General features: G+C 72.6%; 109 protein-coding genes and 2 pseudogenes (2 of these 111 only partly in view). 48 read left to right on the top strand and 63 right to left on the bottom strand.

Features of this window, described 5'->3' with window-relative positions; all coding sequences use genetic code 11:
- The 3 genes from BKA00_RS30700 to BKA00_RS30690 form a co-directional block, all read right to left on the bottom strand.
- Positions 1-643, bottom strand: partial view of a patatin-like phospholipase family protein gene (locus tag BKA00_RS30700; RefSeq protein WP_230298989.1) — the 5' portion only. It extends 194 nt beyond the left edge of the window; only the first 643 of its 837 coding nucleotides appear in the window; its start codon is at positions 641-643; its stop codon lies off the left edge, out of view.
- Positions 644-816: 173 nt separating this feature from the next.
- Positions 817-2,745, bottom strand: coding sequence for a glycoside hydrolase family 3 protein (locus tag BKA00_RS30695; RefSeq protein WP_230298988.1), 1,929 nt, complete (start codon positions 2,743-2,745; stop codon positions 817-819).
- Between the two features lie 443 nt (positions 2,746-3,188).
- Positions 3,189-4,229, bottom strand: coding sequence for a DUF2382 domain-containing protein (locus tag BKA00_RS30690; RefSeq protein WP_230298987.1), 1,041 nt, complete (start codon positions 4,227-4,229; stop codon positions 3,189-3,191).
- A gap of 352 nt (positions 4,230-4,581) precedes the next feature.
- Between BKA00_RS30690 and BKA00_RS30685 the strand changes: the two genes are divergently transcribed.
- Complete coding sequence (locus BKA00_RS30685) at positions 4,582-5,607, top strand: matrixin family metalloprotease (RefSeq protein ID WP_185030982.1); 1,026 nt, start codon at positions 4,582-4,584, stop codon at positions 5,605-5,607.
- Between the two features lie 52 nt (positions 5,608-5,659).
- Here the strand turns inward: BKA00_RS30685 and BKA00_RS30680 are convergent, their stop codons facing one another.
- From BKA00_RS30680 to BKA00_RS30670, 3 genes are all read right to left on the bottom strand, one after another.
- Positions 5,660-6,229: a class E sortase gene (locus BKA00_RS30680; protein WP_185030980.1), complete on the bottom strand. Its 570-nt coding sequence runs from the start codon at positions 6,227-6,229 to the stop codon at positions 5,660-5,662.
- A 111-nt stretch (positions 6,230-6,340) separates the two neighbouring features.
- The gene (locus BKA00_RS30675; protein WP_185030978.1) at positions 6,341-7,351 is read right to left on the bottom strand and encodes a chaplin; all 1,011 of its coding nucleotides are present in this window, start codon (positions 7,349-7,351) and stop codon (positions 6,341-6,343) included.
- A 199-nt stretch (positions 7,352-7,550) separates the two neighbouring features.
- A complete protein-coding gene (locus tag BKA00_RS30670; RefSeq protein WP_185030976.1) occupies positions 7,551-8,723 on the bottom strand; it encodes a hypothetical protein in 1,173 nt (390 codons plus the stop codon).
- Between the two features lie 375 nt (positions 8,724-9,098).
- Between BKA00_RS30670 and BKA00_RS30665 the strand changes: the two genes are divergently transcribed.
- On the top strand, positions 9,099-9,350 hold the full coding sequence (locus BKA00_RS30665) for a hypothetical protein (RefSeq protein WP_185030974.1): 252 nt from the start codon (positions 9,099-9,101) through the stop codon (positions 9,348-9,350).
- 73 nt (positions 9,351-9,423) lie between these two features.
- On the opposite strand, the gene BKA00_RS30660 is transcribed toward BKA00_RS30665, so the two are convergent.
- The 3 genes from BKA00_RS30660 to BKA00_RS30650 all read right to left on the bottom strand — a co-directional run bounded on the left by BKA00_RS30660 (position 9,424) and on the right by BKA00_RS30650 (position 12,571).
- Entirely contained in the window at positions 9,424-10,677 is a 1,254-nt protein-coding gene (locus BKA00_RS30660; RefSeq protein ID WP_185030972.1) for an NAD(P)-binding domain-containing protein, read from the bottom strand.
- A gap of 26 nt (positions 10,678-10,703) precedes the next feature.
- The gene (locus BKA00_RS30655; protein ID WP_185030970.1) at positions 10,704-11,993 is read right to left on the bottom strand and encodes a carboxylate--amine ligase; all 1,290 of its coding nucleotides are present in this window, start codon (positions 11,991-11,993) and stop codon (positions 10,704-10,706) included.
- A 392-nt stretch (positions 11,994-12,385) separates the two neighbouring features.
- Positions 12,386-12,571, bottom strand: coding sequence for a hypothetical protein (locus tag BKA00_RS30650; RefSeq protein WP_185035399.1), 186 nt, complete (start codon positions 12,569-12,571; stop codon positions 12,386-12,388).
- On the opposite strand from BKA00_RS30650, the pseudogene BKA00_RS40690 reads away from it, so the two are divergent.
- Positions 12,498-12,872: pseudogene (locus tag BKA00_RS40690) on the top strand (glycosyl hydrolase); the annotation flags it as partial. The gene BKA00_RS30650 and the pseudogene BKA00_RS40690 overlap by 74 nt on opposite strands.
- 248 nt (positions 12,873-13,120) lie before the next feature.
- Here BKA00_RS40690 and BKA00_RS30645 read toward each other — a convergent pair.
- Genes BKA00_RS30645 through BKA00_RS30610 form a run of 8 tightly spaced genes read right to left on the bottom strand, consistent with a single transcriptional unit; the run spans position 13,121 to position 22,701 of the window.
- Positions 13,121-14,587, bottom strand: a complete 1,467-nt coding sequence (locus BKA00_RS30645) for a glycosyltransferase (protein ID WP_185030968.1) — start codon at positions 14,585-14,587, stop codon at positions 13,121-13,123.
- The gene (locus BKA00_RS40685) at positions 14,580-15,767 is read right to left on the bottom strand and encodes a GNAT family N-acetyltransferase (protein WP_185030966.1); all 1,188 of its coding nucleotides are present in this window, start codon (positions 15,765-15,767) and stop codon (positions 14,580-14,582) included. The genes BKA00_RS30645 and BKA00_RS40685 overlap by 8 nt, the downstream gene beginning before the upstream one ends.
- Positions 15,764-16,510 (bottom strand): hypothetical protein, encoded by a 747-nt coding sequence (locus tag BKA00_RS30635; RefSeq protein WP_185030964.1) that lies wholly within the window; start codon positions 16,508-16,510, stop codon positions 15,764-15,766. Before BKA00_RS30635 ends, BKA00_RS40685 begins: the two co-directional genes overlap by 4 nt.
- Positions 16,494-17,627, bottom strand: coding sequence for a glycosyltransferase (locus BKA00_RS30630; protein ID WP_185030962.1), 1,134 nt, complete (start codon positions 17,625-17,627; stop codon positions 16,494-16,496). The genes BKA00_RS30635 and BKA00_RS30630 overlap by 17 nt, the downstream gene beginning before the upstream one ends.
- Positions 17,624-18,301: a polysaccharide deacetylase family protein gene (locus BKA00_RS30625; RefSeq protein WP_185034998.1), complete on the bottom strand. Its 678-nt coding sequence runs from the start codon at positions 18,299-18,301 to the stop codon at positions 17,624-17,626. The genes BKA00_RS30630 and BKA00_RS30625 overlap by 4 nt, the downstream gene beginning before the upstream one ends.
- The gene (locus BKA00_RS30620; RefSeq protein WP_230298986.1) at positions 18,273-19,970 is read right to left on the bottom strand and encodes a lipid II flippase MurJ; all 1,698 of its coding nucleotides are present in this window, start codon (positions 19,968-19,970) and stop codon (positions 18,273-18,275) included. The genes BKA00_RS30625 and BKA00_RS30620 overlap by 29 nt, the downstream gene beginning before the upstream one ends.
- Positions 19,967-21,298: an O-antigen ligase family protein gene (locus BKA00_RS40680; RefSeq protein WP_185030960.1), complete on the bottom strand. Its 1,332-nt coding sequence runs from the start codon at positions 21,296-21,298 to the stop codon at positions 19,967-19,969. Before BKA00_RS40680 ends, BKA00_RS30620 begins: the two co-directional genes overlap by 4 nt.
- Positions 21,295-22,701 (bottom strand): sugar transferase, encoded by a 1,407-nt coding sequence (locus BKA00_RS30610; protein WP_185030958.1) that lies wholly within the window; start codon positions 22,699-22,701, stop codon positions 21,295-21,297. Before BKA00_RS30610 ends, BKA00_RS40680 begins: the two co-directional genes overlap by 4 nt.
- Positions 22,702-23,075: 374 nt before the next feature.
- On the opposite strand from BKA00_RS30610, the gene BKA00_RS30605 reads away from it, so the two are divergent.
- Positions 23,076-24,287: a L,D-transpeptidase gene (locus BKA00_RS30605; protein WP_185030956.1), complete on the top strand. Its 1,212-nt coding sequence runs from the start codon at positions 23,076-23,078 to the stop codon at positions 24,285-24,287.
- A gap of 53 nt (positions 24,288-24,340) precedes the next feature.
- Positions 24,341-25,453 carry a hypothetical protein gene (locus tag BKA00_RS30600; RefSeq protein ID WP_185030954.1) on the top strand — a complete coding sequence of 371 codons (1,113 nt, stop codon included), beginning with the start codon at positions 24,341-24,343 and terminating at the stop codon, positions 25,451-25,453.
- Positions 25,454-25,747: 294 nt separating this feature from the next.
- On the opposite strand, the gene BKA00_RS30595 is transcribed toward BKA00_RS30600, so the two are convergent.
- Positions 25,748-26,119, bottom strand: coding sequence for an ATP-binding protein (locus BKA00_RS30595; protein ID WP_185030952.1), 372 nt, complete (start codon positions 26,117-26,119; stop codon positions 25,748-25,750).
- A 168-nt stretch (positions 26,120-26,287) separates the two neighbouring features.
- On the opposite strand from BKA00_RS30595, the gene BKA00_RS30590 reads away from it, so the two are divergent.
- The gene (locus BKA00_RS30590; RefSeq protein WP_185030950.1) at positions 26,288-27,097 is read left to right on the top strand and encodes a helix-turn-helix domain-containing protein; all 810 of its coding nucleotides are present in this window, start codon (positions 26,288-26,290) and stop codon (positions 27,095-27,097) included.
- Positions 27,094-27,279: a DUF397 domain-containing protein gene (locus BKA00_RS30585; RefSeq protein ID WP_185030949.1), complete on the top strand. Its 186-nt coding sequence runs from the start codon at positions 27,094-27,096 to the stop codon at positions 27,277-27,279. Before BKA00_RS30590 ends, BKA00_RS30585 begins: the two co-directional genes overlap by 4 nt.
- Positions 27,280-27,350: 71 nt before the next feature.
- Here BKA00_RS30585 and BKA00_RS30580 read toward each other — a convergent pair whose 3' ends face one another.
- Both BKA00_RS30580 and BKA00_RS30575 read right to left on the bottom strand, forming a co-directional pair.
- Complete coding sequence (locus BKA00_RS30580) at positions 27,351-27,710, bottom strand: VOC family protein (RefSeq protein ID WP_221493347.1); 360 nt, start codon at positions 27,708-27,710, stop codon at positions 27,351-27,353.
- A 282-nt stretch (positions 27,711-27,992) separates the two neighbouring features.
- Positions 27,993-28,331, bottom strand: coding sequence for an ArsR/SmtB family transcription factor (locus BKA00_RS30575; RefSeq protein ID WP_185030945.1), 339 nt, complete (start codon positions 28,329-28,331; stop codon positions 27,993-27,995).
- A 126-nt stretch (positions 28,332-28,457) separates the two neighbouring features.
- Between BKA00_RS30575 and BKA00_RS30570 the strand changes: the two genes are divergently transcribed.
- Together BKA00_RS30570 and BKA00_RS30565 are read left to right on the top strand one after the other, a co-directional pair.
- A complete protein-coding gene (locus tag BKA00_RS30570; protein ID WP_185030943.1) occupies positions 28,458-29,906 on the top strand; it encodes an MFS transporter in 1,449 nt (482 codons plus the stop codon).
- A 121-nt stretch (positions 29,907-30,027) separates the two neighbouring features.
- Positions 30,028-30,624, top strand: a complete 597-nt coding sequence (locus BKA00_RS30565; RefSeq protein WP_185030941.1) for a hypothetical protein — start codon at positions 30,028-30,030, stop codon at positions 30,622-30,624.
- A gap of 83 nt (positions 30,625-30,707) precedes the next feature.
- Here the strand turns inward: BKA00_RS30565 and BKA00_RS30560 are convergent, their stop codons facing one another.
- The 5 genes from BKA00_RS30560 to BKA00_RS30540 form a co-directional block, all read right to left on the bottom strand.
- On the bottom strand, positions 30,708-31,757 hold the full coding sequence (locus BKA00_RS30560; protein WP_230298985.1) for a CU044_5270 family protein: 1,050 nt from the start codon (positions 31,755-31,757) through the stop codon (positions 30,708-30,710).
- Positions 31,750-32,349: an RNA polymerase sigma factor gene (locus BKA00_RS30555; RefSeq protein ID WP_185030939.1), complete on the bottom strand. Its 600-nt coding sequence runs from the start codon at positions 32,347-32,349 to the stop codon at positions 31,750-31,752. The genes BKA00_RS30560 and BKA00_RS30555 overlap by 8 nt, the downstream gene beginning before the upstream one ends.
- A 118-nt stretch (positions 32,350-32,467) precedes the next feature.
- The gene (locus BKA00_RS30550) at positions 32,468-33,103 is read right to left on the bottom strand and encodes a GNAT family N-acetyltransferase (RefSeq protein ID WP_185030937.1); all 636 of its coding nucleotides are present in this window, start codon (positions 33,101-33,103) and stop codon (positions 32,468-32,470) included.
- 83 nt (positions 33,104-33,186) lie between these two features.
- Positions 33,187-34,548: a serine/threonine-protein kinase gene (locus tag BKA00_RS30545; RefSeq protein WP_185030935.1), complete on the bottom strand. Its 1,362-nt coding sequence runs from the start codon at positions 34,546-34,548 to the stop codon at positions 33,187-33,189.
- Between the two features lie 159 nt (positions 34,549-34,707).
- Entirely contained in the window at positions 34,708-35,934 is a 1,227-nt protein-coding gene (locus tag BKA00_RS30540; RefSeq protein WP_185030932.1) for a metal-dependent hydrolase family protein, read from the bottom strand.
- 100 nt (positions 35,935-36,034) lie between these two features.
- Here BKA00_RS30540 and BKA00_RS30535 point away from each other — a divergent pair, with 100 nt between their 5' ends.
- A complete protein-coding gene (locus BKA00_RS30535; RefSeq protein WP_185030930.1) occupies positions 36,035-36,529 on the top strand; it encodes a MarR family winged helix-turn-helix transcriptional regulator in 495 nt (164 codons plus the stop codon).
- Positions 36,530-36,574: 45 nt separating this feature from the next.
- Here the strand turns inward: BKA00_RS30535 and BKA00_RS30530 are convergent, their stop codons facing one another.
- On the bottom strand, positions 36,575-37,573 hold the full coding sequence (locus BKA00_RS30530) for a zinc-dependent alcohol dehydrogenase family protein (protein WP_185030928.1): 999 nt from the start codon (positions 37,571-37,573) through the stop codon (positions 36,575-36,577).
- A gap of 91 nt (positions 37,574-37,664) precedes the next feature.
- On the opposite strand from BKA00_RS30530, the gene BKA00_RS30525 reads away from it, so the two are divergent.
- Complete coding sequence (locus tag BKA00_RS30525; RefSeq protein ID WP_221493346.1) at positions 37,665-37,997, top strand: ArsR/SmtB family transcription factor; 333 nt, start codon at positions 37,665-37,667, stop codon at positions 37,995-37,997.
- 206 nt (positions 37,998-38,203) lie between these two features.
- Positions 38,204-39,421 (top strand): coiled-coil domain-containing protein, encoded by a 1,218-nt coding sequence (locus BKA00_RS30520; protein ID WP_185030924.1) that lies wholly within the window; start codon positions 38,204-38,206, stop codon positions 39,419-39,421.
- 127 nt (positions 39,422-39,548) lie between these two features.
- Here BKA00_RS30520 and BKA00_RS30515 read toward each other — a convergent pair whose 3' ends face one another.
- The 3 genes from BKA00_RS30515 to sigJ form a co-directional block, all read right to left on the bottom strand.
- Positions 39,549-41,285, bottom strand: a complete 1,737-nt coding sequence (locus BKA00_RS30515; protein ID WP_276530156.1) for a GMC oxidoreductase — start codon at positions 41,283-41,285, stop codon at positions 39,549-39,551.
- A 598-nt stretch (positions 41,286-41,883) separates the two neighbouring features.
- On the bottom strand, positions 41,884-42,111 hold the full coding sequence (locus tag BKA00_RS30510) for a hypothetical protein (RefSeq protein ID WP_185030922.1): 228 nt from the start codon (positions 42,109-42,111) through the stop codon (positions 41,884-41,886).
- Between the two features lie 58 nt (positions 42,112-42,169).
- Complete coding sequence (gene sigJ, locus BKA00_RS30505; RefSeq protein WP_185030920.1) at positions 42,170-43,126, bottom strand: RNA polymerase sigma factor SigJ; 957 nt, start codon at positions 43,124-43,126, stop codon at positions 42,170-42,172.
- 159 nt (positions 43,127-43,285) lie between these two features.
- Here sigJ and BKA00_RS30500 point away from each other — a divergent pair, with 159 nt between their 5' ends.
- Positions 43,286-43,915: an LUD domain-containing protein gene (locus BKA00_RS30500; RefSeq protein WP_185030918.1), complete on the top strand. Its 630-nt coding sequence runs from the start codon at positions 43,286-43,288 to the stop codon at positions 43,913-43,915.
- 172 nt (positions 43,916-44,087) lie between these two features.
- On the opposite strand, the gene BKA00_RS30495 is transcribed toward BKA00_RS30500, so the two are convergent.
- The 3 genes from BKA00_RS30495 to BKA00_RS30485 are packed head-to-tail and all read right to left on the bottom strand — an operon-like array spanning position 44,088 to position 46,577.
- A complete protein-coding gene (locus tag BKA00_RS30495; protein ID WP_185030915.1) occupies positions 44,088-44,861 on the bottom strand; it encodes an ABC transporter permease in 774 nt (257 codons plus the stop codon).
- Entirely contained in the window at positions 44,858-45,877 is a 1,020-nt protein-coding gene (locus tag BKA00_RS30490) for an ATP-binding cassette domain-containing protein (RefSeq protein ID WP_185030913.1), read from the bottom strand. Before BKA00_RS30490 ends, BKA00_RS30495 begins: the two co-directional genes overlap by 4 nt.
- A 37-nt stretch (positions 45,878-45,914) precedes the next feature.
- Positions 45,915-46,577 carry a DUF4097 family beta strand repeat-containing protein gene (locus BKA00_RS30485; protein WP_185030911.1) on the bottom strand — a complete coding sequence of 221 codons (663 nt, stop codon included), beginning with the start codon at positions 46,575-46,577 and terminating at the stop codon, positions 45,915-45,917.
- 264 nt (positions 46,578-46,841) lie between these two features.
- On the opposite strand from BKA00_RS30485, the gene BKA00_RS30480 reads away from it, so the two are divergent.
- Positions 46,842-47,588, top strand: a complete 747-nt coding sequence (locus tag BKA00_RS30480) for a GbsR/MarR family transcriptional regulator (RefSeq protein WP_185030909.1) — start codon at positions 46,842-46,844, stop codon at positions 47,586-47,588.
- Positions 47,589-47,765: 177 nt separating this feature from the next.
- Positions 47,766-49,310, top strand: a complete 1,545-nt coding sequence (locus tag BKA00_RS30475; RefSeq protein WP_185030906.1) for an MFS transporter — start codon at positions 47,766-47,768, stop codon at positions 49,308-49,310.
- Positions 49,311-49,553: 243 nt separating this feature from the next.
- Here BKA00_RS30475 and BKA00_RS30470 read toward each other — a convergent pair whose 3' ends face one another.
- Both BKA00_RS30470 and BKA00_RS30465 read right to left on the bottom strand, forming a co-directional pair.
- Positions 49,554-50,240, bottom strand: coding sequence for a response regulator (locus tag BKA00_RS30470; protein ID WP_185030904.1), 687 nt, complete (start codon positions 50,238-50,240; stop codon positions 49,554-49,556).
- Positions 50,210-51,541 (bottom strand): sensor histidine kinase, encoded by a 1,332-nt coding sequence (locus BKA00_RS30465; protein WP_230298984.1) that lies wholly within the window; start codon positions 51,539-51,541, stop codon positions 50,210-50,212. Before BKA00_RS30465 ends, BKA00_RS30470 begins: the two co-directional genes overlap by 31 nt.
- A 126-nt stretch (positions 51,542-51,667) precedes the next feature.
- On the opposite strand from BKA00_RS30465, the gene BKA00_RS30460 reads away from it, so the two are divergent.
- From BKA00_RS30460 to BKA00_RS30435, 6 genes are all read left to right on the top strand, one after another.
- On the top strand, positions 51,668-52,981 hold the full coding sequence (locus BKA00_RS30460; protein WP_221493345.1) for an SGNH/GDSL hydrolase family protein: 1,314 nt from the start codon (positions 51,668-51,670) through the stop codon (positions 52,979-52,981).
- 89 nt (positions 52,982-53,070) lie between these two features.
- Positions 53,071-53,736 carry an ABC transporter ATP-binding protein gene (locus tag BKA00_RS30455; RefSeq protein WP_338072176.1) on the top strand — a complete coding sequence of 222 codons (666 nt, stop codon included), beginning with the start codon at positions 53,071-53,073 and terminating at the stop codon, positions 53,734-53,736.
- A gap of 3 nt (positions 53,737-53,739) precedes the next feature.
- Positions 53,740-55,671, top strand: a complete 1,932-nt coding sequence (locus BKA00_RS30450; protein WP_185030898.1) for an FtsX-like permease family protein — start codon at positions 53,740-53,742, stop codon at positions 55,669-55,671.
- A gap of 193 nt (positions 55,672-55,864) precedes the next feature.
- A complete protein-coding gene (locus BKA00_RS30445) occupies positions 55,865-56,659 on the top strand; it encodes a GNAT family N-acetyltransferase (RefSeq protein WP_185030896.1) in 795 nt (264 codons plus the stop codon).
- Positions 56,656-56,880 (top strand): translation initiation factor IF-1, encoded by a 225-nt coding sequence (gene infA / locus BKA00_RS30440; protein ID WP_185030894.1) that lies wholly within the window; start codon positions 56,656-56,658, stop codon positions 56,878-56,880. The genes BKA00_RS30445 and infA overlap by 4 nt, the downstream gene beginning before the upstream one ends.
- Before the next feature lie 237 nt (positions 56,881-57,117).
- Positions 57,118-57,594 (top strand): hypothetical protein, encoded by a 477-nt coding sequence (locus BKA00_RS30435; RefSeq protein ID WP_185030892.1) that lies wholly within the window; start codon positions 57,118-57,120, stop codon positions 57,592-57,594.
- 152 nt (positions 57,595-57,746) lie between these two features.
- On the opposite strand, the gene BKA00_RS30430 is transcribed toward BKA00_RS30435, so the two are convergent.
- Complete coding sequence (locus BKA00_RS30430; RefSeq protein ID WP_338072175.1) at positions 57,747-58,175, bottom strand: ATP-binding protein; 429 nt, start codon at positions 58,173-58,175, stop codon at positions 57,747-57,749.
- 101 nt (positions 58,176-58,276) lie between these two features.
- Between BKA00_RS30430 and BKA00_RS30425 the strand changes: the two genes are divergently transcribed.
- Positions 58,277-59,089 (top strand): helix-turn-helix domain-containing protein, encoded by an 813-nt coding sequence (locus BKA00_RS30425; RefSeq protein ID WP_185030888.1) that lies wholly within the window; start codon positions 58,277-58,279, stop codon positions 59,087-59,089.
- The gene (locus tag BKA00_RS30420; protein WP_185030886.1) at positions 59,086-59,271 is read left to right on the top strand and encodes a DUF397 domain-containing protein; all 186 of its coding nucleotides are present in this window, start codon (positions 59,086-59,088) and stop codon (positions 59,269-59,271) included. The genes BKA00_RS30425 and BKA00_RS30420 overlap by 4 nt, the downstream gene beginning before the upstream one ends.
- Before the next feature lie 25 nt (positions 59,272-59,296).
- Here the strand turns inward: BKA00_RS30420 and BKA00_RS30415 are convergent, their stop codons facing one another.
- The gene (locus BKA00_RS30415; protein ID WP_185034990.1) at positions 59,297-60,406 is read right to left on the bottom strand and encodes a winged helix DNA-binding domain-containing protein; all 1,110 of its coding nucleotides are present in this window, start codon (positions 60,404-60,406) and stop codon (positions 59,297-59,299) included.
- A 71-nt stretch (positions 60,407-60,477) separates the two neighbouring features.
- Between BKA00_RS30415 and BKA00_RS30410 the strand changes: the two are divergent.
- Positions 60,478-60,642, top strand: a pseudogene (locus BKA00_RS30410) (nitroreductase/quinone reductase family protein); the annotation flags it as partial.
- A gap of 99 nt (positions 60,643-60,741) precedes the next feature.
- Here the strand turns inward: BKA00_RS30410 and BKA00_RS30405 are convergent.
- From BKA00_RS30405 to BKA00_RS30395, 3 genes are all read right to left on the bottom strand, one after another.
- The gene (locus BKA00_RS30405) at positions 60,742-61,089 is read right to left on the bottom strand and encodes a DoxX family protein (RefSeq protein WP_185030884.1); all 348 of its coding nucleotides are present in this window, start codon (positions 61,087-61,089) and stop codon (positions 60,742-60,744) included.
- Between the two features lie 178 nt (positions 61,090-61,267).
- Positions 61,268-62,146, bottom strand: a complete 879-nt coding sequence (locus BKA00_RS30400; protein ID WP_185030883.1) for a sigma-70 family RNA polymerase sigma factor — start codon at positions 62,144-62,146, stop codon at positions 61,268-61,270.
- Positions 62,147-62,305: 159 nt separating this feature from the next.
- Positions 62,306-62,716 carry a hypothetical protein gene (locus tag BKA00_RS30395; protein WP_185030881.1) on the bottom strand — a complete coding sequence of 137 codons (411 nt, stop codon included), beginning with the start codon at positions 62,714-62,716 and terminating at the stop codon, positions 62,306-62,308.
- 400 nt (positions 62,717-63,116) lie between these two features.
- Between BKA00_RS30395 and BKA00_RS30390 the strand changes: the two genes are divergently transcribed.
- The gene (locus BKA00_RS30390) at positions 63,117-63,614 is read left to right on the top strand and encodes a pyridoxamine 5'-phosphate oxidase family protein (RefSeq protein WP_185030879.1); all 498 of its coding nucleotides are present in this window, start codon (positions 63,117-63,119) and stop codon (positions 63,612-63,614) included.
- A gap of 49 nt (positions 63,615-63,663) precedes the next feature.
- On the opposite strand, the gene BKA00_RS30385 is transcribed toward BKA00_RS30390, so the two are convergent.
- Complete coding sequence (locus tag BKA00_RS30385; protein ID WP_185030876.1) at positions 63,664-66,516, bottom strand: AfsR/SARP family transcriptional regulator; 2,853 nt, start codon at positions 66,514-66,516, stop codon at positions 63,664-63,666.
- 162 nt (positions 66,517-66,678) lie between these two features.
- Entirely contained in the window at positions 66,679-66,927 is a 249-nt protein-coding gene (locus BKA00_RS39400; protein WP_230298983.1) for a hypothetical protein, read from the bottom strand.
- On the opposite strand from BKA00_RS39400, the gene BKA00_RS40930 reads away from it, so the two are divergent.
- The gene (locus tag BKA00_RS40930) at positions 66,814-67,239 is read left to right on the top strand and encodes a barstar family protein (RefSeq protein ID WP_420829723.1); all 426 of its coding nucleotides are present in this window, start codon (positions 66,814-66,816) and stop codon (positions 67,237-67,239) included. The genes BKA00_RS39400 and BKA00_RS40930 overlap by 114 nt on opposite strands.
- Here the strand turns inward: BKA00_RS40930 and BKA00_RS30375 are convergent.
- Together BKA00_RS30375 and BKA00_RS30370 are read right to left on the bottom strand one after the other, a co-directional pair.
- Positions 67,161-67,613, bottom strand: coding sequence for a hypothetical protein (locus BKA00_RS30375; RefSeq protein ID WP_185030871.1), 453 nt, complete (start codon positions 67,611-67,613; stop codon positions 67,161-67,163). The genes BKA00_RS40930 and BKA00_RS30375 overlap by 79 nt on opposite strands.
- 308 nt (positions 67,614-67,921) lie before the next feature.
- Positions 67,922-68,377 carry a hypothetical protein gene (locus BKA00_RS30370; RefSeq protein WP_185030869.1) on the bottom strand — a complete coding sequence of 152 codons (456 nt, stop codon included), beginning with the start codon at positions 68,375-68,377 and terminating at the stop codon, positions 67,922-67,924.
- A gap of 155 nt (positions 68,378-68,532) precedes the next feature.
- On the opposite strand from BKA00_RS30370, the gene BKA00_RS30365 reads away from it, so the two are divergent.
- The 4 genes from BKA00_RS30365 to BKA00_RS30350 all read left to right on the top strand — a co-directional run bounded on the left by BKA00_RS30365 (position 68,533) and on the right by BKA00_RS30350 (position 72,652).
- Complete coding sequence (locus BKA00_RS30365; RefSeq protein WP_185030867.1) at positions 68,533-69,225, top strand: DUF998 domain-containing protein; 693 nt, start codon at positions 68,533-68,535, stop codon at positions 69,223-69,225.
- Positions 69,226-69,281: 56 nt separating this feature from the next.
- Positions 69,282-69,653 (top strand): YciI family protein, encoded by a 372-nt coding sequence (locus BKA00_RS30360; protein WP_185030865.1) that lies wholly within the window; start codon positions 69,282-69,284, stop codon positions 69,651-69,653.
- A complete protein-coding gene (locus BKA00_RS30355; RefSeq protein ID WP_185030863.1) occupies positions 69,650-70,891 on the top strand; it encodes an RNA polymerase sigma factor in 1,242 nt (413 codons plus the stop codon). Before BKA00_RS30360 ends, BKA00_RS30355 begins: the two co-directional genes overlap by 4 nt.
- Before the next feature lie 309 nt (positions 70,892-71,200).
- A complete protein-coding gene (locus tag BKA00_RS30350) occupies positions 71,201-72,652 on the top strand; it encodes a sigma-70 family RNA polymerase sigma factor (RefSeq protein WP_185030860.1) in 1,452 nt (483 codons plus the stop codon).
- 52 nt (positions 72,653-72,704) lie between these two features.
- Here BKA00_RS30350 and BKA00_RS30345 read toward each other — a convergent pair whose 3' ends face one another.
- A complete protein-coding gene (locus tag BKA00_RS30345) occupies positions 72,705-73,379 on the bottom strand; it encodes a CAP domain-containing protein (RefSeq protein ID WP_338072174.1) in 675 nt (224 codons plus the stop codon).
- 601 nt (positions 73,380-73,980) lie between these two features.
- Between BKA00_RS30345 and BKA00_RS30340 the strand changes: the two genes are divergently transcribed.
- Both BKA00_RS30340 and BKA00_RS30335 read left to right on the top strand, forming a co-directional pair.
- Positions 73,981-74,721 carry a hypothetical protein gene (locus tag BKA00_RS30340; RefSeq protein WP_185030856.1) on the top strand — a complete coding sequence of 247 codons (741 nt, stop codon included), beginning with the start codon at positions 73,981-73,983 and terminating at the stop codon, positions 74,719-74,721.
- A 187-nt stretch (positions 74,722-74,908) separates the two neighbouring features.
- Entirely contained in the window at positions 74,909-76,573 is a 1,665-nt protein-coding gene (locus BKA00_RS30335) for a hypothetical protein (protein WP_185030854.1), read from the top strand.
- Between the two features lie 21 nt (positions 76,574-76,594).
- Here the strand turns inward: BKA00_RS30335 and BKA00_RS30330 are convergent, their stop codons facing one another.
- The gene (locus BKA00_RS30330; protein WP_185030852.1) at positions 76,595-77,434 is read right to left on the bottom strand and encodes a metal-dependent hydrolase; all 840 of its coding nucleotides are present in this window, start codon (positions 77,432-77,434) and stop codon (positions 76,595-76,597) included.
- A 330-nt stretch (positions 77,435-77,764) separates the two neighbouring features.
- Between BKA00_RS30330 and BKA00_RS30325 the strand changes: the two genes are divergently transcribed.
- Together BKA00_RS30325 and BKA00_RS40105 are read left to right on the top strand one after the other, a co-directional pair.
- Positions 77,765-78,937, top strand: coding sequence for a serine hydrolase domain-containing protein (locus tag BKA00_RS30325; RefSeq protein ID WP_185030850.1), 1,173 nt, complete (start codon positions 77,765-77,767; stop codon positions 78,935-78,937).
- Positions 78,938-79,057: 120 nt separating this feature from the next.
- Positions 79,058-79,705 (top strand): DUF4232 domain-containing protein, encoded by a 648-nt coding sequence (locus tag BKA00_RS40105; RefSeq protein ID WP_185030846.1) that lies wholly within the window; start codon positions 79,058-79,060, stop codon positions 79,703-79,705.
- Between the two features lies 1 nt (position 79,706).
- Here the strand turns inward: BKA00_RS40105 and BKA00_RS30315 are convergent, their stop codons facing one another.
- Positions 79,707-80,588, bottom strand: a complete 882-nt coding sequence (locus BKA00_RS30315) for an SCO6745 family protein (RefSeq protein WP_185030844.1) — start codon at positions 80,586-80,588, stop codon at positions 79,707-79,709.
- Positions 80,589-80,610: 22 nt separating this feature from the next.
- Positions 80,611-81,738, bottom strand: coding sequence for a hypothetical protein (locus BKA00_RS30310; RefSeq protein WP_185030842.1), 1,128 nt, complete (start codon positions 81,736-81,738; stop codon positions 80,611-80,613).
- A gap of 289 nt (positions 81,739-82,027) precedes the next feature.
- On the opposite strand from BKA00_RS30310, the gene BKA00_RS30305 reads away from it, so the two are divergent.
- Complete coding sequence (locus BKA00_RS30305; RefSeq protein ID WP_230298981.1) at positions 82,028-82,435, top strand: ATP-binding protein; 408 nt, start codon at positions 82,028-82,030, stop codon at positions 82,433-82,435.
- A gap of 84 nt (positions 82,436-82,519) precedes the next feature.
- Here the strand turns inward: BKA00_RS30305 and BKA00_RS30300 are convergent, their stop codons facing one another.
- Complete coding sequence (locus BKA00_RS30300) at positions 82,520-84,088, bottom strand: MDR family MFS transporter (RefSeq protein ID WP_185034986.1); 1,569 nt, start codon at positions 84,086-84,088, stop codon at positions 82,520-82,522.
- 174 nt (positions 84,089-84,262) lie between these two features.
- On the opposite strand from BKA00_RS30300, the gene BKA00_RS30295 reads away from it, so the two are divergent.
- Positions 84,263-84,847 carry a TetR/AcrR family transcriptional regulator gene (locus tag BKA00_RS30295; protein WP_185030839.1) on the top strand — a complete coding sequence of 195 codons (585 nt, stop codon included), beginning with the start codon at positions 84,263-84,265 and terminating at the stop codon, positions 84,845-84,847.
- Between the two features lie 12 nt (positions 84,848-84,859).
- On the opposite strand, the gene BKA00_RS30290 is transcribed toward BKA00_RS30295, so the two are convergent.
- Entirely contained in the window at positions 84,860-86,593 is a 1,734-nt protein-coding gene (locus BKA00_RS30290; RefSeq protein ID WP_185030838.1) for a pyruvate dehydrogenase, read from the bottom strand.
- 195 nt (positions 86,594-86,788) lie between these two features.
- Between BKA00_RS30290 and BKA00_RS30285 the strand changes: the two genes are divergently transcribed.
- The 4 genes from BKA00_RS30285 to fahA all read left to right on the top strand — a co-directional run bounded on the left by BKA00_RS30285 (position 86,789) and on the right by fahA (position 90,687).
- On the top strand, positions 86,789-87,334 hold the full coding sequence (locus BKA00_RS30285; protein WP_185030836.1) for a MarR family winged helix-turn-helix transcriptional regulator: 546 nt from the start codon (positions 86,789-86,791) through the stop codon (positions 87,332-87,334).
- A 136-nt stretch (positions 87,335-87,470) separates the two neighbouring features.
- Positions 87,471-88,676 carry a homogentisate 1,2-dioxygenase gene (locus BKA00_RS30280; protein ID WP_185030833.1) on the top strand — a complete coding sequence of 402 codons (1,206 nt, stop codon included), beginning with the start codon at positions 87,471-87,473 and terminating at the stop codon, positions 88,674-88,676.
- A complete protein-coding gene (locus BKA00_RS30275; RefSeq protein WP_185030831.1) occupies positions 88,673-89,524 on the top strand; it encodes a hypothetical protein in 852 nt (283 codons plus the stop codon). Before BKA00_RS30280 ends, BKA00_RS30275 begins: the two co-directional genes overlap by 4 nt.
- Positions 89,521-90,687 (top strand): fumarylacetoacetase, encoded by a 1,167-nt coding sequence (gene fahA / locus BKA00_RS30270; RefSeq protein WP_185030829.1) that lies wholly within the window; start codon positions 89,521-89,523, stop codon positions 90,685-90,687. Before BKA00_RS30275 ends, fahA begins: the two co-directional genes overlap by 4 nt.
- 164 nt (positions 90,688-90,851) lie before the next feature.
- Here fahA and BKA00_RS30265 read toward each other — a convergent pair whose 3' ends face one another.
- Complete coding sequence (locus BKA00_RS30265) at positions 90,852-91,817, bottom strand: alpha/beta fold hydrolase (protein WP_185030826.1); 966 nt, start codon at positions 91,815-91,817, stop codon at positions 90,852-90,854.
- Positions 91,818-91,940: 123 nt separating this feature from the next.
- Between BKA00_RS30265 and BKA00_RS30260 the strand changes: the two genes are divergently transcribed.
- The 3 genes from BKA00_RS30260 to BKA00_RS30250 all read left to right on the top strand — a co-directional run bounded on the left by BKA00_RS30260 (position 91,941) and on the right by BKA00_RS30250 (position 93,485).
- Positions 91,941-92,477 (top strand): nuclear transport factor 2 family protein, encoded by a 537-nt coding sequence (locus BKA00_RS30260; protein ID WP_185030824.1) that lies wholly within the window; start codon positions 91,941-91,943, stop codon positions 92,475-92,477.
- 55 nt (positions 92,478-92,532) lie between these two features.
- Positions 92,533-93,057 (top strand): GNAT family N-acetyltransferase, encoded by a 525-nt coding sequence (locus tag BKA00_RS30255; protein ID WP_185030822.1) that lies wholly within the window; start codon positions 92,533-92,535, stop codon positions 93,055-93,057.
- 233 nt (positions 93,058-93,290) lie between these two features.
- Positions 93,291-93,485, top strand: coding sequence for a hypothetical protein (locus tag BKA00_RS30250; RefSeq protein WP_185030820.1), 195 nt, complete (start codon positions 93,291-93,293; stop codon positions 93,483-93,485).
- A gap of 94 nt (positions 93,486-93,579) precedes the next feature.
- On the opposite strand, the gene BKA00_RS30245 is transcribed toward BKA00_RS30250, so the two are convergent.
- The 6 genes from BKA00_RS30245 to BKA00_RS30220 all read right to left on the bottom strand — a co-directional run bounded on the left by BKA00_RS30245 (position 93,580) and on the right by BKA00_RS30220 (position 100,033).
- Entirely contained in the window at positions 93,580-94,266 is a 687-nt protein-coding gene (locus BKA00_RS30245) for a class I SAM-dependent methyltransferase (protein WP_185030818.1), read from the bottom strand.
- Between the two features lie 57 nt (positions 94,267-94,323).
- Positions 94,324-95,586, bottom strand: a complete 1,263-nt coding sequence (locus BKA00_RS30240; protein ID WP_185030816.1) for an ABC transporter ATP-binding protein — start codon at positions 95,584-95,586, stop codon at positions 94,324-94,326.
- Positions 95,587-95,595: 9 nt separating this feature from the next.
- Positions 95,596-96,426: a carbohydrate ABC transporter permease gene (locus BKA00_RS30235; protein WP_185030814.1), complete on the bottom strand. Its 831-nt coding sequence runs from the start codon at positions 96,424-96,426 to the stop codon at positions 95,596-95,598.
- Positions 96,426-97,376 (bottom strand): carbohydrate ABC transporter permease, encoded by a 951-nt coding sequence (locus tag BKA00_RS30230; RefSeq protein ID WP_185030812.1) that lies wholly within the window; start codon positions 97,374-97,376, stop codon positions 96,426-96,428. Before BKA00_RS30230 ends, BKA00_RS30235 begins: the two co-directional genes overlap by 1 nt.
- Before the next feature lie 28 nt (positions 97,377-97,404).
- Positions 97,405-98,784 (bottom strand): extracellular solute-binding protein, encoded by a 1,380-nt coding sequence (locus BKA00_RS30225; protein ID WP_185030810.1) that lies wholly within the window; start codon positions 98,782-98,784, stop codon positions 97,405-97,407.
- 274 nt (positions 98,785-99,058) lie between these two features.
- Entirely contained in the window at positions 99,059-100,033 is a 975-nt protein-coding gene (locus BKA00_RS30220) for a hypothetical protein (RefSeq protein WP_185030807.1), read from the bottom strand.
- A 199-nt stretch (positions 100,034-100,232) separates the two neighbouring features.
- Between BKA00_RS30220 and BKA00_RS30215 the strand changes: the two genes are divergently transcribed.
- Both BKA00_RS30215 and BKA00_RS30210 read left to right on the top strand, forming a co-directional pair.
- Positions 100,233-101,408, top strand: a complete 1,176-nt coding sequence (locus tag BKA00_RS30215) for a hypothetical protein (RefSeq protein ID WP_185030805.1) — start codon at positions 100,233-100,235, stop codon at positions 101,406-101,408.
- A gap of 72 nt (positions 101,409-101,480) precedes the next feature.
- A complete protein-coding gene (locus BKA00_RS30210) occupies positions 101,481-102,551 on the top strand; it encodes a quinone-dependent dihydroorotate dehydrogenase (protein ID WP_185030803.1) in 1,071 nt (356 codons plus the stop codon).
- A gap of 20 nt (positions 102,552-102,571) precedes the next feature.
- On the opposite strand, the gene BKA00_RS30205 is transcribed toward BKA00_RS30210, so the two are convergent.
- The 4 genes from BKA00_RS30205 to BKA00_RS30190 form a co-directional block, all read right to left on the bottom strand.
- Complete coding sequence (locus tag BKA00_RS30205; RefSeq protein ID WP_185030801.1) at positions 102,572-104,011, bottom strand: DUF7059 domain-containing protein; 1,440 nt, start codon at positions 104,009-104,011, stop codon at positions 102,572-102,574.
- Positions 104,012-104,076: 65 nt separating this feature from the next.
- Entirely contained in the window at positions 104,077-104,913 is an 837-nt protein-coding gene (locus tag BKA00_RS30200) for an N-acetylmuramoyl-L-alanine amidase (RefSeq protein WP_338072173.1), read from the bottom strand.
- An 84-nt stretch (positions 104,914-104,997) separates the two neighbouring features.
- Positions 104,998-105,237, bottom strand: coding sequence for a hypothetical protein (locus BKA00_RS30195; RefSeq protein ID WP_089315141.1), 240 nt, complete (start codon positions 105,235-105,237; stop codon positions 104,998-105,000).
- A 543-nt stretch (positions 105,238-105,780) separates the two neighbouring features.
- The gene (locus tag BKA00_RS30190) at positions 105,781-106,887 is read right to left on the bottom strand and encodes a LacI family DNA-binding transcriptional regulator (protein WP_230298980.1); all 1,107 of its coding nucleotides are present in this window, start codon (positions 106,885-106,887) and stop codon (positions 105,781-105,783) included.
- 275 nt (positions 106,888-107,162) lie between these two features.
- Here BKA00_RS30190 and BKA00_RS30185 point away from each other — a divergent pair, with 275 nt between their 5' ends.
- Positions 107,163-107,852 carry a TetR family transcriptional regulator gene (locus BKA00_RS30185; RefSeq protein ID WP_230298979.1) on the top strand — a complete coding sequence of 230 codons (690 nt, stop codon included), beginning with the start codon at positions 107,163-107,165 and terminating at the stop codon, positions 107,850-107,852.
- A 388-nt stretch (positions 107,853-108,240) separates the two neighbouring features.
- Here the strand turns inward: BKA00_RS30185 and bldC are convergent, their stop codons facing one another.
- Together bldC and BKA00_RS30175 are read right to left on the bottom strand one after the other, a co-directional pair.
- Positions 108,241-108,444, bottom strand: a complete 204-nt coding sequence (gene bldC / locus BKA00_RS30180; RefSeq protein WP_012850682.1) for a developmental transcriptional regulator BldC — start codon at positions 108,442-108,444, stop codon at positions 108,241-108,243.
- 273 nt (positions 108,445-108,717) lie between these two features.
- On the bottom strand, positions 108,718-109,638 hold the full coding sequence (locus tag BKA00_RS30175; RefSeq protein ID WP_221493344.1) for a DUF8083 family protein: 921 nt from the start codon (positions 109,636-109,638) through the stop codon (positions 108,718-108,720).
- Positions 109,639-109,721: 83 nt separating this feature from the next.
- Between BKA00_RS30175 and BKA00_RS30170 the strand changes: the two genes are divergently transcribed.
- Together BKA00_RS30170 and BKA00_RS30165 are read left to right on the top strand one after the other, a co-directional pair.
- Positions 109,722-110,804, top strand: a complete 1,083-nt coding sequence (locus BKA00_RS30170; protein ID WP_185030799.1) for a Leu/Phe/Val dehydrogenase — start codon at positions 109,722-109,724, stop codon at positions 110,802-110,804.
- Between the two features lie 376 nt (positions 110,805-111,180).
- Positions 111,181-111,387, top strand: coding sequence for a DUF3073 domain-containing protein (locus tag BKA00_RS30165; protein ID WP_149260363.1), 207 nt, complete (start codon positions 111,181-111,183; stop codon positions 111,385-111,387).
- A 240-nt stretch (positions 111,388-111,627) separates the two neighbouring features.
- Here BKA00_RS30165 and purM read toward each other — a convergent pair whose 3' ends face one another.
- On the bottom strand, positions 111,628-111,989 hold the 3' portion of the coding sequence (gene purM / locus BKA00_RS30160; RefSeq protein WP_185030797.1) for a phosphoribosylformylglycinamidine cyclo-ligase. Its footprint extends 679 nt past the window's final position; only the last 362 of its 1,041 coding nucleotides appear in the window; its start codon lies beyond the right edge, outside the window; it ends in the stop codon at positions 111,628-111,630.

Raw genomic sequence — 111,989 nt, 5'->3', positions numbered from 1 at the left:
GCGCGATCTCGAACGCGACCAGGCCGACCTCCCAGGGCCGGCGCGGCGGCGCGAGGTCGCGCTCGATCCGGCCGACGTGCAGGACGTAGATGTCGGTGGCGCCGAGCATGACGGCCCGGCTGACCGGGATGCTGTGAACGAGGCCGCCGTCGTAGTAGTGCCGCTCCCCCACCCGGACGGGGGGCAGCAGCCCCGGCGCGGCCGACGACGCGAGCACCGCCGGGATCAGCGGGCCCTCGGTGAACCAGTGCGCCATCGCCGTCTCGATCCCGGCGGCGACGCACTGGAAGGGGACCTCCAGCTCCTCGAACGACGGGACGGGGAGCAGCTCGTCCAGCATGCGGCGCAGCGGCTCGTTGGAGTGCAGGTGCGTGCCGGACCGGGCGAGCCTCCACAGCCGGGCGAGCACGGGCGAGCCGAACACGTCGCGGACGGACTCGTCCGACCACAGGCTGGTGAGCCGCTCGACCGCCGCGTCCGGCCCGGCCGCGACGAGCGCGCCGTTGAGCGCGCCGATCGAGGTCCCGACGACGAGGTCGGGACGGACGCCGGTCTCCCGCAGCGCCCGGAGCATGCCGACCTCGTGCGCGCCGAGCACGCCTCCGCCCCCGAGGACGAACGCCGTCCGCGGCTCCCGTTCCACCCGGTCTCCCCTTGTGCCGATCAGCAGAGCGCTCCGCCATCGGGCGCTGGAGGCAGCCTCACCCATCGGAAGCGGGATAAACCGGACCCGGGGCGGGCGGGCCGATGAGCTGCGGAGTCATGGCCGGCGGGACCGGCCGCCCGAGGGCGGCCGGCCCCGCCGCCGGACCCCGGTCAGTGGCGGACGCGGGTCCTGAGGCCGTAGCCGTAGGGGAACAGGGGCCGGTAGTCCCGGTCGCCGACGTTGATCGGCTCCTGGGCCTCGCCGCGCGGCCACGTCACCGGGAGCCTGCCGGTGAACGGGCGCCTGCCGAACAGGACGTCCGCGACGCCCGCGCCCTCGCTGCCGGGCAGCCAGGACATGACGAACGCGTCCGTCTTCGCCAGCTGGTCGGTGACGATCTGCGGGCGCCCCGCGACGTCCAGGACGACACAGGTCCTGATCGCGGAGCAGACCTTGTCGACGGCGGCCTTGTCCGCGTCGGAGAGGTTCAGCGTGTGGCCGTTGCCGACGTCGCCGACCCCCTCGGCGTAGGGCTTCTCGCCGACCACGACGATGCCGACGTCGTTGCCGGCGGTCGGCGCCGACGCGTCCTGGCTGTAGGTGACCCGGGACGAGTTCTGCTTGATGCCGTCCAGGATCGTCGTGCCCGGGATGATGGCGCCCGACGAGCCCTGCCAGGTGACCGTCCAGCCGCCGGCCTGGTTGCCGATGTCGTCGGCGTTGGCCCCGGCCACGTAGACGCGCTGGTTCCCGCGCAGCGGCAGCGCGTTCCCGGAGTTCTTCAGCAGCACCTGCGACTTGGCGACGGCCTCGCGGGCGACCGCGCGGTGCTCGGGCGACCCGATCGTCTTGGCGTTGGCGCGGTCGGTGTACGGGTGCTCGAACAGGCCGAGCTCGAACTTGGCCTTGAGGATGCGGCTCACCGCGTCGTCGATCCGCGGCATCGGCACGCGTCCCGCCCGCACCTCCGCCAGCAGCGTCTGGACGAACTGCGGCGTGCTGTAGGGCTCCATGAACATGTCCATGCCGGCGTTCACCGACGTGCGGACCTGCGTGGCGTAGTCGCCCGGGATCTGGTGGATGGCCTCCCAGTCGCTGATGAGGAAGCCGTCGAACCCGATCTTCTTCTTCAGGACGTCGGTCAGCAGCTCCCTGTGCGCGCTCATCTTCACCGGGTCGCCGACGCCGTCCTCCTTCCAGTCCACGCTGGAGAACGACGGCATGATGCTGCCGACGCCGTACTTCTTGACCGCCACGACGTAGGGGGCGAGGTCGACCGCCGCGAAGTGCTCGCGGTCGGTGACGGTGACGCCCTGGTCGATCGTGTACGTGCCGCTGGTGGACGAGCCGAACACCGTGTCGCCGTCACCCGCGAAGTGCTTGGCCGTCGCCAGGACGTGCCGGTTCGTGGCGAGATCACCCTTGCGCCGTCCCTCGAAGCCCTCCAGGCCGGTCTCCATCTGGATCACGAGGCGCGGGTCCTCGCCGAAGCTCTCGTAGGCGCGCCCCCACCGCAGGTCACGGGTGACGCAGACGCAGGGGGCGAACACCCACTGGGGCCCGGTCGCCTTCGTCTCGATGGCCGTGATCTGCTCCTCGCGGCGGACGAGGCCTGGGTCGCGGGTCGCGCCCATCGCGATGTTGTGCGGGAAGACGGTGGCGCCGACGAGGTTGTTGTGGCCGTGCACCGAGTCGACCCCGTACAGGAGCGGGATCTTCAGGCGGGTCGCCAGGGCCTTGGACTGGTAGGCGTCGACCATGTCGGCCCAGCCCGCGGGGGTGTTGTCGGCGGGCGTCGATCCCCCGCCGGACAGCACGGACCCGAGGGCCAGCTTCGTGATCTGGTCGCGGTCGCCGTCGACGGCGCCGCGCTCGGCCTGCGCCATCTGGCCGATCTTCTCTTCGAGGGTCATGCGGCCGAGCAGGTCCTTCACCCGGTCCGCCACGGGCAGCCGCGGGTCCAGGTACGGGGCCCGGCGGGGGGCGTCGGCCACGGCGGCCGGCGCCGCGAGGGCCGACGGCAGGGCGGCGACGGTCGCGAGCGCGACCAGTGATCGCCCGATCCGGGTGGCGATGGCTCGTCTGCGGGAGTGTGGCAACTCGTCCCTCCTGGGTCGCTCCGAAGGACGCCGCGCGGCCCGGCGGACCGCGCACGGCCCGACGCCGGGGCCACGGCTCGCCCGGACGGCCGCGACCCCTGCGCAGGCGACGTCACCTGGAACCTCCCCCGCCGCCGGGCGGCTGTCAATGGATCTTCACCGGCCCGGCCGCCGCCTTGTCGAAAACATGGAAGAGGGCTTGACGGGAACACGCGTGCCGCGGCCGTCCGGCCGCTGTGCTTTCGGGACGCGCGCACCCCGGTGGAACGTGCCGCGGCTCCGGCCCCGGCGACCACACCCGGCCACACCCGGCCACACGGGGACGGCGGGCCTCCGCACGGAGGCCCGCCGTCCGCGAACGCGCCGAAGCAGGGTGCCCCGCCGGCCGGCGGGTGAGTATCGACCGGCGGGACGCTCCGCCATCCGGGGTGGTCGGTGTCAGGTCACGCGGAGGGCCGGCCGCCCTTCCCCGGCTCCTCACGGTGGGGACCGCGGGCGCCGTCGTCGCGCGTGACCTCGATGCGCTCCTTGCGGAGCTCGCCGCGGACGGTCTGCTCGTCCTGCACCTGCTCGGTGCGGAGCCGGACGCGCTCGACCGGCACGGTCTCCTTGGAGATGACCGGGCGCTCCTCGTAGAGGATGATCTCCTGGTCGGCCTCGGAGATCGTCACCTTCGGGTCCGGGCGGCCGCCGGCGATGGGCTCGCGGTCGATCCGGATCTCCTCGTGCGAGACCGGGATCGTCTGCTCGACCGTCTCGGTCTCGATCCACTTGCGCACCCGGACGCGGCCGGCCTCGTGCCGCTCGGTGCCGATGCGCATCTGCTCCTCCGACCGGGTGATCTCGGTCATCGGCGTCTCGGCGCCCTCGCGCGCCGACTGGGGCGGCATCGTCCGCCCGGCGGCCCGCTCGCCCGCCGCGCCGCGCTTGCCGCGCTCGGGGTGGACGGCCATCCCCGCGGCGCCCGTCGTGCCCGCGGTCCCGGCCGTCTCGGCGGACTCGGTGGTCGGGGTGGTCCCGGTGGTTCCGGTCGTGCCCGCGGTGCCGGCGGCGCCCCGGGTGCCGGCGGTCTCGCTCGGCTCGGAGGTGCCCGTGTCTCCCGCCGTCCCCGCGCTCCCGGTCGTCTCGGACGTGCCCGTTCCCGTCTCCCCGCCCGTGCGGCGGCCGCCCGGGGGACGCACTCCGTAGTGCCTGTACAGGTCAACGATCTGCGCATGCGACAGGTGCTCGTCGGCGTCGACGTTCGGGGCGCCCTTGATGGTCTCCTTGTCGTACGGGACCTGCAGGGCGTCCTGGGCCTTGCGGGCCCCCGACAGAGGGACGAAGCTCTCGCGCATCCCGAACCAGCCGGTGTGCACGGTCACCCACTCCGGCGACCCGGAGTCGTCGTTGAGGTAGACCTGCTTGACCGTGCCGACCTTCGTGCCGTGGGTGTCGGTCACGCTCATCCCCATGAGCTCCCGCACCTGTGTCTGCGTCTGCACGTTGAGCACCTCCGCTTTCCGTGAACGCTCCCGGACGGCGGGGGGCCGGGGGGAGGTGGAGCCCGCCACTCGGTAGCGGTGTTCAGTTGATCCCGAGTTGCCGCGTTACCTGCTGCTTTTCCGAACATGGTCGCTATAAACGCGTTTGCGGCATGATGGAAAACGGTTTACTCCATATTTACTATAACCACCTCACGCGCCCCACCGCACTTTTCCCGACATAAACCCACAAGCAACTCATTCGCGAATGGCGCCTTTGTCAAGATGGTGATCATTTTATACGGGCGCGGTTGTCGCCGCCCGGCCGCCCGCAAAGACTGCGAGGGACGTTCCCACACATCGGAGAACCGATATGCGCGACTTTTCTCGGGCGGCCCGGCGGTCACGGACGGGGCCGGCCCCGCTGGCGGTCCCACTGGCGATCACGGCGGCGGTGTCGGCCGCCCTGGCGTGCACCGCGTTCACGGGGGCCGGGGCCGCCGCGGTCCGGCGCCCGCCCGGCTGGTGCAAGCCCGGCGGGACGCTCACCGCCCGCGCGATGCCGCAGAAGATCAAGATCGCCGACTGCGACCTGCGCGGCCGGACGGTGCGCGGCGCGAACGGCCTCACGGCGACCGTCCCGTCCGACGGCACCTCCCTGATCGCGTACGCGCTGCGCACCGACGGGGCCGCCGAACTGCACATCGGGGTGAACTCCCGGGCGGGTGAGATCACGATCGGCACGCACGGCGACCGGGTGCCGCAGGGCAGGCCGCGCCAGTTCCGGGCGCCGGCGCAGGCGTGCCAGGACGGCGCGTACCGTCCCCAGCCCAGCAAGTGGCCCAAGGGCTCCGCCGTCCGGTGGAGCTACTACGCCGGGACGGCCGGGCTGCCGAGGGACCCCATCGCCAGAGGCATCGCCGCCGTACCCGGGGCACGCACCGACTGCACGGGCGCGGGGCGCTTCACGCCTCCGCCGGACGTGACCGAGCGCTACGCGGGCCAGGGCGGCCGCCCCCCGAACGTGACGCGCGCCGCCGCCTGCGGGACCCGGGACCGGGTCAACACGTTCGGCTGGCTGGCCATGCCGAGCGCCGAGACCCCCGTCCTCGCGGCGACCTGCACGTGGTTCTCCGGCCCGACGACGGTCGAGACGGACATGGCCGTCCAGGCGCACGGCAAGCGGTGGTGGACCGGCGGGACGTGCCCGTCCGGGAGCTACTCCGCCGAGGCGGTCGCGGCGCACGAGGCGGGCCACGTCTTCGGCCTCTCCCACGTCGAGGGCGCCGAGCACCGCATGCTCACGATGACGCCGTCCCTCGCGTCCTGCGACAACGGGCCCGCGACGCTCGGCAAGGGGGACTACGACGGGCTGATCGCCCTCTACGGCGGGCGCTGAGCGGCGCGAGCCGCACGCGCCGTCCCAGCGTCCCGCCGCGGAGGACGAGGAGTCAGCGTCGGGATTCGATCCGGCCGACGACGACGAGGCGGTGCCGGTCCGAGCCCCTGGGCGTGCAGGTGACGAGCGTGAGGTACCTGCCGTGGGGCGCGCTGGCCCGCTTGAACGGCACCGGCTCCAGCGCCCGCCGGTCCCGCGGGTCGACGACGCGCCTGGTCCGCACCCGGTACACGTAGGACCTGCGGCCCACCCGCAGGACGATCCGGTCGCCGCGCCGCAGCCTGTCGAGCTGGTAGAACGGGGCGCGCCAGGTCGTCCGGTGGCCGAGCAGGACGGTGTTGCCCTCCTGCCCGGGGAGCGCCGTCCCCGGGTAGTGCCCGACGCCGCGCCGCAGCACCCCCTCGCTGACGCCCTGCCGGACGCCCATCTTCAGGCCCATCCGCTTGATCCGGATCTGCGCGATCATCACGCCGGTCCGCGGCCGGGCCGCGGTGACCGCCGCCGGAGCCGCGGCCGGAGCCGCGGCCGCCCGCGCGGCCCGCGCCCCGGTCGCGGCGCCGAGGACGGGCACCGCGCAGCACACGGCGAGAGCCGCCGCGAACAGGGACTTTCGGTCGAGCATGGCTCCCTCTCCCTAGCTCGGGACTCTGCTGACATGGGGAAGGGGCGGCACGTCTGCCGCCCCTTCTCCGCTGTTCATCGGCCGCGGATCGTCATCCAGGCCGACACGTGCTCAGCGCAGGACCGGAGAGCCGAGGGTGACGGGCGCGTCCTTGCCCGCGGGCACCTTCGGGCCGATCTGGCCGGGCTTGACGTCCACACCGGGCACCTTCACGGCGCTCCTGAGCCCGTCCACGAACCCTTTGACGGCGGGCAGGGCGTCCGCGCGGCGGTAGTTCGGGGCGGCCTTCGGCGCGGTGTTGGCGATGCGGGAGCCTTCCGAGCGCATCGTCGAGGGCAGCTTCTTGTGCTTGGCGGCCGGACGGTGCTTGGACGGCTTGTACGGCTTCTTCTTGGGCGTCCGCAGGGTGGGCGGCATCTCCTTGTGGCCGTGCCCCTCCTCGACGGTCGCCCCGCCCTTGCAGCTCGCCTCCGCGAGGCCGAGCAGCGAGACGGCGTTGCCGCACGCGTTGATCGGGGCCTTGATCGGGATGTAGGCCTGGGTGCCGTTCGCGGCGCCGAAGTTGCCCTTGCTCGTCATCTTCACCTTGGGGTCGCCGTGCCGCTTGACGGACGCGCCGCCCTTGCAGGCGGCCTGCGCCGCGCCGAGGATGCCGACGGCGTTGCCGCAGACGTCGATCGGGATGCTGATCGGCGCGAACACCTGGGTGCCGTTCAGCAGCCCGAAGTTGCCGGCGCTCGTCATGTCGACGCCGCGGCCGCCGTGCTCGCCGCCCCAGCCGCCGCCGCCCCAGTCGCCGGCCGTCCGGTAGCCCGAGCCGGCCTCCCGGTGGTTGCTCTTGACGGACGCGCCGCCCTTGCACTGGGCCCGCGAGAGCCCGGCGACCGCGATGGCGTTGCCGCAGACGTTGACGGGGATGCTGATCGGCGCGAACACCTGGGTGCCGTTCAGCAGCCCGAAGTTGCCGGCGCTGGTCATGTCGACGCCGTGGCCGCCGCCGTGGCCGCCGCCGAACGACTCGTCGGCGCTGGCGGGGACCGCGGTGACGAAGGCGGCTCCGACGGCGAGGGCGCTCGCGGCCACCAGAGCGGCGCGGCCGGTGTTCCTGGACCAGATGCGCATGATGTGTTGCTCCTGTCGGTTCGTTGCGAATCGGTGGTGATCGGTGTGATCGCTGCGCGGCACCATCCGGGTGGGCGCAGGACCGGCAGCGGCCAGGCGCGGCCGTTGCGTTTCCGGGAAAGATCGAGGTGAGGGCGGGCGGCGTGCGTCGCGCACGCGGCCGCCGGGAGCCGGCCGTCAGCGGCCGGGCGGGGGTCTTCTAGTCGGGGACGACGGAGGGGCCGCCGGGCGCGGCCAGGTCGCGCAGCGCCGTACGGCGGAAGGTGCCCGGGTCCGCCGCGGACGGCGCCGCCGGGTACTGGCGGTTGAGGAGGTCGGCGACCGGGGCGAACGGGTGCCCGCCCGCCGAGCCGCCGCCGCGCGGAGCGTCCTGACCGGACGGCAGCGCGGGATCGGGAGACGGAGCGCGGTGGTCGCCGCGGCAGCCCGTGCAGGGCTCGGCGCTCCTGTGCGCCGGTCCGCCCGCGCTCACCGCGACCGGGACGGGGGCGGACCTGGCGTGCGCCTCGGCGGCGGGCGCCGCTTCGACCCGCTCCTGGCCGACGCCGCGCCGCTCCTTCGGCCCCGGCTGGGCACCGGGCGCCGCATCGTCCTGCGGCATCGGCTGCTGGTCCGTCACCCGGTGGACGAGGTCCCCGATGACGGGACGCGTCTGAAGGAGGTCGGACACCCGCACGGGCGGCACCCCGGCCTCGTCGGCCACGTCCCGCAACTGACGGACGGCCTCGTCCTTGCCGTCGAGCACATCCTGCTGCCGCGCCCGCAGGTACGTGACGGGGTTCTCCCCGATCTCCCGCACCCCACCGGCAACAGCGCCGGAGAGAGGACCCGAGCCGAGCCCGGGACCAGAGCCCGCGCCGGGAACGGAGCCCGAAACGGCCTCGGAGAGAGATCCCGGCACGCCGCCGGCCGAAGCCCCGGCATGCCGATCGTGACCCTCCAGCCCACCGTCGCGCCCCTGCCCACCCTGACCAGCGCCACCAGCCTGACCGGCGTGACCGGCGTGACCGGCGTCGTGGCGGGTCTGTCCGGCGTGACTGCCGTTGTGGTGGGACTGACCGGTCTTGCCCTGACCGGGGTGGCCGTTGTGGGGCCGGTGGTCGGGGGCGGTGGTGAGGTGGCGGATGGCGGCCGTGCCGTCCAGGTTGGCGACGCGCGGGGTCTGGTCGAGCAGCCCGTGGTCGTCCGGGGCGGCGGCGGGGCGCGTGGCCCGCTCGGCGGCGAAGGCGGAGTGGGTCAGCGCGGAGAGCGCGAGCCATCCCGCGAACGCGAAGCCCGCGACGGCGACCAGGCGCACCAGGAGCGAGGGGAGGGCGTGCGGCGGCCGACCCTGCGGGCACTCGGCCCCGCGGTGGATCGGTTCGGTGCGCACAGCCGCTTCCTCTCGTTCGCCATGGCCGTGGCCAGGCCGTTTTCCGGGCCCGGTCGTTCTGGACGGCATGAACGTAGCACCGCGACGGAACAGATCAAGGGGCCATTGCCCGGTCTCCCGCCGTGTCTCCCCATCATTTACCGTGGCAATAACCTGGCTTTTATCTCGGCCGGTTTCCCGGGACCCATCGCCCTTTTTGCCAGGCTCTTTCTTTTTGCCGGGACGCACGTGCTTTCTTCGGGGTCTCGGTGCCCTTGCGGGACCGGGAGGCGCCGCCCCCACGCCTGGCGTCCGGGGGAAGCATGGCGGACGGTATCGGTGCGCTACATTCAGTGAACGGGCGGTCACTGCTGGCCGTCCAGCGAGGAGCCTGCGATGATCGATCCCTCGTCCGCGATGGCGCGTCTGCTGCCCGCGCGCTCCCAGCGCCCCCGGCGCGAGACCCGCCGGTTCGTCACCCGCGCCGACGCCGACCTGATCATGCTCTCCGCCGTTTCCGCCGCTCAGGACGCGGCACCCGCGCGCCGCCGGTGCGGCGCGTGGACGCTGTACTCGCGCCTGCAGTGGTCCGTGGCCGTCGCCATGGCCGAGCGCGCGCGGCGCCGCGCGCGGCCGCCCTGGGTGTGACGAGCGGCCGGTCCCGCGGAACGGCGAACCGGCGGGCGCCCTGGGGCGCACCGCCGGCTCGGAGGAGGATCCTTCACCTCTGGGAGGAGGCTCCCGGCTCCAGGAAGGCGGACGGCCTGCTCGCCGGCACCCGCACGCGCGGCGTCCGCCGGACGATGTGGTGCGCGATCCGCCGCGCGGCGAAGTCGGCGCCGTGCACGAACCGCATGACCGGCCCGAAGGTGGGGGCCGCGGCGAGGCCGGCGAAGTAGAGGCCGGGCGAGGACGCCTCGAAGTCGCGGCTGAGCACCGGCGCGCCGAGCCGGGTCGTGACGCGGTCGCGCAGCTCGGGAGCGAGCAGGGTGAGCCGCTCGATGTCGGGGACGTACCCGGTGGCGGCGATGACGTGCTCGACCTCCGTGACGAGGCGGCGCCCCTCGTGGTCGGTGGTGGTGAGGGAGACGCCGTCGTCCTGCTCGACGGCCTTGGCGAGCAGGCGGCCCGTCGAGACGCGGATCCGCTCGTCCAGCCGGTCGCGCAGCCACCAGGCGCCCGCCGGCGGGAGCGTCTCGCGGACGATGCGCCGGCGGGTCCGCTCCGGCAGGTACCGGACGAGCCCGGGCCGCTCCGCCCACAGCCACGTCCGGTAGCCGGTGCCGAGCCCGGATCTCGGCCCCTCGCGCAGCAGGGCGCGCGGGGACCGGCGCTCCTCCGGGACGGTGTTCCAGTCCAGGACGCGCCGCCGCGCGATCAGGTGCGGCCGCGCCCCCGCGTCGGCCAGCAGCACCGCCGTCTCCAGCGCGGACTGCCCGGCGCCGACGACCGCGACCTCCTTGCCGGCGAACAGGCCGAGGTCGCTGTGGGCGCTGCTGTGCGAGACGAGCCAGGACGGCATGCCCGTCAGCTGCTCCGGGATGTGCGCGAACGGCCCGACGCCGACCGCGACGACGACCGCGCGGGCCGCGATCGCCTCGCCCGACGACAGCGTGACGAGGTAGCCGCCCGCGATGCCCCGCTCGACCTTCACGACCTGCGCGTCCTCGGTGCCGGGGACGGCCTCGGCGGCGAACCAGCGCCCGTACTCCACGAACGTCTCCAGCGGGATCGGCTGCCCGACCCGCCAGCCCGGGTGGCGGTCGGTGAACCGCAGGCCCGCTTGGGGCGCCCCGAGGCTTGAGGCGAACGGCTCGGATTTGAGGTACATGCCGAGCGGCATGTTCGCGTCCCAGAACCGCATCGGCTCGCCGATGACCCGGACGTCCAGCCCGAGGTTCTGCAGGTAGGCCGCGGTCGACAGGCCGTAGGGCCCGGCGCCGGCGATGACGACGTCGCTGGCCGAGTCGCTCATGTTCGATTCCCCCCGTGTGTGTGGTGTTACCTGGTGCGGAGCCGTTCGACCGCGCGGAGCGCGCCGCGCCGCCCCATGGCGAGGAAGGGCGGCAGGTCGTCGCCCGCGTACCAGGCGAACTCGTCGGCCTCCCGCAGCGGGCGGAGGGTCTCCCGCAGCGGGCGCGGCCGCGGAAGCCGCGGTGTTCCGGGGGGCGCCGGCGTTCCGTGGCGCGGGCGCCGGGCCGACCGCGCGAGGTAGTGGTTCTCCACGAGCAGGCTGCGGCCGGGGGCGGGCCGCGCGCCCGGGACGGGCCGGCCCGACTGGTGCAGGTGCAGGACGCGCGCGAGGTCGAGGCCGTCCCGGTCGGTGAACAGCCGGAACTGGGCCCCGATGCGGGGGTTGAAGTCCAGCAGGTGGTGGACGCCGCCGGCCGCGTCGAACCGGAAGTCGAGGTCGACGAGGCCGCGGCAGCCGAGCAGCCGGACGATCCGGACCGCGAGGCGTTCGAGCTCGGGGCTGGCGACCCACTCCCCCGCGACCGTGTGCCCGGCCTGCGGCGGGTGCGCGAGGTGCTTGCGGCCGGTCCCGCCGAACAGGCAGTCGCCGTCCTCGTCGAAGTAGCCCTGGAAGAACCAGTCGCCGCCCGCGGGCGGGATGCGCTTCTGCAGGATCAGCGGGCCGGCGCCGCCGTCCGGGTGGCGGTCGTGCGTGGCGGCGAACAGGCGCTGGAGCTCGCCGAGCGTGGGCACCAGCGTGGTGCTGCGCATGCCGGGGCGCATCCGCCACGGCCGCGCCCACTTGGCGATCAGCGGCAGCCCGAGCGCGGCGGCGGCCTCCTCGACGTCGGCGGCCGACTCCGGCGTCAGGCTCGGCGGACACGGGACTCCGTGCCGCCGGCACGCCTCCTGCAGCCGGGCCTTGTCGGCGACGCCGCGGGGGACGCCGGGGTCCTGGTGGGGGAAGAGGTAGTGGGGGTCCAGGCCGTCCGCGTGCTCGGCGACGAAGATCGCTCCCGCGTCGTCCATCGGGATGAGGAGCGCGGGGCGCCCGATCCGCTCGCCGATGGCCCGCAGGTGGGCCAGCAGCTCGTCCGGGCGTTCGGCGGGCGGCCCCCAGGGGTGCGCCCGGTACAGGTAGCGGGAGCGGGACGAGGGGTTGTCGCGCCCTTCGAGGATCGCGTGCACCGGGACCCCGGCGCGGCCGAGGCTGCGGATCACCGCCAGCGTGCCGTGGTGGAACAGGTTGCGGTCGGTGCGCAGCAGCAGGACGGGAAGGCCCGGGTCGAGGCGCGCGTTGCGGGGCTGGGCCGCCCGCGGCCGGCTGTCGAAGAACATTCGTTCAGGCCCATTCCCTCGTATCGCGGCGCACGGCATCCCTTCCCGACGGTAAATTTTCACATTCTCCACCCCGCCGACTTTTTCGCGGTGGGCCTCCGAGGGCATACGATACGCATGCGAGCTGCGGATATCCATTCGGCAGGACGGCCGTTCGAACCCCGGCGAAAAAGGTCGCCGTTCTGGTGTCCGCTCCCTCCCATTCTGGCCGCATCCGTGGTGTTGCTCGCCCTCATGGCGTCGGCACTCGTGACATGGCAGCAGCCCCGGGCAATTCACCGATGGACGGCACATGTGCCGTTGGGGGCGTTTCTGGGTTCGGGCCCGGAGGGCGTGGCCCGGGTGGCCCGCTTCGAGCGCTGGCTCGGCTCGACCGTGACGGTGGGGCGCACCTACCTGCCGGGCGACGACTGGGAGGCGGTCGAGGGGCCACGGGGGATGCTGGCCGCGTGGGCGCACTGGAAGGCCGCCGACCAGCGGCGCATGCTCGTTCTCAACGTCCCGATGATGGCGCCGAACGAGGCGGGGATCCCGGCGCCGGTGCTGACCTCGCTGCTGCGCGGCGGCGCGCGCGGCACGTTCGACCACCACTACCGGACGCTCGCCGGGCGGCTCGTCTCCCTGGGCGTCGGCGACGCGGTCATCGTCCTCGGCTGGGAGATGAACGGCGAGGTCTACGCCGGGCGCTGCGCCCCGGATCCGTCCGCGTGGAAGGCCTATTGGCGCAGGATCGTCGGCACCATGCGCGCGGTGCGGGGCGCGCGTTTCCGTTTCGATTTCGCGCCGACGCGGGGGCGGGACGCGATTCCGTGGACGGAGTGCTATCCGGGTGACGACGTCGTCGACATCCTCGGTTCCGACAGTTACGACCAACCCGAGGGAAAGTCGTTCCAGGATTTCGTCGAGGAACCGTACGGTCTGCGCGAGCAGGCGGCGTTCGCCACCGCCCACAGCAAGCCCCTCTCCTTTCCCGAATGGGGCCTGTTTCGCAATTCCGACAATCCCGCCTACGTGCGGGGGATGCACGACTGGATCATGTCGCACGACGTCGTCTACCAGTCGATCACGGACTACTGCCCGCACGGGGTCTGGTCGTGCGGCGGCGGCAACCCGCGCTCCTCCGCCGCCTACCGGGAGCTGTTCGGCGGCGTGACCGCTCCGCCGCCGCCGAGCACGGGCCCGTTCACCCCGACACCCGCCGCCTCCGCACCGGCCCCCTCCGCACCGGCCCCCTCCGCACCGGCCGTCCCGGATGCCCCGGCATCGGCGACGGCCGTCCCGGCGCCCTCCGCGCCGGCCCCGCCCACGGCGCCAACGCCGCCCTCGCCCCCGGCGGTCTCCGCCAAGCCGTCGGTCACGCCGCCTTCCAAGCCGTCCAGGCCCCCCAGGCCGCCCGAGCCGGTGACGCCGCCGTGGACGGGTCCGCCCGCCACCGTCCGCGCGTCCACCAGGGCCTCCGCGGGGGTCTCCCCGAACCCGGCGACGTCGCGGGTGACGGCCGCGAGGAGCGCCACCGTCCGGCCGATGTCGTAGGCGGCGGACGCGGCGACCGCCGCGCGCCCCTCCCGCTCGGCGGTCCCGGGGAACAGCAGCCGCCCGGCCATCTCCTCGGCGAGCGCGGCGGGGTCCTCGACGGGCACCAGGGCGCCGAGCCCCGGGCGGACGACCTCGGTGATGCCCGGGATGTCCGTCCCCACGAGGGGGCGTCCGGTGGCGAGCGCCTCCAGCGCGGTCAGCGGCAGCCCCTCCCACCGGGACGGCAGCACGATGAGGTTGGACGCCGAGAGCCAGTCGCGGGGGTCCTCCACGGCCGGGACGAACCGGACCCCGGCCACGCGTTCGCCGCGCAGCCGGTCCAGGTCCTCGCCGTCCCCGACGATGGCGAGCTGGGCGGACGGGCAGCGCGCCGTGACGCCCGGCCAGGCCGCGACCAGCACGTCCTGCCCCTTCTGCCGGGTCAGCCGCCCGATGCACACCGCGAGCGGCACGGCGGCCTCCAGGCCGAGCCGGGTGCGGGCGGCGAGGCGCGCGGCGGCGTCGGCGGGCGTGAACCGGCGCCGGTCGACGCCGTTGCGGACGAGCCGGTACGGCCCCCGCACGCCCGCGCGCATGCCCTCGCGCAGCTCGCCGGTCCCGACGCAGACCAGGGCGTCGCTCCACCGGGCGCCGGCGCGTTCCCACAGGCGGCTGAGGGTGTCCAGCCGCCCGGTGGCGGCGAGCCACGACCAGCCGTGCGGCTGGAAGATCGTGGGCGTGCCGAGCGGGCGGCGCAGCAGCCGTCCGGCCAGGCCCGCCTTCGAGGAGTGCAGGTGGACGACGTCCGGGGCGAAGCCCTTCACCAGGCGGCGGAGGCTGAGCGCCTCCAGCAGCGTGCGGGGGCCGGGGGCGCGCCCGGCGTCCCAGTTCAGCCACGGCACGCCCGCCGCCATGCACCGCTCGGGCAGGTCGCCGCCCGGCGGGCAGGCGACCGCCACCTCCCAGCCGCGCCGGCGCTGGTCGCCCGCCGCCTGCCCGACGTAGACGGCGACCCCGCCCGCGTTCGGCTGGCTGACGTGCAGGACCCGCAGCGGGGTGTCGTCCCGCGGGTCAGTCATGGAGCAGCGGGGACGCGCTCCCGGACGGGCCGTGCAGGTGCGCCCCCGGCCCCCCGCGACGCCGCTCCGACAGGTACGCGCGGGTCCGGGCGAGCCCGGCGTAGGCGGCGGCCGAGGCGGTCCGCCCGAGGATGATCCGCTCGTTCCGGACGGGCGTCGGCCGCCACTTCAGCTTGTACGGCTCGTCGCCGCGCAGCAGGCTGACGCCCTGGCGGTGCCGGTCCCGGGCGAGGGCGAGGTCCTCGCGCAGCATCATCAGCGAGACGTCCACGCGGGACCGCAGGTCCGGAAGCGCCCCGTACAGGTAGGCGCCGACGTGGCGGTGCCCGATCAGGACGAGGTCGCTGGCGACCAGCCGGCCGTCCCACCGGTACTGCAGGACGGCGGCGCGCCCCTCGCGGACCATCCCGGCCGCCGCCTCGGCGAGGTGGCGGCGGAACCGCCCGCGGGTGTGCTCGGGGTTGATCGGGCGGCCCCGCCACTGCCGGACGTGCAGGTCGAGCAGCGCGTGCACGGCGTCCGGCACCCGGTCCGCCGGGACGCTCTCCGCCGTGATGCCGCGCACGTCGATCTTGCGGAGCTTGGCGCGCGTCTTCCCGGCGGTGCGGCGCGGGAGCCGGTCGAGGACGGCGTCGATGCCGCCGGATCCGGCGCTCCCGTCGCCGGCGGGCAGTTCGAGGCACACCGAGGACGGCGTCCGCCACGCCCGGCGAGGCCACTGGGCCGCCACCAGGTGCGCCGCCGAGCCCGGACGGACCTCCCGCAGGTCGAGCGCGCACCATCCGCGCTCGTTCAGCAGGGCCCGCGCGAGGTGCCGGACGGCGCCGTCCGCGTAGGCCGGGTCGATGAGGACGTCGGTGAAGTCGCTCTGGTCGGCGGCGATCGGGACGAGCACCGGGAACCCGTGCCGCGCGCCCGCCGCCAGCGGCGCCGCCGCGACGAGCCGGCCGCGGCACCGGACGGTGGCGAGGCGGAGCCGGCCGCGCGTCCCGTACCAGCCCCACCACGACTTGATCCACTCGTAGGACTGGAAGGGCGTCGCGGCGGGGCTGCGCTCGTAGAGGTCGCGCAGGTCGCCCGCCAGGGCGATGAGGGCCTGATCGTCCCGGTGCACCTCGGCCGACCACTCGGTCGAGGCGCCCGGCGGGGCGGTCGGCAGGGACGGCGCGGTCACGGTCACGAGCCCACCTCCACGCGTCCGGTGGGGACCTGACCGGGAACGGCGGCCGTTCCCGCCGCCGACGGGACGCGGCCCCGCTCCCGGCGGCCGGCCCGCCCGCTCCGTCCGCTGAGGACGGCGGCCGCGAGCCCGGCGAGCAGGACCCCCGACGCGGTGCCGACGGCGACGCCGAGCGGCAGGTTCGGCGACGACGGCGCGGCGGGCGGTTCGGCGAGCGTCATCAGCGCGACGCGGACGCCGGTGTCGGAGCGGTGGGACGTCCCGTAGCGGACGAGCGCGTCGGCGGCGGCGTTGGCGTACGCGGCGGCGTCGCGGGCCGTCCGGCCGCTCCCGGCGAGCTTGATCAGCGGGGTGTCCGGCGAGGTGGACGCCTGGATGTGCGCGCGGCTGGAGCCGCTCTCCCCGTCCGGCAGCGGCAGCGAGGAGTAGGCGAGGGTCTCCGGGAGCGGCGCGAGCCGTCCGAACGCCTGCGCGAAACTGACCGCCGCCGGGCCGGACTGGCCCTTCCCGGCGTCCACGACCAGGACGAACGCCGTCGCGGTGTAGGTGGTGGGCGCGAACACGGCGTAGCCGAGCCCGCCGAGGAACCCGGCGAGCACGAACGTGATGGGCAGGCCGAAGCGCCGCGCCTTCGCGGTGGTCCACTCGCGCAGGCGCCGGGCGGGCGGGCCGAACCTGCCGGCCCGCCGCACCGTTCTCGGCGGTCTCGGCTGCCTCCTCCTGGCGTCACGTCGCTGCATCATGAGCCCTTTCTCGTATCGGTTCGGCCCCGCCGGCGAACGGTTCGGGGCGGTAGAGCCGGGCGAGCTCGGCGGCCCGCTCGGCGACGGCGTAGCGGGCGACGGCCGGCGGCACCCGCGTCCGGTCGCGGGGTCCGCCCAGGACGCGCCCGAGTTCGGCGCTCCAGACCCCGGCGTCGGAGGGCAGGCGGCGCGCGTCCGGGGCGTCGCCCGGCGGGAGGCAGTCGAGGGCGGGGCAGGCGGTGTAGCGGACGGGCAGCCCGGCGGCCAGCCCCTCCAGCACGCCGAGCCCGAACGTCTCCTGGACGGACGGCGCCGCGAGCACGTCCATGGCGGCGAGGACGCCGGCGACGTCCGACGTCGCCCCGGCGAAGACCACGCGACCGGCGGCACCGCGCTCGTGCGCCTGCCGGGCGAGCGCCTCCCGCGCCGGGCCCGCGCCGGCGAGCAGCAGCCGGACGCCGTCCAGCCGCGCGACCGCCTCGACCAGCAGGTCGAACCGCTTGGTCGGGACGAGCCGCCCGACGCCGCCGACGACGGGCTCGTCCGGGCCGATCCCGAGGCGGCGGCGCGTCGCGGCCCGGCGGGCCGGGTCGAACGCGAACGCGGCGGCGTCGACGCCGTTCGGGATCACGACGATGCGGCCGGGGCGCACGCCCCAGGCGCGGAGCCGGGCGGCGACGGCGGGCGACACCGCGACGGTCGCGGACCCGAGCCGCTCGGTCGCCCGGTACAGGGCCCGGACGCCGCGCGTCGTGGCCCGTCCCTCGATGTGCCCTTCGCCGAGCGAGTGCTCGGTGGCGATGACGCGGGGCGCCCCGGCCATGCGCGCGGCGATCCGGCCGTACACGCACGCCCGGTAGAGGTGCGTGTGGACGACGTCGTACCGTCCCCGGCGGATCAGCCGGACCAGCCGGGGCAGCGCCCCGAGGTCCCGGTTGCCGCGCATCCCGATCTCGTGGACGGGCACGCCCGAGCGCCGGATCTCCGCGCCGAGGGCGCCCGCCCGGGTGAGGGTCGCGACCTCGCAGGACACCGGCAGGTGGCGCAGCAGCAGCGCGAGCTGGCGTTCGGCGCCGCCGTGCTCCAGCCCGGTGATGACGTGCAGGACCCGGGTCACACGCGGCTCCTCCTGCGCAGCTCGTGGCGGACGAGCTTGACGCGCAGCCGCAGCGGGCCGTCCCGGTCGCCGACGTAGGTGCGCGGCAGGGCGTGCCGTCCCGGCTCGCCGGGACGGATGTCGCACGCGTAGTCGTATCCGGCGGCGCGCACGGCCTCGACCTCGCGGGCGGTGGCGTGCCCGTACGGGTAGGCGAAGCCGGTGACGGGGCCTTCGACGAGGTCCTCCAGCACGGCGCGGCTCTCCTCCAGCTCCTCGCGCAGCTCGGTGTCGTCCGTCTCGGGGAGCGAGACGTGATGGCGGCCGTGCGAGGCGACCTCCATCCCCACGTCCGCGACGGCGCGGATCTGCTCGGCCGTCATGAGCGGCTTGCGCGGGCCGTCGTCCCACGCGTTGTAGGTGCCGATCCGCCCGGACACGACGAACACCGTCGCGCCGAACCCGTACCGCACCAGCGCCGGGACGGCCCGCGTCGCGAAGTCGGCGTACCCGTCGTCGAAGGTGAGCCCGACCAGGCCGCGGGACCGTCCGGCGGCGTGCGCGTCCAGCAGCTCGCGCATGCCGACGCCGCGCAGGCCGCGCGCCCGCATCCACGCCATCTGCCGCCCGAACCGCGCCGGCGACACCGTCACCAGGTGCGGGTCCTCATCGAAGTGGTCGACCGAGTGGTACATCAGCACCGGCGGCGCGTGCCGGACGCCCTCGGCCGTCCGCCCCGGCAGGAGGGCCGGTTCGGTCAGATGACTCGGTTCTGTCGGCTTGCTCACTGGTGTCCCCCGATTCGGTGCGGCCGCGCCGGTGGCGCCCACCGAGCGGCCGTGAAGCGATCCATGGAGCGACGAGGCCGGGTCCCGCCAGGGCGGCGAGCACGGCGAAGGCGGCGGCGACCGCGAGCCCGCCCGCCGCCAGCCGGACGATCACCGGCGCGTCCACGGCCCCGGCGGCGAGCGCCCCCGCCGCGCAGGCCCCCGCGGCGGCGAGCACGAGCCGCGACACGTCCGCGGCGATCCGGCGCAGCGGGACGGGCGCGACGCCGCGCCGCAGCCCGGCCAGCATCAGGACGGCGGCGAGGGTGATCCCGGCGGCGTTCGCGGCGGCCAGCGCGAGCGTCCCGGCGGACGCGGCGAACGCGCCGCCGATCGCCGCCGTGACGGCCAGGCCCGCGGCGAGCACGGCCGCCGGGCGCCAGGTCGGCCTCCTGCGCGCGAAGAACGCGCGGGCGGCGAGACCGACCGCCATCTGCCCCCACAGGCCGAGCGCGTACACGCGCAGGATGGCCGCGGTGCTCGCGGTGTCGGCGGACGTGAACTCGCCGTGCTCGAACAGCACCCGGATGATGCCCGGCGCGCACGCCACCAGGAACGCGGTCGCGGCCAGCACCATCGCGCTCGCGACGGCGAGGTCCTGCCGGATGCGGCGGGCGACCTGCGCGGTGTCCCCGTCCGCCGACGCGCGGGCGAGCCGCGGGAACGTCACCGTCACGATCAGCAGCGACAGCACCATCGGGACCTGCGCGACCTTCTGCGCGTAGTTCAGGTGCGAGATCGACCCGGCGGCCAGCCCGGCCCCGAGGAACCGCTCCACGAACACCTGCGACTGCCGCGTCACCGTGTAGACGACGATGGGGGCGATGGCCGCCAGACCGAGCCGCACGTCCACGTTCCCGGACGGCTCCGCGCCCTGTTCCCCGGGCGCCTCCCGCAGGCACCGGAGGAACGCCGGGAGCTGCACCGCGACCATCAGGAAGCTGCCGCAGGCCACCCCGACCGCCGCGCTGGTGATGCCGACGGCGCCGGACAGGCCCGCGATGAGCGCGAGGATGCCGACGTTGTAGGCGAGGTAGATGGCGGCGGGCGGCCCGAACCTGTGGTGGGCGCGGAGCGTCGCGCTCATGAAGCCCGCGACGCCGAACGTCACGACGGTCACCGCGGTCAGCCGGACGCACTGGACGGCCGGGCCCTGCTCGGCGAGGCCGGGCGCGAGGACGTCCACCACGGCGGGCGCCGCGACCGCGAGCGCGCCGGTGACGACCGACAGGCATAGCACCATGCGGGGCAGGGCCGCGCCGACGAGGGAACGCAGGCCGTCCCCGCGTGCGAGGAGCCGCGTGACGACGGGGACCATGAGCAGCGCCATGGCGTCCTCGATCAGCAGCGGCGAGACGGTCTCGGGGATCGTCCAGGCGACGAGGAACGCGTCGGTGCTGCCGCTGGCGCCGAACAGGTCCGCCATCACGAGGTCGCGCAGGAACCCGAGCCCCGTGCCCGCCGCGATGAGCACCCCCGACACCATCGCGGCCCGTCCCACGGAACTGCCGGGAAGACGCCCGCTGCGCTCGGTCACCGCGCCCGCCCCGCGGGGGACGCCATGACCGGGGAAGCGCCGGCCGCGCCGAACGCGCGCGCCGCCGTGAGGCCGAGGACGACGCCGACGAGCGCGCACGTCGGCCCGCCCAGGTCCGCGTACAGGAAGTTGATCAGAAGGAAGGCCAGGAGCGCGACGCTCGCCAGCCAGAACGGGTCGCGGGTGTCGCGGCGCCTCCCCAGCCCGGCGGCGATCGCGGCGAGCAGCGCGGCGAACCCGGCGAGGCCCACCACCCCCTGCTCGGACAGGAACAGCAGGTACTCGTTGTGCGGCGACAGGAGCGGCTGCCGCACGTAGCCGTTGACGGGGTCGGCGGTCTCGCTGCCGGACGACAGCTCGATCGTGGCGTACGTGTCCCGGTAGGCCGGGAAGTTCTTCACCCCGACGCCGGTGACCGGGTGGTCCTCCCAGATCCGGACGGCGGCCGCCCACAGGTTGTAGCGGTCGTCCACGGACTGGTCCGGGTCGCTGACCGAACCCACCGTCGACTTCGCGCGCTCGACGACGGCCTGCGACCCGCCGCCCGCGACGCCGAGCAGCACCAGCATCAGCGCGCCGCAGCAGGTCAGCACCTTGACGGCCGTCCACCGGTCGAACAGCACCAGGGTGAGGACGGCGGCGGCGCCGAGCGCGATCCACGTCCCGCGGCTGAGCGCGAGCGCCAGAGCGGCGCCCATGACGGCGATCCCGGCGAGCGCGGACGGGACGGCCGCCGCGCCGTGCCCGGGCGCCGTCAGCGCGAACGCGGTCAGCACGAGGAACGCGAACCCGACGACGACCGACATGGCCATCACGTCGAGCGCGCCGAACGTCCCGACCGCGCGGATGTTCTGGCCGCCCATCGACGCGCCGTTCCCGGTGACCGCCTGCCAGATCCCGTACACCGCCTCCGCGAGGCCGAGGCCGAGCACCGCCCAGCAGACGGTGGCGAGGTCGCGCCGGTCCCGGACGAGCACGACCACGGCGAGCGGCACCAGCACGAAGACCTGGAGGTCGCGGACGAACCCGGCGAGGCTCGTGCCGATGTCGGCCGAGTGCACGGTGCTGATCCCGAGCGCCGCGACCAGCGGCCCGAACGCCGGCAGGGCCCGGCGCGGCAGCCGCGCCCGGCCCGCGGCCAGCATCCCGGCCGCGAACAGCACGAGCACGGCGCTGGCGACGTCCGCGGCCGTGACCTGAAGGCCGGACCCGACCGCGTGCGCGCCGGGCGGGATCCCGGCGCACGCCACGGTCGCCGCGACCAGCAGGCTCGGGCGCCTCGGCAGCGGCCTCGCCAGGAGGGGAGCGGCGAAGGTGTGCGCCGTCACGCGGGGTCCCGGAACAGCATCGCCCGCGCCGTCAGCAGCAGGATCTTCAGGTCAACGGTGAACGACCAGTGGTCGATGTAGTGGTTGTCGAGCCTCGCCCGCAGCTCGATGGAGGTGTCGCCCCGGAATCCGTGGATCTGCGCCCACCCCGTCATCCCGGCCGGGACGCGGTGCCGCGCCGCGTAGCCGGGGCAGGTCCGGGAGAACTGCTCCACGAAGTGCGGCCGCTCCGGGCGCGGGCCGACGAGGCTCATGTCGCCGCGGATGACGTTCCACAGCTGCGGGAGCTCGTCCAGCGACGTGGCGCGCAGGAAGCGGCCGACCCGCCCCATCCGCTCGTCGTCCTTGACGGTCCAGCGGGTGTCGGCCTCCCGCTCGTCCGCGGGCTTCAGCGTCCGGAACTTCAGCAGGACGAACTCGCCGCCGCCGAGCCCGATCCGCCGCTGCCGGAACAGCACGCCGGGGCCGCCCTCGGCCCGGACGGCGACCGCGCACGCCGCGAGCAGCGGCAGCGCGAACACCAGGACCAGGGACGCGACGACGACGTCGAGCACCCGCTTGGCGCGGCGGGCCGCCGGGGCGCGCAGCCCCCACTCGACCCGCGCGCACGGCAGCCCGGCGAGGTACTCGCGCCGTCCCGGCACCACCGGCACGACGTCCGAGGGCGACTGGACGAGCAGCGTCTCGCAGGGCAGCGCGAACGACGTCCGCAGCACCGCGTCCAGCCGGTCGGGCCGCACGTCCTCGGCGACCACGACCAGCGTCTCGATCCCGTGCGCCTCGACGAGCGACGGCAGGTCGGCGGTCTCCCCGAGGACGGGCGCCGCGCCCGGGGTCCCCTCCGGGTCCCCCGCGGACACCTGCCCCGCCACCACGAGCCCGAGGTCGCCGCGCGCGCGCAGCACGTCGAGCACATGGGCGGAGGTCCCGCCCGTCCCGACGACCAGCGCGGACCGGCCCCGGGAGCGGCGGGTCCGGTACGTCCGGGCCATCGCGTTCACGCACGCGCGCGAGCCGAGCTGCACCGTCCCGCACAGGGCCGCCGTCCACAGCCAGGCCGACGCGTCCGCCCGCAGCAGCGCCACGATCCCGCAGACGAGCAGCGTGCGGAGAAGGAGCGGCGGCGCGTCGGTGAGCAGGGACGGCGCGCGGCGCGCCCGGTACAGCCCGCCGGCGCCGTTGAGCGCGACGACCGCCAACCCGGCGATGTCCGGCAGCACGCCCCCTCCGGTGAGTGCCGCGGCGGTGGCCATCGTCCAGCCGTCCAGCACGGCGAGGCCCACCGGGCACAGCCCGGCCAGCATCCGCGCCCCTCGCGGAGCGGCCGGCCGGCCGCCCGCCGAAAGGAGTTCCGGAGGGGCCGCGCCGGAGTCGACGGAGAAACTCAGCCCCTGGGCTCTCATCGCGCGTCCCCTTCACAGACAAGCACCTTGCGGGGGCCGTCGCTGGCGGCCAGTGATCAGCATCGCACCTGGTCAGAGCGCGAATCGCCGCCTTTAACCGGGGCCGCCGCAGTCTTGAATAGAAGATCGACGGGACGGTCCCCGCGGGCCGCGCGCCGGGCCGTGGCCCCAGAAAGATCATGCGAAGTGGCCACCGCATGCGAACCTCTGCGAGACCATGGACGTCTATAGGTGAGTCGGACGCCGAGACCGGCCGTCCCGCCCCCGGCGGGACGGAATAAAGGCCGTTCCGTAACCGATCTTGTTGCCGGTCCCGCATCGCGCGGGAACCGGCGGGCTGTTGAGGGAGAACGGTGCGAGGTAAGGCGTTGGTGATGGCGCTCGTCCTGGGCCTGGCGACCGCGTGCGGTGGAAGCAGCGGCGACGGCGGCGGCGGGACGACCACGAAGGGCGACGACGGCGCCCCCCAGGTGACGATCACTCCGGCGGACGGCAGCGGAAAGGCGCGCCCCGACCAGGGCGTCACCGTGACCGCCGCCGGCGGCAAGTTGGGCGACGTCAAGGTGAAGCTGAAGGGCGCCGACGTCCCCGGCAGCCTCTCCGCCGACAAGACCAAGTGGCGCTCGACGTGGACGCTCCAGCCCGGCGGCAGCTACCAGGTGTCGGCCACGGCGACGTCCGAGAAGGGCAAGTCGACCACCGCGACGAGCGCGTTCCGCACGACCCGCACGACCGCCGCCACCCGCGTCAACAACGTCGTGCCCAGCCAGAACGAGACGGTCGGCACCGGCATGCCGGTCTTCGTCCAGTTCAACAAGGCCGTCCCGGAGAAGGCCAAGCCCGCCATCGAGCGCGCCATCGAGATCTCCTCCACCACCCCCACCGAGGGCGCCTGGCGCTGGCTGAGCGCGGGCGAGTCCTTCAACGGCCTGCCCTCGGTCGTCTTCCGCCCGAAGCACCCGTGGAAGCCGCACCAGACCGTCACCGTCAAGGTCCACTTCGCGGGCCTGAAGATCGGCGACAACGTCTTCGGCGACCGCGACACGGTCCGCACCTTCAAGATCGGTGACTCCCACGTCGTCAACATCAGCGCCACGACGCACCGCGCCGTCGTGAAGAAGAACGGCCGCACCGTCCGCACCTGGGGCGTCAGCCTCGGCAGCGGCGGCGACGTCCAGGGCGACGGCGTCGACCACCTCCTCACCACCAGCGGCGTCCACCTCACCATGGACCACGTCCGCCTGGAGCGCATGCGCCCGCCCGGCAAGAAGAAGGGCGACCCCGGCTGGTACGACGAGAAGGTCCCGTGGGCGACCCGCATCTCCAACAGCGGCGAGTACATCCACCAGAACATGGACGACCCGACCTGCCTCGGCCGGCGCAACTGCAGCCACGGCTGCGTCCGCTCGCCTTCGGGCGACGCGCAGTGGTTCTTCCACTGGTCCTACCGCGGCGACATCGTCAACATCACCGGCACCAAGCGCAGCCTCCAGTGGACCAACGGCTGGGGCTACTGGCAGCTCTCCTTCTCCAAGTGGACCAGCGGCAGCGCCCTCGGCAAGCCCGTCACCACGTCCCACGCCTGAGCCGTCCAGGCCGCTACCCTTCGTGACCGACAGGTCGCGAAGGGAGTGCCCGGGTGGCGGCGAGGATCATCCTTCACATCGGCGTGCAGAAGTCGGGCACGACGTTCCTGCAACAGGTGCTGCAAGCGAACGCCGACGCACTCGTCAAGGCGGGCGTCCGCTACCCCGTCAGCCCCGACTGGGCCCGGGGGAAGCGGACGGTCGCGAACCACGAATGGGCGAGCTACGGCCTGCTGGGCGCGGAGTTCCCCTGGGTGTCGCACGACCGTGCCTCCGAGGAGGCGACCTCCTGGCAGGTCCTGCTGGACGAGGTGAAGCGGACGCCCGGCACGGTCCTCCTATCGGCCGAGGCCCTGTCGGTCATCCGAACACCCGCGATCCACCGCCTTTTCGACGCACTGGGCGCCGACGACATCGAGGTCGTGGTCACGGCCCGCAGCCTGGGCCGGGCTCTGCCCTCCCTCTGGCAACAGCACATCCGCAACGGCCGCACGGTGAGCTTGGAGACCTACCTGACCGGTCTCGCCAATGAGCGGCGGAAGGGCCGGGACCACGTCGAGACGGACCGATCGGCCCACCTGTGGCGGGCGTTCGATCTGGGCGGCCTGGCCCGACGCTGGTCGGACGCGGGAGCCACCCGCGTCAGCATCGTCACCACTCCGGGCAAGCCCCCGCACCTCCTGTGGCAGCGCTTCGCCGAGGCGATCGACCTTCTCGCCCTCGCCGAACCGCCCACCATGCCCACCGACCGAGCCCACACCGGCCTGACGGCCCCGGAGACGCTGGTCCTGTCGTCCATGAACGCGGCCATCCGCCAGGCATCTTGGAGCGGTCGGCACGCCGGCTGGATCCGCCAGGCCGTCACGGCCCGCTTCCAGGCCCGCTCCCAACGAGGCAGCAAGGTCGCCGCCCCACCCGAATGGCGGGACCGCCTGGCGCAGTGGAACGAGGAGGATCTGGCCGCCCTCCGGGACACCCCCGCGCGCATAGTCGGCGATCTCGAAGACCTGCGCTACGACCCGTCCGCCGAGACGACGGCCCCGCCGACCCATGAGGAGATAGCCCAGGCCGGCGCCGAAGCGGCCCTGGCCCTGGCAACGGTGGCCCTCCAGGAAACCCTGATCCAGCGCAACATCCGCCGCCTGCGCCACCGCCTCACCAATTAGCAGGAAACAGCCGCCCCTTCAGAACGGAATCGACCCGCTCCGCCGCAGCCTTGGCGTCCCCGCAAGGGAAGAGGACCTGCCCGCGCTGGACATCCTGGTAGACCCACGCACCGCCAACGGCCCGCGCCCTCACGACCACGCCCACGTCTTCCGCGACCCCACTCGCGTACACCCAGAGCAGCGGCGTGGGGAACTCGCGCCCGTACAGCTTCACGCACCGCCACCCGAGCGCCCCGACCGCAAGCGCCAGCAGATCCAGATACCGGACGGCCCTCTGCCGTTTCCTCCTCCGCCTCAGCACGAGACCCTCGCCCACACCCACTTGCCGGGGACGACCTCGGTCACCCCGCACTCGGACGCCAGCGCCTGCACAAGCGGCAACCCCCACCCGCCCGTCCCGTCGTCGTACCCGTCTTCCAGCGCCCGAGCGTCCGCCCCGAAATCCCCCGGCCCCATCACCGGCCGAGTCACAGGCCTCTCCTCAGACGGATCCCACACCGCCACCAGAACGCTCCGCACCTCCCGCACGCACCTGACCCGAACCTCCCTCTCCGCCGCGACCCGCACCGCATTGGTGACGAGCTCCGCCACGATCAGCAGAACACTCTCCGCCACCCTCTCCAGCCCCCATTCCGAGAGCCGCAACCCGACCACCGTCCGCACCATCCCCGGCACGGTCGGATCAGCAAGGCAAGAAATGTCCACCTCGCCCGCATCCACGGCTTCTAACGCCATTTCCGCCACCTCCCTTCTTTGCATTCCAGAGACAAGCGTGACCGCGCCGGGCTAATTTCGAAAGGTTCGTGAAGCAGATGCAACGACGGAGGAAAGCGAATGAGCCGCGCCGACTCCCTGCGCCCCGACTTCTCGCTCTGGCATCTCATCGCCGTTGAGCTGCGCAGACAGCGCCAGATGCGACGGATCTCCGGAGCCGCCCTGGCCGTCATACTCGACTGCGATCGGTCGACTGTCGCACGCTATGAATCGGGGGACGTCCAACTCCCCACAGGGCGCGCCAGGGTCTTAGATCATGAATGGGGCCTTCAAGGCCTCTTCGAGAATCTGGTCAAACACGCCAAGAACGCCCGCGACCTCGACTGGTGGGAAACATTTAAGGAATACGAGCGCCGAGCGAACCTCATCAAGACCTACGAGCCCTCTCTGATCCCCGGGCTCCTCCAACGCGAGGCCTACGCCCGCGCCATCTTCACGTCCAGCCGCAGGACGGACGTCGACGACGCGGTGACAGAGCGCCTGGCCCGTCAGGAAATCCTCACCCGTCAGTACCCCTGCAAGCTCATGGCCATCCTCGACGCCGCTGCTGTGTTGCGCTCCTTCGGCGACGTGGACGTCATGCGCGACCAACTCGGCCACCTTCTCGAAGTCTCCGAGTGGCCGAACGTCTACCTGCGAGTGACCTCGGACAAGCTGATCGGCTACGGCGGTGTCGGAGGCGGATTCACCGTGATGCAGACTCCCACCGGCGACCTCGGCTTCGCCACCGTCGGCTCCACGGGGCACATCTCTCTTGATCCCATCGATATCCAGGAACAAGCGATACGGTATGACGAGATCGGCATGTCCTCACTATCCATCGAGGCATCCCGTGCCTTCATCGCCAAGACGCTGGACTCGCTCTCATGAACATTCACTGGCGCAAATCCACTCGGTCGGAAGATCACGGTAACTGCGTCGAGCTGGCCGCGCTCCCCCGCGCCATCGGCATCAGAGACAGCAAAGCGCCCGACGCAGGCCACCTCGCCCTCACCCCCCGCGCCTTCGCCGACCTCCTCACCCGCGCCAAGCAGGACACTCTGCCGCGTTGACCCGATGGCCGCCAGGACGCCTGAGGAGTCGACGGCCTCGACGTGGAGACGTTCGACCGCTTCGAGGCGGATCAGGTGTCGGCTTCGATGGCGAAGGTGTTGCCGTCCGGGTCCTGGAACCAGGCGATGCGCCCGCCGCCGGCCCGCGGGGTGATCCCCTTGGCGTCGTGCTCGTACTGGTCGTAGCGGACGAGCTCGACGCCGGACGAGGTGAGCTCGTCCACGATGCGGTCGATGTCGTCGACGTACCATGTCGCCAGCGTCGCCGAGGACTTCCCCCCGGCGACCGACTGGTACACGTTCAGCGCCGGCCCGCCGCCGGAGCCGTAGACGCGGCTGCCACCGGCGATGTGCGCGCTCGGGCCCGAACGCAGCACCGGCAGGCCCAGCTTGCCTTCGTAGAACTCGACCGCCCTTCGGATGTCGGACACGGCGACCGAAGTCCTGAGTTCGTGAGCGCTCAAGGGCATGACTCACTCTTTCACAGGATCATGTCCAGGGATCTTTGACCGTCGGGCCCGACGAAGGAGCCGACCCGCCGGAAGCCGTTCTTCTCGTAGCCGTCGAACGTGCTGAACCTGCGGCTCTCGGTGGACGGCCGGCGAGGAAACCGAGGCCAGGCTCGCAGCGTCCGCCCGGGCCGGCGTCGGCATGCCGGGTGCTCAGATCGTTCGTTGCTGCATGGGTGATGGTCGGCTGTCTGGCGGGTCTCGTCACTCGATGGCGACGTCAGCGGCTGCGTCGGTGGCGGCGCCGGCGAGGATGGCATCCAGAAGGCCCGGGTAGCGAGCGTCCAGGTCGGGGCGGCGCAGCCGGAGCAGGTTCTCGCGACCGGACGGCTCCTGGAAGATGACGCCGCTCTCGCGGAGCACCCGCCAATGGTGGGTCATGGTCGACTTCGCCGGGATGCCCAGGGTGACCAGGACGCTTCCGCAGTTGTGCTCGCCGCCCTCGTCCAGCACCCGGACGGCGGCGAGCCGCACCGGATGGCCGAGCGCCGTCAGGACACCGTCGACACGGATCTGGTGACGCTCGGGATGCCGGTACCTCATGGTTCCACAGTACCTCGACAGTCGAACCGTCACTTGCCGACCGTACGTTGGTACGTCAATATACGTACAGTCGTACCTCGGTGGAGCCTCCACCGTCCATTCCTCATCAGCGAAGGGCGCTCTCGCATGTCCGAAACACCTGGTCCCGCCGCCGGACGGCGGTTGGGCTGGATCCTGGCCCTGCTGGCACTCGCGCAGCTCATCTACTCGCTGGACCTGAACATCGTGTTCGTCGCGCTGCCGGAGATAGGCGCCGACCTCGGTTTCCCCGGGCAGACGCAGCAACTGGTGGTGAGCGCCTACGTCGTCTTCGCCGGAGGCTTCCTGCTGCTCGGCGGCCGGGCCGCCGACCTGCTCGGCCGCCGCCGGGTCTTCGTCCTGGCGCTGGCGGTCTACGCCGTGTCGTCCCTGGCGGGCGGGCTGGCGGCGAGCCCCGAGGTGATCATCGTCGCGCGGGCCGTGCAGGGCGTCGGCGGCGCGCTGCTGCTGCCGTCCACGCTGTCGCTGATCAACACCCTGTTCCCGGAGGGGGCGCGGCGCAACCGGGCGCTGGCCGTGTGGGGCGGCGCGGGGGCGTCCGGGCTGACCATCGGCGCGCTGCTCGGCGGCGTCCTCACCGAGAGCCTCGGCTGGCCCGCGGTCTTTTACGTCAACGTCCCGCTGGCCGGTTTCGCGGCGCTGGCCGCGCTCGCGGTGATCCCGCGCGATCCGGCGCGCGGACGGCGGCGCCGGTTCGACCTGCCCGGGTCGCTGACCGTCACCGGCGGCACCACGCTGCTGGTGTTCGCCCTCGTCGAGGGACCCGAGCTGGGCTGGGCGAGCCCGCTCGTGACGGGTGCGCTCGTGCTGGCCGCCGCGCTGCTGGCGCTGTTCACGGTGATCGAGACCCGCAGCGCCGACCCCCTGATGCCGTTCCGGCTGTTCGGTAACCGCAGTTTGAGCGTCGGGACGACCGTCACCTTCGTCTACATGGCCACGTTCGGCGTCCTGCCCTACTTCCTCACTGTGCTGATGCAGAGCGTGCACGGCTACAGCGCGCTGCAGACCGGGCTGGCGTTCCTCGTCCCCTCGCTCGCCATCGCGACCGGAACCCAGCTCGGCGAGCGGCTCGCGACCCGGATCGGCACCCGGACGACCCTGCTGATCGGGTTCGCGATCGGCGCCGCCGGGACGGCGGGACTGGCCTTCGGGTTCGACGCGGACGCCGGCTACGGGCTGCTGGCGCCCGGCCTGGTGGTCTCGGGCGTCGGGCAGGGCATCGTCTGGACGGCCATGTGGATCGCGGCCGCGGCCGGCTCGGCCCCGCACGAGCAGGGCGTGGCCAACGGCATCGCCTCCACCGCGCTCAACCTCGGCAACGCCATCGGACTGGCGGTCTTCACCGCCCTCGCAGAGATCGGCACCGGCGGCAGGACCGGGCAGGCGCTTCGCGAGGCCACGGCGCACGGCGATTTCCTGGTGGTCCTGCTGACCGCGGCGGGAATGGCCGCCGGCCTGCTCGTCGTCCGCGCCCTGCCTCGCCGGCCGCCCCTGACCGGCGAGGCGGAGCCCGAACCTGCCCGCCTCCCCGTCTGACCCCCGCCGCCGTGCCACGGCAGGCGGTTCCCCGAGCCGCCTGCCGTGGCGTTCCGCGCGGTCGGAGTACCGCCGGTGATGCGGCAAGCTCTTGAGCAGGCCGGAGAAGGGCGGGATCGGGGTGAGCGGTGTCCAGGATGAGCTCGTGGTCCGCCCGGACTTCCGGGCTGGGCTGGTCGTTCTGGTAGTCCTGGCGGTGGCCGGCGCGGTCATCGTCGCCGCGATCCTCATCGGCGACGCCCCGGCCGTGTTCGCCCTGATCGTGGGCGGTCTGTTCACCGGGCTGATCCCCCTGGCGGCCGGGGCCCTGCTCAGCTCCCGGATCACCCTGACGGCTCACGAGATCGTCGTCCAGGGGCTGTTCGGCCGGAAGCGCCGGCCACGCTCGCACGTCGCGGAGGCGGTGCGCGCGAGCATCATCGCGCCCCGCGGAGGGGCGGGCGAGAGCCTGTTCTTGCTCGACGCGCAACGCGCCCTGTTCTTCAGGGTGCAGGGCGGCCTCTACGAACGCGACGATCTCACCCGGTTGGTGGACGCGCTCGGCGTGCCGTGCGGCGGGCCCGACGGACCCGTCAGCGCCAAGAAATTCGCCGAGACGTATCCGGGCCTTGTGTCGTGGGTCGAGCAGCATCCCTACCGCATTGCGTTCGCGGTCGCCGGCGTCGTGTGCGCCGCCGCCACGGCGGTGGCGCTCGTCTCGCTCGCCACGGCGTCCTGACCGGCCGCCGACCTGCCGTTTCGATATACGGCCAAGGAGGAGCGGGCTCCCCGCTCCTCCTGCCAAGGCGCCGCGCCGTGGGATCACTCCACGGCCGGGGGCCGCTCTGCGATGGAGACCTTCAGCTGTGCCGAGTTGGTCAGGACGCTCCCGACCGGAGCTTCGGCCTGCCCGGCGTTGGTGACGACGCTGCGGCGGCCGAGGAACTCGTAGGTCTTCTCGTCGAAGATGTACTCCTCGCGGACACCGCTACCGGCCGGGTCCAGCGTGACGGCGACGCCGGTCCTGCCTGCCGCGTCCACCGCGCGGCCGACGGTGGTGACGCCGTGGATGGCCGCCGCCGCCCGGAACAGCGCGGCCCGCTGCGCGCGGGGCATGTAGGCCTCGGTGAGCATTCCGCCGACGTTCTGCCACGCCGTGGCGTCGGCTCCGGGGCCGGTGCCCAGGCCGGTGTACAGGTGCTCGTACATCTTGGCCGGATCGGTCGGCAGACGGCTCAGGTAGGCGTAGTCGCTCCGCAGGTGCTCGGCACGGTCGTCGAAGTCGGCGGCCTTGGACATCGAGCTGCGTCCCACGTTCTGGCGGGCCACGGCCGGGATGGGCCACCCCGGGTACGGCTTGGGCTCCAGCGTCCTGGACTGCAGGACGCCGTGTGTGGCGTCGCCGTCCACGGGCAGCCAGATCTTCCGTTCCTGCCGGTCCAGGTAGCGTTCGTGGCGACCGCCGGAGTTGCTCTCGACGGTGTCCATGGTCCGCGAGTCGAAGACCAGGAACTGGCCGGGACGGGGGTGCAGCTCCGGGGACTTGGCCGCGTTGTCGGCGGCCCGCTTGAGGACCTGCACCGACGCCACCGGCATCGTGTGAACCACCGGCGGGGAGGCGGGCTCCCCGCCCGCGTTGACCGCGATGGCTCCGGCCGCTGCGGCGGCGACGCCCAGCCCCGCCGCCAGACCGATCCGCAGCCGCATCGCCCGGCGGGGACGGCCGGGAACGCGCTGCCCTGTGGGGCGCCCGGCGTCCGGTGCCGCGTCCCGCATGACGCTCAGCAGCCGGTGCTCCTCGGCCCGCACGTCGGTCAGGTCGAGTTCGGGAACGTCCGAGCGGAACCGCTCGAGCTCGGTCATCTCATTCATGGACGGGCTCCTCACTGACGTAGATCACGGGATCGGTCGCACCGAGGTGCCTGCGGAGCTTCTGCCTGGCCCGGTTGATGCGGGACCGCACCGTCCCGACGCGCACGTCCAGGGCCTGCGCGGCCTCGGCGTAGCTGAGATCACCCCAGGCGACCAGCAGCAGCGCGTCGCGGTGCCCCCTCGGCAGCGCCGCCAGCGCACTCGCCAGCGCCCTGCCGGACGCCCCCGCGCTGATCCGCTCGTCACTGCGTTCGGTGAACGGCTCCATCACCGGGTCGGTGCCCATCCGCTCCAGGACGCGCAGCTGCCGCACCTCCGTCCGCACATGCCGGCCCATCAGATTGGTGGCGATCCCGTACAACCAGGGCCGCGCGTTCGGACGGGACAGGTCGTACCGGTCGCGCTGCCGGAACGCCGCCAGGAACGTCTCGGCCACCACGTCCTCGGCGGCGTCGGCGCCCAGCCGCCGGATCACGTACCGCTTGATGTCCGGGGCGTACCGGCGGAACACCAGGGCGAACGCCTCGGGCTCCTGCCGGGACCGCCTGATGACGGAGGCGTCATCGGCGTCCTCTTCACTCGCAGTGCTCATACACGGCCTCTCGGCTTCGGGTCGTCACACCCGTTGTTGCCGAGCCGCCCCCATCCGGTTCCCACCTCCTCGGGGAACCCGGGGAAGAACTGCCCCTTGTCCTATCGTCCGAGCCGTCTCACGCTTCACCACCGGGTGCGGTGAAGACGGAAGAGGAGCCGAGGTCGAGGATCATGTCGAGAGACGTGCGGCCGTCCGCCCCGGTGAAGGGGCCGACCTGCTGGAAGCCGTTCTTCTCGTAGTAGCGGATGGCGCGGGGGTTGTCGGCCAGGACGCCGCCCCACAGGATGATCCTGTGTTTGCCGAGCCGCCGGGCGACGTCGCAGATGAGGGGGAAGACCAGTGTCGCCAGCCCCTTGCCCTGGTAGTCGTCGGCCAGCGTGGCACCGAACCGGCAGTCGGTCTCCTCGTCCAAGCGGATTCCCGCCTTGCGGTAGCGCTCGACATCGCCTTCCGGCAGGGAGAGGCTGAACTCCAGCAATCCCACGATCCTGGCCGACGCTTCTTCCTCCAGCACCAGGCGAAGCTTGTCGTAGCGCGCGATCGCCGCACATAGCTCCTGCGCGGCCGCCAGGTCGTGGCCGTCGAACGTGCTGAACCGGCGGGACTCGGAGGACAGCCCGGCGAGGAAACCGGCCAACCTCTCGGCGTCGGTTCGGACCAGGGGACGGAAGACGAGAGGCACACCGTCGGACGACTCCAGACGGCTCCGCCAGGCGTCGGGATCCTCAGCAATGCGCGCCAGGCTGACCATGACTCTCCTAGTTCTGCGGTGCCTACGTTGACTTGCGGCGTGTTGCCCTTATGAGGGCGCTGATAAGGGCGACACGCCGCAAGTCAACGCTCTTGCCGTGCGGCGTGGTCAGGTCGTTCTCCGCACCAGCGTCCTGTGGACGGGAGTGCGGCCATGATCAGGGCAGCGGTCGCCAGGATGAAGACGACCACCAGGGGACCCCAACCGTATTCATCTCCCCTGGCGCACATGCGCTGCGCCACCAGGCCGGCGGTTATCGCGATCGTCCAGCGTCCTGCCGCCCGGTGCTGGGACAGCAGCCACGCGCCGCAGGCGAGCACGACCGGCTCCGCAAAGCCCGCCGCCAGATCCACATAGGACAGCACCGCGCCCGGCGAATCGGGGAGGCTCAGGTCGAGGGCGGAGCGGAGGAGCATGATCAGAAGTCCGGGAACGCACAGCAGGGCCAGCGCCATCGCGGTGATCGCGGTTATCGCGCCGCCGGCGCCGGCGGCCTGGACCGCCACCGTGGGGCGGCCCGTCATGTGGGGCTGTGGAGTCCAGGGGTGTCCGCTGCGCTGTTCGGGAGGGACATGCTGCGACCCCATCGGCTCGCCGCGAAACGGCGGGCGGGTGTCGAGGCCGCGCAGGCGATCGGCGACGGTGGCCGCGTCCCTCGGGCGTGCGTCGGGCTGTTTGGCCAGCAGGTTCAGGACCAGGGCGCTCAGGCGGTCGTCTATGTCGGACCGCACGGATCGCGGAGGGACCGGCGTCTTGTTGAGGTGCTGGTAGAGGATGGCGCCGGCGCTCGAGTCGGTGTCCACCCAGGTGGTCCCGGTGAGCAGCTGGTAGAGCACGCAGCCGAAGGCGTACAGGTCGGTGCGCTCGTCGACGGCGTGGCCCTCGATCTGCTCGGGCGCCATGTAGACCGGCGTCCCCGCGGACGACCCGGTGGCGGTGATCCTGGTGGCGTCGGCGAGGCGGGCGATCCCGAAGTCGCAGACCTTCACCTGCCCGGCGTCGGTCAGGAAGAGGTTGGCCGGCTTGATGTCCCGATGGACGACACCGTGCCGGTGGGCCGCGGCCAGGGCGTCGAGGATCTGCACCGCCCAGTCCGTCACCTGCGCGACGGGCGGTCCGCCCGGACTCCCGCGCAGGACCGAGGCCAGGTCGCGCCCCCGCATCAGCTCCATCACCAGGAACAGCAGGCGCAGGCCCCCGTCGGTGTGCTCGTCGACGTCGAACACCGTGGTGATGCCGGGGTGGTTCAGGGTCGCGGCGATCTCCGCCTCCCGCCGGAACCGCGCGACCCCGGCCCCGTCGACGTCCCCGCTCAACGGGAGGATCTTCACCGCCACCGGGCGGCGCAGGCGAAGGTCGACGCCCCGCCACACCTCCCCCATGCCGCCCTTGCCGAGAGGCGCCTCCAGCCGGTACCGCCCGGCCAGCTCCAGACCCTCGCGCATCGGCTCTCCTCAGCTCGGCAAGACGACCCGCATATCATATAGACGTCCGTGTCTTTATATGCTCCGTGCGGTAGGCGAGGGATCGGACTTGCACCCGGCGATCCTGGGCCGGGACCGGCAGCGCCGGTTCAGGCCAAGGGCCGCGTGCTCGGCGGGGGCTCAGGGCGCGAGGCGGGTGCCTCGGCGCCAGACGGCGCGGGTGTTGAGGGTGTCGGAGATGGTGGTGGTGGGGTCGCCGTCGACGAGGAGCAGGTCGGCGCGCAGGCCCTCGGCGATGCGTCCGCGGTCGTCGAGGCCGAAGCGGCGGGCGGGCGCGGAGGTCGCCGCGCGCAGGGCCTGCACGGGGCTGAGGCCGGCGCGGACCAGGTACTGCAGTTCGTGGTGGACGCTCGCACCGTGGGCGATCCCGCCCAGGAACGGCAGGGGCATGGCGGCGTCGGTGCCCGCCAGCAGGTCCACGCCCGCGTCACCGAGGGCCTTGGCGGTGGCCAGGACGTCTTCGATCTCGCCCTGGGGGTAGTGGCCGTAGCTGGAGCGCAGCGTCGTGTCCCAGGCGGCGTCCAGGCGGGAGGCGACGCGGGGATCGTCGGCGAGGTCGCCGGCGGTGATCCCCATCATGGAGGCGTCCAGGACGAGGCAGGGGACGACGAACACCCCCGCGTCCCTGATCAGGTCGATGATCTCGGCGGTGTGGGGCCGGTCCATGAACAGGTGGGCCAGGCCGTCGATGCCCGCCTCGACGGCCATGCGGGTGGCGTCCAGGGTCAGGGTGTGGGCGACGGTGAGCATCCCGTGCCTCTTGGCCTCGGCCACGCCGGCGTTCAGGGTGGCCTGGTCGAGCATCGGAAGGCCGGGATGCCCTTCGACGCTGCCGTCGTCGACCATGAACTTGATGTAGTCGGAGCCGCGTTCGACCAGCTGCGGGATGAACGCGACGGCTTCCTCGGGCGTGGTGGAGTACGGAATGAGCGGCGCCGGCCCGGCCGGCTTCACGCCCGGGGGCGGCCCGGGGCGGAAACCCTCCGGGAACAGCTCGCTGGGGTGTCCGCCCGGCGGCGTGATGCCGAACCCGGAGGAACGCACATCGGCGAGGGCGTCGTTCTCGCTGATGTCCCCGCGGTTGTCGCGCGTGTGGAGGCCCTGCATCTCCAGCTCGGTCGTCACGCCGAACCGCAGCGCCAGGGCGAGCGACTCCCGGGACGTGTGGACGTGGGCGTCGATCAGGCCCGGCAGGAGCGTCGCCCCACCACCGTCGACGATCTCCGCGTCCGCTGGGACGTCGCCGCCGACGCGGGCGATCCGCCCGTCCTCGACGAGCACGGTGGTCACGCCCAGGGTCTTCTCGCCGTCGAAGACCCGGGTACCGGTGATAGCGGTCACGGCCATGGCTTACCTCGATCCGTAGGGTGCCAATATATAGCACCTGCTATGCAAATGCATCATGTCATGCATATGCATCTCGGCTGCAAGTCCGTAGGATGGCGGCATGGACAACGCCCCCCGGGATCCTGAAACCGACGACAGCGCCCTTCTCGACCAGATCGGGCCCGCGCTGTCGCGACTGCGGCGGCGCACGACGGGCGGGCGCGCGGACCTCACGCGCAACCTCGTCCTCAACGTGGTCGCGAACGCGCCCGGCGAGATGACGGTCGGCGGACTCGCCGCCGAGATGGGCGTCACCCAGCCCGTCGCCAGCCGCACCGTCGCCGCCTGCATCACCGACGGGCTGCTGCGGCGGGCCGCGTCCCAGGCGGACAGCCGCCGCACCGTCCTGGAGCTCACGGACGCCGGAGAGGCCGAGCGCCGCCGCTTCGCCTCCGAGCAGCGCGAGACCTTCGAGGACATCACGGCCGCCTGGAAGCCGGCCGAGCGCGTCCAGTTCGCGCGGCTCCTGGTCCGCTACAGCGAGGACGCCGGCGCCTGGTCCGCCCGGCAACGCCGCCGCGGCCAGGACGGCGCGGGCACCCTTTCGGACGACTGACCGTCCCGCCTCGGCGGAGGCCGCGCCCCGAGAGGCCGCGTGGCGTCAGCGGGGGACGGTGACCACGATCTTCCCGACCTGGGTGTTCGACTCCAGGTGGCGGTGGGCGTCGGCCATCTCGGACAAGGGGAACGTGCGGTCGATGACGGGGCGGAACGCGCCCGAGCGCAGGCCGGAGGTCACGAAGGCGGCGGCGCGGCGGAGGCGCTCGGGGTCCCTGGCCGTCTCCAGCATCGTGTAGGTGCGCATGTTCAGCGCCGGCAGGCCGAGCTCGATGCCCGGATAGGGCGTCGGCTCGCCGCTCAGCGCCCCGTACACCAGGAGGGACCCGCCGGGGGCGACGAGCCGGGCCAGGTCCGTCACGCCGGGCCCCGCCACGGCGTCGAAGACGAACTCGGCGCCCCGGCCGCCGGTCGCCGCGAGCACCCGTCCGGCCACGTCGTCCGACTCGGTGACGATCACTTCGGCCGCGCCCTCCTTGAGCAGCGCCTCCTTCTTGGCGGCGGTGCGGGTCAGGGCGATCGGGGTCGCCCCGACGCGGTCGGCCACATGGATGGCGGCCAGCCCCACGCTGCTGGACGCCGCGTTCAGCACGACCGTGTCGCCGGGCCGCATGCCGCCGACCTCGACCAGCGCGCCGTAGGCCGTCAGGTACGGCATCCAGACCGCCGCGCCCTCGACCGCACCGAGGCCTTCAGGACGGGGCAGCACGGCCGACGCGGGCACGATCGCCTGCTCGGCGTAGACGCCGTACTCGTTCTGCGAGAACCCGGGGACCGTGCTGACCGGCTGCCCTGGCCGGAACCCGGTGACGCCCGCGCCGACCGCCTCCACCACGCCCGCGGCCTCGGTGCCCAGCCTGGCCGGGAAGGCCGCCACGGGCTCGATGTAATGGCCGCTCCGGAACAGCACCTCGGCCCGGTTGAGGCCGATCGCCTCGACCCGGATCCTCAGCTCGCCCGGACCGGGCTCGCCGACCTCCACTTCCTCAAGGCTCATCACCTCGGGACCGCCGAGCTCGTGGAACACCACCGTCATGGCCATCGCGTGGCCCCTTCCTCGTAGCAGGTGGGTCTACTGAAGCCCCTAAGTACGATGGATGTCAAACTTTGATGAGTGCCGTACTATGTGGGGCATGGAGGCCGACCGCGTCCCGACGCACCCCGACGTCCGGACCATCCCGCTGCAGCAGGTCCTTGAGGCCCTGGTCGATCCGGTGCGGCGGAGCATCGTCACGAAGCTCCGCGAGTCCGGCGAGGACATCCGCTGCGGCGGCTTCGACCTGACCGTGAGCAACTCCACGGCCACGCACCACTTCCGGATCCTGCGCGAGGCCGGGCTCATCCGGCAGTACTACGTCGGCACCTCGCGGATGAACGCCCTCAGGCGCGACGAGGTCGACGAGGTCTTCCCCGGCCTGGTGGACGCCATCACCACCGCCCACCGCATGTCCCCCCACCCCGCATAACGCCCCCTGCCGAGCGGTTGACGCCGACCTCCCGGCCAGCACTCCGCGCGCTCACACCCGCACCTGCCGCGCATCCGCCGCGAGCTCGGCGTCCGGGGGCGCGCGTCGGCGGTCGCGGCCGTTCACGAGCGGGGCCTCCCCATCTGACCGATATGTAGCTGTTCGCGGGGGAGGTGCGAAACAGGGTGGTTCACTAGGATGCTCGCGTGGCCGAAGATCAAGAGGTCCTGGACGACGTCGCGCTGACCGCCCCGATCCGGTTGCCCGGCGGCGCGCCGGTGGCCGCGGACGAGCCGGTGGAGCGCGCCACGAGCACCGTCCCCGCGCCGGTGGGCGCGTTCGGGCGGGACGTGGAGCGGCTGGCCGGGCTGGTCGCGCAGCTCGTCGAGAGCGCGGGCGTGCTGGGCGTGCGGCTGGACGGCGAGGTCCGCGACGTGCTGGGCAGCGCGGAGAAGGCGTTCGCCGAGGCGCGGGACGCGCGGCGCGAGGCCGCCGAGGCGGACGCCCGCGCGGCCGAGGCCGAGGCCCGCGCCGAGGCCGCCCGCCTGGACGCCGTGGCGGCTCAGGAGGAGCTGGCCGCGGGGCTCGCCGCCGCCAAGGCGAGCATCACGGCGGCGCAGGAGAGCGAGGCCAACGCGTGGAAGGAGGCCGGCGCCCACCAGCAGGCCCGGGCCACGTCCGCCAACGAGGCCGCGCACGCCGAGGGGATCCGCAAGCGCGCCGAGGCGGCGTGGAGCACCGAGCACCAGGCGCGCACCGAGGCCGAGCGCGAACGCGACGACCTGGCCGCGCGGCTGAGCAACGACCAGCTCGCGCTGGCCGCGACCAAGAGCGACCTCGTGGACGCGCGGGCCGAGCTGTCGGACGTGCGGGCCGAGCTGGCGGAGGCGCGCGCCAAGCTGGAGGCGGGGGCCGACACCGAGCGGCGGCTGCGCGCGGAGCTGAGCGTCGTGCAGGGCGAGGTCGCGGGGCTGAGCGTGGAACGCGACGCCGCGACGGCGCGGGCCGCCGACCTGGCCGAGCGCGCCGAGCGCGCCGAGCAGCTCGCCGACGCGGCCGACGCCCGGATCGACGGCGAGCGGGCGCGGGCCGACCGGGCCGAGGAGCGCGCGGACGCCGCCGAGATCCGCATCGACCGCGACGCCGCGACCGTGCGGGCGCTGCAGGACACCCTGCGCGCCGCGCTGGACCTCCCGGCCGTGGAGGATCTCGACGACGGCCGCGGCGTGCGGGTCGGCGACGCGGGCGCGGTCACCGTCCAGCCCGGCGGCCTGGTCGGCGTCGACCAGGTCCCCGAGCTGATGGACGGTGAACTGGCCGGACGGTTCGCCCGCGCGATCCTGGCCGTCCGCGTCCACCAGGCGACCCGCCGCGCCGTGGAGGAACCGCCGGCCGAGCCCGAAGAGGCCGGAGCCGAGGAGTAGCCCCGGGCCCGAGCCGTCAGGCTTCGCCTGGACGGCCGGCTGCCCTGATCCCGTAGCCGTGCTGCGGACCGTCCGCGAGCGCGGCGAGGATCAGGAATCCATCGATCATCTGACTATGGCGAGATCGTCACCTGAGCGCGGCGGGGGCCGTGGGCGGGACGGCGGGGGCCTCAGGCTGGACGCGGCCGATGCGCTCGTAGGGGCGTCCGGGCTCGGGACGGGGGTCCTTCTGGCCTCGGTTCGGCCAGAACGCCATGGCGCGCTCGGCCTGGGCCGTGATGGTGAGGGACGGGTTGACGCCGAGGTTCGCGGTGACCGCCGAGCCGTCCACGATGTGCAGGCCCGGGTGGCCGTGGACGCGGTGGTAGGGGTCGACGACGCCGGTCTCGGGCGTCTCGCCGATGACGCAGCCGCCGATGAAGTGCGCGGTCGTCGGGATGTTGAACAGGTCGAACCACGTCCCGCCGGGGGTGGCGTCGAGTTCCTCGGCGAGCATCCGGACGGCCTTGTGCGCGACGGGGATCCAGGTGGGGTTGGGCTCCCCGTCGCCCTGGCGGGCGACGAGCCCGCGGCGGCCGAGGCGGCCGCGCTTCTCGCCGATCGTGATGGAGTTGTCGGCGGTCTGCATGACCAGGGCGATGACGGTCCGCTTGGCCCAGTCCCTGAGGGACAGGCCGCGCAGGATGACGGTCGGGTGCCGGGCGGCCTGGCCGAGGAACCTCAGCCAGCGGGGCGCGCCGCCGCCGTCGACCAGCAGGGTCCGGATGACGCCCATGGCGTTGTTGCCCGCGCCGTAGCGGGTGGGTTCGATGTGCGTCTTGTCGTCGGGGTGGAACGACGAGGTGATGGCGAGGCCCGTGCTGTGGTCCACGTCCTTCGCGCGGTGCCAGACGGTCATGCGCTCGACGCCGAGGAGCGCCTCGGAGTTGGTGCGGGTGAGCTCGCCGAGTCGCGGCGACAGGTGCGGGAGGCGGCCGGCGGCGCGCATGCGGTGGAGGAGGCGCTGCGTCCCGTACGTCCCGGCGGCGAGGACGACGTGCTCGGCGGTCAGCGTCCGGCGGCGCCTGCGGAGCGGGCCGGTGCGCTCGGCGGTCACCTCGTACCCGCCGGGCTCCCGGGGCGCCAGGGCCGTGACCGTGGTGTCGGGGATGACCTGCACGCCCGCCTTCTCCGCCAGGTACAGGTAGTTCTTGGTCAGCGTGTTCTTCGCGCCGACCTTGCAGCCGATCATGCAGGAGCCGCAGCCGGTGCAGGTGGTGCGGCGGGGGCCCGCGCCGCCGAAGTAGGGGTCGTCGGCCTCCTGGCCCGGCTTCTCGCCGAAGAACACGCCGACCGGCGTCGGATGGTAGGTGTCGCCGACGCCCATCCGGTCGGCGACGCGCTTCATCGCCTCGTCGGCGGGCGTGACGAGCGGGTTCACGGTGACGCCGAGCATGCGGCGGGCCTGGTCGTAGAACGGCGCGAGCTCGTCCTGCCAGTCGGTGATGTGGCCCCACTGGCGGTCCCTGAAGAACGGCTCCGGCGGGACGTAGAGGGTGTTGGCGTAGACGAGGGAGCCGCCGCCGACGCCCGCCCCGGCCAGCACGAGGACACCGGCCTTTCCGCCCACCAGGTGGACGCGCTGGATCCCGCGCATCCCGAGGCGCGGCGCCCACACGTACTTGCGCAGCCGCCAGGACGTCTTCGGCAGCGTGCCCTCGTCGAAGCGGCGCCCGGCCTCGACCACCGCGACCCGGTAGCCCTTCTCCGCCAGCCGCAGGGCCGACACGCTGCCGCCGAACCCCGAACCCACCACGATCACGTCGAAGTCGAAGCCCTCACCGGACACCGTGCTTTTTCCGGACGCCGCGCTTTTGCTGGACACCGCTAATACCGCCTTCGTCGGAGAACGAAGGGGCCGAGTGTGGCCTCTTCACTGCGTCGCGCGCCATGCAGGCGGCGCAGTGATTCGGGACCCGTGTTTGTGATCGGAGTGACAAAGCCCGGATCGGCGAACGACCGCCCGCCCGCGGTCGCCGTTGACCATCCGGGTGGTCGCCGAATCAGCCTGTTCCGCGCCCTTTTCCTGGAGTCATCCGACAAATCCCCAGCTCAGCGGCAGCATCGGCCTCCGGAGCGAAAAATGAACCGGCTCCCACCCTGCGGGTGGGAGCCGGACAGATTCACCGCCCTGGGCCTGCCTCATCGTGCGGAGGCGGCCCTGGCCGGGTTACTTCTTCTTCTTGGGGGTGAACACCCTGATGACGACCCGCGCCGTCGTGGTGATCGCCGCACCGGCGATCTTCCCCATGTCCACGGCGACCTGGTCGGCCGGCTTCTTGGGCATATGTCTTCATCTCCTGGTTTGCGCGAAACTTGCCACGGTCGACTGTCGACCGCACGACGTACCGTCTCCGTTCCCGACCCGCTTGTCAAGCAAAACGATCTTTTCGGTGAACCGCCCCGGGCTGGGCTGTCGGCTCTCAGCCGGCGGTGAAGGTGTCGAGGACGGTGATCTTCCAGTGGCCGTCGCGGCGGACGGCGGTGACGGTGATCTCGACGGCGGCCGGCATCCGGGCCCTGGTGATCGTCCGCGCCTTCGCGACCTCCCGCTCGAAGGCGGCCCGCCCCTGGGTGACCTGCCGGACCGCCCCGGCGGCGGGACGCAGCGCGAGTACGAGAAGCGCCCGTTTTCCGCACGCCGAAAGCACGCGAACGTCCTGCCGTCCGGCTGCGGCTACGGCTGGACCCGGCGGCGGGGGGCGGGCGTCAGTCCGTCGTCCAGTGGCGGAGTTTCTCGGGGTTGCGCACCACCCAGATGCGCTGGATCCGGTCGCCCGCGACCTGGAACGCGAACACCGTCACGACGGCGCCGCCCTGCCGGGCCACCAGGCCGGGCTGACCGTTGACCGTACGCTCCACGAACGTCATGTCGTCGGGCGTGCGCCGCGCGAGTTCGATCCAGGCGCGCGCGATCTGCTCGCCGCCTTCGATGGGGCGCGGGAAGGTGACGGCGAGGCCGCCACCGTCGGCGACCGCCACGGCGTCGGGGTCGACCAGGCGGATGAGGGCGTCGATGTCCTTCGCCTCCCATGCCCGCTTGAAGGCTCTGACGACGCCGGCGTGCTGGGCCGCCGGAGTCGCGGAGGGCCGCGAGGCGCGGACGCGGCGGCGGGCCGAGGAGGCCAGTTGGCGGCACGCCGCCGGGGAGCGGCCGACGATCTCGGCTACTTCGGCGAAGGGGTGGCGGAAGACGTCGTGCAGGATGAAGGCGACGCGCTCGGCGGGGGTCATCGATTCGAGCACGACCAGGAAGGCCAGGCTGAGCGACTCGTCCAGGGTGACCCGTTCGGCCGGGTCGGCGGTCGCGCCGTCCGGCCGGCCGCCGATCCATTCCGTGCGCTCGGGCAGCGGCTCGGGGATCCAGTCGCCGACGTAGGTCTCCCGCCGGGCCCGTGCCGAGCGGAGCAGGTTGAGGCAGATGCGGCCGGCGACGGTCGTCAGCCACGCCCCGGGCACCTCGATGGCGTCCTGCTGCTGCCGGGACATGGCGTACCAGCGGGTGTAGGTCTCCTGGACGGCGTCCTCGGCCTCGGCCAGCGAGCCCAGCAACCGGTACGCGAGAGCGGTCAGGCGGCGCCGCTCGCTCATGATCGCGTCCAGTTCCGGGCCGGGCCGGTCCTGTTCCGGCTCGGATCGGGTGGTCGGCTCGGATCGGGTGGTCATCGCGCCGTCGGCTCCCTTGGTCGTATCCGGTCCTCACCTGTTCGACAGGACGGCGCACCGGATTGTGAGGCGACGCGCCGGCCTCACATTTCCGCGGGCTGCGTTGTCGAACTGCTCGGACCCCCACATCATCCGGCGAACAAGGAGCTGAGCGACATCATGACCACCTCGATTCCGGAGACCCCCTTCACCGACGCGGCGTCCGAGCAGCGTCTGGAGCGGGCGGCCGCCGCGCTGACCGCGCACGGTTTCACCGTCGAGATCCTCGATGACGCCGCCGCCGCGCGTACCCGTGTCAGGGAACTGATCCCTGAGGGGGCCAGCGTGTTCACCGGGGCCAGCGAGACCCTCCGCCTGTCCGGCATCGGGGAGGACATCAACGGCAGCGAACGGTACGAGGCCGTCAAGCCGCGCGTCCTGGCCATGGACCGCGCCACCCGGATGGACGAGATCCGGCGGCTGTGCGCCAGCCCCGACGTCGTCGTGGGCAGCGTCCACGCGGTCACCGAGACCGGTTCCCTCGTGATCGCCTCGGGCAGCGGAAGCCAGCTGCCCGGCTACTCCGGCGGCGCCGCCCGCGCGATCTGGATCGCCGGGGCGCAGAAGGTCGTCCCCGACCTGGAGACCGCGCTGCGCCGCGTCGAAGACCACTGCCTGCCGCTGGAGAACGCCCGCGCCCTGAAGACCTACGGAACGCCCAGCGCCGTCAACCGCCTTCTCATCCTCAACGCGGAATACCAGCCTGGACGCGGCACCGTCCTGCTGCTCCGCGAGACCATCGGGTTCTGACCGCCGGAGGTCGTCCAGCCGGGCGGCGCCGTGCCTCGCTCGGCACCTCCGCGCGCCCGACAGCGTGGCTGCCATGGGCCCCGACCCTCCAGGTGGAACGCGCCCAGGGACCCCAAAGCGGTCAGGGCCGTCAGACCCGTTGGTCTGACGGCCCTGGTCGGCCGGTTCACGGTCAGGCCTTGTTGTAGGTGCGCTTGGCCCACAGGTAGGAGAGGACGGCGAGGCCGGCGCACCAGGCGGTGGCGATGGCGCCGCTGTTGCCGATCGGGGTGCCGAGCAGGAGGCCTCGGACGGTCTCCATGATCGGGGTGAAGGGCTGGTACTCGGCGAACCAGCGCAGGGCGGTGGGCATGGAGTCGGTGGGGACGAAGCCGCTGCCGAGGAAGGGCAGCAGGATCAGGGGCATCGGGGCGTTGCTGGCCGCCTCGGGCGTCTGGGCCTTCAGGCCGAGGGCGACCGACAGCCAGGTGATGGCCACCGCGAACAGGGTCAGCATCCCGGCGACCGCCAGCCATTCGACGGCGGAGGCGTTCGGGCGGAAGCCGATCGCCAGGGCGATGCCGACGAGGACGGCCATGCCGAAGAGCTGCTGGACGACGCTGGCGACGACGTGGCCGGTGAGGACGGAGGCCCGGGAGATCCGCATGGTGCGGAAGCGGGCGACGATGCCCTCGGTCATGTCGGTGGCGACCATGACGGCGGTTCCGGTCGCGGCGGTCGCGGCCGTCATGAGCAGGATGCCCGGGATGACGTAGTTGACGTAGGCGTCGCGGCCGCCGCCGAGCCCGTCCCCGAGGGTGCCGCCGAGGACGTAGACGAACAGCAGCAGGATGATCACCGGCGTGATGATCAGCTGGATCGTCATGGACGGGTAGCGGACGATGCGCTTGAGCTGCCGCCGGACCATGGTGGAGGAGTCGCGCGCGGCGAGGGTGAGCGAGCTCATCGGAGGGCCTCCTTGTTGCCTGCCGTGCTGTCGGTCGTGCTGTCGGTCGTGCTGTCGGTCGTGCTGTCGGTCGTGCTGTCGGCCTGGCGGCCGGTGAGGGTGAGGAAGACGTCGTCGAGGTCGGGCGTGTGCACCGACATCTCGTCGATCTCGACCGAGTGCTCGTCCAGGACGGCGAGCACGTCCCGGAGCATCCGGACGCTGCCGTCGCTCGGCACCTGGAGGGTGAGCGCCTCGGGGTCCGGGGTGCCGACGCCGAGGGCCAGCGCGGCGGCGTCGAGCCGGCTCGCCTCGCCGAACTTCAACAGGATGTGGCCGCCGGGGATGCGCCGCTTCAGCTCCTCGGACGTCCCCTCGGCGATCAGCCGCCCCTGGTCCAGGAGGGCGATGCGGTCGGCGAGTTCGTCCGCCTCCTCCAGGTACTGGGTGGTGAGGAAGATGGTGACGCCGCTCCGGACGAGGTCGCGGACGATGCCCCACATGGCGCGGCGGCTGCGGGGGTCGAGTCCGGTGGTGGGCTCGTCCAGGAAGATCAGGCGCGGGTCGCCGACCAGGGTCATCGCCAGGTCGAGCCGGCGCCGCATCCCGCCGGAGTAGGTCGAGGCCGGCTTGCCCGCCGCGTCGACCAGGTCGAACTTCTCCAGGAGCTCCCCGGCCTTGCGCTTGCCCTCGCGCTTCGGCAGGTGCCTGAGGTCGGCCATGAGGAGGAGGTTCTCCTCGCCGGTCAGCAGCTTGTCGACCGCCGAGTACTGCCCGGTCACCCCGATCGCGCCGCGCACGTCGTCGGCCTGGCGGCCGAGGTCGAACCCCGCGACGCGGACCTCGCCGGCGTCGGCGCGGATCAGCGTGGACAGGATCTGGACGGTGGTGGTCTTGCCCGCGCCGTTCGGGCCGAGCAGGGAGAAGATCGTCCCTTCGGGGACGGCCAGGTCGATGCCGTCCAGGACGACCTTCTCGCCCTTCTTGTCGCGGTAGGACTTGCGCAGTCCGGTCGCCGCGATGGCCAGGTCGGTCATGATGCTGCTCCTTGGGGGGTCGCTGGGGGGCCGCGAGTCAGAGGCTGCGGGCGGTGATGTCGCCCTGCATGGTGGTGGCGCGGACGTCGAGTTCGACGGTGCCGTCGTTCTTGAGGGCGTTGCTGACGCGGCCCTGGGTCGTGCCGGCGTCCAGGGAGGCCGAGACGCCGGGGGCGGCGCCGACCGAGATGTCGCCGGACATGGTGCGCAGGACGACCTCGCCGCGCACGGCCTCGGCGATCCGGATGTCGCCCCGCTGGGTGCTGATCTCCGCCGGGCCGCCCAGCCGTCCGACCTCGACGTCGCCGTCGGTGGCGGTGAGCCGGAGGCTCGCGGCCTCGTCCAGCTTGATCGAGCGGTAGGCGCCCTCGAAGGCGACGTCGCCGAACCGTCCGACGGCCCGGAACTCGGTGGCGGCCGCCTTCCCCTCGACCCGGGAGCCGGTGGGCATCTGGACCGTCACCTCGATGGATCCGGAGGAGCCGAGGTACTGGTTCTTCACGGGGACCGCGATCCGCAGGACGCCGTCGGCGTACTCGACCGCGGTCTGCTCCGCGGCCTTCACGTCGCGTCCCTTGGAGGGGTCGGCGGGCCGGATCTCGACGGCGGTGTCGGCCCGGTCGGCGGCGATGAGCTGGACGCGGCCCGCGGGGACGTCCAGGACGGCGGAGATCGGGGCGGGGGTGTCGAACTTCTGCATCGTGCTCTCCTAGCGGTTCGCCTTGCGGCTGCTCGTTTCCAACAACGCAAAAGCTACGTTGCTTTCCAGATTCACACAACATGTTCATTGCATCTGACTGGCGTTTACGCAGCTCAGAGCATTGAAATCATTGCAACGAGCCGACAACTAACGCAACGCAACACTCGCGATTCGTTGCAATCGAGTGAAGATGAACGCTATGGTGGAGGCGTCAGGCAACATCGAGCAACGCCGGGGCCCCGCGGGGGCACGAAAGGGGTCGTGATGCCGGGAGGCAGGCTCACCCAGCAGGAGCGCCAGCAGATCGCGGTCGGGCTGGCCGACGGCCTCGCCTACGCGGAGATCGCCCGCCGTCTCGACCGACCGACGTCCACGGTCACGCGCGAGGTGATGCGCAACGGCGGCCCCACCGGCTACCGCGCCGACCTCGCCCAACACGCCACCCAGCGCCGCACCCGGCGGCGCACCCAGACCGCGCCCCGGGGGACGCAGGCGGCGCCGCAGCCCTACGGACGCGACGCCGAGGCCGTCCAGGAGTTCCAGGAGGCGCTCACCACCGTCATCATGACGTCGGGCCTGCCCAAGATGACGGCCCGGGTGCTGGGCTGCCTCTACACCGCCGACACCAGCCTCACCGCCTCCGAACTCGCCGAGCACCTCCAGGTCAGCCCGGCGTCCATCTCCAAGGCGGTCACGTTCTTGGCGGACCTGGAGCTCATCCGCCGGGAGAGCGATGGCCGCCGCGAGCGCTACGTCGTCGACAACGACCTCTGGTACCAGTCGATGATCCGCAGCGTCCGGGACAACGACCGCTTCAGCGAGACCGCGAAGCGGGGCGTCGCCATCCTCGGCCGCGGCACCCCGGCCGCCACCCGCCTGGAGAACGCCGCCCGCTTCCTCGACTTCATCGGCGAAAGCCTGACCCGCGCGATGGAGCAGGCCCGCGACGTCCTCTACACCAAACCGGAAACCCCCCCGACCGCCGCCACCCAGGACCCCCAGCCCCGTTGACTTGCGGCGTGTTGCCCTTCTGCGGGCGCCGATAAGGGCAACACGCCGCAAGTCGACGAGTGGCGTAGGTCTCACTCGCGGCCTGTTAGAGGGGCGTGGGCGCCGGTGTCTCGTGTTCGTCAGGAAGCCGCGCGAACTCCTCGCGCGGCACGCCGCACCACGAGTGAGGACGAAGTCATGGCGACCACGAAGGCGCCCCCGCCGCCCGCCGGCTCGCGCCGCTGGGCGGCGCTGCCGTTCATCGGCCTGGCCCAGCTAATGATCGTTCTGGACGGGACGGTCGTGAACATCGCGCTGCCGTCGCTCCAGACGGACCTGCACATCTCCGACGGCGACCGGCAGTGGATCATCACCGCGTACACGCTGGCGTTCGGCAGCCTGCTGCTGCTCGGCGGCCGGATCGCCGACTACACCGGCCGCAGGCGGGCCTTCCTGATCGCCCTGCTCGGCTTCGCCGGCGCGTCGGCGCTCGGCGGCGCGGCGGCCGACTTCGAGATGCTGCTGACCGCCCGCGCCCTCCAGGGCGCGTTCGGGGCGCTGCTCGGGCCGTCCGCGCTGTCGCTGCTGGCCGTGACCTTCACCGGGCCGAAGGACCGCGCCAAGGCGTTCGGGATCTGGGGCGCGATCTCCGCCGCGGGCGGCGCGATCGGGCTGCTGGCCGGCGGGGCGCTGACCGACTACCTGGACTGGCGCTGGTGCCTGTACATCAACATCCCGATCGCCGTGATCGCGGCGGTCGGCGGGTTCGCGATGCTCACCGAGTCCCGGCACGCGGGCCCCGCCCGGTTCGACTTCCTCGGGGTGCTGCCGGTCACCGGCGGTCTCGTCGCGATCGTGTACGCCACCGGCCGGGCCGGGGCGGACGGCTGGGGCTCGGCGAAGGTCATCGGCCTGCTCGCCGCCGGCGCGGTGCTGCTCGCCGCGTTCGCCCTCGTCGAGAGCCGCGTCGCGCAGCCGCTGCTGCCGCTGCGCGTGATCGCCGACCGCACCCGCGGCGGCGCCTACCTGGCCGTGGGCCTGGCCGTCATCGGGATGTTCGGGGCGTTCCTCTTCCTGACGTACTACATGCAGGTCGTCAAGGGATACTCGCCGATCAGGACGGGTGCGGCCTTCCTTCCGATGGCCACGGCGGTGCTGCTGTCGGCCGGCGGTCTCACCACCCGGCTGCTGCCCAGGCTCGCGCCGCGCGCGCTGATCGTCCCCGGGATGCTCGTCAGCTCCGCCGGCATGCTGTGGATGCTCACCCTGGAGCCCGGCACGCACTACGCCGCGGGCGTCCTGGTCGCGCAGCTCCTCCTCGGCTTCGGGGCGGGCATGATCATGCCGGTGGCCCTCGACTACGCCACCCACGGCGTCGGCCAGGGCGACTCCGGCATCGCCTCGGCCACCGTCAACACCGCGCAGCAGATCGGCGGTTCGATCGGCATCGCGCTCCTCAACACCATCGCCACCGCGGCCACCGCGGACCACCTCGCCGCGCACGCCTCGCAAGGCCCGAGCCCGGCCATCGCCAAGCAGGCGCTGGTGGAGGGCTTCGCCGCGGCCGGCGCCTGGTCGGCCGGAATCCTCGTGGTCGGCGCGCTGATCGTCGCCGTCCTGATGAACACCCCGCGCCCCGAGCAGCAGACCGCTCCAGCGGACACGCCCGCGCCGGGGGACCAGATCTCTCCCGCCGCCGGAGCGCCGGACCTGCCGCCGGGAGCCCCCGCCCACAGCGCCTGACCGACCGCGGCCGCGACCGCCGACCGGCCGCCTCGGACTACGCCGCCGGCTCGGGGGCACTGCCGGCAGTCCGAGGACCTTGAGCCCGGTCGGCGGCGGCCCGGGAGCGGTGAGCCAGCCGGTGACGTCCCATGGGGGGCGAAACCGGGCGGCTTTCCGTGATCATAGGCCGCTCCGGCGGCGTGTCCACGTGGATTTCGCCTCCGCGGCTCAGGCCTTCGAGACGCGCGGGGCCTTCCGGACTCACCCGGGATCCGGGGCGGGAGGACGGCCCCGCAGGTAGGTCAGGACGGCGAGGACCCTGCGGTGCGTGTCGTCGGTCTGGGGAAGGTCGAGTTTGGCCAGGATGCTTCGGACGTGCTTGCCCACGGTCGCGTCGGTGACGACCAGCCGCCGGGCGATGGCGGCGTTGGAGTGCCCTTCGGCGATGAGCGCGAGCACCTCGTGCTCGCGCGGGGACAGCGCCGCGAGCGGGTCCCGGCGGCGGCCGATGAGCTGCCGGATGACCTTCGGGTCCACCACCGTGCCGCCGTCGAGCACCTGGCGCAGCGCGGCGACGAAGTCGGCGACGTCCACCACCCGGTCCTTGAGCAGGTAGCCGACACGACGGCCGTCGCCGGAGTCCAGCAGGTCGGCGGCGTAGCTCAGCTCGACGTACTGGCTGAGCGCCACCACCGCGAGGCCCGGGTCGGCCCGGCGCAGCCTCACGGCGGCTCGCAGGCCCTCGTCGGAGAAGTCCGGCGGCATCCGGATGTCGGTGATGACCAGGTCGGGGCGGTGCTCGGCGACGGCCGCGAGCAGGGCCTCGGCGTCGTCGACGGCGGCGGCCACGTCGAAGCCGAACCTGGCCAGCAGCCCGGCCAGGCCCTCCCGCAGCAGGACGCCGTCCTCGGCGAGGACTACCCGGACGGCGGTCGGTTCGGTTCGCAAGGGAGCTCCACACGGACGAGGGTCGGGCCCCCGGCGGGGCTCGACACGAGCAGTCTGCCGTCGATCACCGCCACCCGGTCGGCGAGACCGGTCAGCCCGGTGCCGCGGGACGGGTCGGCGCCGCCCGCGCCCTCGTCGGCGACCTCCACGGTGAGGACGCCGCCGGAGAGGCGCGCGACCACCGCGGCACGGTCGGCGCCGCTGTGCTTGGCCGCGTTGGTGAGCGCCTCGGCGGCGGCGAAGTAGGCCGTGCTCTCGACCTGGCGCGGAAGCCGTCCGGGCAGGTCGGCCTCGACGGTGACGGCGAGCGGGGACCGGTCGGCCAGCTCCCCCAGCGCCGCCGCCAGGCCCCGGTCGGTGAGGACGCGGGGGTGGATCCCGTGGACGAGTTCCCGCAGCTCCGTCATGAGCAGCTTCGCCTCCGCGTGGGCGTCCGCGACACTGTCGGCGGCCGGGGATCCGGGCGGCAGGTCGACGCGGGCGATCCCGAGCTTCAGGGTGAGCGAGACCAGCCGCTGCTGGGCGCCGTCGTGCAGGTCGCGCTCGATGCGGCGGCGCTCGGCCTCGAACGCGTCGACCAGCCGGGCGCGGGACCGCGCGACCTCGACCAGTTCGGCCTGGAGCCGTCCGTCCGGGCCGTTGCGCAGACACGTCCTGGCGAGCGCGCCCTGCGCGGCGGCGACCAGGGCCAGCAGGTACGGGACGGCGGGCAGCAGCACCAGCCCCGCGACCGCGTAGGGCAGCGCCTCCGCCGGAGTCGCGAGCCTCAACGGGCCGAGCACCATCGGCCCGTCGCCGCCGAGCAGGATCAGCGGGGCGGCCACGGCGCCGAACTCGAAGGCCAGCGCGGACAGCATCGCCGCGTACAGGACGGGCACGGCGGCGGACAGCAGCAGGAAGTAGCCGAGCGCGCGCCAGGTGACCGGCTCGGTGTAACGGGTGCGGAACCACGGCAGGACGCCCCGCTCAGGCGGCCGCCGATGCCCCGGACCCGCCGGACGGACGTCCACCAGGCGGAGCCGGCGCCGTTCCAGCCCGGTCAGCGGGATGGTCACCGCCGGCCCGAGCCCGGCGACCAGCAGCAGCCCGAGGACCGCCGGAAGCGCCCGCTCGCCGAGCGCGGCGTCCGACGCGGCGGCCAGGAGCAACGGCATTCCGAGCAGCACCAGCGGCAGTCCCGCCGCGACCACGACGGCCATGGTCGACAGGAGGTAACCGGCGGCGCGCCATGGCCAGGCCGTCAGCAGGTACCCGCGGCTTCCCATCGCGGCCAGGAGGGTGGGCGGCGGGTCGTTCGGCACAGGCGTACGCTAGCCGACCCCGCGACGTGCCCGACCCGTAAGAACACCGAGGTAGTGCTAGGCATACCTCCAAGTTGGTGGATCACCGTGATGCGGCCGACGGGTCCCCGGCTGTGGGATCGAAGCATGAGAAGAAAGCTCCCCAAACGGGTTACCGCGCCCCTGGCCGGCCTCACCGCGGCAGCGCTGATCGGCGGCCTCGGATACGCCTGGCCCCGTCCCGCCCCGGCCGCGGCGCAGCCTGTTTCCCACCGGTCCGCGTCCCTCAAGACCCCGGGCTGGTCGCAGAGCTGGGGCGCGGCGATGCAGCGCCCGATCGCCGGGGGCGAGGACGAGGGGCCGAACTGGTCGGTGGAAGGCTTCGGCGACCACTCGCTGCGCCAGGTCGTCCGCCTCAGCGCGGGCGGTACGAAGGTGCGGATCCGGCTGTCCAACCGGTACGGGACCCGGCCGCTGCGGGTCGCCGCGGCGGCCGTCGCCCGCTCGGCGGGCGGCGCCCAGGCGTGGCCGGGCACCACGGCCGCGCTGACCTTCGGCGGGACGCGGTCCGCCACCGTCGCGCCGGGCGCCGACATCGTCAGCGATCCGGCGCCGCTGACCACCGCGCCGCTGGAGAAGCTGGCGGTGACGCTGCGGTTCACCGGTGCGACGGGGCCCGCGACCTTCCACCGCTTCACCACCCAGCCCGCCTACCGCGCCCCCGGCGACCACCTGTCCGACGTGGGCGCCGGCGCCTACACCGCTTCGACCGACGCGCTGTACTACCTGACGGGCATCGACGTCACCGGCGGAACCGGCACCGGCACGGTGGTCGCCTTCGGGGACTCGCTCATCGACGGCGTCGGAGCCGGGCCCGGCGCCGACGCGCGGCTGCCGGACGCCCTGGCCGAGCGGCTGGCCGCCGCCCGCAGCCCGCTCGGCGTCGTCAACGCGGGCATCGGCGGCAACCGGCTGCGCTACGACTCGGCGTGCGCCGGGGACAAGGCCACCGCCCGGTTCGCCCGGGACGTCCTGGACCGTCCCGGCGTGCGGGCGGTGATCGTCCATCTGGGCGCCAACGACATCCGGGACACCCCCGGCGACCCGTGCCTGCGGCCGGGCGGACCGGCGACCGCCGCGCAGGTCATCGACGCCCAGCGGCAACTGGTCCGCGCCGCCCGCGCCCGCGGCCTCAAGGTCGTCGGGACGACCATCCTCCCGATGAAGGGCGCCCTGTTCCCGGTGTGGTCGCCCGAGGTCGAGAAGAACCGCGACGCCGTCAACCACTGGATCCGGACCAGCGGCACCTACGACGCCGTCCTGGACGCCGACCGCATCATGGCCGACCCCGCCGACGCCGACCGTCCCCGCCTCTCGTACGTCTACCAGGACGGCCTGCACCCCAACGACGCGGGCTACCAGGCCCTGGCGCGCGGCATCGACCTGCGGACCCTGCGGTGACGGGCCTTGCCCCCGCGCCCGCATCCGCTCCGGTCGCGCCGGTGCAGCTGTACCAGGTGAGCAGGCATTACGGAACGGGAGAAGCACGCGTGCAGGCGCTGACCGACGTCAGCGTGACCTTCCCCGCCGGTTCCTGGACCGCCGTGATGGGCCCCTCGGGCTCGGGGAAGTCGACCTTGCTGCACTGCGCCGCGGGCCTGGACCGGGTGACGTCCGGACGCGTCCTGCTCGCCGGGCAGGACGTCACCCACGCCACCGACGCGACGCTGACCGGCCTGCGGCGCCGCGCCGTGGGGTTCGTCTTCCAGAACTTCAACCTGATCGCCTCGCTCACCGCCGAGCAGAACGTCGCGCTGCCGTTGAAGCTCGCCGGCGCCCGGCCGTCGCGCCGCGACGTCCGGGCCGCCCTCGCGGATGTCGGCCTGGACGACCGCGCGCGGCACCGTCCGCGCGAACTGTCGGGCGGGCAGCAGCAGCGGGTGGCGATCGCCCGCGCGATGGTGACGCGGCCATCGGTGCTCTTCGCCGACGAACCCACCGGCGCCCTGGACACCGGATCGGCCCGCACCGTCCTGCGTCTGCTGCGCCGCATGGTCGACACCGCCGGGCAGACCGTCGTGATGGTCACCCACGACCCGGTCGCGGCGGCGAGCGCCGACGCGGTGGTGTTCCTGTCCGACGGCCGGGTCGCGGACCGCCTGGTGCGTCCGTCCGCCGTCCAGGTCGCCGAGCGGCTCACGCGGTTGGAGGGCTGAGGCGTGCTGCGCATCTCCGCCAGCACCGTCCGGGACCGCTGGCCGCTGTTCGCCGGGGCGCTGCTCACCGTCTCCCTGGGCGTGGCGCTGGTGCAGTCGTCGGTGCTCGTGCTGCTCTCCACGGGCGAGCCGAAGATCCCACCGGGCGCCTCCGGCCGGACGGCGGAGCAGATCCGGGAGGGTTACGTCGGGGCCGCCACCCTGCTGGGCATGGCCACACCGCTGGCGATGTTCCTGGCGGTGTTCATCGTGGGCTCGACGTTCGCCTTCGCCGTGGAGCAGCGGCGTAAGGATCTGGCCCTGCTGCGCATGCTCGGCGGAAGCCGTCCCCAACTGATCAGGCTGCTGCTCGGCGAGGCGTTCCTGCTGGGGCTGGCGGGAAGCGTCCTCGGGATCCTGCTGGGCGTGCCGGGCACCTGGCTCCAGGCCCGGCTGCTCATCGGGATCGGGCTTCTCCCCGGCGGCTTCTCGGCGCACTGGTCTCCCGGAATCCTGCTGCTGTCGCCGAGCGTGGGCATCGGCGTCGCGGTCTTCGGAGTGCTGTCGGCCTCCTACCGGGCGGCGCGGGTCCGTCCTCTGGACGCCCTGCGCGCCGCCCCGCGCGCGACCCGGGTGATGACCGTCGGCCGCTGGCTGTCGGGGGCCTCCTCGCTGGCTCTGACGATCGCGCTGGTCACGGCCGGGCACGGCGCCGACCTGCTCGGCGCCCTGCTGATCGCGATGGCCGTTTCGGTCTTCGGGTCGGTCGCCCTCAGCGCGCTGAGCCCGCTCGCCGTCCCGCTGGTCGGCCGGGTGCTCGGGACGGTGCTGCGCGCCGGCGTGCTCGGCGAGCTGGCGCAGGCGAACCTGCGCGACGCGGTGCGGCGCAGCGCTTCGACGGCCGCCCCCGTCATCGTCCTCGTCGGCCTGCTGGCCGGCCTGACCGGCGCGCTGAACTCGCTGGCCCGGGCCACCGGCGCGGACCTCGAACGGATCACCGCCGCCGAACTGGTGGTCACCTCGAACGGGGCCGCCGCCGCCCGGATCCCGCAGGTTCCCGGCGTCGCCCTGGCGTCCCCGCAGAGCCAGGTCGAGATGTCGGTGACGTCCCGGCATCGCGTCGAAGGCCGCTCCTACCGGCAGACCCGCTACTCGGGGATCACCGCCGTCGACGGCACCGCCTACCGGCGAACCCACCGCCTCACCCTGCGCTCCGGTTCCCTCGACGCCCTGCACGGTCGCACCATCGCGATCGGCCCCCAGTTGGCCGCCGAAGGCGTTCGCAGCGGCACCGTCACGGCTCGGCTCGGCTCCCGCAAACTCAAACTGCGCACGGTCGCGCGCCTGCCGGAAGTCCTGGAGAACGGCAGCGACAACTTCCTGGTGCCGCGCGACCTCATTCCCGCCGAGATGCTCGCGGCCGCCCCCACGGAGACCCTGGTTCAGGTCGCCCCCGGCACATCGCCGCAGACCGCCGCCACCCGGATCCGCGCCGCCGGGCTCGGTGAGGTGCGAACCCTCCGCCAATGGGCCGACGCCAGAGTGGCGGACCAGCAGCGCGGCACGATGGGGATCATGGCCGTCCTGATGGGCATGTCCGGCCTGTACGCCGCCATCGCGGTCGTCAACGCCGTCGTGATCGCCGCCGCCGAACGCCGCACCGAGTTCGCCGTCGCCCGCGCCACCGGCCTGACCCGCGCCCAGGTCGTCCGGATGGCCGTCATCGAGTCCGCGGCCGTCACCTTCATCGGCCTTTCTCTGGGGGCCCTGGTCGCAGCGGGAGCTCTGGCGGGCTTCTTCCCGAAGATGCACGGCGTGCGCATCCTCGCCGTGCCGTGGAACTTGCTCGGCCTGCTGAGCGCGGCCTCCCTGGCCATCACCGCCGCGGCCGCCGCCCTGACCGCGATGGCCGCCACCAGGCCGTCCCCCACGGCCCTGGTCGCCGCCCGCGAATAGAGCCCGATAAATGGATTGAGCGAGGCGGCGCCGCGTTGATACCGTCGCGCTCGGCCGTGAAGACGTCGCTAGGAGGTGAGACCCGTGAACTCTGTCACCCATGGGTGCTCCCTCAGCCCGTCACGGCCCGGCGGCTGACGATCGGTGTCGCCAGGAGCGCCTGAAGATCGAGGCACTCCTGAAGGAGACTCCGATGAACGCAAAGCCTTTGACATCCAGCCTGAGCGAGAACGCGGTGAAGCTCACGCGCGTCGCGGACAGGCAATGGCACGCACTGGACGACGACCTGGTGGCCGGCCGCGGATATGCGGAGCACCGGCCGGACGGACGCTTGTTCGTCAGCATCGACGCCTGGCACGACGCCGCCTTCGACCGGCTCGCCGAGGCGATGTCGGCGGAACTGCCGGCGCCGCTGTACGCGGTGGTCGACGAAGCCGACGCCGAACTGACGGCCAGGTGGCGCCGAGCCGGTTTCAGGATCCGGCGCCGCGAGTGGGAGTACGCCGTCCCGACCGATCCGCGGGCCACAGGGCTCGAAGGAGTCCAGCCGCCACCGGGCGTGACGATCGTCCCCGCCGGTCAGGCGGACGAGGGCATGCTGCGGGCGGTGGACCGCGCCGTCCGTGACGAGGTCGAGGCGACCGTCGGATGGTGGCAGTCGATGCCCGCGGAGGTCCTCCCCCGCCCCGAGGACGACACCATCGTCGACCCGTCGAAGTACGCGGTGGCCGCGGCACCGGACCGCTACCTGGGGCTGATCCGGGTGGTGACGGTCAGACGGCCGCGCATCGGGCTGGTCGCGGTCCGGGCCGGCGAGCAGCGCCGAGGCATCGCGCGGGCCCTGCTGGCCCATGCACTGGGGACGCTCCACCGCTCCGGCTTCGCCATGGCCTGGGCCGAAGTCCAGGAGTCCAACCAGGCGGCGGCGGCACTGATCGAGGGCATCGGGGCCCGGTCGGTGGGCAGCAACCTGGAGCTGGTCCGATGACGAGGAACAAGCACGGCCTCGAACTCGAAGGCAAGGTCGTCGAGTGCCTGCGCGCCGCCATGTTCACGGTGGAGTTCGAGGAGGGCCACCGCGTGCTCGCGCACATCAGCGGCAAGATGCGCCAGAACTACATCAAGATCAACCTGGAGGACCGGGTCCTGGTGGAGCTCTCCCCGTACGACCTGACGCGCGGCCGGATCGTCTTCCGCTACCGCAACTAGTGACGGCCGGCACCTCCCGAGACAGCTGACCCCGGAGCCCCGGTCACGGCGTCCTCCCGTGACCGGGGCTCCGATCGTCTCCAGCGCCAGGACATGCGGCGGCATCTGTTCATCGGTTGTTCGTCTGACGAACGCTGATCATCCGGATTCGACCGGATTAGCGTCAATCCTGCTGTCTCAGCCCGGTGTTACGCGCTATCCGATGGCAGTGCACCCATCATGAAGAGGAAAACGAACGTGAAGACAACCCTTCGCCGACTGGCGGTCCCCGTTTCCGCACTGACGCTGAGTGTGGCGGGAAGCCTGCTGGCCACGGCTCCGGCCCACGCCTCGGGATACTCGACGTCCGACATCTGCGGCAGCGGGTACCAGACCGTGCGCAGTTACAACGTGTCGTACCAGACGGTCACCGGTGCCTACCGGAAGCTCGGCACGGTGTACCTGGGCTACAACTCCGGCAACGGCTACAACTGCGCGTACACACTGAAGGACGCCGGTCTCGCGGAGAACAACTTCTGGGGCTACCCCACGCGGACCGGGGTCAAGCTGCTCACCGAGAACTCCACCTGGGCCACGGACTACGGCAATTACAAGTACTACGCCGGGCCGGTCTACCGGTACGGCCGTGACCGTTGCACGAAGCTCGTGGCCGACGTGTCCAACAACAGCGGCATCAGCGCGCACTTCGCCTCCGGCTGGGTCGCCTGCGGCTGACCGCGGCGTGTACGGGCGGTTGGAGCTGACACAGGACCTCCGAGGCTCCCCCGTCCGCCGCCCGCGTCGAGCCCGCCCGTCCGGCGAGGTGGGGGAAGTGCGGTCGCACCCCAGGGGGTCGGGTGCGCCCGCTCGCCGGACGGGCGGGGGTCCTAGAGGGCCAGCCGCGCCCAGACGACCTTGCCGCGACCGCTGCCGATGTGCCGGTATCCGCAGCCACCGGTCGCCAGGAGGCGCACCATCATCAGGCCCCGCCCGCCCTCGGCCTCGACGTCGGCGTCCGGAACGACCGGCGGCGCGTGGGACGGATCCCACACCCGGAACTCGACGGCGCCGTCCAGGAGCGTGACCCACGCCTGGATCTCGTGCCCCTCCACGGCGTGCACCACGGCGTTCGTCGCCAGCTCCGACATGATCGTCCGCCCGACATAGTCGAGCCGCGCCAGCCCCCACGCCTCACACGCCTCCGACACGAGCGACCGCGTCAGATACACGCTCTCCGGATAAGCCCGCCACCGAATCGCGAACTCATTTCTTGTGATTGTTGGAAGCTTGTCCCACTTGCCCTGTATGTGGCTCATCCCCGGGACCACCTCTCGCGACTGGGCTCTGGCGAAAGAGTGCCGCCTCCCGATACGGTGAATAGCATTCAATCAATCAATCTGTACTTTCAGGATCACAAATGACCTCCGCGAACGATCTTGATCCAGATAACAACAACTGGCACTGGCTCGCCTCTGACCTGCGCATATGGCGCACGGAACGGAACATGACACAGGAAGCCCTGGGCAACCTTCTCGGCGTGACGAAAGCCCATGTTTCGAACTGGGAATCGGGCCGCGAAAATATGCCCATGAAGCACGCCGAAACTTTGGACCTCATTTGGCGCGCTCGCGGGCATTTCGCCCGACTTCGACGCTTAGCCGAGCGAACGCACGACCCGGGCTGGTGGTCCCAGTACATCCCTCTGGAAGCGAAGGCGTCTCGCGTGAGCTACTGGGCGCTCGCGATCATCCCCGGGCTGCTCCAGACCGAGGACTACGCCCGAACGCTGCTTGAAGACGGCCAGATCATTGAGGACGTCGAGGCGGCCGTCACCGCACGAATGGCGAGGCAAGCGGTCCTCGAACGAGAGAGGCCTCCCGAGCTGCGCATCCTGCTCAACGAGGCGGCGTTAGAACAGCCGGTCGGCGGACCTGAGGTCATGCGACAACAGCTCGCCCATCTGATGACCCTCTCCCACAGACGAAACGTCATCCTTCGCACTGTGCCACGCAACGTGGGTGCGCATATCGGTTTGGACGGGTCGTTCACCCTTCTAAGTGGAGGAAACTGGTCTGCGGCCTACATGGAAGCGAACACAGGTGGCAGACTGACGCACGACCCCACGATGCTTGACGACTTCGTAAGGCGCTTTGACCTCATAGGCTCGGAAGCCTTGTCAGCCTCCGCCTCGCGAAGCCACGTCGCCCGGATTATGGAGGCCATGAAGTGATCGAATGGCGGAAGGCCCGCCGGAGCAACGCGTCCGGAAACGAATGCGTGGAGGTGGCCGCTCTCGCGGAGGGACGCGGCATCAGGGACAGCAAGGCACCCGACGCCGGCCACCTCACCCTCACCCCCACAAGCTTCACCCGGCTCATCACCCGCGCGAAGCGCGGCGACCTGGACCTCTGACCCTCCCGGCAACGCGGACGGCCCATCAGGATTCGAAGCGGATGTCGCGAGTGGCGGCGTCGGCGGCGGCGAAGTCCAAGAGCCGTTCACCCTCCTCGGCCAGCGCATCCTTGTCGCGCGACGCGAGCTGCTCGTAGGGCCGGACGAGCAGCGTCGCGGTGTCCCGTTCACGTTCCAGCTGCCAGTCACCGGCGGTGAACCCGTCCAGGAGCACGATGCCGGGCAGTGGACGGCGCGTGGCGTAGTTCTGCGCGCGGAAGGCGTCGGTGATGACGCGGCTGCGGTCGGCGTGCGACAGCAGCAGATTGTCGAAGTCGTACAGAAGACGCGGTGGCGCGGGGGTGTCGGGGTCGGGCCGGGGGGCGTGGGGCACGTCGAACAGTTCACGCCCGTCGTCGTCGGTGAAGACGGCCAGGCGGGGACGCAGCCGGTTCACCACCTCCCGCAACCGCGTCAGCCCTGACCACTTCTGCACGTCCTTCACGGACGCGGGGCCGAACGCCGCCAGGTAACGCAGGACCATCTCCTCCAGGGACGCGTCGGCCGCCAAAGACCGGCCCAGCCACGCCTCGGCGGTCGTGTGCGCGATGGGCCCGCTTCGCCCCCACACACCCCGGGGCGGCACCTGCACCAGCGCCATCCTGTTGCGGGCCGCGTACGCGAGCGACGCCGGGGGCCGGTCGCCCCATCCCGCCGCCCGGCCGTGTTCGGCGAGCAGCGCGCCGAGTTCCTTGCTCGTACGCGGCTTCTCCTTCACCAACGGCCGGGCGGCGGCGACCAACTCGTCCATGTCCAAGCCCTGGACGGGTTCGCCGTGGGTGTGGTTGGAGAACAGGTCGCGGTCCAGGACGGGCTGGGCCAGCGGGCGCAGCCACAGGCAGTCGCGCGCGCTCACCAGGTGGATCGTCGAACGCATCAACGCGATGCGCACCAGTTGCCGGTCGAGGAGCAGCTGCCCGATCTGCTCCGGGCGCACGTCCTCCAGCCGCACGCCCAAGCCCACGTACCACGAGTGCGGCGTCTGCGCCTGCAGACCCACCAGATGCTCCACCGCCTCCACCACGGGCAGTGTCGAACGGGCCAGCAGCAGCTGCCGGTCGAGCGTGGCGCGGTTGAGCGCGCGGCGAGTGAGCATCGGTGTCACACGGGTCAGAGTAGGGGCGGAGCCGTCTTCCAGGCGGACGAGATAGGCGGTCCCCCGAGTTCCCGCTGCAGGACGGGGTCGTCACGAAGACCTACGTCGCACGTGAGGTCGAGAACGCCGAGCGAGCCGAATGGTGGGCGCGAGCCGTCGCGGGCTACCCGTCCTACGCCGAGTACCAGGAGAAGACCGACAGGCAGATCCCAGTGTTCGTGCCCTACCCGAAATAGCGAGTCGCCGCCGAACGCGCGCCCAGGAGCCGGCGGAACGGCGACACCCTCGTTCCCGCCGGCTGGCCGGCGGGAACGAGGGTGGGTCGGTGCTCGCTGTCAGGCGGCCGATGCCAGGGCGAGGGCGGCGGCGACGGGCACCAGGTAGAGCAGCGGGTACGGGATGTGAGAGAAGGAGCGGGCGCGGACGATGGTGACGACGGCGCCGAGGAAGTAGAGGATCAGGGCGATGGCGGCGGCGAGGCCGACCACGGGGACTGCCAGGCCGATCAGCAGGCCGATCGCGCCCGCGGCCTTGGCCGCACCGAGCACGGTCCACCACGAGCGGGGGACGCCGTACTCGGTCAGGGGCTCGACGACCCACGTGGCGCGGGTGAGGAGCGAGTGGGCCGAGAAGCCGACCCAGACGGCGGCCAGAACCGTGACGATGACGTGGGCTGTGGACATGGCGTTGCTCCTACTGTGGCGCCGGGGCCGTGGGGTTCCGGCGGGTGGGTCGGTCACTGCCCTGACCCGGCGCGTGGGGCGGACGTGACGCCCGGGCAATGTGACGCGCGTCACGCCGCGAGGAGCGTTCGCACGGGCGGCGGAGCGGGTCCGCCGCCCGTGGTCGCGACGGCGGGCGTCAGCCGAGGACGCCCATGTCGAGCCGGCCGAGCCGGTCAGGTTCGGCGATGACGTCGATGGCGGTGACGAGGCCGTCGACGATGGTGAAGGCCAGCACCACCCGCAGGCGGCCGCCGGGGGCCATCGCCAGGCCGACCGCCCCGTCGATGAGGGCGGTGCCGGTGAACCGGGCCCGCTGGACGGCGGCCATCGCGCCCCTGGCCACGGGTTCGGCTCCGGCGACCGTGACGGGTTCGGGGGTGGGGATGACGGCCTCGTCGGCACGGAGCACCACATCGGGGTGGAGCAGGGTGACCAGCCCTTGGAAGTCCCCGCTCCGGGTGGCCGCCAGGAACGCCTCGACGATCTGGCGCTGCCGGTACAGATCTGTGTCGGGTGCCGGTGCTCCCCGGATCCGGCGGCGCGCGCGGCTGGCCAACTGCCGCGTCGCGTCCGTCGAGCGGTCCAGCATGGCGGCGATCTGCTCGAACGGCACCGCGAACATGTCGTGCAGGACGAACGCGAGCCGTTCGGCGGGTGCCAGAGTGTCCAGCACCACCAGCAGCGCCACCCCGACCGAGTCGGCCATCACCGCTTCCTGCTCGGGATCTGCGACCGAGGCGGAATCCAGCACCTGATCGGCCGCCTGGACGTCCAGGGGCGCCTCCCCGCGGTGCTCACGGGAGCGCAGCATGTTCAGGCACACCCGCGCCACCACCGTGGTGAGCCACCCCGCGAGGTTGTGCACTTCACTGGTATCGGCCCGGCTGGCGCGCAGCCAGGCGTCCTGGAGGGCGTCGTCGGCTTCGCTCAGCGAGCCGAGCATCCGGTAGGCCACTGAGCGCAGATGCGGCCGGTGTTCGACGAATCGGCCGGCCAGCCATTCGTTATTGTGCATTCGTCACATTATTCGGCCTACCGGTGTCGGAGTAGCAGGTCAGCCCTGCGCAGACCCCGTCATCACGGGCCGATCCCCTCGGGCACTGCCCTCATCTGGAGGCGCGTGGCGAACTCATGCACGCGCCCTGGCCGATCGGCTCGGCGACCCTGGGCGAGATCACCGATCCTGTGTGGCGCCGGACGGTCCTACCAGCGGTCGACTACGTGGACCTTTGGTGCGTGGAGGGGGTGCGGGTCGGTGGGGAGGGTGCCGTAGGCGCGGTGCTTCCTCGGCGGCCAAGGGAAAGGGCGCGTCGGCGGCCAGGGTGCCCAGAAGGGACTCCCCGTGGTGCGCCAGCAGCGGGACCGCCGTGTTGGACAGCTGCCAGTGCGTGAGGGTCGCGTCGGCGGCGATGACGCTGACGAGGCAGGACGCCTCGGCGAAGGCGTCCGCGATCAGTTCGTGGTGGCGGACCGTGATCTGGCGGGCGTCCGGGTCCCAGCCGACGAACCAGTAGTCGCGTGACGCCGGGTTCACCTCTGCGGTCTCGGCCCTTGCCGGTTCGGGCGGGAGCCCGGGGAAGACCATCCGGCGCAGTTCCTCGTCTCCGCCCCAGGCGTGGGCGACGTCCCAGTCCTCCCAGCCCGGCGCGGTCGTCGGCCCCCGTGAGGTGCCACCGGCCGTACTTCTCGTCCAGCTCCCAGCGGGAGCCGTCTTCCAGGCGGACGAGATAGGCGGTCCAGCATCCCATCCGCGAACAGTACTGCTGGCCGGAGCCCGAAGCCGCCTACCGGCGCAGGCACCGCGACCGCGCCGGCAACGACTTCGGGCTGGGCGCGACCCAGCTCGTCCAGGTCCGGCCCGGCTGGTTTCAGGAAGAGTTCGGAATCTCGGTGTCGCGGGTGTCGAGAACGTCAGGGCGGCTCCGTCCCAGGGGCACGAGCGGCCGGGAAGGGCGCTCGCCGGCACCGAGACAGGAGCGACGACCATGGAGCAGCACGAGATCGACGAGATCCTCAACCGGCCGTACAGCCAGGAGCTGCTGGCGCGTGACGTGACGCGGCTGGCCTACGTGGCGAAGGACGGCACGCCTCGCAACGTGCCGATCGCGTTCACCTGGAACGGCTCGGAGATCGTCATGTGCACCAGCAGGAACGCCCCCAAGCTGGCGCACCTGCGCGAGAACCCGATGGTGGCCCTCACGATCGACACCGAGGTGCACCCGCCGAAGATCCTGCTCCTCCGGGGACGGACCGAACTCGACGTCGTCGACGGCATCCCGGACGAATACCTCCAGATGAACGGCAGCTACGAGATGACGCCCGAGCAGCGCGTCGAGTGGGAGGCCGAGGTCCGCTCGCTCTACGACGGCATGGTCCGGATCGTCGTCACCCCGACCTGGGCGAAGCTCATCGACTTCGAGACCACGCTGCCCAGCGCGGTCGAGGAGCTCGCCCGGCGGCGGGCCGAACGCCAGACCGCCTGATCCCCGATGCCGGCGCGGCTCACTTCGGGGTGGCGCGTGCCCTGGTATGTCACCCGGACGTGGGCTGGTCCGCGGCCGTCCGCAGGCGGAGCTCGTAGGCGACTCGGAGCGCTAGCGCTATGACGTCCCCGGCGCTCGCGCCGCTTTGCCAGGCTTCGGTGTACGACCCGGGTTCCAGGTGCTCGCGCACCCGGTTCTCGGTACGGGTGTGGTGAAGGTGGAAGGGGCGCAGGCCGGTGAGCGCGGCGCCGGTCACCTGGCGTTGGCGGTGCGCGGCTCCGAGCAGGTGGGCGGCGTGATGGTGGTGTCCGAGCACGCCCGCCGTCCAGGCGAGCGTCTCTATGCCCCACGCGGGGCCCCAGCGGTCGTCCATGGCCTGTTGCCGCAGGAGGGCGTCGCAGAGGGGTGTCAGCGCACTCGCGGGATCGCCGTGCAGGAGTTCGGTGAGGCCCGTGAGCCACTGGGCCCAGGTGTGCGCCCACTCGGCTCCCGAGGCGACGGCCTCGGCGACATAGGTCTCGCATGCGGACACCGCGATGCTCTGGTCCCCGAGGAACGCGGCCGCCATCGCCCAGAACATGGTGGCCATGTGGGCGTCCCCGGTGTGGCCCGCGGCCCGCAGCCCCTCGCGTGCCCTGGCGAGCTGCTCGATGCAGGCGGGGTCGTCGTGCGCCAGCAGTGCGTGGACACCTTCGACGTAGGCCACGGGGGGTGCCTGCGCGCCCAGTTCGTGGGCGCGGCACTCGTTCATGAGCGTCTCGGCGGCCTTCTGGTCCCCCTGGATGGTCGCGATGAAGGTCTTCATGGCCGTCACCATGATCGTCGTCTCGCGGATGCCGGGGCCGAGACCGGCCGAGAGGCTGTCGAGCCAGTGGCGCGCCTCGCCCAGCGTGCCGCTGAAGAACCATGACCGGGTGCGGGTGAGGTCGGCGGCGATGTCCGCACCGGTCCGGACGCGGTCCGGGCGGCCGACGCAGAACCCCAGGGCGGCGCGGAAGTTGGGCACCTCCGCGCGCAGGCGGTCCAGCCATTCGGCCTCCCGCGGGCTGCACCAGTCCGCGGCGGCGCCCGCGGCGAGAGCGTGGTAGTGGTCGCTGTGGCGGACGCGGTACTCGGTGGCGTTCCCGTCCCTTCGGAGCCGGTCCAGCCCGTACTGGCGGATGGTCTCCAGCAGCCGGTAGCGGGCGGAGCGGCCGTCTCCGTCGACCACCACGACGGACTTGTGGATGAGACCGGTGACCAGGTCGAGCACGTCGGCCCGGTCGATGCCGTCGCCCGCGCACACGGCCTCGGCCGCCTTGAGGTCGAAACTGCCGGCGAAGACCGACAGCCGCGTCCAGAGCATGCGTTCGCCGGACGTGCACAGGTTGTAGCTCAGGTCCATGACCCCGCGCAGCGTCCTGCGGTACCGGTTCGCGCCGGGCCCCCGAGGGTCGGACAGGAGCCGGAAGCGGTCCTCCAGCCGTTCCAGGATCTCCTCGACGGTGAGGGAGGTCAGCCGGACCGCCGCCAGTTCGATGGCCAGCGGGATGCCGTCCAGGCGACGGCAGAGCTCCGCGGCCGAACCGCCGTCCCGCAGCGGAGCGGCGCACGCCGCCGCCCGGTCGCTCAGCAACCGGACGGCCTCGCATGCGCCCCCGTCACCGCCGGGCCGGAGCGTCAGGCCGGAAACGAGCAGGACGTGCTCGCCCGGTACGCCCAGCCGCTCACGGCTGGTGGCGAGTACCCGGAGACCCGGCGCCGCGCACAGCAGCCGCTGGACGAGCCGCGCCACCGCGTCGACCAGGTGTTCGCAGTTGTCGAGCACGAGCAGCAGGTGCCGGTCGCGCACGTGGTCGGCCAGGGCGTCCATCGCGGAGCGCACCGACTGGTCGCGGAGCCCCAGCGCCTCGGCGACGGCGCGGGCCACCAGCGTCGAGTCCGTCAGCGCGGCGAGGTCGGCCAGCCACACCCCGTCGGGGAAGTGGGGCCGCGCCTGCCCCGCGGCGCGCAGGGCCATCCTCGTCTTGCCGACTCCGCCGACTCCGGTCAGCGTGACCAGACGCGACGCGCGCAGCAGGCGCCGCGTCTCGGCCAGCTCCATCTCCCTGCCGACGAAGGACGTCGTCTCGGCGGGCAGGTGGCCGCCCTCCCCCGGCGATCCTCGGCGGATCGCGGCGAGCTCCGGCGCGGAGGTGAGGATCCGCTGGTGCAGCGTGCGGAGTTCGTCGCCGGGATCGATGCCCAGCTCCTCGGCCAGGAGACGGCTTACCTCGCGGTAGCGCTCCAGCGCCTCGCCCTGCCGGCCGCACCTGTAGAGCGCCAGCATCAGCTGCGCCCAGAAGCGCTCCCGGAACGGGTGACGTTCCGTCAGCCGCCGCAGCTCCGGGAGCACGTCGGCGGGACGTCCGCAGTGCATGACCGCGTCGATCCACTGTTCCCGCGCGGCGAGATGCCGCTCGCACAGCGCGGCGACGACGTCCTGGAACTGCTCCGCCGGCAGGTCGGCCAGGGGTTCGCCCCTCCAGAGCGCGAGCGCCTCACCGAGCAGCTCCGCCGCCCGGTCGTGATCGCGCGCGGACGAGGCGGCGGCCCCCTCCCGGACGAGGGCGTCGAACCGGCGCGCGTCCACGGCGTCCGGCAGCGCCTTGATCATGTAACCGCGGCGATCGGTCACCACGACGTCCGGGCCGAGCGTCCGGCGGAGTCGCAGGACGTAGTTCTGGACGGCGTTCCGCGCGCCCCGCGGCGGGTCGTCGCCCCACAGCCGGCGCGCGAGGGCGTCCACCGAGACGATCTGCCCCGCGTCGATGAGCAGCGCCGCCAGGAGCGCGCGTTGCCGACCGGCGCCGATCGGCACGCGCACGCCGTCGCGCGCGACCTCGAGAGGACCCAGGATCCCGAATTCGTACCGGGCGTTCACCGTCTCAAGTTATAACGATGTGTTAGTAAACGCCTACTCTCCGCGTCGTTGAACGGGTCAGAGGGCGGGGCGACCGAGACCTGACCGGGACGACAGCGCGGGCCGGGATGGCGGTGGGCGGAGCGCTCGTCGGTCTCGCAGGCCGGCGCGACCGCGACCGTGTCAGAATCCCTCGGCATGAGCGCCCCCTCCCTGACCGAGCGCCGGCCGCCCTGGGTCGTCTTCACCACCGGTGACGACCCGTGGGTGGCCGCAGAAACGACGGCGCTCCAAGAACAGGGCGGGCTCGTCTTCCGATTGGACGGTCGAGAACTGCTCGAACCGGCTTCGCTGTTCCGGGCCTTCGCCCAGGAATTGGGCTTCCTCGACTACTTCGGCCACAACTGGGATGCGCTCGTTGATTGCCTGCACGACTGGCACGGCCCGGGACACGGCAGGCAGGACGTCGCCGTCCTTGTCGACAGCGCCGACGAGTTGTCCGGTGCGGAGTTCTTGGGCCTGCTCGTCTCGGTGCTTTGCCAGGCACGCCCTACCGCGACGGGTTGCTCCTGGCCGCTGGGGGCCGGGAGGAACCGGCTCCCGCCCCAGTCGGAGCGTGAGCCGGTCAGGTGGCAAAGCTCGGCCACCAGGGCCTCGGCACTGGCTCAGGCAGGGGAAGCTCCCCGGCCCGAGTCTTCCAGGAAGACCTCTCCCCAGCAGGCCGTGCCCTCGCCGGTCCGGTAGCTGCCATGCTGGCAGCCGTCCGAGCCGGTCCAGATCTGCACCACTGCCTGCCGGGGGCTGAACTCCTTCGGCACCCCGTCGTGCACGGTGATCCTCGCGAGCCGCCGTCCGTCCATGGTCAGCACCTTGCAGTCGAGCTGGACGCCACCCGGAAGCCGGGGGTTCTCATCGGCGCCGGTGTCGATGCCGTGCGAACGCGCGGCGAGCGCGAGCAGGTCCCTCGTCCGCCGGCGTGCCTGGACGACGGGCAGGTCGCAGGCCCCGTGCTGCTGGACGAAGATCTGCACCAGCGTGAGGAAGTTCTCGACCGAGAGTCCCTCGGAACCTGCCGAAGCAGTGAAAGTCGGCGTCTTTTCGTTGTTGGAGGCCCCCATGGGGATCTCTCCTTTCGGGTCTGAGTTGCGGGAATTCGAGTCCTGGACTCGTGGGATATCGTCCGTACGCGCTCGGGGGGCGGCAAGGGAACGCACGATGTCGCGACGTTGAACGGTCGGTTGGCGAGGTAGCCGACGTTTTCCCGGCCCGCCCCGTCAAGGCCGAACGGACAGTGCGGCCCTGACGGGGCGCACACGGCATCCCCTGCGCCCACGCCCAGGCGGCGCTCCTGATGGACTCTGCCGGAAAGGCAGGAGCGCCGGGCCCGTGAGGGGCCCGGCGCTCCTGGTGGCAGGACGAGGGAATGTCAGATGCGGGTCATGGTGGACTTGTATCCGCCGCCACCGGGGTAGACCCATTCGCCGGCGAGAGAGTTCCCGTCAGCGCTGAAGGTGCCTTCGAAGTAGGCGGGGCTGCCCTTCGCGCCGCCCCAGATGGTCAGCTTGTCGCCGGTCATCTCGTAGACGTAGTCGAAGGTGTTGCCGAAGGAGTCGTAGTACCGCGACATCACGTCCTCGCCGGCGGGCTCGCCGAACGGGCGGAGATTACCGATCACTTCGATGCCGGTGACGGGCTCGCCGAACTGGGTGAGGTCGACGTGCTGGAGCAGGAAGAAGCGGCCCGGCATCCACTCGTAGCGAACGGTGCCCTCGGCGCCGCCGGTGACCTTCCACGTGCCGACCAGCCGGTCGAGGGCCCGCACCTCGGCGCTCGGCTGGTCGGTCTCGGCCGGGGCGGTCTCGTTCGGGGTCTTCTCGGACATCGTGTCCTCCTCTTCGTGGGTGTTCGCTGGTACCTCGGAGCGCCCGGACGCTTTCGGACATGACGGGGACGTGACGTAGGTCACTTCTCCAGGACGTCGAGATCGGGGGCGCGGTCCCGAGGTAGCGGCGAGAACCCATCGATGAGGAGGAGCCCATGGCCACCGCCACTCCCGCCGCCGCCCCCGCCGCCCCTTCGGCCCGTGCCGCCCGCCGGACGTCCCGTGCCCTGGTCGCCGGCGCGCTCGCCGGGCCGCTGTTCTTCGCCTCGGCCGTCACCCAGATGGTCCTGCGCGAAGGCTTCGACATCACTCGGCATCCCATCAGCCAACTCGCCACCGGTGATCTCGGCTGGATCCAGATCGTCACGTTCGTCCTCGCGGGGCTGGGCGGGGTCGCCCTTGCCACCGGACTCAAGCGCACGGTCACCGAGGGCGCCGGCCGGCGGACGCTGCCCGTCTTCGTCGCGATCTTCGGGATCGGGCTGGTCGCCGCCGGGCTTCTCCCGATGGATCCGGAGAAGGGCTTCCCGGTCGGCACCCCGGAGGGGCCGGTCGCCCAGATGTCCTGGCACGGGGTCGCGCACTCGGTCGCGGCGGCCGTCGCCTTCACCTCCCTCGCCATCGCGGCCATCGTGATGACCGTCCGGCACGTGCGGCGGCGGGCCGTGCGGCCCGCCGTCCTGAACGGCGCCGTCGCGCTCGTCCTGCTGGTGCCCATGTCACCGGACCACATGAGCCTGCAGATCGCCCTGAACGGCGTGGTCGCCTTCACCTGGACGACCGTCGTCGCGCTGCACTCGCGCCGCCAGGCCATGCCCTCGGGCCGCCACGGCATGCACTCGGGCTGACCTGGCTATATAGCTGGAACCCGGCCCGCACACCACCGCACCAGGGGAGGATCCTCTTGAAGTACCTGCTGCTCAGCTACACCCCGGCCGCCGCCTGGGACGCCGCCACCGCCGACGCTCCGTCGGAGGAGGCGCTCGCCGCGTTCGCCGAATACCAGAAGTTCGAGCAGGAGCTGACCGAGACCGGCGAGTTCGTCGCCACCGAGGGGCTCGGCCACCCGGTGGTCAGCACGACGGTGCGCAGGTCGCCGGACGGCGTCGTCGCGACCGACGGGCCGTTCGCCGAGCTCAAGGAGGTCCTGGCCAGCTTCGCGGTGATAGACGTGGCGGGCCGGGAACGCGCCGTGGAGATCGCCTCGCGGATCGTCGAGGTGCTCGGGGAGCCCATCGAGATCCGGCCGATCATGGGGGAGGAGTTCACGGAATGAACGGCGACGTCGAGCATCTGCTGCGCACGGAGGCGCCGCAGGTGCTCGGCGCCCTGGTGCGGCGCTTCGGCCGCTTCGACATCGCCGAGGACGCCGTCCAGGAGGCACTGCTGGCCGCCAGCCGGGACTGGCCCGCCCAGGGCGTGCCGCAGGACCCGCGGAGCTGGCTGATCCGGATCGGCTACCGGCGAATGGTCGACATGCTCCGCTCCGACCAGGCCCGGCGCAGGCGCGAGCAAGAGGCCGGGATGACCGAGCTGGCCATGCGGGCGCCGGACCGTCGAGCCGGTCCCGCGCCGGAGGTCGACGACAGCCTCACGCTCCTGATGCTGTGCTGCCACCCCGCGCTGAGCACCACGTCCCAGGTCGCGCTGACGCTGCGCGCGGTCGGCGGCCTGACGACCGCCGAGATCGCGCACGCCCACGGCACCACCGAGGCCACCATGGGGACGCGGATCAGCCGCGCAAAGCAGCAGCTGGCCCGCGACGGCGTCCGCTTCACTCCCCCGGCCGGCGCCGACCGGGACGCCCGGATGACCGCCGTGACGCGGGTGCTCTACCTGATCTTCAACGAGGGCTACACGGCCACGGCGGGACGTGAGCTCGCCCGCGTCGACCTGACGCGGGAGGCGATCCGGCTGACCCGCATGCTGCACGCCTCGCTACCCGGCGATGCCGAGGTGACGGGCCTGCTGGCGTTGATGCTGCTCACCGACTCCCGGCGCCGCGCGCGCACCGGCGCCGGACATGAACTCGTGCCGCTGGACGAGCAGGACCGCGCGCTCTGGGACCCCGGCCTGATCCGCGAGGGCACCGAGCTGATCGACGGAGTCTGGAACCACGGCGCGGCGGGCCCGTACCGGCTTCAGGCGGCCATCGCCGCCGTGCACGCGGCGGCCGCGTCGCCGGAGGAGACCGACTGGCCGCAGATCGCGATGCTGTACCTCTGGCTCGAACGCCTCACCCCCACCGCGCCGATCCGGCTCAGCCGCGTGGTGGCGGTCGCCCGAGCGTACGGACCGTCCCGGGGCCTGGCCCTCCTGGACGACCTCAACAGCCGCCACCACCTGGACCGGGACCCCCTCACCCGGCAACGCGAACGCGCGGTGCGCGCCCATCTTCTGCAGATGACCGGCGACAACGCGTCCGCCGCCGCTTTGTATCGCGAGGCGGCCGCCCTGACCGACAACCAGGTGGAGCAGCGCTACCTGCTCGGCAAGGCCGACCCCCTCGACTGACAGTGATGATGTTCGTCCGGTCGTTGCGAGGACGGCGGCCGTGCCCCAGAACGGCGGGACCTGGGCATCGAGATATCGATCACGCTCGTCGCAGCGGATCATCCCGGGTCACGCGACGCCTCGCTGGTGTGAGCCGACCTCACCGGCCGCAGGAGACGTGGTGTCGCCCGCCCGCCGGCCCGCCCGGACATGTCCTACTTTTTCTCTGATTGCCCACCTGTCACTGCTTTTCTTGTAATCGGCGGGAGGGTGGCGGGGTCTCTTCTGACGTGGCCGAGCGGTTCGGCCCGGTGGCGCGAAGGGATGCGGATGGACGGCGGCGAAGGGCGGCCGGCCGGCGGCGAGGAGCGGCTGGTCGCGGCGGCGCAGGCGGGGGACGCGGCGGCGCGGGAACGGCTGGTGTCGGCCTGCCTGCCCCTGGTGTACAACGTCGTCGGCCGGGCGCTGGACGGCCACGCCGACGTGGACGACGTCGTCCAGGACACCATGCTCCGGATGCTGAACGGCCTCGGCGGCCTGCGCGACCCGTCGCGGTTCCGGTCCTGGCTCGTGGCGATCGCGATGAATCAGGTGCGGCGGCGGTGGTCGGCGAACCGGAGACGTCCCGCCGTCGGTCTGGACGCGGCGTACGAGATCGCCGATCCGGGCGGCGACTTCGTCGAGATCACCATCGTCCGGCTCGGGCTGTCCGGGCAGCGCAAGGAGATCGCCGAGGCCACCCGGTGGCTGGACGCGGCCGACCGCGACGTGCTCTCGCTTTGGTGGTTAGAGGTCTCGGGCCGGCTGACCCGCACCGAGCTCGCCGCCGCCCTGGACGTGAAGCGGCGGCACGCGGCCGTGCGCGTGAACCGGATGAAGGAGCAGCTGGAGACGGGGCGGCTGGTGGTCCGCGCGCTCGCGGCGACGCCGCCGTGCCCGGGCCTCGCCGAGCTGACGGCCTCATGGGACGGACGGCCCACGCCGGTGTGGCGCAAGCGGATGGCCCGCCACGCGCGCGGCTGCGACACCTGCCGCGCCCACCGGCGCAGGCTCGCCCCGGCCGAGACGCTGCTCGCGGGCCTGGTCCTCGTCCCGCCCCCGGCCCGTCTCCCGGCGGCGGACCTGGCGAATGCCAAGCTGTCGGGCGCGGACGTCGCCCTGCACGCGTCACACGGCGCCCGGACGGCGGCGATCACCGGGACGGCCGCGGTCGTGGCGGCCGCCGCCGTGGCCGTCTGGTTCTTCGCCATGCCCGGCGACGAGCGGCCCCCGTCCGCCGCGCCCGCGAGCACGCGCGTGGCCACCCCGAGCGCGACGTCCGCCTCACCTGAGCGGCCGTCGCCCACCCCGTCCAGGACCCGCCGCTCGCCCAAGCCCCGCAAGACGTCCAAGGCGCCCCTCAGCCCGGGGCGCCAGGTCATCCGGCTCGCCAACATCCAGCGGGCCCGGCACGGCTGCCGGCCCCTGCGTGAGAATCCGATGCTGACCAGGGCGGCCCAGAGGCACTCCGCCGACATGGCCGCCCGCCGCGAGCTCTCCCACGACGGCGCGGGCGGGCGGGACCCGGGCGCCCGCATCACCGCCGCCGGATACCGGTGGCGGGCCTGGGCGGAGAACATCCAGCGGGGCGCCGCCACGCCGTCCTCGGCGGTGTCGAGCTGGATGACCAGCACCTACCACCGCGCCAACATCCTGAACTGCGACTACACCGAGATCGGAGTGGGCGTGGTATCCGGTTCCGGCGGCCCCTGGTGGACGCAGGACTTCGCCTCGCCTCAGTGAGGCGTGGGCGCCGGGGCGGTCCGCGACGGCCCCGGCGCCCACGCTCCGCGCCTCAGCGGGTTCCGAAGTTCTGCGTCCAGTACGGTGTCCCGGACTTGAGCGTCACGCCCACGCCGATGTTCTTGAACGTGCAGTTCAGGATGTTGGCGCGGTGCCCGGAGCTGTTCATCCAGGCGGACATGACCGCGGCGGGCGTCCGCTGGCCGTAGGCGATGTTCTCGCCGTAGGTGGACCAGCGGTACCCGGCGGCGGTGATCCGGTCACCGGGGCTCTTGCCGCTGGGGTTGGTGTGGTCGAAGAAGTCGCGGGCGACCATGTCGTCGGAGTGGCCCTGCGCGGCGGCCTGGAGCCGGGAGTCGACCGTCAGGGCACCGCAGCCGTTCTTGGCGCGCTCGGCGTTGGTCAGGGAGACGACCTGCTGGACGAGCGTGCCGCCGCCTCCGTTACCGCCGCCGCTCCCGTTGCCGCCGCCGGGCGCCGTGGAGCGGGGCGTCGGCGTGACCGGCCGCTTCTTCCGCGGACGCTTCGTGGTGTGCTTCGCGGGTTTCTTCGCGACGGTCGAGCGCTTGGCCGTCTTCGAGCCCCTGGGCTTGCCGGTTGTCACGTTGGTCTTGGCGGGGGACGGGGTGTGCGCGGGGGCCGCCCGGTCGGCGACCGGGCGGGAGTCGGCCGGGGTGTCGGAGGAGCCGGCGACGCCGTAGGCGACCCCGGCCGTCAGTGCCACCACGCTCGCGCTCGCGCCGACGGCGGCCCACCACCGCCCGCTCGGACGCGACGCCCGTCCGTAACTGCCGCGGCGCGTCCGGGGACTCCGTCTCGACCCCGGGTCGTTCCTCTCGCTCACGTAAGCCTGCCTTCCGGGTTTCCATGGACTTGTCGGACACATGGGAGACCCGGCCAGTGCGTACGGATAACAGAAAACCCGTCCGAAACCTGAGCGCAGTGGCCCGTCCGGAGGGCAGCGGCCCACCTGGGGACGGTGACCCACCTGGGGATCGGTGACCTACATGCGAGGACGGGGTGGCAAATCGCCTTTAACTCGCTGAGATCTTGCGTATTCTCCTCGTTACCTCTGGGCGCGGCGACGGAAGGGGACGCGGGATGGGCGGAAGCGGAGGCGGGGCGCGGTGAATCCGTACGGAGGAGGACAAGCCCCCGGACCCGGGTGGCAGCCCGGACCGCCGCCGCAGGGCCCGTGGCAGCCCGGACCACCGCCGCAAGGACCTTGGCAACAGCCGCAAGGCCCGTGGCAGCAGCAGCCGCAAGGTCCGTGGCAGCAGCCGCAGAGGCCGTGGCAGCCCCCGCCGGGCTATGGGCAGCCGCGCCGGATGACCTTCGGGCGTCTCTTCAATCCGTTCGCCGTGGGGAACGCGGTCTTCGCGCCGTCCCGGCCGGATCGCGTCCACGACCCCGCTGTGAAGAAGGTGCAGATCTGGCGAACGGTCATCGGTCTGGTCGCCGTCGTGTGGATGCTGTTCTCCTTTGGGCTGGCGTCGGATGCCGACGGCGTGCTTGACGACCGCTTCGCCCAGATACGCACCACCCTCATCACGCTGGCGGTGACGTTCCCGATCGCCGTCGCCGTCTTCATCGCGGTGGCCCGTCCGCCCAACCGGCGCCTGTTCCTGCGCCGCGCGGTCAGACCCGCCGCCGCGCTGCTCACGCTGATCGTCACGCTCGCCGCGCCGAGACTCGCCACGGGACTGGGCTACGTGACCGAGAGCACGGACTGGACGGCCTCGCCATGGCGGCTGGTGCTGCTGTTCGCGATCGGCGCCTTCTCGTTGTGGTACATCCCCTTCGGCCTCTACGGCGTCGTGCAATCACTCGTGCACGTGTTCCGGACCGCCGACCTCCACGACACGGTCCCCCCACTCCTCGCGACGCTGCTCGTCTGGGAGGTCGCCGTCTTCGACATGTTCCAGGGCGCCTACAGCGGCGCCCCGATCGGGGTACGGCTGGCCTTCATCCTGGGAGCCCCGCTGTCCGTCACCGCCGTGGCGATGTGGGAGTTGCGGCGTCTGCGTACCCGGCACGGCATCACCCTGCGTGGAGCGCTGGGCCGCTGAGCCGTCCCGGCCGCTGAGCCACCGCAGCCGTCGATGGGCCGTCGCCCGCTCCTCGACTCCCGGCACGGCCGGACTCCCCCGGGCCGGGAGGCGGGCCTTCTTCCGAGATGCCCGCGTCCCGGACCGCACTCTGGCCGTCACCGGTCGGAGCGCACACAATGCGGGGAGGAGAGGGACGGTGCCACGGATGGAACGCGAGCATTACGGCCGCCTCCTGCGGCTCGCTTACCTGACACTCGACGACGGTGACCACCCGCTTTCGCCCGCTCGCCGGGCCGTCACCGCGGCCATGCGAGGGCGGCGCCGCGGGTATCCGGCCATGCGAGCCCGCCTCGTCGCGATCCTGCTCACGGACCCGCCGACCGGGCGGAACCGGTTGCACGGTCTCCTCTTCGAGCCCGCGGGTGCCACGCCGCGGGCCGTCCAGGCGGCTCTGCTGGAGTTACCGCCGCACGAACGGCTCGCCTACCTGCTGTGCCGGGACGGACTCACCGCTCCCGAGGTCGTCGCGGAGTTGAGCGTCCATCTCCCCCTCGACTTCCGGGACGTGGACCGGGTCATCGGCGCCGTGGACGACCGGACGGGCATGGACGAGGCCGCTCAGCGGGCCGAGATCGAGGCGTTCGAGCCCGACCTCGTGCGGCTGCGGCCGCCGCTCACCGTCCCGCCCGCGAGGCGCGCCGCCGTCGCGGGCGTGGTCGCCGCGGCGCTCCTGGCGGTCATCGGGGCCTTCTTCGTCCGGCCGGACGAAGACCACGGCGCACCCGATGTGATCGATCCGAACGCGTGGACGGCGAACAGTACGCCGACCATCGACGAGTGGCCCTCGCAGGGCGCGCTGCTCCGCGATGCGAAGCTGCTGCGACGGGCCGCCCGCGCCTGGCGCGCCGACCACCGCGATCCGCCGCTCGGCGGCGTCGCCGTCCTGTACGCCGGGACGGTGGACGGGGCGTCCCTGGTCGTTCTGCGCGACTCCCCCGGGCCCAGGAACGCGACGAGCGTGGCGCAGTACTTCGAGCGGCGGATGTCGCGGGGCGTGGAGTCGGTCCGCAGGCTCGGTACCGACGAGGGGCAGCTCATCATGGTGGGCATGACGTGGCGCTACCTCGTTCCGCCGTGGCTGCTGGACGTGCGGGCGGCGGTGCCGACCGGGCGGTTCCCGGAATGGCGGCCGGTGGCCGTCCGGGACGGGCTGAGCGCTCCGCTGCCGTGGGACTGGTTCACGCCGCGCTGCCAGAACTACGTGGTGTTCCAGATGACGTCCGGGATGCGGACGGTCACCCAGCTCGTCTCGAACGATCCGCGGGCGGCGGCGCCGCGGGTGTGGTTCCGGGATCCGGCGGAGCAGGGGAAGCAGTCCGGGTGGGCGGCGCTGAACGCCGTCGCCTGCGCGGGGACGACGTCCCTGAGCGAGGCGGGCGACCTGCGGCTGGGGCGGCTCTGGAGCGGCGGGCTGCCCGACGGCGGCGGCCGGGCGACCCTGCTCACGGTGGACGCGTCCTCGCCGTGGGGCGCCCAGGGCCGCTCGATCCTGATCTCCGAGGACGGGCAGGCGCTGTCGGAGCGGGGCGGGACGAACAGCGACTTCACCTCGCAGGGCGCGACGGCGGCCGCCGCGGTGTGGTGGCGGTCGCCCCGGCGCTGGCGGCTGGTCGCCGCGGCCGGGCCGGGCGTCGAGCGGCTGAGGTCGGTCGGTGATCTGGGCTCCCGCGAGGACGCGGCGGACCGGCGGGGCGACGGCCCTCTGCTCGTGGTGCCGGGCCCGCGCACCGGCGACGCGGCCGGCCTTCCGGTCGTCCAGGTCGTGGCGTACGAGCCGGACGGAGACCGCACGGTCGTCACCCCCCGGTGACAGGGCCCCGGGCGCCGGCGGTCACTTGAGGTTGGCGGTGAGGGTCCCCTCGGCGCCGAACAGCTCCTCGCGCCAGCGTTCCAGCAGTTCGGTGCTGTCGAAGTCGTCCGGGTGGAAGCCGGGCCTGTTGTAGGCGCGCAGCCGCCGGATCACCTCGCGCTTGAGGAACGGCGAGTGCCGGAGCGCGGCGAGGCTGCGGCGCAGACGTCCGGGACGGTACGTGGCGGGGTCGCCCAGCAGCGAGATGAACGTGCCGGTGACCATGAGGAACAGGAAACCCGCGCTGATGACCCGCATGGTCCGGATGCGGGTGCGCTCCGTGCCGCCGACCTGCCGGAAGACGTCGAACGCGACGGCCTTGTGCTCGGACTCCTCCAGCGCGTGCCACAGCAGGATCGACCGGACGCTGGTGTCGCCGAGCAGTTCCCGCGCGCGGGGGTCGGTGAGCAGGCACTCCGCCACGGTCGCGGTGTAGTGCTCCAGCCCGGCGGTGAAGCCGAGGCGGACGATCGGCGGCAGGAAGCGGTCGGCGAGGCGGAGGTCGCGCGCGACGACGGCGGAGATCCGGTGGGTCGGGTACCCCATCGCGCGCAGGGTCCTGTTCAGGTGGTCGTGCTCGCGGCCGTGGACGACCTCCTGCCCGATGAAGCCGCGCACCTGAGCGGCGAGGTCCGGGTCGGTGACGCGGTCGCGGTAGTGCCGCACCGAGCGGACGAAGAAGTCCTCGCCCGGCGGGAACGTCGCGGACAGCAGGGCCACGAGGTGGCTCATGACCAGGTCGCCGTCCACGTAGTGGCGGCGCAGGGATCCTTTCGGGTGGTCGAAGGCGACCCGGCGGGTCTGGATGGCGTGCTGGGTCATGCGGAGTTCTCCTCGGACGCGGGGGACGTGTGGGGGCCGAGTAGACGTGTCGGGGGTGATCAGTCGTGTCGGGGCGGTCAGGCGTGTCGGGGCCGAGTAGGCGTAGTCGTCCAGCGGGAAGGTGCGGGCGGCGCGGCCGCGCACCGGGCCTCGGCGTCCGGCATGGCCCACCTCCTGCTATTGGAGTACCTGTCGAATATACCTCCGGAGGTCCACCCCGCCAGGTGTCGTCAGGTACACCCCTCGCTCGGGTTCTGGGCCCCGTGCCGCCCGGCGCGGCGACCGGCAGTGTTGATCACGTTCGGCAGACGACCTCCAGGAGGAACCTCCATGTCGCGCATCTCCAACTCGCGCATCTCCAGGTCGCGGCTCTCCAGGCCGCGGCTGTCCATCACCGCCTCGCTCGCCTCGGCCACCGTCCTGGTCGCCGGGGCGTCCCTCGTCGCGGCCCCGGCGGCGAGCGCGGCACCGGCGGGCCCGCACGGGCTCGACCGGAAGGTGCGGACCGCCGCGGACCGGCTCGTCGCCGACGGCGCCCCCGGCGTGATCGTGATGACCCGCCGCGGCGGGCGCGTCTCGCACGTGGCCGCGGGGGTGTCCGACAAGGCCACCGGCGCCCCGATGGACCACCGGCTGCTGTTCCGGATCGCCAGCGTGACCAAGTCGTTCACCTCGACGGTCGTGCTGCAACTCGCCGCCGAGCGCCGCCTGTCGCTGGACGACACCGTGGAGGCGTGGCTGCCGGGCGTCGTCGCGGGCCACGGCAACGACGGTTCGAAGATCACCATCCGGCAGCTGCTCGCGCAGACCAGCGGCCTGAACGACTACACGCCCGATCCGCGAGTGATGTCCGACCCCACGCGAGCCTGGACGCCGGAGGAGCTCATCGCGATCGCGATGGAGAAGCCGCCGCAGTACGCGCCCGGGACGGGCTGGAACTACTCCAACACCAACTACATCCTGGCCGGGATGGTCATCGAGAAGGCGACCGGGCGTTCGGTGGGCACCGAGTTCCAGCGGCGCGTCTTCGAGCCGCTGCGGCTGCGGCACACCTCCTACCCGACGACCGACTCCTCGTTCCCCGGCCGCTACGTGCACGGGTACTACTACGACTACGGGGACGTGAGCACGCTCATCAGCCCGTCCAGCGCGAGGACGTCCGGCGGCATCGTCAGCACGGTCGACGACGTGGCCCGCTTCCACCGCGCCCTGTTCACCGGCAAGCTGCTGCCGCCGAAGCAGATGCGCGAGATGCGGAACGTCCGGCCGGTCAACGACGACGGGGTCGTGGAGGACTACGGCCTCGGCGTCGCCCGCATCAAGTTCTCCTGCGGGTACGCGTGGGGCCACGACGGCGGCTTCCCCGGCTACCGGACCTGGACCTACACCAGCGCCGACGGACGCAGCCAGGCCGTCATCACCTACAACGAGTCCAAGCTGGAGTACGACAAGACCTTCCGGGCCGACCTCGCCAAGGCCGCCGACACCGCCTTCTGCGCCTGATCCCGTTCCTTCGGGTGGACGTCGCGGCGTCCCGCGCCCGCCCCGCCTCGCACAGCCCGGCGGCGGGGCGCGGCGCTCCCGCCCGCCTGAGCGGTCTTCGGCATTTGCGATGATCTGCGGGTGACCGTCACGAAGCGGACCCGTATCCGGCAGATCGGCGCGGCAGGCCCCGCCCTCGGCGCGCGCACCCTCGGCATGCGCGCCCTGGGAACGCTCGTCCTCGGCACGCTCGCCCTCAGCGCGTGCGGCCCCGGCGGCGAGGACGGCGCGGGGGCCGCCGCGGCGCCTGTGCCCACGCCGCCCACCGCGCCCGTGCCGCCGCAGCGCTCGTCGCCGCCTCCGCCCTCCTGCACGCCGGAGGGCATCGCCGTCTCGATGAACGAGCCGGACGCCGCGATGGGCGTGCGCGCGGCGCGGATCGAGCTGCTCAACTGCGGGCGCCGACCGTACCGGCTGGACGGCTACCCGGCGCTGCGCGTCCTCGACGGCCGGCGGCAGCCGTTCAACGTGACGGCCGTGCGCGGCACGAGGCAGGTCGAGGACGCCGGACCGAAGCCGCTGACGATCCGTCCGGGCCGCAAGGCCGAGTTCGTGATCGTCTGGCGGAACACGGTCACCGAGGCGGACACGGTGGCGGTGGCCGGCGCGTACCTCGAAGTCCGCCCGGCCCCCGGACGGCCCGTCGTGATCGTTCCGGCCCACGGCCCGATCGACCTCGGCAACACGGGCCGCCTGGAAGGAACCGCCTGGCGCCTCCCGACCCGGTGACTCAGCGGGGCGGCGCTTGGATCCTGCCGATGCCGAGGGTGTTCCGCGCGGGCATCAGCCCGGTCTCCAGGACCTTCACCAGGATCGGCATCGTGAGCTGCGCCAGCCGGTCGGCCTTGGGGGCGCCGAGCGTCCGCCACGGCTCGTAGGCGAGGTCGTCGGTCGTCCGCTCGACGTCGTCGCGCAGTTCGCTCCCGCGGACGGTCGCGGCGCCGTCCGCGTCGACGAGCCCGCGGGAGGCGAGGCGGTCGCGGGCGGCGGTCCACTCCTCGTCCGTCCAGCCGCGGCTCGCGAACGTCTCCGCGGGCGCGGCCCCGACGGCGGCGAACGACACCAGCGCCTCGACCGGGTCGAGCCCGCGGGTGAGGAGCGCGGCCACGTGGCCGTCCCCGCGCTGCTCGCGCAGGATGCCGATGGCGTGCCACAGGACGAGGTGCGGCTCGTCCGGCCAGGGCAGGTCGGCGTTGGCGGCGGCGATCGGGCGTCCGGCGGTGCTCGCCGCCTCGGCGGCTGCGCGGGCCAGCTCGGCGGCCTCGGCCAGGTCCGGGTTTCCGACGTCGTCGCCGAGGAGCGTCCGGTACATGCGGTCGACGGCGCGCAGGCGGGCCTCCAGGACGCGGCCGGGCGGCGCGACCGCCCAGGCGGCGGGGATGTGCTCGGCCACCATCCGGGGGCTGAAGCTGTAGAAGGCGGCCGACACGGCCTCGCCTCCCGCGGCGCCGAGCGGCGCGGCGCGCCAGGCGAAGTAGCTCGGCCAGCGCGTCTCCACGTCGTATCCGAGCGCCCGCGCCTCGGCGAAGACGTCCGGGGAGTACCAGAACAGGGCGTGCAGGGGTTCGAGCTGGTGCCACATCTGCCGTGCGAAACCGGGATCCTCCGCCATCACGCGGTCCTCTCTCTCGGGGTCACCTCCACTCTATCTTGACATTGCCTAGATAGCTCTCCCGGTCACGCGCGACCGGCCATCCGCCCGGAGGCGCGCCGGCCTGGGACGGCGGCACGGGCGGCGCACCGCCCGGACGGGACGGCGGCGCCGCGCGCCGCGCGCGCGGCCCGGAGGACAGGCGGGACGGCAGGACGGCGGGCAGTTCGCGCGGTTCGTCCCACCCGGGGGACGTCCGGGCGCGAGCCGCGAGCGGGGCCCGGCGCTCGTGGCGGGGGAAGGCCAGCAGCGCGAGCACGGCCAGCCCGACCCCTGCGGCCCGGAGCCAGAACGGTCCGGCCTCGCGCGGCCACGGCTCCCCGTACAGCAGTGTGGCCGACAGCAGGAGGTGCGTCTTCGCGGTGACCGTGACGACGGTGACGATGACGGTGAGGCGGCAGCGCTGGAGGCCGATCGACAGCAGCCCGACGCCGAACACGCCCGCGAGCAGGAACAGGTACGGGTGCGGCGAGGAGGGAACGTCCGCCCCCCGCCCCGCGGCGAACATCATCGCCATGCCCTGCCCGAAGACCTCGGTCGCGCCGAGCAGGACGCCCGCGCCGATCCCGGAGGCGATGCCCGTCAGCGGGCGCGCATGGCGGCCGCCGACCGGGCGGTCGCGCACGCAGAACATCCACAGCGGGACGGCCAGCGACGGCACGCACACCAGCCCGGCCTTCCACAGCGGCAGCGCGGCCGCCGCGGCGCCGACGCGATGCGGCGCCGCCCCACCGTGGCCCAGCGCCGGCAGCACCGACAGCGCCGCGGTGACCATCGCGGCGACCGTGATGAGGACGGCGAGCCACTCGCGCGAGGTGGGCCGCTCACCGAAGCCGCTCATGCCGACGGCCAGCAGCATGACGAGACCGAGCCCGTAGGAGGGCAGCGTCGCCGCGACGGGCAGCGCGGCCAGCGCCGTGGCGGAGAGCCCGAACCCCGCCATGAGCACCAGGAGCCCGGCGAGCCAGCGCGGGCTCCGCGCGAGGAGTCCGGCGGCGTGCAGCGGATGGCGGCCCGAAAGGGGGCTCATCCGCCCCGCGGCCGTCTTGAACAGAACGTAAGCGCCGATGTAGACGGCCTGCGCAGCGCAGGCGAGGACGACCGCGTGCATGGCGTTCCTCCCAGGGGTGGGGCCCCAGCGTGACATGAGGAAGGTGTGCGGTGATTCTGGCTGGAAGACGGAGAAGTTCCCGGTTTTGTGCGTCCGGGTGAGTAGTGCCCCACGCTGCGGAGATGTTTTTCATGATGTGCGCTTGGAGCGGCGACTCCTGCCGTAAGCTCCGCCACCTAAGGCCGACCTGCCCCGGAAAGGCCAAGATCAAAGCGTCCATGGCGTTCCCCGGTCACTCTGCGCAGATGAATGATCGCGGAACGCTTCCCGAACCGAGTGTGGTGATGAAGTGACCGAGGGGATGGAACGGCTCGGCGAACCGATCGGCTTCACCGGGGAGGGCGACGGCGGCCGCCGCGCCCGCCGCGCCGTCCGCGAGCGCGCCGCGAAGGTCTTCGCGGACGAGACGCTCCTCGACGACGTCGAGCTGATGACCGCCGAGGGCGTCGCCAACGCCATCCTGCACGGGTCCGGCCTCATCAGCGTCACGATCGCCACCGACGGGCGGTGGCTCCGCGTCGAGGTGTCCGACGACGGTCCCGCCCAGGCCGACCCGAACGGCCCGCCCCGCCTCGACCACGGCCGCGGCCTCACCGTCATCGACGCCCTGGCGGGCGAATGGGGCCTGGACCAGACCCCCCACCGCACCCGCCTGTGGTTCGTCATCGACGGCCGCCACTCACCCGCCCCCGTCTAACGCCTGCCCGGCGTCTGGGGTGCGAGGTGTCAGGTGGGGAGGGCGCGGCGGGTCACTCGGCCCGGCTCTTCGGCCGGGCTCTTGTCAGGAGCCTGACAAGGCGCGGCCCTCCGCGGCGGGCGCGGGGACGTCCCCCTTCGCGGGTTCCGGCGAGCCGCCGAGGTCGAGGCTGTCGCGCAGCGTCACCGGCTTGAGGAACGCCGCCGCGACGATGCCGACGATCGCGATCGCCGCGGAGATCAGGAAGATGTGGCCGGTGGCGTCGCCGTAGGCGGCCCGGACGACCTCCTGCACGGGCGCGGGCAGGGCGCGGATGTCGAGCGTGCCGGCGTCGCCGCCGCCGGCCCCCGGGTTCACCCCGAGCCTGCGCAGCCCGTCGGCGATCCGGTCCGCGACCTGGTTCGCCAGGACGGCGCCGAGCACGGAGACGCCGACCGTCCCGCCGAGGGAGCGGAAGAACGTGACCGTCCCGCTCGCGGCTCCGATCTCGTGGAGGCGGACCGAGTTCTGCACGACGAGGACGAGGTTCTGCATCGTCATGCCGACCCCGGCGCCGACCAGGAACATCGCGGCGCCGATGAAGACGAGCGACGTCTGGTGGTCGATGGTGGCGAGCAGGCCGAACCCGGCGGTCAGCACGACCGTCCCGAGGAGGATGTAGGGCTTGACCTTGCCGGTCTTGCTGGCGAGGCGCCCGGCCACGGTGGAGGCGCCGAACACGCCGAGCATCATCGGGAAGGTGAGCAGGCCCGCCTTGGTCGGGCTGTAGCCGCGACCGATCTGGAAGTACTGGCCGAGGAAGACGGCGCCGCCGAACATCGCCATGCCGACGGCCAGGCTGGCCGTGATCGCGAGCGCGGTGTTGCGGCGCGCCACGATGTCCAGCGGGACGATCGGCTCCGCCACGCGGGACTCGACCCACACGGCCGCGGCGAGCAGCACGACGCCGGACCCGGCCATCGCGGCCGTCTGCCACGACAGCCAGGCGAAGTTCTCGCCGACGAAGGTGACCCAGATCAGCAGCACGCTGACCCCGGCGGCGATGAGCGTCGCGCCCAGGTAGTCGATCCTGACGTTCGGCCGCCGGACGTGCGGGAGCCGCAGGGTCTTCTGCAGGAGCCCGAAGGCCACGACCGCGAACGGCACGCCGATGAAGAAGCACCAGCGCCAGCCGAGCGCGGAGTCGACGATGAGGCCGCCGAGCAGCGGCCCGCCGACCGTGGCGACGGCCATCACGCCGCCGAGGTAGCCGTAGTAGCGGCCCCGGTCCCGCGGGCTGATCATCGCCGCCATGATGATCTGGACGAGGATCTGCAGCGCGCCGACACCGAGGCCCTGCACCGCGCGGAACGCGATGAGCTGCGGGGTGCTCTGCGCGAACCCGGACGCCACCGACGCCAGGACGAAGATGCCGACGCCCGCCTGGAGCAGCGTCTTCTTGTCGTAGAGGTCGGCCAGCTTGCCCCAGATCGGGGTACTGGCGGTCGACACGAGCAGGGTCGCGGTGACGACCCAGGTGTACTGCGACTGGCTGCCCTTGAGGGCGCCGATGATCTGCGGCAGCGCGGTGGACACGACGGTGCTGCTCAGCATCGCCACGAACAGCACCAGCAGCAGGCCGCTGAGCGCTTCGAGGATCTGGCGGTGCGACATCGGGGCCGATCTCGCGGGGACCTGCTCGGTCAAGGAACGCCTCCGGTGAAGTGGGTCTGGGGAGCGGTCGTCCTGAGGTGGGAACGAGGGGATCAACTCCCGGCCGGGGCCCTTTATTCCCAATGCGCAAATTTTCGCGCTGGGCAGTTTTTTGCCCGCTAGGCTGGTACGACCATGGAGAACACCGGCGGGCTGCGCGAGCGCAAGAAGGAGGCGACGCGACGCGCCCTGCACGAGGCCGCGACGCGACTCGCCGTCGAGCACGGCCTGGACGAGGTCACCGTCGAGGCCATCGCCGACGCCGCGGGCGTGTCCCGCCGCACCTTCTCCAACTACTTCGCCGGCAAGGAGGACGCCCTCCTCTACGGCGACGAGCAGCGGATGAACGCCGTGCTGGAGACCTTCGCGTCCCGCCCGCCCGGCGAGTCGTCATGGACGGCGCTGCGCGCCTCCCTGGACGCCCTCCACGCGGAGACCGGCGACCTGGACCCCCGGTGGGCCGCGCAGACCCGCCTCGCCCGCAAGCACCCGTCCGTGCTCGGGCGGCAGCTCGCCAGCTACGCCGAGTTCGAGCGCGCCCTCGCCGACCTGATCGCCTCCCGGGACGGCCTCCCCCGCCTGCGCGCCCGCGTCATGGCCGGCGCCTTCATGACCGCGCTGCGCGTCGCGTCCGTGACCTGGATCGAGGAGCAGCCCGTCCGCCCCCTCGCCGAGGTCGCCGCCGAGACCCTCACGGAGATGGCCCGCGAGTTCCGCTGACCGTCCGGGCCCTCAGGGGCGGGGGATGTTGCGCAGGTTGCTGCGGGCCAGGTCGAGCATCCGGCCGACGCCTCCGGTGAGGACGGTCTTGCCCGCCGACAGCGCGAACCCCTTCACCTGCTGCGGCGTGATGCGCGGCGGGATGGACAGGGCGTTCGGGTCGGTCACGACGTCCACCAGGTAGGGGCCGGGCGCGGCGAGCGCGCGCTCCATCACGGTGCGGACGTCGGACGGGCGCTCCACCCGCGCCGACTCGATCCCGGCCGCCTCGGCGATCGCCGCGTAGTCGACGGGTTCGTGGTCGGTCTCGTAGGACGGCAGGCCGTCCACCATCATCTCCAGCTTCACCATGCCGAGCGACGCGTTGTCGAACAGGATGATCTTCACGGGGACGCGGTGCAGCCTCACCGTGAGCAGCTCGCCGAGCAGCATGCCGAGACCGCCGTCGCCGGAGATCGAGATCACCTGGCGTCCGGGCGCGCCGAACTGGGCGCCGACGGCGTGCGGGAGCGCGTTGGCCATGGAGCCGTGGACGAACGACCCCATCACGCGGCGGCGCCCGTTCGGGGTGATGTAGCGGGCGGCCCAGACGTTGCACATCCCGGTGTCCACGGTGAAGATCGCGTCGTCGTCGGCGAGGTCGTCCAGGACACCGGCGACGTATTCCGGGTGGATCGGGATGTGCCGGTCGATGTCGCGGGTGTAGGCGGAGACCACGTTCTCCAGCGCCCGCGCGTGGCGGTGCAGCATCTCGTCCAGGTAGGCGCGGTCGTGCTTCTGCTCGACCTGGTCCAGGACGAGCCGGATCGTCTCCCCGACGTCCCCGTGGACGGCGAGGTCGAGCGGGGTCCGGCGGCCCGGCTTCGACGGGTCGTCGTCCACCTGGATCGTGTTCCTGCCCGGCAGGAACGGGTCGTAGGGGAAGTCGGTGCCGAGCAGGAGGACGAGGTCGGCGTCCTGCATCGCCTCGTAGCAGGCGCCGTAGCCGAGCAGGCCGCTCATGCCGACGTCGAACGGGTTGTCGTACTGGATCCACTCCTTCCCGCGCAGCGCGTGGCCGACCGGCGAGAGCAGCCGGTGCGCCAGCTCGATCACCTCTCCGTGGGCGTCCCGGACGCCGGCGCCGCAGAACAGCATCACCTTCCGCGCCCGGTTCAGCGCGCCGGCGAGCTGCTCGACCTGGTCGGCCGGCGGACGGACGACCCCCTTGCGGACGAGGAAGTCGTGCTCGCCGGTGGGCTCGGCCGTGTCATGGCCCGCGACGTCGCCGGGCAGCGTCAGCACGGAGACGCCGCCGAGCCCGATCGCGTGCTGGATCGCGGTCCGCAGGATGCGCGGCATCTGCTCCGGGGTGACGATCGGCTCGCAGAAGTGGCTGCAGTCGACGAACAGCCGCTCGGGGTGGGTCTCCTGGAAGTAGCCGCTGCCGATCTGCACGCTCGGGATCTGCGACGCCAGCGCCAGCACCGGCGCGCCCGACCGGTGCGCGTCGTACAGGCCCTGGACGAGGTGGGTGTTGCCGGGCCCGCAACTGCCCGCGCACACGGCGAGCCGTCCCGTGGTCTGCGCCTCGGCCGCCGCCGCGAACGCGCCCGCCTCCTCGTTGCGGACGTGCACCCAGTCGATCCCGCGGGTCCGCCGCACGGCGTCCACGACCGGGTTGAGGCTGTCGCCCACCACCCCGTAGATCCGCCGGACGCCGGCCTGCCGCAGCACCTCGATGAACTGGTCGGCGACGGTCGCCATTCGCCTCTCCCCCGCTTGGTCCCCGCTCGGTCTCCCGCTGTGTCTCCCGCCTGTTCCTCCCCCGCCGTGCAATGCCCGATGGCTTACGGCTGACACCCGCGCCCCACGAGGGTTAAATAGTCAATCCATGAACTAGTTCGGCGGGACTGCGAGCGGATGAGCACTTGATGAGCACCGGCAGATGAGCACGCGGACATGAGCGACGGGACGGGCGCCGACGGCGGGGCCGAGCTGGACTTCTGGTCGTTCGTCGATCTCGCGGAGCGGCGGCTGTCGGAGGAGTTCGGGTTCCGGCACCGGCTGGCGACGCGGCTGCTGCTGACGCTGAACCGGGCGTCGGCGATCGTCACCTACGACCTGGAGTCGACGGTGCACCGGCCGCGCGGCCACTCCTGGTCGGCGTTCCGGCTGCTGTTCGTGACCTGGCTCGCCGGGCCGCTGGAGCCCGGCCGGGCCGCCACGCTGGCCGGGATGAGCAGGGCCGCCGTGTCCAACCTGAGCAAGACGCTCGTCGCGGACGGCATGCTCGTGCGCACCCCGGGCGAGCGGGACGGGCGGTCGGTGATCCTCGCGCTGACCGAGCGGGGGCAGGACGCGATGCTGGAGATCTTCGCCGGGCAGAACGAGCGCGAGCGGCAGTGGGCGGGCGTGCTCACCGAGACCGAGCAGCGCATGCTCGTCATGCTGCTGGACAAGCTCATCGCGGGGCGGGGGGCCTTCGACGTCCGCGAGCGGAGCTGACCAGAACCCGGGTGATGGGGGCCTGGTGACGGGGCCGGTGATCGGGGCCGGTGATTGGGGCCTTCCCCTTGGAGGGAGAACAGCCGTAAGGTCGGCAGAAAGTAGTTAATGCGTTAATCATCGGAGGCGATGGAGGATGGCCCACTACCGCAGGGTCGGCCACGTGCCGCCGAAACGCCACACCCAGCACCGCCACAGCGGTGGCGGGGACGGCGGGGAGCGGCTCTACTTCGAGGAACTGATGGGCGAGGAGGGCTTCTCCTCCGACTCGTCGCTGCTGTACCACCGGGAGATCCCGTCCGCGATCGTCGACTCGCGGGTGTGGGACGTCCCCGACCAGACCACGACGCCCAACCATCCGCTGCGGCCGCGCCACCTGAAGCTGCACGAGCTGTTCCCCAAGGAGACGTGGTCCGAGACCGACGTCGTCACCGGACGCCGGACCATCCTCGCCAACGGCGACGTCCGGCTGTCCTACGTCGTGTCCGCCGCCGACTCGCCGCTGTACCGCAACGCGACCGGCGACGAGATCGTCTACATCGAGTCCGGCACCGCGACGGTCGAGACGGTCTTCGGGGTGGTGGAGGCGAAGCAGGGCGACTACGTCGTCATCCCGACCTCGACCACGCACCGGTGGCTGCCGACCGGCGACCAGCCGCTGCGCGCGTACGCGATCGAGGCGACCGGCCACGTCGCGCCGCCGAAGCGCTACCTTTCGCGCTACGGCCAGTTCCTGGAGCACGCCCCGTACTGCGAGCGCGACCTCCACGGCCCCGGTGAGCCGCTCCAGGCCGACGGCACCGACGTCGAGGTCCTCGTCAAGCACCGCACGTCGCGCGGCATCACCGGCACCCGGCTGACCTACGCGCGGCACCCGTTCGACGTCGTCGGGTGGGACGGCTGCCTGTACCCGTTCACGTTCAGCGTGCACGACTTCGAGCCCATCACCGGCCGCGTCCACCAGCCGCCGCCCGTCCACCAGGTGTTCGAGGGCCACAACTTCGTCGTGTGCAACTTCGTGCCCCGCAAGGTGGACTACCACCCGCTGTCGATCCCGGTGCCCTACTACCACTCGAACGTGGACTCCGACGAGATCATGTTCTACTGCGGCGGCGACTACGAGGCGCGCAAGGGCTCCGGCATCGGCCAGGGCTCGGTCTCGGTGCACCCGGGCGGCCTCGCGCACGGCCCGCAGCCCGGCGCGTACGAGCGCAGCATCGGCGTCGAGTTCTTCGACGAACTGGCGGTCATGGTCGACACCTTCCGCCCGCTCGAACTGGGCGAGGGCGGCCTGGCCTGCGAGGACGACGCGTACGCCTGGACCTGGGCGGGGCGGCGATGACCGCCCCGTTCGCGATCCCCCCGTTCGCGCTGGGCCTGTGCGACGACGCCGCCGTCTTCCCGCCGGGGCTCGCGCCGCTCGCCGACGCCGTCCCGGCGCACCGCGACCACCGCGCCGCCGCCTACGCCGGACTCGTCGGTCCGCTGGTGCTGCCCGCCACTGCGCTCGACGCCCTGTACCCGCTGCTCGACGGCGGGCCGCTGGACGTGTCGATCACCGCGCCGAACGGGCCGTGCGAGGCCGCGAAGGCGGTGGGCGTCGCCGCCGGCCTGCCCGTCGAGGTGCGCGGGCTGGAGGTCGCCGTCCCGCCCGGCATGGACCCGGAGGAGTTCTTCCGCGTGCTCGGCCGCCCCGGCGTGCCCGTGTACGTCGAGATCCCCCGCGACGAGCGGCGGCCCGCGTTCATCGAGGCGGTCGCCGCGCGCGGCGACCGGGCGAAGTTCCGCACCGGCGGGGTGAAGGCCCACCTGTACCCGGGTCCGGACGAGCTGGCCTCCGCCGTCATCGCGGTCGTGGACGCGGGGGTGCCGTTCAAGGCGACGGCGGGCCTGCACCATCCCGTCCGGAACACCGACCCCGAGACCGGGTTCCACCAGCACGGCTTCCTGAACCTGCTGCTCGCCACCGACGCCGCCCTGGACGGCCGCCCCCGCGCGGAGCTCGCCGCCGTCCTGGCCGACCGCGACGCGCCCGCGGTCGCCGCCCGCGTGGCGGGCCTCGGCGAGGCGCGCACGGCCGCGGCCCGCGCCCGCTTCCTGTCCTTCGGGACGTGCAGCATCACCGATCCCCTGACCGAACTCGCGGACCTCGGGCTGCTCGGGTCCGCACTCCTGGAGACGTCCCGATGACCCGCATCGCGATCCCCGGAGACTCCCTCTTCGGGCTCGCCAACCTCCCCTACGGCGTGTTCTCGACCCCGGGCACCGCGCCCCGCGTGGGCGTCCGCGTCGCCGACTCCGTCGTGGACCTCGCCGCCGGCCTCGGCGACGACGTCTTCGCCGCGCCGTCGCTGAACCCGTTCATGGCGCAGGGCCACGCTCGCTGGGTCGAGGTCCGCGAGCAGGTCCTCGACCTCGTCTCCGAGGACGTCCCGGACGAGGCCGTCCACCCCCTCGGCGCGGTGACCCCGCACATGCCGTTCGAGGTCGCCGACTACGTGGACTTCTACGCCTCCGAGCACCACGCGTCCAACCTCGGCCGGCTGTTCCGCCCGGACTCCGAGCCGCTCATGCCGAACTGGAAGCACCTGCCGGTCGGGTACCACGGCCGCGCCGGGACGGTCGTGCCGTCCGGGACGCCGATCGTGCGCCCGAGCGGGCAGCGCAAGGGCGACCCGGCGCCCACCTTCGGGGAGAGCCGCCGCCTGGACATCGAGGCCGAGGTCGGCTTCGTGGTCGGCACCGGCTCGGCGCTGGGCGACCCGGTGAGCGCGGACGACTTCGACGAGCGGGTGTTCGGCGTCGTCCTGGTCAACGACTGGTCGGCGCGCGACATCCAGGCGTGGGAGTACGTCCCGCTCGGCCCGTTCCTGGGGAAGAGCTTCGCGACCTCGGTGTCCCACTGGGTCGTCCCGCTCCTCGCTCTGGAGGCCGCCCGCGTCGCCACGCCGCCGCAGCACCCCGAGCCGCTGCCCTACCTGCGGGAGAAGAACCCGTGGGGCCTTGACCTCGACCTCGCCGTCTCATGGAACGGGCAGGTCGTCTCCCGCCCGCCCTACCGGGAGATGTACTGGTCGCCCGCCCAGATGCTCGCGCACATGACGGTGAACGGCGCCTCGTCCCGCACCGGCGACCTGTTCGCCTCCGGGACGGTCTCCGGCCCGGACAAGGACCAGCGCGGCGCCTTCATCGAGCTCACGTGGGGCGGCAAGGAGCCCGTGACGGTCAACGGCGAGCCGCGCACCTTCCTGGAGGACGGCGACGAGGTCTCGATCACCGCCTCGGCGCCCGGCCCCTCCGGCGCCCGCATCGGCTTCGGAGAGGTCACCGGCCGGATCCTTCCCGCCCGCTGAGTCTCCGGCGGGCGCCGCCCTCGGGGGGTGGCGCCCGCCGGACCACCCCGGGAGTCCGCGTCTACTGGAAGCGGCAACGAACTGGACCTCGGCGGCGGTGAGCCCTGGAGCCACTCGGTCACCACCTCCGTCCACGACGGACCCTGCTGACGGCCCGTCCCCGGTCACAGGTCGGCGAGGAAGGCGAGCATCGCCTTGTTGACCTCGTTGGCCGCCTCCATCTGCACGAAGTGTCCCGCGCCGTCGATGATGTGGACGTCCCGTAGACCCGGTACGTGGGTTTCCATCTGCTTCAGTGCGGCGGAACCCATCATCTGGAGGACCGGGTCGCGCTCGCCTACGAGGAAGAGTGTGGGGACCGTGACAGGCTCGTCCGGACGGCTCTGCTTCTCGTTCCAGACGTGGTCGTAGGCCCGGTACCAGTTGAGCCCGCCGGTGAAGCCCGTCCGGCGGAACTCATCGGCGTAGAAGGCGAATTCGTCCTGCGACAACCACGGCCATGGCAAGGGCGGGGCTTCGGGGAGGACGTCGAGGTATCCGTTGCCTTCGCTTGGGTGCTGCCAGATGTCGAGGTACCTGTAGCCGCCGCTGAGCGCCCAGAAGACGTTCGCCAGGAAGCGGGCTGGTTCAGCCCCCAATTCCTCGTCCGCGGGCCCCTTCTCCTGGAAGTAGTGCACATGGACGAAGTGCTGTTCGGCCATCCGCGCGTAGAACTCGGTGGGCGGGCGCTTCGAGACGGGCATGCGCGGCACGCTCAGCTGTATCAGCGCCGTGACCCGTCCAGGAGCCCATTGGGGCAGGTCCCAGACGAGAGCGGCTCCGAAGTCGTGGCCCGCGAAAACGGCCTCGTCGATGCCCAGGGCGTCCAGGACACCGACCAGGTCGGCGACGGTGTGCCGCCGGTCGTAGGCCCGCGGCGAAGGCGGGCGGCTGCTGCGCCCGTATCCGCGCATGTCGAGGGCGATGGCCCGGTATCCCGCCGCGGCCAGGGCCGGGAGCTGCCGCCGCCAGCTGTACCAGAGGCCCGGGAAGCCATGGCACATCACCACCGGGAGGCCGTCGCCCTGCTCGACCGCGTGAAGGGTTACGTCACCCGCGTCCAGCATGTGGTGCCGCTCGCGGAAGCTCATGACGGATCCTCCCTCCGCTAGGGACGATCCTGAAGCCTCGCGCACGGCGCGACGTGCCGCTCTCCCGTTCACCGGGACGGCGGTTGGACGGCCGGCCGCCCCGTCGGCGAAGGTCGGGGCACCATGTCGCGATACCCGAGGTCGCAGCCCCCGAGTCCCGACCTCGCCGCGCGCGTCGCCCGGCTGGAGGCCATCGAGGAGATCAAGGCGCTCAAGCACCGCTACCTGCGCGCCTGCGACGCCAAGGACCCCGAGGAGTTCCGGGCCTGCTTCATCGCCTCCGGCGCGTCGATCGACTACGGGCGGCTGGGCGCGTTCGACGACGCGGAGGGCATGGTCAGGGTCTTCGAGGCGATCGCGCTCCGGAAGGTCGACGGCAGGAACCTCGTCCTCGACATGCACCACGCGACGCACCCGGACATCACCGTGCACGACGGGACGCGCGCGTCGGGACGCTGGACGCTCAAGTTCCGCCAGGTGAACCTGGAGGACGGCACCGAGTCGGTCAGCACGGGCGAGTACGACGACGAGTACGTGGTCGAGGACGGCCGCTGGAAGATGGCGAAGTGCCACTTCCACCGCTACTGGACGATCACCCGTCCGCTCGGCCCCGGCTGCCGCGTCGACCAGGCGACCGGCGGGGGACCGCGTCCCGGCTAGAGTCGCACCCGACGAGCGGCCCGCGCCCGCGGGCGGCACCGACCTGGTGAGCAGCATGGAACCGATCTTCCGGACGGCCGCGGCGGACGACGTCCCGGCCCTCGTCGCGCTCGTGGAGAGCGCCTACCGCGGGGAGGCCAGCCGCGCCGGCTGGACCACCGAGGCCGACCTTCTCGACGGCCAGCGCACGGACCCGGAGGCCGTGGCGGCCGTGGTGCACGATCCGCGCTCGGTGATGCTGGTGGCCGAGACCGACGGCGCGCTCACGGCCTGCTGCCAGCTGGAGGACCGCGGCGGGCACGCCTACTTCGGCATGTTCGCCGTCAGCCCGTCCCAGCAGGGCGGCGGGCTCGGCCGCCGGGTCCTGGCCGAGGCCGAGCGGCGGGCGCGCGAGCGGTGGGGCGCGGCCGAGATGCGCATGACGGTGATCAGCCAGCGCGAGGACCTGATCGCCTGGTACGTCAGGCGCGGCTACACCCGGACCGGCGAGACGAGCCCGTTCCCCTACGGCGACGAGCGCTTCGGCCTGCCCAAGCGCGACGACCTGGTGTTCGAGCTGCTGGTGAAGAAGCTCCGCTGACGCCTACGGGCGGGACGCCGTGGGCGAGGGCCGCGGTGACGGTCCCGTGGCCCGCGGCGCGGCAGCTTCCAGGTGTCGACATGGGGAGCTGGCGCGGCCGCATCCCTGTTGAGGGTTTTCGGCCTTTGGCCCAAGCTTTGGCGGTCAAAGTCTCACTGGCAGTTTCAATGACACCCTTGAAGGTGGTGGTTGAGGGCGCCGCTTGAGGGCGCTGATCGATGGAAGGCGGGCGCGTGAAGTTCGTTCTTGAAGTGGACATGAGTGAGGGCGCCGTCGCCGCGGACGCCGTCGCCGAACTGGGGCGGATCCTGCGGTACTGGGGCGGGAACGTCCGGCACTACGAGTTGAGGCCCGGGGACGGCTCCGCCATCTACGACTCGGACTACCGCGAGGTGGGGCGCTGGGAGATCGCCGAGACGCCCGCATAGCCCGCCGGGCCGGACGTGCGGTGAACCGGACGTGCGGCGAGGCGCCCGGTCGGGGAGGTTCCCGCCGGGCGCCTCGCGCGGAATTCCCGGGAAGTCAGGAGCGGGACGGGACCAGGCGGAAGGCGACGAAGGCGGGAGACCGCTCCAGCTTCGCGTGGTCTTCGGGGTAGCGCTCGGCCATCTCCGGGACGGGCCGCGGCTCCAGGAGCTCCTCGATGAGGAACCCGGCCGCGCGGAACTCGGCGCAGATCGCCGTCAGGGGGCGCCGCCACGCCCGGATCGGCCAGTCCCGGTCGGGGCTCAGCGACTCCTCCACCGGCTCTTCGAGGAAGTAGGAGCCGCCCAGGCGCAGCCATCCCGCCATCGGATGCTCCGTCGAGAGGACGACCGCGCCGCCGGGGGCCAGGATGCGGCGGAACTCCTTCAGCAGCGCGACCCGGTCGTCGAAGTAGTGCAGCGCCAGCGCGAGCACCACCAGGTCGGCGGAGGCGTCCGGCATCCAGTCGACGGGCGTGGACAGGTCGTGGACGCGCAGGTCGGCGCGGCCTCCGGTGCGTTTCGTGGCCATGTCGACGAAGGTGGGGCTGACGTCGCAGCCGGCGACGCGGGCGCCGCGGTCGAGCAGTTCCCGCGCGTAGAGGCCGGGGCCGCACGCGGCGTCGAAGACGGTGAGGCCGGCCACGTCCCCCGCGAGGCCGAGCACGGCGGGACGGTCGTAGAGGGCGTTGTAGGAGCTGTCCTCGGCATGGGCGGCGTACTCGTGGGCGAAGCGCTCGTACATGCCTCCGATCGTGCCAGAAAGATCAACCATGTGTGTCAGGAGGGCGGCCGGCATCTGTCAGACTTCGGCGGCCGGCTCGCGCTGCGCCTCCCGGTGGGCGGCGCGCGACTCCTCGGAGAGGCGGTCGAGCCGCGCGACGCGCTCCTCGTCGCGGGTCAGGTTCTCGCCCGTGGACGGGTCGAACAGGTGCGCCCGCGTCGTGTCGATCCACAGCTCGGCCCCGCGCCCCGGCGCGATCGTGCTGGCCGCGTCCAGCGCCACGACGGCCTGGGTCCGCAACTGGTCGCCGTCGAGCTCCCGCGACAGGTCCCGCAGCCGGGCGGCGAGGTCCTCGGGCGCCTCGTACGGGACGTAGGCGTACTGCTCGTTGCCGAGCCATTCGGTCACGTCCACCCGGACCCGCACGAGGCTGCCGCGTGCCTGCTTCTCCTCGCCGACGAGCGAGGCGTCCTCGAAGTGCTCCGGGCGGATCCCGACGAGCACGACGGACCGGTCGCCGACCGCGGCCGCCTTGCGCGCGTCGCGCAGCTCGAACCGCCCGAGCGGCGTCTCCAGCAACACCCCTTCGCCGGAGCGGTCCACGGACGCGGGCAGGAAGTTCATCGACGGCGACCCGATGAAACCGGCGACGAACAGGTTGACCGGCTCCTCGTACAGCTCGCGCGGGCTCCCGACCTGCTGCAGGACGCCCTTGCGCAGCACCGCGACCCGGTCGCCGAGCGTCATCGCCTCGGTCTGGTCGTGCGTGACGTACACGGTGGTGACGCCGAGGCGCCGCTGGAGCCGGGAGATCTCGGTGCGCATCTGCCCGCGCAGCTTGGCGTCCAGGTTCGACAGCGGCTCGTCGAACAGGAACGCGTCGGCCTGCCGGACGATCGCGCGGCCCATCGCGACCCGCTGCCGCTGCCCGCCGGACAGGTTCGCGGGCTTGCGGTCCAGGTGCTCGGTCAGCTCCAGCAGCTCGGCGGTCTCCGTCACACGCCGCCGCACCTCGTCGTCGGCGACCTTCGCGAGGCGGAGCGGGAAGGCGATGTTCTCGTACACGCTGAGGTGCGGGTAGAGCGCGTAGTTCTGGAACACCATCGACAGGTTCCGCTCCCGCGGCGCGACCTTGTTGACGACCCGGTCGCCGATGACCATCTCGCCGGACGTGATGTCCTCCAGCCCGACGATCATCCGCAGCAGCGTGGACTTGCCGCAGCCGGACGGCCCGACCAGGATCATGAACTCGCCGTCCCGCACGTCCAGGGACACGTCGTTCACGGCCGGGAAACCGTCGCCGTACCGCTTGACGATGTTCTTCATGGTGATGGCGGCCATGGTTTCCTCTCAGCCTTTGACGGCGCCGGACGTCAGCCCGGCCACGATGCGGCGCTGGAACGCCAGGACGATGATCACGACCGGGACCGTGACGACGACGGCGGCGGCGCAGATGGCGGTGGTGGGCTGCTCGAAGTAGGACTCGCCGGTGAAGAACGCCAGCGCCGCCGGGACGGGCCGGGCCCGGTCGGTGGAGGTCAGCGAGATCCCGAAGACGAAGTCGTTCCAGCAGAAGAAGAACGTCAGGATCGCGGCGGTGAACACGCCGGGCGCCGCCAGCGGGACGATCACCTTGCGGAACGCCTGCCAGGACGTGGCCCCGTCCACCTGCGCGGCCTGCTCCATCTCCCACGGGATCTCGCGGAAGAACGCCGACAGCGTCCAGATCGCGAGCGGCAGCGCGAACGAGATGTACGGGATGACCAGGCCCGGCCAGGTGTCGTACAGGCCGATGTTGCGCCACAGGTCGAACAGCGGCCCGACCAGCGACACCACCGGGAACATCGCGATGGCGAGCGCGAACGACAGGATCAGCCGCTTGCCGGGGAACTCCAGCCGCGCGATGGCGTACGCCACCAGCGTCGCGAACACCACCCCGACGAACGTGGCGATCAGCGAGATGCCGATCGAGTTGATCAGCGCCGAGGTGAACAGGTCGGTCTTGAAGACCGTCTCGTAGTTGGCCCACGTCCAGGTCCTGGGGAAGAAGCCCTGGACGTTGCCGACCTCGCTCGGCTGCTTGAACGACAGCATCACGATCCACACGATCGGGAACGCCGTCCACACCAGGATCAGCAGCGAGGCGACGATCCACAGCGACCTCGAACGCGCCGACTCCATCAGCGATCACCTCGCACCTGGGACAGGTCCACCCGGAACCCCTTGATGAACACGGCCGCGATCAGCACCACCGACAGGAACAGCAGCACGCCGACCGCGTTGCCGAGGCCGAGCTCGGTCCGGGTGATGATCTGCTGGTAGGTCAGGAACGACAGCACCTGGGTCTTCTCCTGGCCGGACGTCATGACGAACACGTTGTCGAAGATCCGCCAAGCGTCCAGCGTCCGGAACAGCACCGCGACGAGGATCGCGGCCTTCATGTTGGGGATCGTGACCCGCCTGAGGCGCTGCCACGCCGTCGCGCCGTCCACCGTCGCGGCCTCGCCGAGGTCGGCCGGCACCTGCGCCAGCCCGGCGAGCAGCAGCAGCGACACGAACGGGGTCGTCTTCCAGATCTCCGACAGGATGATCACGAACAGGGCCGCCCAGCGGTCGGAGAACCAGGCGAAGTCGCCGAGCCCGAACCAGGAGTTGACGAACCCCGACTGCACGTCGAAGGCGTACTTCCAGGCGAACGCGGAGATGACCGTGACGATCCCGTAGGGCAGCAGGATCGCGGTCCGCACCGTCCGCCGCCCGAAGACGGCCCGGTGCATCACCATCGCGAGCGCGAACCCGATGACCAGCTCCACCCCCACCGTGGCCACGGTGATGATCAGGGTGGTGAGCACCGTCTGCCAGAACAGGGCGTCCGACAGCGCGGTCGCGTAGTTGCCGAGCCCGACGAAGCGCCGGTCCTCGGGCGCGGTGATCCGGTAGCTGAACAGGGACTGGTAGACGGCGTTGACCAGCGGGTACGCGGTGACCAGCAGCATCACCACCACGGCGGGCAGCGACAGCAGCAGCCCGAGCCTGCGCTCGGCGCGGCCGCGGTCGGAGATCTCCGCGCGGGCGGGGACGGGGGCGCCGCCCGCGCGGCCGAGCTTCGGCGCCGTCTCTGCGGACGTCATCCGGACACCTTCCTTTCCGAGCCTTCCCTCACAGCAGGGCCTGGTCGCCCAGGACCGCCCGGACGAACTCCGCGGACCGGCGCGGCGTCGTCGCGGGGTCCACCGACGCGGGCGGATGCCAGCGGTTCTGGACGGCGCCGGACAGGTCGGCGTAGTAGGGGGTGGCCGGACGGGGCGCGGCCGCGGCGATGGAGTCCCGCATCAGCGGGGCCATCGGGAACTCCTTGAGGATGTCGGGATCATCGAAGATCGCCGGGCGGGCGGCGACGTTGCCCTCGTCGAGCATGTAGCGCTTCATGTTGGCCGGCGAGGTGATGCACCGGACCGCGTCCACGGCCAGGTCCTTGTGCTTGCCGTAGGCGCCCACACCGATCTCGATGCCGCCGAACGGCGGTTTGCTCGGCTGCCGTGCGTCGACCCTCGGGTAGCGGGCCCAGCCGAGGTCGCCGACGATGTCCTTGCCGATGGCACCCGCGTCGGCGTCGCCCTTCTCCGCCCGCCAGACGTAGCCCCAGTTGAGCAGGAAGCCGCCGCGCGCGCCGTTGACCGTCGCCCGGGACTGCTCCTCGATGTCGGTCGACAGCGTCGGGCTCGCCGCGGAGGACCGGGCGAGCCTCCGGATGATCGTCGCCGCCTGCCCCGCGGCCGGCGAGTCGATGTCGATGCTCGCGTCGTCGCCCTTCTCGGCGTCGCTGATGACGCGTCCCCCCGCCGAGGCGATCAGGGCGTTGATCCACACCATGTAGCCCTCGTACCGGTTGCCCTGGACGCCGATCACGGTGTTCGTGCGGACGGCCGCGTCGATGAGCTCGTCCCAGGTGAAGTCGGGGGCGTTCGGGTCGATGCCCGCCTTCTTCGCCACCGACTTGCGGTACCAGAGCAGCTGCGTGTTGGCCCAGAAGGGCGCCGCGTAGAGCCTGCCCTCCCACATCGAGCTCCGCACCGCGGGAGCGAACACTCCGTCGGTCAGCGGCGCGGCCTCGCTCCTGGTGAAGGGGCGCAGGAACCCGGCGTTGGCGGCCTCCGCCACGAAGACGGGGTCCAGGCTCATGAGGTCGAGCCCGGAGTCCTTGGCGGCCAGCCGCCTGATCAGCTGCTCGCGCTGCTGCGTCGCGTCGCTCGGCAGCAGGGACGTCTCGATCCGGTACCTACCGCCCGCGGCCTGCGTGCAGGACTTCGCGATGGCCGCCTGGCCGCCGTTGTCGGGGTTGACGTACCAGGTGAGCTTCGGCGCCCCGCCGCCGTCCCCGCAGGCGGTGAGCCCCCCGGCCAGCAGTGCCGCCGCCACCGCGCCCCTGAGCCAGGCCGATCGCGCCCGCTCCGCGGGACCGTGCCGCCGGGCCGTCCTCACCCGGGGCCGGACGCGTCCCGCCTGGTCGCTCTCCGTTCGGTCGCCTCGCTCGCCCATGGGGCCTCCCGGTGGTCCCACCGGACCGCGGGCACTTCGCCGGGCCGCACCCTCGGCGGGATTGGCCCTCCATTCGACCATCGGTTCGCGTGAGTGTCGAGATCCGGAGAGTAATCGGAAGGCAAAGGGTCTTGGTCCCGATATGGGGAGGTCCTGGTCGGCGTGTGGTGAAGCTCGGCGCTTATGAAGAAGGCGCGGAGGGTGCGCGGACCCCGACCGATCCGCGCTGCCCTCCACGCCTTCGCCCGAGGGGCGGAATGGCGTGGTGGCGGCTCTAGTAGCCGCCCGACCCGTAGCCTCCGCCGCCCCCGTCACCATTGCCGGACCCCGTGCCGACCGCCTTCTTGCCGGTCGGTGTGGTGGCCCACCAGACCCCGCCCACGCCCTGGCCCTTGGTGTCGCCGGGCTGCTTGTCCTGCTCGTAGTAGTACATGGGCCAGCCGTCGATGGTGAGCTGGCATTTGCCGTCGTCCTTGCGCTCGATGAAGTCGACGACCTTCTTCGAGACGCCTTCGAGCTTGAGGTGCTTCCAGCCGTTGAAGACGGCCGGCGGCCACGCCTTCTTGCACGAGCCGAAGCAGTTGGTCGTCGGCGGCCTGTTCTTGTCCTTGTCGTATCGGTAGAGCGTCATGCCCTTGCCGTCGGTCAGGATCAGGCCGAGTTTCGGGTCCCGCTTGGCCTTGACGACCGTCCAGCCTTTCCAGCGGTTGCCGTTCGCCTGCTTGAGCGGGACCGCCTTCTTGCCGGTCGGGGCCGCCGCGTACCAGGTGCCGCCGACGCCCTGGCCCTTCGTGTCGCCCGGGCTGCGGTCCTTGGCGAACCGGTAGAGCGGCCATCCGCCGAGCGTGACCTGCCACTTGCCGTCCGGCCGCTTCACCTTGCCGACCAGCGACTGCTTGACGCCCTTGACCTCGGTGCCCCCCTGGCCCGCCCACACCGGCGGCCACGCCTTGGCGCACGCGTCCGCGCAGGTCGACGCGGGCGGCCGGGAGGTGTCGTTGTCGAAGCGGTAGAGCGTCATGCCGGTGCCGTCGGTGACGACCCTGCCGAGCTTGGTGACACTGGCCACCTCCAGCACCGTCGGCTCGGGCGCGGGCGACTCGGACGGCTCGGCCGACGGCTGCGCCTGCGCCCGCGAGCCGGCGGCGTTCTGCCTCCCCCCGGCCTTCTCCTGCCCGCACCCGCTCAGCACCAGTCCCGACGCCGTGAGGGCGGCCGCTGCCGGGATCGCCCAACGTGGGAATTTCATGTCGTGTCCTCCAGGTCGTCCTGGGCCCCGGCTCCGGTTCCAGGTCCCGCACGTCGATCGAGGTGGAGCCGCCGCTCCTGGATCGAGGAGGAATACGGTGAACCCCTCGGACCGGGTTCAACCGCCTGGAACCGGTCGCCCGCGCGCCGAGTCACATGCTTGTGCCGCGGGACCGCGGCCGTGGACGAGGAAGGCAGCGGTGACCACGGGAAACGACACGGCGGGCGGCCCGGTCGACCTGACGAAGAAACGTCCCCCGGCGCCGGAGACCGAACGCGGCGCGGGTCCGGCGTGGCTCGTCGTGCCGGCCCGCGTGGTGGCGCTGATCGTCGTGGTCCCGCTGCGGCTCGGCTGGGACCTGGTCGTGCTCCTGGCCCGCGGCGTCCGGGCGGCGTGGAACGCTCTCCTGCGGGTGCCGGGCCGGTTCGGCCGGTTCCTCGGCCGGATGCTGCTCGGCGCCTGGCGCGCCCTGTACCGGTGGCTGCTCGCCCCGGCCGGACGGCTGCTGGCCGCCATCGGACGTGGCATCGCCGCTCTGCTCGACCTCCTCCTCGTCCGGCCGCTGCGCTGGCTCGCCGTCGTCGTGGCCCTCGGCTTCCTGCGATGGTTCGGACGCGGGGCCGGACGGCTCGGCCGGTGGATCCACCGCGTCCTCATCGCGCCGATCGGCCGGTTCCTGGCCCTGCTCGGACGCGGCCTCGGAGGACTTCTCGCGTTCCTGCTGCTGCGTCCGCTCAGGGCGCTCGGCCGCGGGCTCGCCTGGCTGCTCGGCGTCCTCGGGCAGGGCGTCGGGCTGCTCTTCAAGGGCATCGGCCTGCTGATCGGCGTGCTCGTCGTCCTGCCCGCCGTGCTGCTGTGGCGCTACCTCCTGCGCCCGCCGCTGCTCGGCCTCGCCTGGCTGGCCCGCGCCCTGTGGGCCGGTCTGGCCCGGCTCGGCCGCGGCACCCTCGCCTTGCTGGCCGCGCTCGGCGGCGTCCTCGCGTCCGGCCGGCGCGCCTTCGCGGCGGCGGTGGCCTGGTCGTGGAGTTTCATCGGACGCTGCCTGGCCTGGCTCGGACGCGTCCTCATCGTCGCGCCCGCAAGGGCGGTGTGGCGCTACCTCCTGGCACCGATCGTCGCGGGGGCCGTCGGGGCCTGGCGCCTCGCCGCCCGAATCCTCCGGTGGCTCTGGCGGACGCTGGTCGTCGCGCCAGTGCGGGTTCTGGTCGTCGCCCCGGCCCGATGGGTACGCGCGAGCGTGCTGCGCCCGCTAGGACACGGCATCCGCTCAACGTGGCGGGTCACCGTAGGCGACCCCCTCCGCGCCGCGCGCCGCACGATGCGAGAAGCAGCCCACGACGTCCGCCTCACCCTCCGCCGCACCTTCCGGGGCTGATTTCATCGCAGTGCTCGATGATGGAGGGCCGCCAGGCCCGAAGGAGGAGCGGGGAGCAAAGATGGGGGAGTGATGTATCGACTCCTTTTCTCACTGGTCATCGCCCGCGTTCCGGCGGAGAGCGTCCACCATCTGACCCTGCGCGCGCTGCACGCGATCCAGGCGGTGCCGGGCGCGGTGCCGCTGCTGCGCCGGCTGTTCGCGCCGCGCGACCCGGCGCTGGCCGTCCGCGCGTTCGGGCTGGACTTCCCGAGCCCGCTGGGTCTCGCCGCCGGGTTCGACAAGGACGCCGTCGCCTACGCGGCGCTCGGCGCGTTCGGTTTCGGCCATGTCGAGATCGGGACGGTGACCGGGCACCCGCAGCCCGGCAACCCGCGCCCGCGGCTGTTCCGGCTCGTCCCGGACCGGGCGGTCGTCAACCGGATGGGCTTCAACAACGCGGGCTCCGAGGCCGCCGCGCGGCGGCTCGCCCGCCGGGCGCCGGGGACGATCGTCGGCGCCAACATCGGCAAGACCAAGGTCGTCCCGGAGGCGTCGGCCGCCGCCGACTACGTCGCGAGCACCGAGCGGCTCGCCCCGCACGCCGACTACCTCGTCGTCAACGTCAGCTCCCCCAACACCCCCGGGCTGCGGAACCTCCAGGCCGTCGAGCACCTGCGGCCGCTGCTGACGGCCGTGCGCGAGGCCGCCGACCGCTCGTCCGCCCGCCGCGTCCCGCTGCTGGTGAAGATCGCGCCGGACCTCGCGGACGACGACGTCGACGCCGTCGCCGACCTCGCCCTCGAACTCGGACTCGACGGCATCATCGCCACCAACACCACCATCGCCCGGGACGCCCTGCTCAGCCCGCCCGCGCTGGCCAAGGAGACCGGCGGGCTGTCGGGCGCGCCGCTGCGGGAGCGGTCCCTGGAGGTCCTGCGCCGGCTGCGGTCCCGCACGGGCGGGCGGCTCGCGCTGGTCTCCGTCGGCGGGGTCGAGACGGCCGACGACGTGTGGGACCGCGTCCGGGCGGGCGCGACCCTCGTCCAGGGCTACACCGGCATGATCTACGGCGGCCCGCTCTGGGCGCACCGCGTCAACCGCGACCTGTCGCGCCGTCTGCGCGGCAGCGCCTTCCGCACCCTGGACGAAGCCCGCGGCTGACTCCGGGCCGTTCCCTCGGGTCAGACGAAGAAGCCGTCGGCGATCAGTTCCGGCAGGACGGCAGCGGCGTGCGCGCGGACCTCGCCGGGGTCCATGCCCGTGAGCTGGGCGATGGCGTCCAGGAGCGGATCGAGGGGAAGGGTGCCGTCGCAGACCCCCGCGAGGGCCGCCTCGACCGTCCCGACGCCGGCGGCTCGGCGGAGCCGGTCCGCCTGCCTCAGGACGATCCGCTCCGGGTCCTCGGCGCCCGGCGGGCCGATCTGTTCCTGGACGAGACCGGGCGCCGCCGCGAGCGGTCGTCCACAGGCTGTGGAGAACTCTTCGGCCTTCGCGAGACCGTCCAGCACCTCGTGCGCGTACGCGCCGACGGGCTGCTCGACGGCGTGCCGCAGCTCCTCGATCCGGACGGCCGGAGTCTCGCCGCGCCGCAACGTGATCCAGCCGAAGCCGATCCCGGTGACGTCCCGGCGCTCGAACTCGTCGAGCCACGCCTCGTACCGGGCGCGGTATTCGGGCGTGCCCGCCTCGCACGAATCGCGCAGCCACAACTCGGCGTACTCCGCCGGATCCTGAACGTCGCGCTGGACGATCCACGCGTCGCAGCCGTCCACCCACGCGCCGACACGCTCCTCCCAGGGAACCCCGTCGACATGCAGCCAGTTGGCCAGGAGCTGGCAATATCCGCCGTCGTTCAGGTACCGGGAGGCGCTCCCGACAAGCCGGCGACAGAAGTCGTCGCCCGCCATCCCCGACTCGCGGTAGGTGAACCTCCGGTCGCCGGGCGGCGCGACGACGAACGGCGGATTCGACACGATCAGGTCGAACCGGCGGCCCTCGACCGGCTCCAGCAGCGACCCCCGCAGCAGTTCCGCCCCCTCCACGCCGGACAGCGCGAAGCTCATTCCGGCCAGCTCCAGCGCCCGCGGGTTCACGTCCGTAGCGGTGATGCGCGCGCCCGGCGACCGCCCCGCCACGTGCACCGCCTGGACGCCGCAGCCCGTGCCCAGATCGAGCACGTTGTCCACAGGCCTGTGGACAACCAGCCGGGCGAGATTCCCGGACGCGCCCCCGGTCCCCACCACGTGATCGTCCGCCGGGACGCGCCCGTCCCCCGGCCGCACCTTCAGATCGGACACGGCGTAGCCCGCGTGCCCGTCGCCGTCCACCGCCTCCAGCGGCTCGACGCGCAGCAGCGGCCGCACCTGCCCGCCCGACGCCTCCGCGAGCCCCGCCGCCACCAGCTCGCCCGCGGCGACCGCGTCCTCGGGGACGGGCACCTGGAGCCAGAACAACCGGGTCAGCACCTCGACCGGCGAGCCGCCGGCCGTCGCGCGCAGCGCGGGCACGATCTCGTCCCGCGCCAGCGCCCCGCCCGCGACCGGGCCGAGCGTCTCGCGCACCCCCGCGACGGTGTAACCGGCCCCGAGCAGCAGTTCGCGCACATGACGAAGATCAGGCATCCGCTCATCCTGCCCGCTGCGGCCCGGGCCCGCGCCCCGGATCGCCGTTCGCGATCAGCGCAGGATCAGCGCAGGTAGGTCTGGAAGCCTTCGGCCAGGGACTCGGCGATGCGCTGCCGGAAGGACGCGCTGGACAGCTTGTCCGCGTCGCCCTGGTTCTGCATGTTGCCGCACTCGATGAACACCTTCGGCACGGTCGACATGTTGAGCCCGCCGAGGTCGTCGCGCCGGTCGATGGCCTTCTTGCCGAGGTAGGTGGAGTACGGGATGCCGGTGCCTTCGCGGTAGGCGTTCCTCAGCGCCTCGCCGAGCTTGGCCGAGTCGGACACCATTTCGGCGTTCCGTCCTATGGAGACCGGCTCGATGATGTGGAAGCCGTGGCCGGACGCGGCCGCCCCGTCGGCGTGGATGGACAGCGCGGCGTCGGCCTTGAGCCGGTTTCCGAGCGCGGCCCGGTCGGTGACGCAGGGGCCGACGCCCTTGTCGTCCTTGCGGGTCAGGGAGACCTTCGCACCCCGGGACCTCAGGATGGCGGCGAGCCGCTTCGACACGTCCCAGGTGAAGGCGTGCTCGGCGTAGCCGGCCTTGGTCTCGGTCCCGGTCGTGTCACACGCCTTGCTGCCGTTGCCGATCTTCACCTGCCGGTTGATCTCCGACGGGTGGTCGGCGTTGCCGCCGTTGTGCCCGGGATCGATCACGATCACCTTGCCGTCCAGCGATTCCGCGTCCCCCTTGGCGGACGCGGGCGACTTGCCGCCCCTCGCGCCGGGCGACGCCGCCCCGGCCGTCGGCGGCCCGGCCGTCTCACCGCCGGACCCCCCGGAGGAACCGTTGCACGCGACCAGCGCGCCCAGGCACAGCGCGATACCGGCGACCGCGGGGCCGCCTCGATGAATTCGCACAGGCCGTTTTCCTCCGTGATGACTTCGTTACCGACCCTGACAGTCTGCACACCGGCGCAGGTTCGTCAAACGGAGACGGGGAAATCAGCCGCGCAGCGGGTCCTCCTTGCCCAGCAGGGCCGCCAGTGCGCGCGCCTCGTCGGCGTCCAGGCCGAGGACCACGCGGGGACGGCCCCACGGGTGGTCGATCGAATGGGCCACGTAGCTGGCGACCGACTCCGACACCTGCTCGGCGAGGCCGCGGGCGTGCCGCCACTCCGACCACGCGCGTTCCAATTCGCTCGCCGCGCGCTGCGCGCACGACACCAGTTCCGGATCACGCACGACCTGTTCTCCTCTGGGTGAACGGACCCTCTCCCGACCGCGGCAGGCGCGGCCCGGCGGCCTTCCGCGAGGCCGCCCGGGACTGCCCGCCGACGGTGAAGTCCCATTAACCACCTGGCCGCGGGCCCCGTCCCGGCGAATGCGGCAGGTTTGGCCTGCCCCTTACCCGGCGCACACCGTCCCGTGGAACGATCGACCGTCCCCGTACCCGCCCATAGTCACGAAGCGCGGGCAACGCCGGCCATGCCGCTGCGAACGTGGGTCACGGCAGCGAAGGGCCGCCAGGACGACGGACCTCACGACACCAGCCGCGGCTGCGGGGCGGCCGCACGAGGCACAGGGCGGCTGCGCGTGCGCCGCGTCGCCGAGCGGGGCGTCGCGGGGGCGCGGCGTCGCGAAGCGGGACGGGGCATCGCGAGGTGCGGCGTCGTGAGGCGGGGCGGGGCGGCGGGCGTCACGACGCGCGGGTCACGGCGCGCACAGGGCCGGCGGGAGCGAGGGGAAGGCGGGGGGACGTCCTGCGGCGGCGGCGCACAGGGGCGGTCACTGGGCGGGAGCGGGCCCCGTCGTCGAGCGGACCACCAGGTGCGGGACGACCAGCTTCTGCCGCGCGGCGCGGGGCGGGTCGCCGATGCGCGCGGTGAGCATCTCGGCCGCCACCCGGCCCATGTCGCGGCGCGGCTGGTCGACGCTGGTCAGCGAGATGTGCCGGATCGCCGCGAGGTGGGTGTTGTCGTATCCGACGATCGACAGGTCCGCCGGGACCCGCATGCCGAGCTCGTCGGCGGCCGACAGCGCCCCGGTGGCGACCAGGTCGTTGGGAGCGAAGATCGCCGTCGGCCGGGGGTCGCGGCGCAGCAGGGAGAGCGCGGCCCGGTAGCCGCCGTCCTCGGTGAAGTCGCCGGGCTCGACGACGATCTCGCCGGCCAGGTCGTGCCGCCGCATCGCCTTCTCGTAGCCGGCGCGGCGGTAGCGCGCGGTGGTGGAGCGCGCGCCCTCGATGTGCGCGATCCGGCGGTGGCCGTGCTCGACGAGATGGTCGACGGCGAGGCTCGCGCCGAGCTCGTCGTCGTCCACCACGATGTCGACGCCGACCACGTCGCGCTCGCCGACGACCACCACGGGGACGCTCGCGGCGGCCTCCTTGAGCGACTCGGGCACGACGCTGAGCAGCACCAGGCCGTCCACCCGCATCTCCAGGAACGCCTCGACCGCCTCGGCCTCGAACATCGGGTCCCAGCGGCCGCTGCCGACCAGCATCCGCAGCCCCGCGCCGTGCAGGCTCTCCTGGAGGCCGTCGAGGAACTCGGCGAAGAACGGGTTGTGCAGGTCGGCGACGATGGCGCCGATCAGCCGGGTGCGCCCCTCGACCAGGCTCCGCGCCACGGCGTTCGGGCGGTAGCCGAGCTCCCGGGCGGCCTGGAGGACGGCCTGCCTCCGGCGTTCGCTCACGTGCGGTGACCCTCGCATGACCAGCGAGACGAGCGACTTGGAGACACCGGCGCGTTCGGCGACATTCCGGATCGTCGGTTTCGGCGCGGGCATCGTCTTGCCCTCGTCGCGCGGTGCGGGAGAGGGCTCGTCGCGCGGCCGGGGCACCGCGCCCTCTCCCAGCATGTCGTGCGGGGGACTTGCTTCATCAGCTGACATGGCACTCCGTCCAGGGGAACCTGCAGGACCTGCCGCGGCGGCGCCCGGGTGGGGGATTCGGCGCGCCGCCCTCCGCTCAGGAGGAGATGCCATGATGCCGCGCCTTCCCCCCATACCGCCGCGACAGTGAGTAACGGGCATCCGACAATGGTGGTTCGGGCCTGTGGTGTTCCGGATCACAGTCGCGTCAGGGAACGGTCACGCCCGGCGGCGAACCCGGTGCCGGGGCGCTCGGAGCGCGCCCCGACCCCGCCCGGCTCGGATACCCTGCCCAGGTGGGAGATCGTGCGGTGGCCGGCGCGAAGGCGCGGACCCGGCCGAGCGGCGGGCGCGGCCGTCGCCGACTCAGCGTGGACGAACGGCGGGACGAACTGATCGAGGCGGCGCTGCAGCTGTTCAGCACGCGCTCACCCGAGGACGTCTCGATCGACGACGTCGCGGCGAAGGCGGGGGCCTCACGCGCGCTGGTCTACCACTACTTCGGCGGCAAGAACGAGCTGTACATCGCGGCCCTGGGCAGCGCCGCGAGGCACCTGTCGGTGCTGCTGGAACCGCCCACGGAGGGCAAGCCGCTCGAACGGCTGCGGATCTCCCTGAAGCGCTACTTCGACTTCGTGGAGCGCCACGCCGCCGGTTACACGGCGCTGCTGCGCGGCGGGCCCGCCGACCGCTCGGGCGAGGCAGGCGAGATCGTGGACGGGATCCGCCGGCTGCTGCTGGACCGGATCCTGCACTCGCTGGACGTCGACGTTCCGCCGCCGATCCTGCGCATCACGCTGCGCTGCTGGATGGCGACCGTGGAGACCGCCGGCCTGGACTGGCTGGAGAACCGCGACGTGGCCCGCCCCGACCTGGAGCGCCTGCTGGTCGACCAGCTCGTGGTGATCATGCAGGTCTCCGGCAGGCACGACCCCGGTACGGGCGCCCTGTTCGACCGCCTGGCCCATGAAGAGATGAACCCTTAGCCGCCCGGCGACGTACCGGTAACCCTCCGACCTGCGGTTATCGCGCTGACGTGCGCGGAGTTTCGGACATCCAACTCGGCCGCGTCCACAACCGGACACAACCCCCGGAACAGAACTCCGTTGCCCCGAGCCCGGTGACCTGTGGTGTGAGCTTGGAGCGCGCTCTGGCCCCGGGGGCGGGCGGACTGGTGCCCGTCCCCGGGGACAGCGCGGCTTCGGCGTCCGGGACCGACGGTTCTCGGATGACCGTGGTCCCATGTCGGCCAGGAGACACCGAGCGGGTCCCCGCACGTGACTCGGGTGCGAGGTCCGTTCATGAGCCTCCTGGCCGCCCCCCTCTTGCGCTGTGCGTCCGGAGGGCTCCCCTGGAGCCCCGCCGGTCGGCGTGCTACTCCGAGCGCTGCTGCGGGATTCCCGCGAGCAGCGCCCGCACCTCCGCCTCGCGGTACCGGCGATGCCCGCCGAGCGTGCGGATCGACGTGAGCTTTCCCGCCTTCGCCCAGCGCGTGACGGTCTTGGGGTCGACGCGGAACATCGTCGCCACCTCCGCCGGCGTCAGCAGGGGCTCGGCCTCTGGCGTACGTGCTGACATGTTTGCGGCCTCTCCTCCGTGGACCGATGACAGCGATCCTGCGATTGATCCTCGCGTGGTCACTGATGTCCCCTATGGCCCGAAAGAGCCACTATGACATCACAACGTGTAACCTTGCCACCACTCAGCGCAACAAGCAAGTTCCTGGCGGTAGTTGCGTGCAAACATCCCCGCGAGAGCGGTGAAGTGTGCATGTCCGGCGGTGGCTGGGTCACGCTGCGTGATTCTAGCGACACGTATAGTCGTATCGCGCGCGGATTCGGGAAATTTGTTTTAGTTCGCGGCCTCCAGCGCCCGTACGGGGCGCCAGCGGGCGAGGAGACGCTTGTACATCGCGACGGTCAGCTCGACCTCACCCCGCTCCATCCCGGTGAGGGCCACGGTCATCTCCGCGACCGACTCGTCAGTACGGAGCGTGGTGTCGTCCAGGAGATGGACGAGCCCGCCGTAGTCGAGTTCCACGAGCGCGCCGGGATGGAACTCGCCGAGCCACCGGCCGAGGGTCTCCAGCCGTCCCGCCGACAGGAGGTAGACGTCCTCCGCGCCCTCGCCGAGGTTCTCGCGCACCACCGGGAGCGCGGCCGCCACCCGGCGGCGGGCCTCCCCCATCGAGGTGACGTAGATCAGGGTCCGCGCGGGCGCCGCCGTGGCCGGGCCGTGGGCCGCGAGCTCCTCGGCGGCGTCGTCCGCCGGCCGGTACCCGGTCCCCGGGGTGCCGAGCATCAGGCTCCGCTCGCCGCGCGCGAACGGCACGAACCAGTCCAGCGGGATGTGCCAGGTACTCGTCAGGATGTGCGGGCGGAGGGAGCGGCCGGCGTTCTTCCACTGCTCGAAGTCGCTTCGCACCCGCTCCGACAGGGGCGGCGGGACGAAGGCCGCCGCCACGCCCGCCGCGTGCTCGGCCCTGAAGCGCTCGAAGGCCAGCCAGGAGCGCAGGCGCGTCCCCCACGGGCACACGTAGATCATGTCCTCCAGGCGCCGCACGTAGGCGTCCCTGCTCTCGCGCTCCGGGACGACCTCGGGCGGCGAGCCCGTCAGCCTGAGCACGGACTCCCGGTGCTCCGCCCCGAGCGCGTGGATCCGCCTGGGACGTCGCCTGGAGTCGGCGTAGACCGTCCACAGGGTCCGCGCGGGCTCCGGGAAGGCGGTCACCGGTTCATAAACCCGTAGGTACGCCGCGTACGGAAGCACCATCGCATCGTGACATGAGATTCGGTCGGGCGTGGCGCCATCGCGCGCCCTAGGCTGATCTTAGAGACAGAGAGGAGGGCACTACCGTGCCTAATGTCTTCGGGGCGCCCCACAAGGGCACCGAACCCCGACACGAGCAGGTCGTCTTCTGCCAGGACGAGGCCAGCGGCCTGCGCGCGATCATCGCCATCTACTCGACCGCGCTCGGCCCGTCCCTGGGAGGCACCCGCTTCTACCCGTACGGCTCCGAGGAGGAGGCCCTCGCGGACGTGCTGAACCTGTCCCGGGGCATGGCGTACAAGAACGCCCTCGCCGGGCTCGACCTCGGCGGCGGCAAGGCCGTCATCATCGGCGACCCCGCCACGGACAAGTCCGAGGCGATGCTGCGGGCCTACGGGCGGTTCGTCCAGTCGCTGAACGGCCGCTACTACACGGCGTGCGACGTGGGCACCTACAGCGAGGACATGGACGTCGTGGCGCGCGAGTGCCGCTTCGTCACCGGGCGGACGGTCGCGCACGGCGGCGCCGGCGACTCGTCGATCCTCACGGCGTTCGGCGTGTTCCAGGGGATGCGGGCCGCGGCCGAGACGGTGTGGGGCCAGCCCACGCTGCGCGGCAGGCGGGTCGGGGTGGAGGGCGTCGGGAAGGTCGGCCACCGCCTCGTGGAGCACCTGCGCGAGGACGGCGCGGACGTCGTGATCTGCGACGTGGACGAGGCCGCCGTCGACCGCGTCCGGGCGCTGCACCCCGAGGTGGAGGTCGTCGCCGACGCCGACGCCATGGTCACCACGGAGCTCGACGTGTACGCGCCGTGCGCCCTGGGCGGCTCCCTCAACGACGACACCGTGCCCGTGCTGGCAGCCAAGGTCGTCTGCGGCGCCGCCAACAACCAGCTCGCCCACCCGGGCGTGGAGAAGCGCCTCGCCGACCGCGGCGTCCTGTACGCGCCCGACTACGTGGTGAACTCCGGCGGTGTGATCCAGGTCGCGGACGAGATCGAGGGCTTCAACTTCGACCGCGCCAAGGCCCGCGCCGCGGGCATCTACGACACCACTCGCAAGATCTTCGCGCTGGCCTCCGACGAGGGCGTCCCGCCGGCGGTGGCCGCCGACCGCCTCGCGGAGCGCCGGATGTCGGAGGTCGGCAGGCTGCGCGGCATCCTTCTCTGAGCTCTGGGAGGGTCTGGGTGCTCTCGGAGGGTGCGCTCCCCGGAGGGTTCGGTGCTTCCGGAGGAGCTTCTGGAGGGCTCGGGCCGGATGTGGGTTTCCTAGACCTGTTTAGACCGTTGCAAAACCGTTGTGAGGGCCATCGTGGGGCGGCGTACGACCGTCCCAGGGTGGCCTTCGCACGGTGACGTGACCACCGGATACACTGTTGTCATCAGCAACAGGGGCGCCGCCACGTACCGTCGATGTACCGAGCCAGGCGCAAAACGGGTACGGTTGTACCCGTGACTGACGCATGGCTCATCAGGCACCGGTTCGTGTGGTACACGCGCGCGTTGATGGGCCCACGAAAGCCCTGACCATCGAGGGGGTCGAGCCAATGGGTCGCGGCCGAGCCAAGGCCAAGCAGGTGAAGGTTGCCCGGCAGCTCAAATACAGCACCGGCAACACGGACCTCGACCGCCTTAAGGATGAACTAGGAGTCAGCGACTCCGGCGAAGACTCCTATGACGAGCTCGCCGAGAAGTACGCCGACTACGCCGACGACTACGGCACGGAGCCCCGCAAGGACGGCACCTCCGGTTGACCGGCAGACAGTACGCCACCGCCCGCACCACCGGGCGGTGGCGTTTGTCATGCACCGGGACTCGCCCGAGGGCGCGCCGCTCACGCTGAGCGATCCCCCAGGGCACGTCCCGTGTCCGGCATGCCGCTGTTGACCGGAGAGGTCTGAGAGGCGCTCAGCGTCCCGTTCAGCCCCGTCCGCGAGGTCGGAGGGGCCGGGCCGGGGCTGGTCATGGAGCAGCAGGGCCGCCGGGACCGCGGGTCAGCGCAGGGTCGCGTCGCCGGTTCCTTCGGTGATCTCACCGAGGGTCCAGGACGGGACGCCGCGGGAGGCCAGCAGGCGGAGCGCCTCGTCGGCGCGGTCCGGGGCGACGATCGCGGCCATGCCGACTCCGAGGTTGAACGTCTTGTCCATCTCGGACTGCGGCACGTCGCCGTGCGCCTGGAGCAACCGGAACACGGCCGGGACCTCCCAGGACGAGCGGTCCAGCACGGCGTCCACGCCCGGAGGGAGCGACCGGGCCAGGTTCGCCGCCAGGCCGCCGCCCGTGATGTGCGCGAACGCCCGGACCCCGCCGGTGTCGGCCAGGGCCAGGCAGTCCTTGGCGTAGATGCGCGTCGGCG

Source organism: Actinomadura coerulea, from assembly GCF_014208105.1.
Taxonomy (GTDB): Bacteria; Actinomycetota; Actinomycetes; order Streptosporangiales; family Streptosporangiaceae; genus Spirillospora; species Spirillospora coerulea.
Note: the sequence above shows the minus strand (reverse complement) of the source record. Positions and strands in the feature narration are given on the sequence as shown.

Coding starts and splice junctions, on each gene's coding strand:
- BKA00_RS30685 (WP_185030982.1), top strand. CDS start 4,582: ATGCGCGACTTTTCTCGGGCGGCCCGGCGGTCACGGACGGGGCCGGCC.
- BKA00_RS30680 (WP_185030980.1), bottom strand. CDS start 6,229: ATGCTCGACCGAAAGTCCCTGTTCGCGGCGGCTCTCGCCGTGTGCTGC.
- BKA00_RS30675 (WP_185030978.1), bottom strand. CDS start 7,351: ATGCGCATCTGGTCCAGGAACACCGGCCGCGCCGCTCTGGTGGCCGCG.
- BKA00_RS30665 (WP_185030974.1), top strand. CDS start 9,099: ATGATCGATCCCTCGTCCGCGATGGCGCGTCTGCTGCCCGCGCGCTCC.
- BKA00_RS30660 (WP_185030972.1), bottom strand. CDS start 10,677: ATGAGCGACTCGGCCAGCGACGTCGTCATCGCCGGCGCCGGGCCCTAC.
- BKA00_RS30655 (WP_185030970.1), bottom strand. CDS start 11,993: ATGTTCTTCGACAGCCGGCCGCGGGCGGCCCAGCCCCGCAACGCGCGC.
- BKA00_RS30645 (WP_185030968.1), bottom strand. CDS start 14,587: ATGACTGACCCGCGGGACGACACCCCGCTGCGGGTCCTGCACGTCAGC.
- BKA00_RS30635 (WP_185030964.1), bottom strand. CDS start 16,510: ATGATGCAGCGACGTGACGCCAGGAGGAGGCAGCCGAGACCGCCGAGA.
- BKA00_RS30625 (WP_185034998.1), bottom strand. CDS start 18,301: ATGTACCACTCGGTCGACCACTTCGATGAGGACCCGCACCTGGTGACG.
- BKA00_RS30610 (WP_185030958.1), bottom strand. CDS start 22,701: ATGAGAGCCCAGGGGCTGAGTTTCTCCGTCGACTCCGGCGCGGCCCCT.
- BKA00_RS30605 (WP_185030956.1), top strand. CDS start 23,076: ATGGCGCTCGTCCTGGGCCTGGCGACCGCGTGCGGTGGAAGCAGCGGC.
- BKA00_RS30595 (WP_185030952.1), bottom strand. CDS start 26,119: ATGGTGCGGACGGTGGTCGGGTTGCGGCTCTCGGAATGGGGGCTGGAG.
- BKA00_RS30590 (WP_185030950.1), top strand. CDS start 26,288: ATGAGCCGCGCCGACTCCCTGCGCCCCGACTTCTCGCTCTGGCATCTC.
- BKA00_RS30585 (WP_185030949.1), top strand. CDS start 27,094: ATGAACATTCACTGGCGCAAATCCACTCGGTCGGAAGATCACGGTAAC.
- BKA00_RS30575 (WP_185030945.1), bottom strand. CDS start 28,331: ATGAGGTACCGGCATCCCGAGCGTCACCAGATCCGTGTCGACGGTGTC.
- BKA00_RS30570 (WP_185030943.1), top strand. CDS start 28,458: ATGTCCGAAACACCTGGTCCCGCCGCCGGACGGCGGTTGGGCTGGATC.
- BKA00_RS30560 (WP_230298985.1), bottom strand. CDS start 31,757: ATGAATGAGATGACCGAGCTCGAGCGGTTCCGCTCGGACGTTCCCGAA.
- BKA00_RS30555 (WP_185030939.1), bottom strand. CDS start 32,349: ATGAGCACTGCGAGTGAAGAGGACGCCGATGACGCCTCCGTCATCAGG.
- BKA00_RS30550 (WP_185030937.1), bottom strand. CDS start 33,103: ATGGTCAGCCTGGCGCGCATTGCTGAGGATCCCGACGCCTGGCGGAGC.
- BKA00_RS30545 (WP_185030935.1), bottom strand. CDS start 34,548: ATGCGCGAGGGTCTGGAGCTGGCCGGGCGGTACCGGCTGGAGGCGCCT.
- BKA00_RS30540 (WP_185030932.1), bottom strand. CDS start 35,934: ATGGCCGTGACCGCTATCACCGGTACCCGGGTCTTCGACGGCGAGAAG.
- BKA00_RS30535 (WP_185030930.1), top strand. CDS start 36,035: ATGGACAACGCCCCCCGGGATCCTGAAACCGACGACAGCGCCCTTCTC.
- BKA00_RS30530 (WP_185030928.1), bottom strand. CDS start 37,573: ATGGCCATGACGGTGGTGTTCCACGAGCTCGGCGGTCCCGAGGTGATG.
- BKA00_RS30525 (WP_221493346.1), top strand. CDS start 37,665: ATGGAGGCCGACCGCGTCCCGACGCACCCCGACGTCCGGACCATCCCG.
- sigJ (WP_185030920.1), bottom strand. CDS start 43,126: ATGACCACCCGATCCGAGCCGACCACCCGATCCGAGCCGGAACAGGAC.
- BKA00_RS30500 (WP_185030918.1), top strand. CDS start 43,286: ATGACCACCTCGATTCCGGAGACCCCCTTCACCGACGCGGCGTCCGAG.
- BKA00_RS30495 (WP_185030915.1), bottom strand. CDS start 44,861: ATGAGCTCGCTCACCCTCGCCGCGCGCGACTCCTCCACCATGGTCCGG.
- BKA00_RS30490 (WP_185030913.1), bottom strand. CDS start 45,877: ATGACCGACCTGGCCATCGCGGCGACCGGACTGCGCAAGTCCTACCGC.
- BKA00_RS30485 (WP_185030911.1), bottom strand. CDS start 46,577: ATGCAGAAGTTCGACACCCCCGCCCCGATCTCCGCCGTCCTGGACGTC.
- BKA00_RS30480 (WP_185030909.1), top strand. CDS start 46,842: ATGCCGGGAGGCAGGCTCACCCAGCAGGAGCGCCAGCAGATCGCGGTC.
- BKA00_RS30475 (WP_185030906.1), top strand. CDS start 47,766: ATGGCGACCACGAAGGCGCCCCCGCCGCCCGCCGGCTCGCGCCGCTGG.
- BKA00_RS30460 (WP_221493345.1), top strand. CDS start 51,668: ATGAGAAGAAAGCTCCCCAAACGGGTTACCGCGCCCCTGGCCGGCCTC.
- BKA00_RS30445 (WP_185030896.1), top strand. CDS start 55,865: ATGAACGCAAAGCCTTTGACATCCAGCCTGAGCGAGAACGCGGTGAAG.
- infA (WP_185030894.1), top strand. CDS start 56,656: ATGACGAGGAACAAGCACGGCCTCGAACTCGAAGGCAAGGTCGTCGAG.
- BKA00_RS30430 (WP_338072175.1), bottom strand. CDS start 58,175: ATGAGCCACATACAGGGCAAGTGGGACAAGCTTCCAACAATCACAAGA.
- BKA00_RS30425 (WP_185030888.1), top strand. CDS start 58,277: ATGACCTCCGCGAACGATCTTGATCCAGATAACAACAACTGGCACTGG.
- BKA00_RS30415 (WP_185034990.1), bottom strand. CDS start 60,406: ATGCTCACTCGCCGCGCGCTCAACCGCGCCACGCTCGACCGGCAGCTG.
- BKA00_RS30405 (WP_185030884.1), bottom strand. CDS start 61,089: ATGTCCACAGCCCACGTCATCGTCACGGTTCTGGCCGCCGTCTGGGTC.
- BKA00_RS30400 (WP_185030883.1), bottom strand. CDS start 62,146: ATGCACAATAACGAATGGCTGGCCGGCCGATTCGTCGAACACCGGCCG.
- BKA00_RS30395 (WP_185030881.1), bottom strand. CDS start 62,716: ATGGTCTTCCCCGGGCTCCCGCCCGAACCGGCAAGGGCCGAGACCGCA.
- BKA00_RS30390 (WP_185030879.1), top strand. CDS start 63,117: ATGGAGCAGCACGAGATCGACGAGATCCTCAACCGGCCGTACAGCCAG.
- BKA00_RS30375 (WP_185030871.1), bottom strand. CDS start 67,613: ATGGGGGCCTCCAACAACGAAAAGACGCCGACTTTCACTGCTTCGGCA.
- BKA00_RS30370 (WP_185030869.1), bottom strand. CDS start 68,377: ATGTCCGAGAAGACCCCGAACGAGACCGCCCCGGCCGAGACCGACCAG.
- BKA00_RS30365 (WP_185030867.1), top strand. CDS start 68,533: ATGGCCACCGCCACTCCCGCCGCCGCCCCCGCCGCCCCTTCGGCCCGT.
- BKA00_RS30355 (WP_185030863.1), top strand. CDS start 69,650: ATGAACGGCGACGTCGAGCATCTGCTGCGCACGGAGGCGCCGCAGGTG.
- BKA00_RS30350 (WP_185030860.1), top strand. CDS start 71,201: ATGGACGGCGGCGAAGGGCGGCCGGCCGGCGGCGAGGAGCGGCTGGTC.
- BKA00_RS30340 (WP_185030856.1), top strand. CDS start 73,981: ATGACCTTCGGGCGTCTCTTCAATCCGTTCGCCGTGGGGAACGCGGTC.
- BKA00_RS30335 (WP_185030854.1), top strand. CDS start 74,909: ATGGAACGCGAGCATTACGGCCGCCTCCTGCGGCTCGCTTACCTGACA.
- BKA00_RS30330 (WP_185030852.1), bottom strand. CDS start 77,434: ATGACCCAGCACGCCATCCAGACCCGCCGGGTCGCCTTCGACCACCCG.
- BKA00_RS30325 (WP_185030850.1), top strand. CDS start 77,765: ATGTCGCGCATCTCCAACTCGCGCATCTCCAGGTCGCGGCTCTCCAGG.
- BKA00_RS30315 (WP_185030844.1), bottom strand. CDS start 80,588: ATGGCGGAGGATCCCGGTTTCGCACGGCAGATGTGGCACCAGCTCGAA.
- BKA00_RS30310 (WP_185030842.1), bottom strand. CDS start 81,738: ATGCACGCGGTCGTCCTCGCCTGCGCTGCGCAGGCCGTCTACATCGGC.
- BKA00_RS30300 (WP_185034986.1), bottom strand. CDS start 84,088: ATGTCGCACCGCCAGATCCTCGAAGCGCTCAGCGGCCTGCTGCTGGTG.
- BKA00_RS30295 (WP_185030839.1), top strand. CDS start 84,263: ATGGAGAACACCGGCGGGCTGCGCGAGCGCAAGAAGGAGGCGACGCGA.
- BKA00_RS30290 (WP_185030838.1), bottom strand. CDS start 86,593: ATGGCGACCGTCGCCGACCAGTTCATCGAGGTGCTGCGGCAGGCCGGC.
- BKA00_RS30285 (WP_185030836.1), top strand. CDS start 86,789: ATGAGCGACGGGACGGGCGCCGACGGCGGGGCCGAGCTGGACTTCTGG.
- BKA00_RS30280 (WP_185030833.1), top strand. CDS start 87,471: ATGGCCCACTACCGCAGGGTCGGCCACGTGCCGCCGAAACGCCACACC.
- BKA00_RS30275 (WP_185030831.1), top strand. CDS start 88,673: ATGACCGCCCCGTTCGCGATCCCCCCGTTCGCGCTGGGCCTGTGCGAC.
- fahA (WP_185030829.1), top strand. CDS start 89,521: ATGACCCGCATCGCGATCCCCGGAGACTCCCTCTTCGGGCTCGCCAAC.
- BKA00_RS30265 (WP_185030826.1), bottom strand. CDS start 91,817: ATGAGCTTCCGCGAGCGGCACCACATGCTGGACGCGGGTGACGTAACC.
- BKA00_RS30260 (WP_185030824.1), top strand. CDS start 91,941: ATGTCGCGATACCCGAGGTCGCAGCCCCCGAGTCCCGACCTCGCCGCG.
- BKA00_RS30255 (WP_185030822.1), top strand. CDS start 92,533: ATGGAACCGATCTTCCGGACGGCCGCGGCGGACGACGTCCCGGCCCTC.
- BKA00_RS30245 (WP_185030818.1), bottom strand. CDS start 94,266: ATGTACGAGCGCTTCGCCCACGAGTACGCCGCCCATGCCGAGGACAGC.
- BKA00_RS30240 (WP_185030816.1), bottom strand. CDS start 95,586: ATGGCCGCCATCACCATGAAGAACATCGTCAAGCGGTACGGCGACGGT.
- BKA00_RS30235 (WP_185030814.1), bottom strand. CDS start 96,426: ATGGAGTCGGCGCGTTCGAGGTCGCTGTGGATCGTCGCCTCGCTGCTG.
- BKA00_RS30230 (WP_185030812.1), bottom strand. CDS start 97,376: ATGACGTCCGCAGAGACGGCGCCGAAGCTCGGCCGCGCGGGCGGCGCC.
- BKA00_RS30225 (WP_185030810.1), bottom strand. CDS start 98,784: ATGGGCGAGCGAGGCGACCGAACGGAGAGCGACCAGGCGGGACGCGTC.
- BKA00_RS30220 (WP_185030807.1), bottom strand. CDS start 100,033: ATGAAATTCCCACGTTGGGCGATCCCGGCAGCGGCCGCCCTCACGGCG.
- BKA00_RS30210 (WP_185030803.1), top strand. CDS start 101,481: ATGTATCGACTCCTTTTCTCACTGGTCATCGCCCGCGTTCCGGCGGAG.
- BKA00_RS30205 (WP_185030801.1), bottom strand. CDS start 104,011: ATGCCTGATCTTCGTCATGTGCGCGAACTGCTGCTCGGGGCCGGTTAC.
- BKA00_RS30190 (WP_230298980.1), bottom strand. CDS start 106,887: ATGTCAGCTGATGAAGCAAGTCCCCCGCACGACATGCTGGGAGAGGGC.
- bldC (WP_012850682.1), bottom strand. CDS start 108,444: ATGTCAGCACGTACGCCAGAGGCCGAGCCCCTGCTGACGCCGGCGGAG.
- BKA00_RS30175 (WP_221493344.1), bottom strand. CDS start 109,638: ATGGTGCTTCCGTACGCGGCGTACCTACGGGTTTATGAACCGGTGACC.
- BKA00_RS30165 (WP_149260363.1), top strand. CDS start 111,181: ATGGGTCGCGGCCGAGCCAAGGCCAAGCAGGTGAAGGTTGCCCGGCAG.